Genomic DNA, 111,756 nt, shown 5'->3' on the forward strand with positions numbered 1-111,756 from the left:
ACGCCGAGGAGCTGTGATGCGCACCCGTAACCGCGAACCGCAGACCCTCGGCAGCGAGGGCACCCTGGACCGGATGGCCCGGATCCTGGCCGCCCGCAACATCGACCCGGCCGCTGTCGCCGCCGTGGTCGACGAGCCCGAGCCCTTCTCCGCGCTGGAGGCCCTGCTGGCGGGGACGCCCCCGCGCTACCAGGCTGCCGTCGCCGACCACCCCCAAGTCCTGGCCTGGGCCCGTGACGTCGCCGAGGCAGCCGTCGCCCCCAGCGTAGGAGCCCGGCGACAGGTCACCACCGGCCCCAGCCTGCTGATGGCCGGAGTCGTCGGCGCGGGCAAGACGCATCAGGCGTACGGGGCGGTCCGGCGACTGGTGCAGAGCGGAGTCGGCGTGCGCTGGCGCGCGACCACCGCCGCCGACCTCTACGCCGACCTGCGGCCCCGGCCCGGGGTCGACAGCGAACGGGAGCTGGCGGCCGTCAGCCGCTGCCCGCTCCTGATCATCGACGACCTCGGGGCGGCCAAGGCCAGCGAGTGGGTCGAGGAAGTGACGTACCGGCTCATCAACCGCCGGTACAACTACGAACTCCCCACCTTGATTACCACCAACCTGGCGATCAAGGACCTCCGGGCCTACCTCGGCGACCGCGTCACCAGCAGGCTCGCGCAGATGACCACCCGGGTCGAGTTCGAGCCGGTCGACCGCAGACGCCACCGCGCCGCAGCCTGACCGCCGCAGGCCACCACGCCGGGCCGCGCCCTCAGCGCGCCGCCCCATGCACCTCCCGACCCAGCGCACCCCTCCGCCGACGCCCCTGCGCGCGGAGAGCGATCGGAGCAACCCGCATGACCACCACGACGATCAGCCCTGCCCGCCACCGGTCGCTCGGCGACCAGACCTGGCAGGACCAGGCCGTCTGCCAGAGCACCGAGTTCAACCCGGTGGACCCCGAAACGTTCTTCCCGGAGCCCGACGAGACCGAGAAGATCACCACCGCGAAGTCGCTGTGCGGCCAGTGCCCGGTCCGCCGCACCTGCCTGGACGCCGCCCTGGAAAGCGGCGACACCGACGGCATCCGAGGCGGACTCACCGAGGAGGAGCGCGGGCCGCTCCACGAGAAGCTCGCCAACCGCCTCGACTACAGCCGCGTCAACGCCACCATCGCCGGGCGGGACGTCCACCTCACCAAGACCGAGCGCCGCGCGGTCGTCCACGCCGCCTACCGCCACGGGGTGACCGAGCAGCGCCTGGCCTGGCTCCTGAAGATCACCGAGGAGCACGCCCAGAAGCTTTACCGCGAGATCCGCCGCGCCCTGCGCAACCGAGACATGGAGCAGACCACGAAGACGACCCCGCCCCCCGAGACCGACGGCGAGCACCTGAGCCGCGATGACTTCGGGACGGCGGCGTGAACACCGCGAGCGCGCCGAGGACGGCGCACATCACCGGCTGGGACCGCGCGGTCGTCATCGCCCTGGGCGGCGCGGGGTGCGCCCTGTCGTACGACGCCCTCCAGCAGATGGCCGTCGCCATCCACGTCCGCGGTTTCCTGACCTACCTCTTCCCTCTGGTAATCGACGGCTTCATCGCCTATGGCATCCGGGCACTCCTGGTCCTGCGCGATGCGCCCATGCGCGCTCGGCTCTACGTCTGGGCCCTCTTCGGCACGGCCACCGCCGCCAGCATCTGGGCCAACGCCCTCCACGCGGTCCGGCTCAACGACGAAGCGGTCGCCGGCACCGGCCTCCGACTCGGGGACACGGTGGTCGCCGTGCTGTCCACCATCGCCCCCCTCGCGCTGGCCGGAGCGGTCCACCTCTACATCCTGATCGCCCGGGGCCCGGTCAAGGAGAGTGACCGGGAGGACCTCGGTCAGGCCGGTCACCTCGGTCAGCCCGGTCAGGTCAGCGCCGGGCAGTCGGTCACTGCCCTGACCGACCGGCCTCGACCGTCCCTGGACAAGCAGGCCCCGAGTCCTCGGTCACTGACCGGGGACAGCGCCCCGGCGGACAGCAGCCCGGTCAGCGGTGACCGCGAACAGCCGCACGAGGCCCCTGACCTGCCCGGACAGCCGGACGCTACGTCGCCGATCACTGACCGCGCGGTCGGCACCCCGCCGGTCACCGGCAACCCGAACGGCCACGCGCCGGACACCGACCGGCCGGTCACTCCGCCGCCGGTCACTGACCGGGACACCCGGGCAGCCGGTGACCGGCGGAGTGACCCGGACACCGAGGAGCTGCTGAAGATCGCCCGGTCAGCGGTCAGGGCGGAGGACAAGCTGACCCGGAAGGTGGTCGCCCAGGCGATCCGAGGTCAGCAGATACCGCTGTCCAGCGACACCCTGACCGCCCTGATGGCTCAGCTCCGCGCCCAGCACGGACAGCCGGTCACCTCCGGCCGGAACTGACAGGACAGCACGATCCGGACGCCACGGCCGGTCACCCGCCCCCGGACACGCGCCCCACATCCTTCCGAAGCGAAGCGGAGAGCAACCCATGCGCACCCACCCGGCCACACCCACCGAGGTCAACTCCTGGCTGACCGTCCTGCACCAACGCGGCCACCTGCACCGGGCCCAGTCCGGCCCCGACAACACCTGGATCGTCCAGCGAACCCGGGAAATCCACCCCTGGACCCTCCACCACCCAGTTCTGGCCATGGACTGGATAGAGGAACTCGTCCGCGAACTGCGGCAGGAAGACCCGGAGACGAGCCGGTGACGGCCAACGATCCGATGGGCACCACCGCCGGACAGCAGCGTGACCCCACGACGGCTCCTGGCGGAGCAAGTTGTCGCGTACGACCGTCCTACGGCCCGTCGTACGCACTTGCCCCCGCCCTGGAGGGTGGGGGAAGTCCGGCTGGTCCCCGAGCGAGGGCGCACGGAGACCAGCCGGACTCCCGGCACCAGGGGGTGCCGGTCGCGGGGGCAGAAGCAGACCGCCGCAGCGACCGCGAGCAGCCGAGCCCGAGCACGTCCCCCTTCCCCGAGCGCAAGCCGCGCCGCCGCCGCCGCAACCCGACCGAGCGCACCCGCAAGACGACCACCCGCCTCTCCGACGACGAGAAAGCCGAGATCGCCAACGCCGCTGCGCAGCGCAGCATCACCGTCGCCCGATTCCTCGCCGCCGCCGGCCTCGCCGCCGCCCGCGGTTCCACCACCCTGCACACCAACGAACAACTCGACGCCGCCATCGACGAGCTGGCCGCCCTGCGCACCGCCCTCTCCCGGATCGGCAACAACATCAACCAGATCGCCTACGTCCACAACGCCGGGGGCCAGCCTCGGCCCGGCGAACTCGAACACGCCCTCACGACCCTGACCCGCCTCCTCGCCCGCATCGACGACGCGGCCGACGCCCTCGTGAAGAGGCGACTCTGATGGTCCCCAAGATCCGACGTGGCTCGCGAACCCACGGCTTGCTCGTCTACCTGTACGGCCCCGGCAAACGCGACGAACACACTGACGCCCACCTCGTCGGAAGCTGGGACGGCTTCGCCCCCGACCCCGGACGGGACATCAGCCCCGACCCCGACCCCAAGGTCACCCTCGCCCGCCTCGCCGCAGCACTGGACCTGCGGGTCAAGCAGGCCGGCGACGGCGCTCCCGCTCAGCACGTCTGGCACTGCTCGGTCCGTACCGACCCCGGCGACCGACACCTGACCGACGCCGAATGGAACACCGTCGCCCGCCGCCTGGTCCACGCCGTCAACCTCGCCCCCGAAGGCGACCCGGACGGCTGCCGCTGGGTCGCCGTACGACATGCCGACGACCACATCCACATCCTGGCCACCATGGTCCGAGGCGACCTGCGCCGTCCGAGGATGAACTACGACTTCAAAAAGGCCCAAGCCGAATGTCGACGCATAGAGCGGGAGATGGGCCTGCGTCAGCTCCGGCCCGGCGACGGCACCGGTGCCAAGTCGCCCACCAGCGCTGAGCGTTTCAAGGCCGAGCGAACCGGGCGTCCCGATGCACCTCGCGAGAGTCTCCGTGAAGCTGTTCGCCAGGCCCTCGCCGGGGCGGCCACCGAGGAGGAGTTTTTCACCCGGCTCCGCGAGGCGGGCCTCCGTGTGAAGATCCGAAACGCCCCGTCCGGCGATGCCATTGGGTACAACGTCGCACTACCCGGCGACCGTAACCGCGAAGGCACGCCGATCTGGTACCCCGGATCCAAGCTGGCCCCTGACCTATCCCTCCCCAAGATCCGCCGGCGCTTGGCCGACGGCACCGCTGACCAGACGAAGCAACCGGGGGCGACCGGCGGCCGATCGGACTGGTCCCCGGCCGCCCGGGAACGACGCAACGCGACCGGCATCGCCGAACACGCCGCCGTCCTTCTCGACGGGGACGACAACGAAGCCGCAGCTCAACTAGTAGGGATTGGCGAACTCCTCGACGCGGTGGCCCAGACCTCCCCGGCCGCCACCCGCGCCGAGTTGGGTGCCGCCGCCCGCTCCTTCGAGCGTGCCACCCGCAGCCACGTCCGAGCGGAGCGTGCCGACACCCGGGCAATCCGCTCGGCGGCCCGGGGCATCATCCAGGCCGGCAGCGCCCTCGGCCGTGGCGAGGACGGTGGCACCACCGCCATGCTCCTCTCCACCCTGGTCCTGGTTACGCTGGCCGCCGCCCGCTGGCATTCCGCCCGGGGCCACGCTCAGCAGGCCCATGCCTCCCGACAGACTGCCGAGCATCTGCGAGCCGCCTACCGCCAGGCCGCTGCCACGCCCATGCAGGCACTGCGCGACCAAGGACGCATGCTGCCAGAAGCCGAACGTCGTACCCACCAGGCCACCATCCGCGCAGCACTGCCCGAAGCGGCGATGCGAGTGGACAGCTCATCAACGACGACCGATGCCCTGACCGCCACGCTTGCCCAGGTCGAGCAGGCAGGCCACGACCCGAAGACTCTTCTCCAGCAGGCCGTCGACATGCGCGAACTCGACACGGCCGACAACGTGAACGACGTGCTGGTCTGGCGGCTGCGCCGTCTCGCCCAGCTTCCTGCTCATCCAGGTGAAGCGACACGTCGCCCGCAGGCCGGTACCAGCCGGTCGAAAGCCTCGACCAATCGCAGCAACAACCGGGCGGCGCCCACGGCAGCAGCTCGCCCCACCGTCTCCGACCCGCGCAACCGCCCACCGCGCCGTTGACGAAGGTCCGGCGGGCCGGGTGATCGGCCCGCCGGCCTTCGAGAAACCCCTGGACAACCAACTCCAGCGGCTGTTACGGATGGAAACAGAAGCACCTCGACCGGGAGATGACGCTCGTGCTCAGAACCACCGACCGCCCCGCAGAGCCGGCCCCCGTACTTCCCGTCCTCCCTGCCGGCACCGACCCCCTGCTGCAACTCGAGTACGAGACGCAGCCGCCCAGCGGCCCCGGCGCGACACGCTGCCTCAGCCACCCGCGCGAACTGGCCCTCCGTGGTATCCCGGTGATGTGCACGGCCTGCCGCGCCCGGCGCGACTGGCTGCTCATCAACCACGGCCGACACGTCTGGGTCTGCTGCCGTTGCAGCAACCAGTGGCTCGAAGGCGAGATCAGCCGCGCCGACTTCGACGCCCTGATCGTCATTCCAGACGGAACGACCTATCCCAGCGTCGAGCAGGGTCTGGCCGCGCTCGGCTTCGACGGGGCGTTCGCCGGCACCTACCTGGATTAGTCGGGCGGAGTGCAGAACGCCGAGGAGCGCCACCGATACGTCGGTGGCGCTCCTCGGCGTGGGCGATGGTCAGCCGCGGTTTGCGCTCTTCGGCAGTGCTCCTCGGAAGTCGCAGCCGGGGCACTCGTCCTCGCCCTGGATGTGACCCTCGTACCACCCGTGGACTGCGGCGTGGAGGATCGCGTCCTCCACAGAGGCTTCGCCGTTGCGGACCGATGCGATGGCGTTACCGACGACCACCCGGAGCGCAGCGTTGTCAGGCGAAGGGAACGGTGGGGAGGGCATAGGAGAGTCCGTCATGCCCTGAGCCTAGGGGGCAACCAGCGTGTCATTCAGCGGAATCGGCGGTCGGGGGAAGCTCGCCGGAACGAGCCAGGCGGTGGATGCTGAGCTGGACAGCGGCGCGGCGAAGCCCAAGTTCGTTCGCCAAAGCGTAGATGGGGTGCTGGGGCCGTTCTCGTAGCCGGTGGAGTACGGCGCGATCGTTCGCGGCGTCCTGAGATCGGCGGAGCAGGTAGGTACCGGAGGCACCACCCGCCACGGCGAACAAGGCGATGCTGCAGACGCCGTAGTTGTGCTGCACAGCGGCGACGATGGCGGTGACCGCTCCAGCGGCGGCGACCAGGCAGGACCCAGCGAAGAGCTTGTTCACGATGCTCCTTGTCCAGAGGCCGCCGGAGCGGCACCAGAAGCCGATTCGCCATGGAGATCGCTGCGAAATCCCCGGCCGACCGGCTTCCAGTTCTGGAACGTGGCTGGTCTCCAGCGAGGCCGGTCCGGCACCGTGGCGTCGTCAGGCGCGGGAAGGCTGCCCCGGCTCTTGCGGTTACGGGCAGCCCCAACGCTGATGCCCAGGTGGGCGGCGACCTCGGGGTACCCCCAGAGTGGCTGGTCGTCGGCCATCGTGTCCTCCTCGTTCGTCGTTGATGAGCGTACGCAACACGCGGCTGGACGTACGGCAAGGCCGCCCCAGCCTGATCGGCGCGGGGCGGCCTTCTGCGGTTCGGTCAGACCTGGGCGATGCGATTCGAGAGGTCGATGGCGGCGGTTGCGACCGCGAGGGCGGCGCAGAGGCCGAGCACTTCGCGGAGGGTCGGGCGTACCAGGCGCGGCCAGTCGTCCGGGGCAGCAGGCCACGAGGCGAGATGTACCTCGCTGGTGGCCAGGCCCAGGTGGGCGGTGACGTCCCAGCCTGCGAGCGGGGCGGGCTCCCAGCGAAGGCGAATGCGGCCGAGGGGGAGTCTTGGGGTTTCGAGGGCGAGCCAGGTGATGTCGAGCGGCCCGTCGCACAGGGCGGAGACGCGCTGGACCAGTGCACCGCGCGTGCCGCTCGGCATGGGGCGTACAGCCAGGCTGTGAAGGGGAAGGGCCTGCGAAGGGTGGGATCGCGACGAGATAGTGGAGCCTCCGGGGCTTTATCGATGGGACAGGTCAGGCCCAGGCGAGGGCGTCGCTGACTGCAGCCGGGAGGTAATCCTCCTGGCCATCGTCGGCGATGAATGCCTTGCCGTCCCGGACGACGACCTCCGTCCCGAGATAGTGGGTGAAGGGGAAGTCCGGGTTGATGGCAAGGCGGATCGGCAGGCTGGGGTCAAGGTCCTGGAGCTGGCGAAGCAGGTGGCCGACGGTCAGATAGCTGGGCACGAGGTCCTCCGAAAGCGATGCGGAACGGCATGGTTGGTGTGATGAGTGAGCGTCAGGACACGTCGAGACGAAGCAGGTCGCGAAGGATTTTCGGGCCCTGGGTGTGGGTGGCGAGGTGCCGCTTCCTGCTCTCGTTGACGTAGCCCTTGCCGGACTGCTTCATGTCCCAGCCGCCGCATGAGCAGATGGCCTGCGTGTACGCGCGGCCGGGGCAGTCGGCGTGGAGCGGCTTGCCGGAACTCGTGTGCTTGTGGTCCGCCGGGCACAGAGTGCCGTCGGCGTGGTGGTTGGTGAGTGGGGCACGGAAGGCCATGGTGGGACGGCTCCTCGTAGAGGTGTGGGCGGGCGTCTAGAGCGATAGGTGTAGGGGCGCGCCGTCATTCGGCGAGGTCGCGCCGCCACTGGCGTGCTTCGGCGCGACGGGCGGCACGGCGGCGGATGGTCTTGGCGCGGCGGCCGTACTGACCGGGCAGGTAGTAGCAGGTGCAGCGCCGGGCGAAGGCACATTCACGGCGGTAGCCGGGTCGGGTGGCCAGGAGCATGCGCATGGACCGGAACCTCCTATGAGTCGGGTCGGGCCGGGACGAGCGCGGGGAACGGGGCGGGCCATCGTCGGCCCACCCCGTGGTTCGGTGGTTAGCGCGAGGAGTGGGCGACGAGGGCGGCGCGGAGTCCGGCGACGGCCTCGGAGGGGGTGTAGATGCCGAACTCCTGGACCCACACCTCGCCGTCCGCAGGCAACACCTGGACGCGCCAGACGATGTCGCGCACCCATGCGGAGGGGTCTTCGGGAAGCCAGCCGACGTAGACCCCGCCGTCCGGGCTGGTCATGTGGATGTTGGCCTCCGGGGTGGAGACGATCGTCCAGCCGAGGCCGTCGAGGAGGTCGATCACCGGGTCTGCGCGGTGGTCGGAGGAGAGCCAGGGACGGTCTTCCACAGCCGGGCGGGCGACGGCGGGAAGGAGGGTGGGGGAGGTGTTCTCGGTTGGACGGTCCCTTCGTTGACCTGCGGTTTTTCCCAACACCCGTACGTTGACATGCCGTGTCCCGAAGTACGTAGTCCTTTCCGGGAGAGCGGCGTCTGCCGTGGGCGAACTGGCGGCCGGGGGCGGGGGAACGCTGGCGCGGGGAATGGATCGGTCCGCGCAGTTGTCCTAGTTCGGTTGCGGCGACGTGCCGCACAGGATCGAAGGGGGAGCCGGGATGACGGAGCCGAGCAGACACTGGGACGGGGCCGGGCTGGAACGCAAGATCCGTGCCGCCGGGCGGCCCTGGACGGTGGGCGACATCGCGATGGTCGCTGACGGCCAGTGGGCTATCGGTGTCCAGCCCGACGGACGGCGAGACGACGACGCCTCGGTGGAGGATCGCATCGCGGACGGCCGTCGCGTCGAGTTGACGTTGGAGCACCTGGCCCGCGCGGTGGGCCCCCGTATCTGGGACGCCCACCGCGAAGAGGACCTCAGCTGACGATCAGCGGTGTGGCCCCAGCGCGGCCACCGACGGGCCGGAAGCGGCCGAAGGAGCGGGCTGATCGGGTGACTGGCCCAGGGCGCGCGGAGCGTGCCCCGAGCGGGCGACAGCGGCCTGGGCCAGCCGAGCTGCCGGGGACCTGTCCGCGGTCGCGGCGCATTCACGAGCTTCGATCACGTGGCTGATGGCCTGAAGAGAAGTCCGGCTCTCGGCTTGGGCGACGCGAAGGTCAGCCGCTGAGCCGGTGATCCGTTCCAGGTCGTAGAAGGCCGGCACCCGGCCGGGCCGGGTTAGGGCATGCAGACGGTCCTGGTGCACAGCCACGGCGTTATCGGTGATGACCAAGGACGAGCGGATGTGCACGACCGAGCGCAAGAGAGGGTCTTCGCTGGGGCTGCGGACCGCGATGGACTCCAGAGCTTCAATCGGGCGGCCCCAGGCTTCCTCGATCATGGCCGTGGCCTGATCGAGTGCGGTGGTGTCGGGCATGGTGGACTCCCGCGGAATGGCGTTTGGGCTGAGGGGCTGTCGCAAGAGGCCGAAGCCGGGGGGCAGTGGCTTTGGCGTGAGGGCGTCGGGGTGGAACGCGCCCGCGTGCACAGCGGGAAGGGCTGCTCGGAGCACGCGGGCGCCGTGGCAACGGGGAGGTGCGGTCGGCTCTCAGCGCCACCCGGATCACCGGCCCCGCGTGGGCGTCGACTGGGCGGTGACCGCTGCGGGCACCCGCGGTTGCGGCTGCGGCGCGTGGCTGAACAGGGCGCTCGGCGCGGCGGCGCTCCGGCGCAGGGCCGCTGCAGTTCGGACGTTGTCCGACCCCAGTGGGACGCCGGTGTGGGTTCGGGTGGCCGCCGCGACAGGGGTCTGCGGTGTCGAGCGAGGCCGCGTGGAGACGGGGTCACTCCAGTGCTCGACGGCTGTGTAGACGGGGCCCAGAGCCCGCCCGGCGTCGGTCAGGACGTACGGATCGCCGTGGCGGGGCCCGGTACGGGCGACCAGGCCGTCGGCCTGAAGCCGGTTGAGCCGCTGCCGGGTCCAGCCGTTGTCCAGGCCGGCCTCCTCAGCGATGTGGACGAACCGCATGGGGCCGCCCGCGTCGAGGACCTGGATCACGGCGGTCGAATCCCGCAGGTGCAGACGCCGTACGGCGTCCTCTACGCGTTCGGCGCCAGCTACTCGGCCGCCGAGCGAGAGGTTGGCCTGGGACCAGTCGGCAAGGGCGTGGTGCACCTGAGACAGCGATTCTCCGAAGGCGCTCAGCTGATACGGAGCCCCGTGACGGTCATCGACGCGGGTGACCAGTCCATCAGCGTGCATCTGGGCCAGCCGCTTGCCGACGAACTGCTCGCTGACGAAGGGAAGCCTGGCGGCGACGTCGCGTACCCGCATGGAACTGCTCTGCTGCGCCAGGGTCTGCACCGACCAGTTGGTCCACTTCGGTGCTATCAGGGAAAGCGCGTCCTCGACACGCTGGGCATCGACCGTGCCGATCGCGGTGGCGGAGGGCGAGGAGGTGGCGGACATCGGGTGAACTCCATTGACGCAAAGGGGATTTGAAGATCGGTGATCCGACCGTGCGGTCAGCGGAAGGCGCTCTCGGCTCGAAGCCTTTGGAGCACGACGCCGAGGCGGCGGTTGCTGACGTGGACACCGCGCTTGCGCAAGCCACGCCGCAGGGCCTCGCGGTTGAGGCGCTGCAGGCCGGCAGCGACCTCGCGGGCGATGTCCAGCAGCTCCCCAGCGTCAGGAGCAGGGGCGACTCGATGGGCCGACGATTGCCGAGGGGAACTCCGGTCCAGGAGAAGGCCGACATCCAGCAGGTCCCAGACCGCCTCCGCCTCGCTCTGTTCCTGGCGTTCGAGGTCGACGACTTCGGTCGCGTACAGGAGAACGAGATCCTCGAAGGCGGGCTCGCCGGAGCGGTGGCCCCTCCTGGCCGCTTCGAGGTTGCGGCGGGCTGACTGGGCATCGGCGCCGGTCTGCGCGAGCCCGTCGAGCCGTCGCAGCAGGATGGGCAGGACAGGGTCGTCGGACCGATCGGAGGCGACGCCGCGGTGCAGCTTCTCCAGCGAGCGGCCGTACCGGTGCTCGACTAGGCGGCGTGTGTAGATCGCGGTGGACATGGGGGCGCCCTTTCAACGGGTATCAGCGGGAACGGAGCGACTTGGCGGTCGGGTTTGTCGCAGGTGCGGGCGACGGGCCGACGTCCGAGCCGAAGATCGCTGCGACGCCGCTGCGGCTGAGAGCGGCGGATACGCGCGGTGTGGCCGTACGGATGTCGCGAAGCGCCCGCTCGCCCTGCGGTGTGAGCGAGAGGAGCTGCCCAGGCCGGTACAACTCCTCGCTGGTGTCCTGGGCCAGTAGTCCGTCGGCGACCAGCCGCTGAACGGTTTCGGGCCAGACCTCCGGGTCGGGGCGCTGGCCCGTCCCATCAGAGAGGTAGATGTAGCCGTAGATCGCGCTCTGGCGGACTCGCAGTTCGCCGGCCTCGACGGCTTCGAGTGCCCCGAGGCTGCGATCACCCGAGACGGCCCAATCATCGTCCCGGCCGGCACCGTGATCGTCGTCCAGCTCATGGGTCTTAACCGGCGTGACCTGAGAGCTGTTCGACTCGGTCAGGAGATGCCGGTAGGCGGACAGGGACTCGACGAGCTGGCTGTACGCCCGGTCTTGCTGCGCCAGAGCGTCTCCGACTTCGGGGAGTGCGGTCCGCAGCAGCGCGTACGACACCTGGGCGCGGCCGACTTCACCGCGACCGATGCCTTCGAGCAGCCGCTGAGCCCGCTGGACCGCGCCGAGCACGCTCTCGTGCCGCTTGTCCAACGCCGCTGCGGCTTCGATGACGCGCGTAGCGGCCTGGTGCAGCGGTTCCTCCGGACCAGGCGCGAGGGCGGGCACGCTGACATCCCCGACACCGAGCACTTCGACGACGAGATAAGGCCCAGGGTGTGTGTCCGCGTCGAACGGGTTCACTCCGCCGCCTCCATCCGCGCGAGCAGGGAGCGGACCAGGGTGGGCAGACTCTCGGGTCCGTCGCCGATCGAGACGTGGTCGGTCGCCTCGCCGAGTACGTATGCGGCGTCTTCCATCAGGCCGCTGGATATCTCCATGCAGGCGTCGGTGATCCGGGAGGCGGCGAGCAGGGACTCGGAGAGCACCTCGACGTAGTCGACCGGCGCGAGGCCGGCGGCCTCGGCCGCAGTGCGGATCGCCGCCAACTCCAGTGCGCTGAATCCGAAGTCGAACTCGGCGTTCTGCTCAACGCTGGCCCGTGCGACGAAGGCCGGGTCCGGCGGCTGCGTGGGGATACCGATGCGGGTGCAGATGCGGTCGACCGAGGCGGTCAGCTCCGCGAGGGACTCGGTGAGCCATCCCAGCGCCGATGCGTAGGAGGCCAGGGTGAACAGACCCGCTGGCGTGGTGGGGAGAGAATCGTCGGCCACGAAGCCTTCGAGTCGGTCGCTCAGCTCGCAGACGACCCGGGGCCCGGCGGACAGTGCTCCGAGTACGGGGTGCAGGTAAGACCTGCTTGCGGCCGTCGGGTACTCGGCAGTGAGGATGCCCGAGACGCTGTGCGCAACCTCGGTGAGGAGATCAGCCAGTTCAGTACGGGCCAGGGGGGTGCGGTCGGCGGTCATCGCTGGGGAGCCTTTCGAGGGGCGGCAGCCGCGGGTTGGACTGCTGCGGAAGGAGTTACTGGGACCGCAGTCGGCTGGTTGAACGCGCGGGGCGAGCGGGACCGGGCGGCATGCACACGGGCCTCGGAGGTGGAGGCGGTCTCGGGGGCCTGGTGGCGGCCGGTGCGCAGGTGCGCCGCGTGGTAGACCTCGTATTTCTTCCTGCTACCGGCGGCGACGAGATACACCTCGCGTTGGTGCGCCGAGGACGGCGGGGCGTCACGGAACTGGACGACCATCCGCCACTGCCGCTGCCCTGGCGCCGGGTCGATGTAGACCTTGTGGAACCCTTCGAGTCGGCCTTCGAGCCGCTTGGCACCCAGGTGGCCGTGTACGAGGTCCTGGAGCTGGAGCAGCGCGGTGTCGCGGACCTCGTCCGGGAGTTGGCGCAGGTCGGTCAAGGCGTCGGGATGTGCGGCGAAGGCGAAGCGAGCGCGACTCACAGCAGCCTCCCCTGGACCGGGCGCTGTGCTGGCCCCGTCGGTGGCGTACGGGAGGTGTCGAATCCCGCCCCCGACATCGCGGAGGTACCTGCCGACCGGGCGAGAGCGATGCGGGCGACACGGGCCCGGACGACGGTGCCGTTGCGATCGCTGTACTCCGGCGGTTCCGGGAGCGGCCCGCTGCGGTCGTCCAGCCAGGAGCGGGCGGCATCCTCATCGGCGAAGGCGCCCTCGCGCATCGTGTACGTGCCGGCGTCGAGGCCCACCTCTTCCTGGAAGACACGAATCGGAGCCTGACCACCACTGGAATCGTGGGCCAGGGTCCACGTTTCGCAGGGGTCGGAGTCCGAGGTGTGGGTATCGAGGACCTCGTAACGAGTCCCGGACCCCCGGATCTGCTGCTCGACCTGGAGAGTGAGGTCGTCGGCGGGCTTCGCGTAGTTGCCGACCAGAGCGATCCGGTCGGGCGGGCAACCGCGTTCGGCCAGCCAGTTCTGGGCGAAGGGCACTGTGGCGTGCTGGCTCGTCTCCAGGGTGAACGTGAACTGGCTGAGATCCCGCGCCACCGCGATGGCAACCACCTGTGGTGCGCCCGGGATCCCCCAAGTAACCGACCGATCATGGGCGACTACGAAGCTGTGCGAGCCGTTGGGAGAGGTGTGGTGGTGGGACAAAGCCGTAAGGTCACCGGACCAGAACCTCTCCGCCGCCTCCTCGGAGGCGGCATCGGAGGGCGCGAGCTCGTCAAGGTCGAAGTCGAAGTCGTCGTTCACGCCGCAACCTCCGACTGCGGCGCGGGGGTGGCTAGCACGCGGTGGTTGGGCCGCGTCGGACTCGTCGTACAGGCGGCAAAGGGACCGTCGGGAGCACGGAGGTGAACCAGCGTCTGGTCCAAGTGGTCGCGGTGCCACATGGAAGGACCGGATAGACCGGCCTCGGCGTCGGTGAGCTGCTGCCAGGCGAGCCAGAGAGCGTGCAGACGAGCGACGGCCTCCGGGTGTTCGTGCCACTGCTCGCACCACGGGCGGCTGGTGCTGATCTCCCGGCCGTACACCGGGAGGAAGAGGTAGTTCACCCAGTCGCTGAGCGCGGCGATTTCGATCGCGTACGCCTCGGCGCCCAGAGCGAGGATGAACACCGAAGCGGGGGCATCCTCCTGCGCGAAGTCGGCCAGAGCTGACGGAGCGCTGTCAGGCGGCGGAAGCTCGACGGAGGCGGGAGCGGGCTCGGAGCCCAGGCGGTCGAGGATGACGCCGTGCTGCCTCACCTCGGCCATCGTCTTGGCGAGGGTGCTGGCGAGATCGTCGAGGTCCCCGTCGGGTACGCGGAACGGCTCCGGGTCGGGGGCGGTCGTGCTGGTGTCGGACATGGGGGCGTGCTCCATCTGTGAGACGGCGACATGAGGAAGAGGATCCGGAGAAACCGCGATTTGGCCCGGCCGGGAAAACCCGGTAGTGGGGCGCTACGCCGTCGTGCAGCGAGGGCAGCGGGGGAAGGGCGGTGCAAGCAACTGCACTGCTCGGTGGGCCTGTTGGGGGACAACACCGTTGCCCAGAGCGGTGAGTTGAGCCGGTCGGCCGAGCCCCGGTGTGGCAGTGACCCAGCCGGGCTCCAGGCCCTGCATCCACTCCACGAAGTCGGCCCGAAGGCGTCCGGCCGCATCGGTGGGCGGCGGCGCGGGGCGGGTGAGCATCTCCCATCGGGCGATGGCGGCTGCGTACGACCCCCATCGCTGTTCGGCCCCCCGGACTCCGGAGCCGATTCCGTCCAGAGCGGCAGAACCACTGCCGACAGTGGTGGGCGCCACCCCTTGCCCGGTCGGCGTCCTGGCGTGCCCGTGTCGCTGGCCCGGGGGGTAGGCAGCAGCGACGCCGCCGCGCTCGGCAGGGTCATGTCCCCATTGCCGTGGCGCTGGTTGGGCGAGCCCTTGATTCCGTCCGACGCTTTCGGAGTAGGCAGGAGCCATTCCACCTCGTCGGCCAGGTTCGGGCCGTGTCCTCCGCTCTTCCTCTTGAAAGGGTGTTGCGAGCCGCCGTTCTTCGCGATGTTGCTGGTCGGCGTCTTGAACAGCGTGTTCGGCGGGCCAGGCGACGAGGAAAGTGCGCTCGCGCCGGTGCGGGGCTCCGACATCGGAGGCGCGAAGCACGAGCCACTTCGCGTCGTACCGGAGGTCGGCCAGGGATCCGAGTACGGCACCGAGTGCCCGCAGAGGAGGCTGACCTGGGGTGTCTCCCAGACACCACGGGCAGAATTCCACGTCGCCAGGGGAACCGGCGGGTGAGGTGAGGAGGCCGCGCACATTCTCGATCACAACTAGGCAAGGTCGGAGGGCTTCGACCGCACGGGCGACGTGCAGCCACAGCCCGGAGCGGGTCTGGGCGTTGAGTCCGGCCCGACGGCCGGCGACTGAGACGTCTTTGACAGGGGAAACCCGCCGTCAGGACGCACACCCGGGGCACGGCGGACCAGCCGACGGCCGTGATATCGCCCAGGTTCGGGACACCGGGCCAGTGGCGGGCCAGGATGCGCGAGGCGTTCGGATCGACCTCCGCGTGCCAGGCCAGCGTGCCGCCGAGCGCTGACTGGACGCCGAGGTCCAGCCCGCCGTACCCCGAACAGAGCGAGCCGATCAGCGGAGGGCCCGCGACGGTGGTCTGCATGTCATCGACCCCGAGCGATCCGGTCCGCAGGAGCTGCTGCTCCCGGGACGGCAGGCGAAGGGGAAGCGGATGCGAGACCCGCGGTCGCGGACCGGCTACGGGCTGCCTGCAGCCGCACGGACGGGGGCGAGACCGTCGCCGACGCCGCGTGAAGGGAATCGGCGGCTTCGCGTAGGGCTGTGTCCGCCGCGCCGAGTGCGTCATCCGTAACCCGCACCGCAGCCTCCCGCGCGTCCCGGGCATCGGGCTGGTCGCGAAGGTGCTCGGTCTGGTTCAGGAACGCAAGCTGGTGGGCCACTGCCCCGAGAGCGGATACCGCTTCGCCGAGGGGTCCAACGGCGGCTGCGAAGCGAGTGATGACCCGCGCACTACGGGACTCCTGGTCCTCGTCGACGGTACGGAAGAGGACCTCGTCACCCAAACCGGAGATCAAAGCGCCGAGTTCGGAGATCTGCCGGGCGACGGCGACACTGTTCGGCGAGCGGTGGGGGTCTCCGGGAATCGGGAGCTTGCCGCGCTGGGCATCGAACGCGGAGGCGGTGGCACGTAGGGCCAGGGCGTCGGAGACCGGGGTGTTGTTCATGGTGAATTCCAAGGGGAAGGACGAGTGACGTAACGGGGAAGGGTCAGCCGTGTCCGCGAGATGGCGGTCGCACGGCGGCCGGGCTGGGAGCGGTGCCAGGCCGTGCCGAGGATGGCGAGGCTGGGCGCGGTGCGCTGCGGGCGAGCGCCGCATGCACCTGCGCAGGGGGCGGTCCGGTCGGCGAGCGAGCCGGGGCCCCTGGCGACGGTGAGGGGCTGCCGTTCGCCGCCTGCCAGCGAGCACGCACTTCATGGAGAGCACCGAGCGCGTGCAACGCGTGATTGATGAGCCGCCCGGGGGCCAGAGCCTCGTTCTCCGCCAGGGCCCGGATGGTCCGCGCAGAGGTCGCCGCCGTGCGGGTGACCGACGAGCGCATCACCAACTCGCCGAGCCATTCGGCGCTGCCTGGACCCACGCCGTCGCAGATGGCGACGAGCTGATCGCTGGACAGCGTCCCGTCGGCCAGAAGCCCACGCCGCTGGGCTTCCCAGAGCAAGGTGACCCGATCGATGGGTTCACCCCGGTGGTGCAGCGCGCCGAGGCAGCGGTAGAGCTGCCCGTGAGCGGGGTCGGCAAAATCGCCGGGCCGCAGCCAGCCGGCAACCTCGTCCATGGCCCTCGGCTGCTCAGCGAGGAGGGCCAGAAGGAACCGCTCGTCCTCGGCGACTTGGTCGGCCCGAACCGGCGGTGGCACGGCCGGGGCGGTGGCCGGCGGAGCGGTCGGTGCGACCGGGCGTGGTTCTGTACCCCAGCGCTGAGCGAGATCGCTGAGCACGCCGGTAAGGACGTCCGCGTAGTGCAGGGCTCCCTCGACTTCGCCCTGCAGGGCGTCGGCACGGGCCGCTTGGTGAAGACGGATCGCGTGTTCCGTGATGCTGCGATGGATCGCGCCCTCCAGCACCATGCGGCCGTACACGGGAGCGTGCGCGGGACGTGGGCAGGCCGAGATCAGGGAGTGGGCGTACATCGCGGTCAGCCCCCGTACGTGGTGGCCGGCCTCGTTGACTGCATCAGTTACCCAGGAGAGCGGTACGGACTCTTCGGCCAGGGCGGGGTGGCCGTCGTCCCGGAGCTTGCGCAACGCGGCGAACAGCGCCCTGTGAATCGGCCGGTAGAAGTGATCCGGCGCGAGCCAGCCAAGGTGCGAGAGCTGATCCGGGTCGAGCAGCACGGAACCAAGTACTGCCTGCTCCGCACGGAGCAGCGGCGTCACCGCGCACCCTCGATCCAGACAACGGACGGCGTGAGGCGTTGCTCGTCGAGCCGGGCGACGGCCTGGTCGGCGGCGGCCGTCAAGGTGACGAAGCCATCCAGCGTTCGGCTGAACTCCCCATCAGTGATGGGGACGGAGCCGACGCCGCCGCGCAGGCACCAGACGTCCTGTCGACGCAGGGCGGCCGAGCCAGCCAGCTCGACGTCGGCCGGGGGCTGAGGTGTCGGGTGATGGAAGGAAGACATGGGTGGTCCTGATCGCAGATAAGGGCGGAAAGGTTTCAGCTCGCGAGGTCAAGGTCGTCCCTGACCGGGGTGCCGGAGCGGCAGGACCAGGGTGAGCAGCCCTCGACGTCGCCGTTCTCCAGTTCCGTGTCCGCTATGGCGTCGAAGAGGTCGCCCTGGCGGCGGGACCACTCGTGCGCGGTGACGCGGTCGATGGGCGCCTGGTCGAGTGGCCGGCGGGAGCGGTGCAGGTACGCCTGACCGAGCAACGGGTTGCCTTCGGCGGTCGCCCTGGCGTTGCCCGAGCGGATCGCGGCGTCGAAGGCGACGACGTCCTCCCATTCGTCGGGGGAGTCGTCCCGCAGCGACCTCCACTGGGCGTTGCCGTGATACGGGCATCCCAGACATGCGCTCCGGGGAGTCGACGCGAGGCCGCGCGAGCGCAGCAGCCGCAGACAGTCCGCTCGGGAGAAGTTCTGCTCGATCAGGGGAAACCGGTTCTTCATGTAGGCGACGTCGGCGTCCTTCGCCCGGTGGAATTCATCTACCGAGATGCCGATCCACTGCTCGACAAAGATCCCGGCGGGGATCCGCCGCGGATGCGGGTAGCCGAGCAGCTCGCGCACCTTCTCCTTGATGGGCCGGAGTTTGTACTGACCAGTGCACTGCCTACGCGACATCCCCTCAGTCCCTGCTGGGTTGAGGATGTGCAGCGGCATGGAAGCGAACCGCTTGGCCGGGTCCAGGGCGTCGGAGCGGATGTTGCCCGAAGACACCCGCAGGATCGGTATCCCGGCCGGCGCGGCGATCTCCCGTTCGATCCTGTCGAGGTGCTCGTAGACCGCGCGCGGCTCCCAGCCGGTGTCGGCGAAGACGGCCACGTCCAGTCCGGGCAGGTGCCCTTCGGCCGCCACCGACTGCGGTGCTGAAGAGTCGGGGACGCGAACCCCGGTTCGGATGCCACTCCCACGGGAGGCGTTCTGCGCCGACGACGGTGGGAACGCTCAGCGAGGGCGATGTCGCACGGTGCGGGTCAGCCGCAGGGCGCACTGTGGAGGACTTACAACGCGTGTGTCGGCCCTAGTTGTCGGCATCGGTGGTCCCTCCGGTGGCCAGCCGGTGGCCGGACGCCTTTGGACGGGGTAGTACGAGGGAGCACACGTCAACCAGTCGCACGTACTCTGATCAGGCGAAACGTCATTCGGCGGTACGACCAGGCACCAGGCAGCATGAACGCTCACGGTCTCGTAATGCGTAGGTCTCGGGTTCGAATCCCGAAAGCGGCTCAGTCAAACCCCAGGTCACATAGCCCGTGACCTGGGGTTTTCTGTTGCTCGGGGCATGACGAGGTACGCGGCCGGGTTGCCGTGACTTTGCTTGCGTGAGCGATGCGTGAGCGGAGCCGCTCGGGGACCTACTTCTTGGGCACCCGGCGCTTGGCCTTCTTGTACGCCTTGGCCTGGACTTTCGCCTTGTTTGTCGGCTTGCGCCCCTTGGTCTTGCCGGAGTTCTCGGCTGTGGCCTTCTTGGCCTTCTCCTTCTTCGCCGCCTTGCGTGCGGCCTTTTCCGCCTCGGCCTTGCGCTGGAGGGGGACGAGCTTCGCGGTGGCCTCGGCGGCGCTCTTGCCGACGTGGGGGAGGACGCTCTGGTAGATGTCCCGCGTGATGCGGGTGTCGCTGTGCCCAAGGGTGTCCGACACGATCTTGATGTCGATGTCGGCGGCGAGCATGAGGGTGGCCGCGCCGTGGCGCAGATCGTGCAGGCGGATCGGCGGGAGACCGGAGGCGGCGACGAGGCGCTCGAAGAGGTCGGTCACCTTGCCGGGGTGGAGCCAGGAGCCGTCTTCCTGAGTGAAGACGTGGCCGGTCTCGATCCAGGCTGTACCCCATTCTTCTCGGGCCGTTTCCTGCCGTTCGCGGTGGTGCTTCAGGACGTCGACGGTGTCGTCGTCAAGGGCGACCACGCGGGAGCCGCTGTCGGTCTTGGGGTCGGACGCTTCCACCTCCCAGCCGTCCTGGACGAGTTGAGAGGAGACGGTGAGGAAGTGGGTGTCGAGGTTCGTCTCCGACCACGGCTGGCCGCACGCCTCGCCTCGGCGCAGGCCGCGGAACGCGATCAGGTGCCACATCGCGTACAGCCGGTCCTCGGCGACGAAGTCGAGGAAGGCACCGGTTTGTTCCGGCGTCCAGACCATCACGGGCGACGGCTTCTCGCCCGTCTGCTCCCATTTGGCGACCCGCTCGTCCGTCCACACGAGCGCCTTCGGCTTGCGCACGGGGTCTATCTCGACATGGGCGGCCGAGTTGAACGTAATGATCTGCTGCCCGATCGCGTCGTTCAGGGCGGCCCGGAGGGTGGCCTTGACGTGCAGCCGCGTGGCAGGGCCGGTGACGCGCCGAAAGGGCGGCATCTCGTCGATCGCGGCTTTCATGGCCTTGCGACGAGCCCGGTTCCCGACGCCCTTCCACGGCACCGTCGCAAGCTCGTCGAGAGCGGCTCGCCGCTGGGCGTTGTCCTCCAGGATCTGGGCGTTCGCCTCGCGAATGTCGGTGAACATTTCGCTGAGGTGGCTGACGCGCAGCCGGTCCAGGCGCCGGCTGCCGATGCGCGGCTTCAGATGGACGCGAATATCGGTCTCGTAGCGGTTGAGGCCGGACTTGCGTATGCGCTTGCCGGCCAACCACCGGTCGAGCCATTCGGCGACGGTCAGGCTGCCTATGAGGTCCTGACCGGAGTTGAGGCGCCGCCGCGTCTCCTCGACCTCGGGCAGAGATGACCGCTCGCGACTGACCTCGGCCAGCATCTCGGCGATGAGTTCGGTGCCCTCGGGGTCGTCCGAGTCGGCGAGCCCGAGCAGGGCGCGCACGTGGTCGAGGTCGGCCTGGGCGGCCTTGAGACTCGCGTACCCGCCACGGGCGAAGGATCGGCGGCTGCCATCCTCGCGGGGTGAGAGCTCCTGGCGTACGGAGTAGGTGCAGTGGTTCCTGCTGTTGCGCTTGGGGCAGGAGGTGCCGAGTTCCTTGCCGGTCTTCGGGTCGCGGCAGGAGCAGCGGCGGTAGGTGGAGCCCTTCAAAGATCATTCTCCTCGCTCGTTTCGGGATCGCTCCCGGATGAGTCGATTACGTCGGCCAGGTCGGGCCACAGGAACGGGGGCGTGACGCCCTCTTCCTCGATGAAGGCGCGAACTCTGCGCAGGCGGTCTTCGGCGTCGTCGGCCGTCTCGGCGGCGCGGGCCTGGGAGCGGAGGGCCTCGGCCTTCCGGTCGGCATTCGGGGCGGTCTGGGCGTGGTAGCGCGCGTACTCCTCGTCGTGTCGCGCACTTCGCAGCCGCTCCTGGGCGGCGTGATGGGCTCGGAAGTAGCGGAGCATGTCGTCGTCCGCGCCGAGATCGGTCTCCTCTCCTGTGAACCAGCGCAGCGCATCCAGAGTGGAAGTGGAGTCCTGGAGCGGGAGCCGCTGCACGTCCTCGATGTAGCCCACGGGATAGAGGAGGCAGATGGGTGGGGTGTTCAGGGCTTCGGCCAGCACCATGACGTCGACCAAGGGCAGGTTGGAGCGGCGTCCGGACTCCATGTTGGCGATGACGTTGCGGGGGATCGGATGGCCGATCTCCGCGCATCTGTCGGCCAAGTCCTGTGCGCTCCAACCCAGTTCCTTCCGCCGTCTGCGGACCTCGGCGGCCACGGTGGCCATGACCTGGTCCACCCACTCCGGGACGTCGTCCTCGTCGTCGGCCTTGCTCAATCCATGGTGACTTCGACGTTGTGTCATGCAGACACATTAGCTCGCTTAGCGTTGATTCCAAGACCTGGAGACGGACGCGGAGGCCGCGTTCGCCGTGGGCTCAGTCATGGATGGAGTGCGCATGCGCCAGAACGAAGACGCCGGAGGGGCGAAGGGGATGAGTCGCGAGGAGCTTCTGAGGCTCCCGGTGGCCGTTGACCTGGAGACGGGTAACCGCGCGCTGGGGCTCGGCCGGAGCAAGGGCTACGAGTTGGCCAAGCGCGGCCAGTACCCGTGCAAGGTGCTCAGGCTCGGGAACACCTACCGGGTGGTGACGGCAGACCTGCTGGCCTTGCTGGGGCTGGCCGCATGAGGCACGTGATGCGCCGTAGGCGCTTCTGCGCTGAGCTGACACAGAAACGCTGGACTGTGGCACGGCGTGGACGTACTGTCCGTGGTCGCTCGCGGTACCGAGACCCCCGCGAGAAGAGGGAGAGCCTCCGACGGTGCAACGCCGGAGGCCCCAGGACTCCCCAGCAATCCCGTGAGATCCGACCCGGCGGCAAGGGCGTGCAAGCCCGCAGCCGCCAGACGAGGAGCCGCCCAGTGCAACCCGAGAACCCTGACCCCTATTCCACCCCCGCCCGAGCGGCCTGGCCCGCCACAGCCATCCCCGGCCAGCCCGGCGCTCATCTGGGTCCGGCCCAGGCCGCCTATGCCACAGCGGAGATGCACGATGGTCCGGCTGACGGCAGCGAGGCGGACCCGGCAAGGAGCCTGGAGACCATCCCCGACGCGGAGCCGACGCCAGGCTCGGAACTGCTGGATGAACTACGTTCCCAGATAGCTCAGTTCGTGATTCCACCCTCTCCCGAGGCGCTGGACGCGACCACCCTCTGGGTGGCGGCGACGCAGCTCCAGCCCGCCTGGCAGCACGCACCTCGGCTGGCAGTGGTGGGACCTGCGAAACGGTGCGGGAAGTCGCGGCTCCTGGACGTTCTGACCGAGACGGTCCACGAGCCGATGCTCACCATCAACACCACACCAGCGGCCATCTTCCGCTCGATCAACGAGGAGGAGCCACCGACGCTGCTGGTGGACGAGGCCGACACCATCTTCGGCCCCAAGGTCGCGGAGAAGAACGAGGAGACACGCGGCCTCCTCAACGCCGGCCACCAGCGCGGCCGGTACGTCACCCGGGTCGTCGGCAACGACCACACCCCGCACAAGTTCGCCACCTTCGCCATGGCGGCCATCGCGGGCATCGGTGACCTGCCGGACACCGTCATGGATCGATCCGTCGTCATCCGCATGCGCCGCAGGGCCGAGGGCGAGAAGGTCAAACCCTTCCGCTCGCGACGCGACATCCCGGCCCTGCACGAACTGCGCGACCGTATCCGCGCCTGGACCCTCCCGCTACTGGAGGACGCTGCGAGCCTGGAGCCGGAGATGCCGGTCGAGGACCGAGCTGCCGACACCTGGGAGCCCCTGGTGATTATCGCGGACCTGGCCGGCGGCCGCTGGCCACGGCTCGCGCGGATCGCGTGCGCCCGGATGGTCGCCGCCGAGGTGGCAGCCGAGGAAGACCACCCGAGTGGCGCGCGCATCCTCGCTGACATCCGACGAGTCTTCTTCGCGCAGCGGGAGGCGGACAGCCTCTCCACCGAAGACCTCCTGCACCACCTGAACGCGGACGCCGAAGCCCCGTGGGGAGAGCGTGGACGCCACGGCCTGACCTCCCGGGAGCTCAGCGGGATGCTGCGCGACTACGACATCCGGCCAGGCAACGTACGCATGGCCGACCGGGCTCAGCGCAAGGGCTACACGCGCAACAAGTTCCTTGACGCCTGGCGGCGGTACTGCCCCACCATCCACCCGGTCGAATCCCCCCGAGGCGAGGTCTGAGCCCCGCCCCGAGGCTGCCGTCCTTGCCGTCCCTGCCGTGATCTCGCAGGTCAGAGCGCGTATCGGCAAGACGGCAGCAGAGGGCAAGACGGCACACCAGATGTCTCCTCCACGCGGGTAGTTCGCCTGTCGGGAGACACCGCCCGCATCCGTCTTGCCGCGTCCCAGGCGTCCTTGCCGTATCGCCGCTGGTCAGAGCCTCGCTTGCCGGGACGGCTGCCGCGACGCAGCCGTCCCGGCATGGGCAAGCCACCTCTGGACCGGAGCCGAATCGAAGCCGCCGCTTCCCTGTTCCGGACCGGGACAAGACGCTGGCGCTGCTCGCCGAGACGGCATGTCCAAATCGCTGCCGTCCCGCGCTGACCTGCACCTGCAACGGCTGAGACGGCCAAGACGCCCCACACCACCACCCCCAGGAGTTTCCCGCTTGACCGCCCCGGACCTCACCACGCAAGCACCACAGCCACGAGACGACGCCCGCGACGAAGGCCAGCCGAAGAGGCGGACTGACGCCGAGCAGCTCGCGCTCGGCGCGGCCGGCATCGTCATCGTCGCCCTGACAGCCGGAGCGTTCTGGCTCTCCTACGCACACCTCGCCGACGTCGCCGGCCAACACGGGCTCGGAGCAACCCCGATCCGCCGCTGGGCCTGGCCCGCCACGCTGGACGCGTTCATCGTCGCGGGCGAACTGCTCATGCTGCGTGCGGCGCTGCGCCGTACAACCGACCCCTGGGCGATCGCCGTGACCGCTGCCGGATCAGTCGGCTCCATCGCGTTGAACGTCGCCGGAGTGAGCGGCACCGACAACGCGCGCAGCGTCCCGCTCCTCGACTACGTGGTCGCAGCCGTTCCTCCGGCCGCCGCGATGGTCGCCTTCGGTGTCCTGATGCGACAGATCCATCAGCTCGTCGCACCGTCCGGCGACTCCTCGGTCATCGGTTCCGTACAGGCTCAGGGCCGGTCGGTCGGCGACCTCAGCCACAGCCTCCGGTCGGATGCCGCTCTCGATGGTGCGCAACCCCTCGGTGCCGAGCGGACGGAACCCGCGTCCCAGCCATCGGAGAGTAAACCGAGCGGCGGTCGGCCGCCGAAGGCGACCATCGCGGAGCTGGCGGATATCGGCAGGGCCACTGGTCACCAGCACGGCAAACTCACGCGCGGCCTGCTCCGAGCAGCCGTCAAGGACCGAGACCTGGCGATCGGCAGTGAGCGGCAGACCGAGGTGATGGAACTGCTTCGGCCGGAACTGGAAGCCGCCGGTATCGAGGTCTCCAAGCGCTGACACCGGGCTTGCTCGGGTGACCGGAACCCTTCCGGTCACCCGAGCACCGGCAAACCGGCCTGCGGATTTCCACACCTGTGGACGACGCGATGGCCTTGCCGCGCAGACGCCTCCGCCTCACTCGCCGAGTCCCACCTGGAGTATCCGCCTTGTCACACAACCAGCACCTGCCTGACGACACCCACGCCGAGCCGCCTGCGCCGCCGCAGTCCCCTCCGCTGCTCGCACGGCTGAGGCGGGCGTTCGGAAGGACGGCCCTCGGCGGAGGAACAGACCCTGGCGGGGGGACGGCCCCTGGCGGAGCCAGTAGTACCCCGAGTCCGACTCAAGGCCGGTCTTCGGGGGTCTCCGCCCCGGGGGAGGCGGAGACGGCCCGGCGCCAGGGGGCGCCGGACCGGGAGGTCGGAGCCGAGGGCGGCCCCGACTCGGACAAGCTTCACGCCGTACAGCAACAGATCCTCCGTCCCCCGTCTGCCGTCGAGCCGACGGCTGGCGAGGCAGCCGTGCAGAGCGTGCAGCCGACGATTCGCCGTTTCACCGGCACCAAGCGGACCGTCCGCGTCGGCCCGCTGCGCTTCACCGGCGACGAGAGCGCCTCACTCCAGGAGGCTGCCGCCGAGCACGGCTACAAAGGGGAATCCGGCTTCGCCGCGGACATCGTCCTCGCCTTCATCAACGGCCGGTTCACCGCGAACCTGCCGCTGTCCGAGGACCGCCGCCGCACCCACATGTTCCGCGCCCAGATGCTGCGCGAAGTCAACCGGATCGGCGTCAACGTCAACCAGATCGCCCGTGCCCTCAACAGCGACCTCACCCCGCTCGACGCACGTGACCGCCTTGAGGAGCTGCACTACCTGCTGGAGCTGATAGCCGAGGCCCTGCGCGAACCCGCAGAATTCAGGAAGGACCAGGCCGCGTGATCGCCGCCATCAAACCGGCCGGAGCCAACACCCGCGGCCTGCTCGCATATCTCTACGGACCCGGCCGTCATGACGAACATCTCGACCCGCACATCGTCGCGGGCTTCGCCATGCTCGGGATGCCCGACCCAGGCCGCGACCAGGACGCCACCCTCACCCAGCTTGCCCGCCACCTCGACGAGCCCGTTCACCTTCGGAATGGCGAGTTCGGAAGGCAGGTCACCGACCACGTCTGGCACTGCCCCGTCCGCGCAGCCCCCGAGGACCGGCACCTCTCCGATGCCGAGTGGGCCGACATCGCCCAGCGGATCGTCGAAGCCGCTGGCATCGCCCCGCCCGGCGACGACCTGGCGTGCCGGTGGGTCGCCGTGCGCCACGCGGACGACCACATACACATCCTCGCCACCACCGTCCGTGAGGACGGCCGACGGCCCAAACTCCACGACAGCGGCATCCGGGTCGGCGACGCCTGCCGCCAGATCGAGACCGATTACGGCCTGCGCCGACTGAAGAAGGGCGACCGCACCGCCGGACGCCGCCCCACTCAAGCGGAGATGCACAAGGCCGAGCGCCTCGGCTGGAAGGAGACCAGCCGCGACTGGCTCCAGGACCGTATCCGCGCCGCCATCCCTCATGCTGGCAGTGCCGCGGAACTCCTCGCCTATCTCGAAGCCGACGGCATCGCAGTCAAGCCGCGCCGCGGACCGTCCGGAGATCTCCTCGGCTACGCCGTCGGCCGCCCCGGCGACCTCAACAAGGACGGCGAACAGATCTTCCACCCCGGCGGAAAGATCGCTCCCGACCTCACCCTCCCTAAACTCAAGGCCCGCCTGGAAACCACCGCACCAGAGGAACACCCCACAGCCCGCCGAGCACGGCCAACCACCCCCTGGCACCAGGCCACCGACGCTCTCGACACCTTCCACTCCGACATGGCCGACGACACCCACGCCCAGGCCCACATCATGGCGCTCGGCGAACTCATCGAGGCCACCGTCCAGAAGGCCCCTGACCACTTCCGTGCCGACCTGCGAGCCGCTTCACGGGCCTTCGCCCGCGCGCAGCGCTCCCAGATTCGGGCCGAGAACCAGGCCGCCCACACCCTGCGTCGGGCAGCCCACGACATCGCTCACACGGCCACCGGCCCCGACGGCAGTGCCTTGGCCGCTCTGCTCGCCGCTCTTGTCTGGGCCACGATCGTCGCCGCCCGTTGGCACGAGGCGAGGAGCCATGCCCACCAGGCCGAAGCCGCCCGCCAGACCCTCCACCACCTCCAGGCCGCGGCCGACCAAGCCCTCACGCCTGTCGTCGGCAGCCTCGCCGCCCGCGGGCCGAGTGATCAGGCCCGCCGGACTCTCGCCCACGACGTACGAGCCGCCGTCCCCGACCACGCCGACCGCATCCTCACCGACCCCGCCTGGCCGGCCCTCGCCACCGTCCTCGCCGACGCCGAGGCCGGCGGTCACAAACCCCACCAGCTCCTCAAGGAGGCCGCCGCCCAGCGCGAACTGCACACCGCCCGGCAGCCCGCCCGCGTCCTGCTCACCCGCATCCAGCACACCGGACGGAACCCCGTGCCCAACCGCCGAGCGGAGGTCGCCCGCCGCCGCTCCACCATGGCGTCGACTCTCAACGCACACCAGGCCCGGAATACCCAGCCCACGGCACCCGCGACGCCTACCGATCAACGCCACCGACGCCACTGAAGGCCACAACCACCGCAGCGCACACAGAGGGTGCCGACCCCTCAATCCGCTACGCCGCCAAAGCCGATACCAGGTGTCGCCCCCTCTTCCTCGATGACGCGAGCGATCTCAGGCCACGGAGCGCGCAAGGCACCGAAGAGCGACCAGTAGTCGTAGGCGGCTCGAACCATGGCGCCGACGCCGAGGCGAGTGGCTTCGGGATCGATGGCGCCCATGACGCGCCGTGTGATTCCGCCGGCACCCCGAGCTGCTGGGGCGATCCCGTGGCCGAGCAGGAGCGTGGCGGTACGGAGGGCATCCAGCGTCGGTGGTGTCGCCATCTGCGCGAAGCGCCCAAAGATCAGGGGGTGCCAGCTCGCCCTGGTACGCGCCCAGGCCAGGCGTTCCAGCCCAGTGCCGAGGTCAACGGCCATCCGGTCCGGGTGATCCGTATTCCACAGGAGGACGATGTCGCCGAGGGTGAGGCCCAGGTGGCGGAAGCGCAGTGTGATGCCTTCGACCTGTCGTCGGCGCCACGGGGTGAGTGTTCCGTAGATGCTCAGGTGCCGTGCGTGGAAGCCGAGTTGGGAGAGAACGGTCAGCCAGCCGTTGAGGATGGCGCCGTACTCGTCCAGGCCGCCTATGGGTTGGACTCGGGAGACGTTGACGAAGGAGGTCAGGAAGCCGTCCATCAACTGGCCTTGCGCGTCCCGTTGGCCGGTGAAGCGGACGACCGGCTGCGGGATGAATCCGCTTCTATACGTGCGGGGTTGGCCGTCCTTGAGGACCGGGTCCAGGGCCTGGATAGCGGAGATCGTCAGTTCGGTCTCCCTGCCCCACCGGAGCGGGAGGCAGGCGTCACGTGGGGCGCCGTCCCGCGCGAAGCCGGCTTCCAGGGAGTCGAGGATCTCCCTCCACGTGGGTGATCTGCGTGGCGGCTGGTAGAGGCTGCCCCGGTGCGGGTGAAGGATCTCGATGTGCGGGCCGTCGGCCGTGAACTCCCAGTGGGGGCCTAACGCGGCGCTCAGTACGCCGGGTATCCGCTGGGCCAGGTCGTCTCCGACGGTGCCGGTGGCGCGGGTCAGCACGATCGGGCCGACATTGCCTGGAAGTGGCGCGCCGGGTCGAAGCGCTGCATTCCGATCGCCTGGACGCGCTGGTGGTCGAGGCTTTCCGCCTGTTCGATCGCGTCGGCGAGCCTTCGTGCCGCGGTCTCGTCCTCCTCCCTGGGGTCGACGACCGCGACCGCGCCCGTCTCGTCGCACAGGGCGGCGTGGGCACAGGTTCCTTCGCGCCAGGTCAGGGCGGCCATAGGGGTGCCGGCGCGGAGGGATTCGCCGAAGACCGCGGCACCGGCTTCCACGTATGTGCGGGCGTACGTGTAGACGAAGATCGAGGCGTCGGCGATGGCTGCGGTCTTGGCGGATCCGCCGAGTTCGCCGATCCACTTCACGTGGTCGGCGCTGAAGAGCCGTTCGTGGCGTCGCACGTACGCCTCGTCGAAGACGGGGCCGACGATCCGAATGCGGCGCCCAAGGATCTGGGCCGCCCGCACGGCGATGTGCGGTGCCTTCTCCTCGTCGATCCGGCCGAGCCAGATGAGATCGGTGCCCGCGGTGGCCGGCGGCTCCTCCTCGTCGAGGCCGAGATGGACGGCGAGCTCAGGGATCGGCCGGTGGTCCGCGTACCGTTCGATCATCTCAGGCGAGTAGCAGTAGAGCCGCGAACGCTGGCCGTCGAAGGCGGTGGCGGTGTGCTGGAAGACGGGCGAGTGCTGGAAGGTGGCGACGTCGCAGTCCAGCTCGTTCCAGGTGCGCGTCCACGCGGGAAGCGACGGGTACTCGTGGCCGACGACCAGGAGGTCGTAACCCGTGTCGCGCAGCTCGCGCTCGGCGAGCGATCCGGTGGAGATGTCCTCCAGGCGGACCGGCTTGCGGACCCAGTCGTGCTCCAGGTCCGTGAGCCAGCCCGGCCCGAAGAGGTGTACGTCGGCGCCTGCGGCACGGGCACCTACGGCGACCGCCCACAGCCATCGTTCGATCCCGCCGTATCCGGCGGGTGGAAAGGCGTAGCTACCAGGGAAGTCGCAGACGCCGACGAGCACGTTATGCCTCCGGTGTTCCGTCCGCCGAGATACGGCGGAAGCCGAGATACGGGAAGAGTGATTCGGGCAGGACGATCGAGCCGTCCTGCTGCTGGCACTGCTCGAGGAGCGCGGCCAGGGTGCGGCCGACGGGCAGACCGGAGCCGTTTAGGGTGGCGACGAGCTTGGGCTTGCCGTCCTCGCCGCGGGTCCGGATGTTCGCCCGGCGGGCCTGGAAGGTTCCGAAGTTGGAGACCGAGGAGATCTCGCGGTACGTGTTCTGGCTCGGGATCCAGACCTCGAGGTCGTACGTGAGCTGGGCGGAGAAGCCGGTGTCGCCGGCGGGCAGCTTGATGACCCGGTAGGCGAGGCCGAGCTCCTTGAGGCACGCCTCGGCGTGGCCGACCATCTCCTCCAGCTCGGCGTCCGCCGTCTCCGGGGCGACGATCTTGACCATCTCGACCTTGGCGAACTGGTGCTGGCGGATCAGACCGCGGGTGTCGCGGCCGTACGAGCCGGCCTCGGACCGGAAGCATGGAGTGTGCGCCGTGAACGCGAGCGGCAGCTCGGCGGGCGGGATGATCTCGTCCGCGTAGAGGTTGGTCAGCGGAACCTCAGCCGTCGGGATGAGGAAGAGCTCCCGGTCGGCGACACCGGTCTTGAACAGGTCCTCCTCGAACTTCGGGAGCTGGCCGGTGCCGGTCATGGTCTTGCGGGTGACGAGGTAGGGGACCGCGTACTCGGTGTACCCGTGCCGGCGGGTGTGGATGTCGAGGAAGAGTGTGGTCAGGGCCCGCTCCAGAGCGGCGCCGGCGCCACGGGAGACCGCGAAGCGCGGGCCGGACAGCTTCGTCGCGCGGCCGAAGTCGAGGATGCCCGTGGCCTCTCCGAGATCGACGTGGTCCTTGGGCTCGAACGGAAACACGGGAGGCGTGCCGACGCGCCGGATCTCGATGGCGAACCCCTCGGAGTCGCCATCAGGCGCCGAGTCGTCGGGCAGGTTCGGGATGCTCAGGAGCAGATCACGGAGCTGGGCTTCGATCTCTTCCTGCCCCGCTTCGATGTCGCGGACCTGCTCCTTGATCTCGCGGGCGCGCTCCTTCAGCTTGCTGATGTCGCCGCCCTGCTTGGCCGTCTGCTGAACCTCACTCGCCACCCGCTTGGACTCGGCCCGCAGCTCGTCAGCCGAGCGGATGTTCTGGTTCCGACGAGACTGGAGCGACTCCAGCTCGGACAGGTCCAGGGAGTAACCGCGACGAGCGAGCCGACGAACCGCTTCGGCACCCATTTCAATCAGGGCGCGGGCATCATGCATGAGGAAGATCCTTCTGATCCGGCGAGTGGTGGGATACGGGATCGACGGTAGCAACCGCGGCCCCGTCGCCGATCCGCATTACCTCCCTGTCACCGGAGCCGACCGCGTGATCGAGAACGCGAGTGTCAAGATCGTTCATCAGGCCCCCCACGAATGCCGGCAACTCGTCATCGGGGATGGCGACGGGCTCGATGTACGGGGCTTCCGGGAAGAAGAGGGGCATGGCCCCGCCAGGAGTTCGTTCGCGGTGCCACAGAAGCAGGGAGACCAGCAGGCCGTGGGCCACCAGGACGCGGGGCCCGGGGTGCTCCAGGGCCGCGAGCACCCCGGTGAGCATCCTGCGGATGCCCTCGCGCTGCGACTCGCTGCCGCCGGGCGGGCGCTCGTGGGCGCCGTGCCCGTCGAGCCAGACGGCGTATTCCAGGAACGGGTTTCCCTCGAATTCTCCGTAGTCGAGTTCGTTCAGCCGAGGATCGGTGATCAGTTCCGGCCCGGGGACTCCCATCAGGAGGTTGGCGGTCTGCTGAGCGCGGGGGAATTCGCTGGCCAGCCACGTTTTCACGCTGTGGAGGGGGACGCTGCTCCATCCCCTGTTCAGCGACCGGCGGCCTTCCTCGCTCAGGCGGATGGGCTTGGTCGGATCGCCGTTGACGAGATAGCGCCGGCTGTAGTTCGTCTGTCCGTGACGGAGGACGTAGGTCGTCATGATCGGTTCCTTGGGGTCGGCGCCGACAGCCACGCGAGGACGTCGGCCATCCTCGGCGCGCGCGGATCATCGGTGTCGAGGTAGAAGAGCAGGCCGTCCAGGGCCAGGGCCCTGCACCATGGCGCCAGGACGGGCACGGGGATGCGGGAGATCCGGGCGGCTGTGGCCAAGCGAGTGTCCGTGCCGTGCCCGAGGTCGTAGTACACGGTCCAGAAGGCCCAGTCGAAGGCTGCGTCGCCCACCATCGGCAGGGGATCGATCAGGCGGGGGTGGCCCAGCCAGTCGAAGAGGACGTTCTCTCGGTAGAGGTCCGCGTGCAGGACGGTGGATCGAGCGGAGTCCTCCTCCAGGGCCACGAGGGCCGGGACGGCCGCGTCGACGTGCTCCTGCCACGGGCTGGCGTCGACCGATTCCAGTCGGCGCCGCACCCTGGGGTGTACCTCCTGGTGGAGGTACGTGGTCAGGAGCGGAAGGTGACGCGGCCGGCGCCGACGGCGGCCGAAGGTGTGGAGGCCCTGGAGGGCGGCGGCCACGGTCGGAAGCTCGCGAGGCGGTCGCTCGCCGCCACCGGGGCTCTCTCCGATCATCTCCAGGGCCGCCACGGCCAGGTCGTCCGCCGCCTCGACGACGCCCGCCGTTGGCCCGCCCGCCCACAGGCGTAGGGCATTGACCTCGTTGCGGAACCGGGCAGGATCGGCCCACGCCTTGAGAAGCAGCGGACGCCCGTCGAAGGTGCCGGCCGTGACGACCACCGAGGCGTGTCCGGCGTCGTGGTAAGTCCCTAGCGTGAGCTTCCAGCGCTCCGCCGCGCGCTCCATCAAGGTAGGAACGGCGTCGAGCCAGCCGGAAACTCCCGGGCCGTAGTGCGTGACCAGCCGCCGTCGGCATTCCTCGGAGACCTCGCCGAGCGTCCGCTTCTCCATCAGCTCAGCACGATCCCGTCGGAGACCAGCTCGTCCGTGAGGGCGGGGAAGCCCTCCAAGGATTCGGCGACGAGGGCCTGGATCTTGTCAGTCTCGACCTCCGGGGAGGACAGCCGGACCAGGATCCGCCACGGCTGGTCGAGGCGCTGGCCGGTGGTGCTGACGAGGTGCACCTCCGCGTGCCCGTCGGTGGCCTCGTGCAGCCGCTGGGCCAGGCGCTGGGCGGCGATGTTGTAGAGCTTGCCGACGTGGTAGACGGGGTTCTTGCCGTTGGCACCCTCCAAGTTCATCGGCCGCAGTGGCGTGATCAGTCCGTTGACCCGGTTGCCGCGGCCGACGACGCCCTCGTCGCCGGACTCGATCGAGCTGCCTGTGTAGGTGAGGTACAGCTCGTCCTTCTCCGGCACGTCGCGCGCGTTGAGCCGGAAGCGCGTCTCGGCTCCGGGCAGACGGAGGCTGGCCAGCCGGTGGCACTCGGCGAGGACACTCTCGGTGTTCCGCACGTACTCCGCGCGGCTGGCGACGAGCCGCGACTTCTGCGGGATGCAGAGGACGACGTCCGCCTGCTCACCGTCCCAGTAGCCCATGAGCTTCACGTCCGATCCGCACCACGCGTGCGAGAGAGTGAAGTCGCTCTCCCCGGAGAAGTGGTCCACCAGCTCGCGGACGAACGACTCGAAGGGGTTCTCCGGTGCCCAGCCGGTTCCGAGGGAGGTGTCGTTCGACAGCCGGACCCGGCGCTCACGCAGGTCGTCGATGGAGCGGGGGTTGAACCAGCGGGTGCGGTCCGGCACCGCGTCACCGGTGAGGACCGCTCCGGGGCTGGAGTTGCTGGTGATGTTGAAGGTGATGTTGAGGTGCTCCGACACCTCCGGGAGCCGCTCGGCGAAGAATGCCCTGACCTCGGCCTCGACGATCTCCTCGACGGGGATCTCCTCGCCCCCGCACATGGGCGCGGCCCGCCCGTTGACCAGGACGCGCACAGGGGCTGTCATGCGGCCGGCGCCGTAGCGGACCTCGCTGGCACCGCCGAGGAGGGCGAGCTTGTCGAAGTTGTGGTGCATCACCGCGCCGAGGCGCTCGACGGTGTAGCGGCTGTACGCGCGGGACAGCCGCTCGGCGAGGTGGTCGGCCAGGGTGTCCGGGTGACCGAGCCCCTTCCGCTCGACGATCGTGGTCGCACCGGGCTTGGCGGTGCCCGTCTCAATGGACAGGTAGCCACCCTCGGTCGTGATGGTTTCGCGCATGACAAACTCCGATCTCTCGGCCTGAGGAAGACGGGTGGGACGGATGAACGCCCTTGGTCAAAGCCGTTTGCCACGGGCTGAGTTGCTCGCATCGCCCTGCGGCGTTCTCGGTCTGCTGCGACAGTAGCCAGGGCACCCCAGGGCACCCCGGAAAATCCTTCCGGGGTCCACTTCGGCCACGAGGTGATGATCAGGACATGCGCGGGATGACACAGAACCTGACCATCGGGGAGCGCGTCGCCTGGTACCGGCGTCGGCGCGGCCTCTCCCAAGAGGTCCTGGCCGGCCTTGTCGGCCGGACGACGGACTGGCTGAGCAAGGCGGAGAACAACAGGATCGAGCTTGATCGCCTTTCGGTGATCACCTCACTCGCCGACGCGCTCGACATCTCCCTCGGAGACCTGCTTGCCGAGCCGACCCTCATGGAGTGGTCGGCCGACAGCGGGCGCCGGACCGTCCCTGCGCTGCGCGAAACACTCATGGACTACAAGCAGCTCACCCCTTTACTGAGCCTCGCAGCCGAGGATGAGCCACCTGCCCTGCAGGACCTTCGAGGCAACGTGCGCGATGTGCTCGATGCCTACCAGGCATCCCGGTACGGCTTTGCCACCCGACGTCTCCCCCTTGTCCTGGCCGATGCCCTCGCCGCGTCCCGCGCCTACTCGGGGCACGAGGCGGAGGAAGCCCACGTGCTGCTCGCTCTCGCCTACCACGGGGCGGCCATGGTGCTGGGCAAGCTGGGAGAGCCCGAGCTGGCATGGATCGCCGCGGACCGGGGCCTGGCAGCAGCGCAGTCCAGCGGCCGCAGCGAGGTTACGGGTTCGCTCTTCCGAGCAGTCACGCACTGCCTCCTGGCCACCGGGCGCTTCACAGCCGCGGTCCAGCTGGTGAACGACGCGGCAGCCGTCATGCAGCCGGAGTTGGGCGACGCCAATAGCGAGTACCTCTCGGTGTACGGCACACTGTTCCTCGCCGGCGCGATGGCTGCCGCGCGGGCAGATGACCGGGCGACCACGCAGACCTTCCTCCGCGAAGCCGACGAGGCCGCGCAACGACTCGGCGCCGACGCCAATCACATGTGGACGGCCTTCGGTCCGACCAACGTAGCTATCCACTGCGTGGCCACCGCCGGCGAACTCGGCGACATCCAGATCGCCGCAGATCTGGGCTCACGCATCGACACGAGCGCCCTGCCGGTGGAGCGGCGCGTACGACACAGCCTCGAAGTCGCCAGGGCGCTGAGCTCCTGGAACCGCACCGACGAAGCCCTGGCCGTCCTGCTGGAGGCCGAACAGGCAGCGCCCGAGCAGGTGCGCCACCACCACCTGAGCCGGGAACTGGTCATCGGCTGGATACGTAGCACCCGGGGCCGGCCTTCCCATCCTGTGGCAGATCTGGCCCGTAGACTGGGCGTCGTCGCGGGCAGCTAGAGTCCGAACCGTGAGCGAGAACGAGCACGAAGCGAAGATGGCCCGCCCCCGCATGGCTGCCGGCGCTCTCTTCTTCGACGAAGCCGATCGAGTCCTCCTCGTCGAACCGTCCTACAAGGACTACCGCGACATCGCTGGGGGCTACGTCGAAGAAGGGGAGTCGCCTCGGCAAGCCTGTGTACGTGAGGTCCAGGAGGAACTCGGCATCGCACCGCACATCGGCCGCCTGCTAGTCGTCGACTGGGCGCCGAACCCCGGAGAGGGAGACAAGGTCCTCTACCTCTTCGACGGCGGTCGCCTGAGCTCAGAAGACCGCCGCCGGATCGTCCTGCAGGCAGACGAGCTCCGCGGCTACGACTTCCACGACGCCGACCAGGTGCCAGACCTCACCATCCCCCGCCTGGCTCGCCGAATTGCCGCGGGAATCAAGGCCCGGACGAACGGTCTCACCTGCTACCTCGAACACGGGGAGTCACCGACAAGGGAGAGCTGACCCGTTACGGCAAGCGAAGCTGTTCGTCCAGTGGCACGGTCGCTGGAGGAAGCGTGGTGATAAGCAATTCCTCGGCTGATCTCTTTCCGGAACGTCCAGCTGCCGAGTAGCGCGTGGCGACCAATCTCTTGGTAATCCGCCACTGCCGCACGCCGAGAGTCTCGCGATCGACTTCTGACGGAGTCATTCTGGATTGCGCGTAAAGCCACTTACTCTGCATAAGCATGGGGTGATTATCGTAGCTTAGCAGCCAGCGGAACTGTGCCCTCGTTCGCAGGTAGCTTGCGAGACTGAGGTGAAGTGGATCAGCGGACGTCTCGACACTCGAACCGCCGCCGTAGCCGCCACGGGGGTCGAACGAAGTTCGGTACAAAAGGGAAGATTTTTCAATATACGGAGGATCTAGATAGGCAACCACGCGAGACGGTAGGAGTTGCGGATAATGCTCGGGAACATCATCCAGGGTCTGCCGCCAGTCCTTGCACCATACGTCTACTAGACGCCCGATATCGTAGAGATGGCCAACATACCTAAGTCGCTCGGCGAGGGCATCGGGATTCCAGCGACATCCAATGGGGTAGTTGCTGGTCTGAGCGCGACCCCCAATAGGTCCAGCCTTGCCATGCAAGATCCCGGAAAAAGTGGTCCGATTAAGGAACAGGCATTGCGTGGCCATGCTGAGGCGGCGATCCTGCGATGTCATCGCCGGACGCGGAGACCATGCGCGCCAGTAATCCCATCGGCTTACCGCCGAGGCGCCACCATCGCGAACATACCTCTTCCATTCCTCGTGCATTCGGTCGATGAGTTGTTCGGTGTCGGCGGCGGCCGCTTGCCAAAATGCCGTAACAAGAGGGTCGGCGTCTGCGAGTAGGATGCGGTCTACGATTCCCTCGCCGATGGATCGCAATGAGGCTGACGCACCGCCGGCGAAGGGCTCGACTAGAAGGTTGACCTCGGGAACCTCCCGAGACTGTTTCGCTGATGTGATCACTCGCGAAATCACGGGAGCTAGTGAGGACTTGGCGCCTGGATAGCGCAAGGGGGACTGATAACGCCCCTGGGAGAGTGCGTGGGAGATGGGTTCCAACTGCTGGGGCAGCGGGCGCGTCTGGGTATGGATCGCCTCGTCGGCGCCGAAGAAGGTGGCAATCCGGGCAGGGCCGCTTGCGGCGGTAGTAGTCGCCGACGAGGTCACAGAGGTCACCTGCCTATCTTGCCGGACGCGTGAGTGATCCGGAACATGATCGACCTACCGCTTGAAGTACGTGGGTGGTTGGACCGCCTGGAGGTGGGGCTTCAGGCCAGGGATGTTCTGCTGGGCCATCATCGTCAAGACTGAGCGTCCCACGCCGAGAGGCAGTGCCGCGGCCGAGTGTGCCAGAGCGATGGGCACGACGGCATGCCGATACATGCGAGTCCTCAGGGAGTCGAGAACCTCACATATCAGGCGGAGCGTCGGATATGCCTCCCACCCTTCCACTTCGGGGCGGTTGCCGTCGTACGGCGATAGCCCCGATCTAGGGAGAACCGTGATGACTAGAGGGTCGCCGGTTCGAGTGCGGTAGATGAAGCGGCGTCCATAGAATTCGTCCACGCCGTACTCGTTACCTTCGGGACGTCCGGAGATTCTATTGATGTAGGCGTTGGTAAGCCGCATGACGTGACCCGGCGGAATTAGATCCTTGATCAATTCTGCATGTTCAACGAAGGCGCCCGACTTCTCGATTCCGACGATAAGAGGAGGGATGAGTCCCTGATCTGTGCACCAGTCGCTCAAGTTGCCGAGGTGCTCCTCGAACCTTCGCTTGAGCGGGGCAAGCGGGCCGAACAAAGCCAGCGGCCCATCAGTGATGAAGAGGGTGTGCCGGAGAACCTCAGGAGCGGTATCGGCGAAGAAATTCAAGTAGCACACCGACATCAGTCGCTCGGCCACGTTCATGACGCGCCCGAGCGGAGTGAAGTTTGAACCCTCTACGTTGTATTCTTCGTGGGTTCGTAGCACATCCGAGAGGTAAAGGTGTGCGTTGCAGGCGGGGCATGAGCCGCCTTGTTTTCCAGCCGAAAGCGCGAGGCTGCTACCCGCCTTTTGTCCACACCCAGGGCAGACGCGCAGGCCGATCCCGGACGCCGGCTTGCCGCGCGTGCCGTGCAGTGCGAGAAGTCCATCTGCGAGGGTCATCTCGGTGTTGGAGTCGAAACGGGAACTGTGAAGAAAGTCGTTGAGTTCCACGCGCCAGGTGTCTACGCCGCTCATACCTGGGCGAGTCAACTGAGATCCAGGTAGAGCGACGTCGAAGGCGTATTCAGAATGAGACTTGCGAACCTCACGTGGGTCGATGTGCTTCACTCGTGAAAGGCTGCGAAAGACATCCAGCCGAACCACGGAACCCGCAACCCGGAGGTAACCGACCTTTACGGTTGGATGGTCACGGGTGGTGTCTACTTCGGTGTCCGAGCCGTCGACGGTGATGGAGAAATCAACTTCATCAAGCTTACCGATGAGGGGCAAGTCTTCGAGGGGTGAACACAGTTCAGCAATGCCATCCTTGCCATTGGGGCGAGCGCTGGTGATGGTCCAGCGCTGGAGGGCAGCCTTGACGGCTTCGTTCCTCGCCGTCTCCACGTGGCCAAGCCTGGAAGCCTTCTCGCCATCGTAGGGCACGAGTTACTCGCTTTCGATCGTGACGTCGACGTCTTCCAAGCCAGCTGCATTGCGGGCAACGTTCACCATGGCGTGGTCGAACTTCGAGATCTGCACCGGAACGATGTACTTTCCCGAGTAGGTCTTCATGCGAACGAATCCGACGTCTTCTGCTCGAATGATGCTCGGAGCCCATACCTTGAAGTCGTAGTAGTGAGACAGCTCTCGCGTTTCGTGGTCAGAGTTGAGATGGGCGATCAGCCAGTTTGACGTGTTCGAGAGCATTCGCTTGTCAACGGATGTGACTTCCTGTGTAGCGTAGATGAGCCCCATCCGATACTTCGCGGCTTCCTTTGACAGGCGCACCCATGGGTCATCGGCCACCTCTCGCCCGCTGCGCTCAAATAGGTTGTGCGCCTCTTCGACGATGATCTGCATATCCACCGGATCGCGGTCGTCGCGGAATCGCTCTCCCGCCCGGTTCAGCAAGTGGGTGACGATACGCTCGGACATGACCTTGGCGACTTGGTCGTTTCCACTGGAGAGGTCAACAATCGCAAGTCGACCTTCCTGCATGTCATGCCACAAATGCTCTGCAACATCGCCTGCCGATTGAGGGGCGTGAAATGGGCGAATGGTGCGAATGGCGGACGTTACGCCAGTGTACTTATAGACGCCCCAAATGGCGCTGAAGTGGCAATCCTGGGTGTCATGCCATTTGGGAAATTCGCTTTCTCTTTCGCCCACCCATTCGGCGAGTTGTAGTGCTCCCGAAGGGCTGTTGACGCGATAGGAGCCCGGTCGGACCTGCGAAACAGCCGCAGGGTGTGCGGTAATGAAGTCCTGAATAGGGGCTGGGGCGACGATTACGAGATCCTGCGGCAACCTTGCTGCCTCGAAGCCGCACTTGGACAGGAGCCCGAAGAAGGCGACCATTGCCCACCCCCAGCGGGCATGCTTGCTGCGATCGTTTTGGTCGGGTTCGGAGAGGACCGCTGACCGGAAGCTCTTGCCGTAATTGGTATTGACGGGAACGGTTGCTTCACTGACCAGACTCCAGGCGGCTTCCAGGACCTCGCGGTCATAGAAGTTGATACGCAGTGGCTTCTCCCGGTTGTCTGAGGCGTTGGGATCTACCTTGTAGATCCGCACCGTGCTCTCATTGTCTCCGAGAAGGCGAAGGCCCGTGCGGTCCTGCTTATTGACGTTCGCGTACTCACCCTGAGGGTCGAAGATCAACTGACCGATCGAGCGCTTGTGCTCCGAACCGTACCGGTGGACCGCTGTTACTAGTGTCTTGATCGTGTTGGATTTTCCGGTCCTGGTCATACCGAACACAGCAGTCTTTCGCCCGATGAAGTCGGAGACATTGATGTGAGCCTCCGCCTTGTCGGTGCCGGCGATCAGAGCCTTGCGTCGCGTCGCGGCGAATCGAACCTTTCCGATTGCAAGGGCATCCTTTTTGTCGGTGGGCTCAGGGTAGGACGCAAGCCATGACAAGACTTGAATCGATGGAAGGAAGACTTGGTAGCGCGCAGAGACGACTACGTTGTCGATGTCTGCCCCGAACTCGATCGCGGCTTCGCGTCCCTCGGTCTCGGTGTAGAAGGTGCCCAAAACTTCGCAGTCGAAGGCTGACTGCTGGAGTTCGTTTCGTGTCAGCACATCGGTGACATCGTCGAATCCGACCCCCGATGCGCCTGCGTCGCGAACGACTGCCAGCCGAGTTTGAATGAGTTCCGACTCGTTGGGCAGTGGCGCAGTGCCGCGGACTCGAAGCAGGATGATCTCTTGATCTTCGAGTATGAAACCGGATTCTGTGTTGTCTCCCGCGACGGCAAGAAGGAAGCCGCCCCTCGGAACTCCCCCGGCTTTCTCCTTCTTGAAGTCATCGGTCAGCACCACAGCTGAGTCGTAGTCCAGACGGTAGATACCGCCGACCGGTACGCAGCCCCTGTTGATTAGCGCAGTCAGTGGCTTCTTGAGTTCGACCGACTGGGACAGCCCCTGAGTGATGCTCAACGCGTCTCGCCCCTCTACCAGCCATGCCGTTGGAGGCGCGGCTGCGGTGTGGATGTGGTCCAGAGTCGTTCTGGACGGTACACGCGACCACTGACAAAAGTAGCCCATACGGCGGATGTTGACGGCAGGTCAGCAGGGCCGGCCGCGAGTGCTTGGCTGCGCCGCGTCGCGCCGTCGACTGGAGGTACTCGATTAGATCCGATGGGTTGCTGCCCGGTGCGGCGGCATCGGGATGCCGCGGTCCGGGTTGTCTGCGGCACGACCGGGAACCTGCGGCTTTGCGGTCGCCGGACGCACTTCTTGCGTGAGCGCTGCGTGAGCGGACTGGACAGCACTAGGGTGGACCCAGCGTCATGGTGATCACGGTCAGATGTCTCTGACCTGGGGAAACGGGATCCCGCGGCACAGTCCGGCACCACCCGGGATGATCTTGTGGGCCCTCGTAATGCGTAGGTCTCGGGTTCGAATCCCGAAAGCGGCTCACCTGAACCCCAGGCCGGAACATACTCCGACCTGGGGTTTCGTCGTTCAGCGGATGCGGCGACGGCGGCGGGAGCGGGCCGCGCGGGTGTCGGGGGTCTCAGTTGCGGTCTCAGTAGTGCCCGGAGCGGGGGCCGGGGGAGTGGGCGCGAAGAACTCGCCCATGCGCCGCATGGCGTCCTTGGACAGGTGGGATCGGCCCTTGACGTACCGGCGGGTCTGGCTGATCTGGGTGTGCCGCAGGATCTCCATGATCGTGGTCATGTCGACCCCCAGCTCGTTCAGGATCGTGCCGGCGGTGTGGCGGCTCCCGTCGTACAGGCGGCGATCGTCGATTCCGGCTTCGGCAAGGAGTTCCTTGAACTCCTCGTAGTCGGCTCGCGGGTCGAGGGGCCGCCCGTCCGGCCGTGAGAACACGACGTGGTGCTCCTGCCACTGCTCGCCGGCGGCGGCTTTCGTCGCCGCTTGCCGGGCCTTGTGGTCGGTCAGGAAGGGGATGAAGACGGGCGGGATCGGGACGGCGTTCCGGCTCTTCTTGGTCTTGGGGCGGGTGAAGACGAGACCGCCCCCTTTGCGGTCCGGGCAGGCGCTCGCGTGCCTGGTGCAGGTCTTGGCGCAGGGCTTGGGGCAACCGCGCGTGTAGCCCTTGTGCGTGGTGCAGTCCGGGGGGCAGGACTCGGAGCGGTGCAGGCGGGCCCCGCAGGCGTGAGGGTCGTCGCATCCGTGCCGCCAGGTGAGGCGCTGAAGCTGCCACTCGGGGCGGAACATCTCCGTTTTCAGGTCGACGTACGGCCACCGCAGTCCGAGCGTCTCGCCCTGCCGGAATCCCATGCCGACGCCGACGATCCAGCGCATGAAGGTGGGGCGCTTCGCGGCGGCTTCGAGGAACGCTTTGGCTTCCTCCTGCGTGAACGGATTCGCCTCGGTCTCGTCGACGCCGGGAGGGTCCACCAGCGTGGCGACGTTCTCACTGACCATGCGGCGACGGTGGGCGATCTTCAGCGCGCGGGAGAGGATGCGGTGCACCTTCAGGACGTGCGAGGGGGCGTGGCCGGCGTCGAGCATGACGCGGTACATCCGCTCCAGGTGCTCCGGTTGGAGCTTGTCGATCCGGTGTTGTCCGACGCCGGGGACGATGTCGTTGCGGGTCTTGGACCAGTAGTCGTCCAGGGAGCGCGGCTTGAGTTTCAGGCTCGCGATGTCGGTGAGGTAGGTCTCCATCCACTTCGCGACGGTCGGCGCGCGGCCCGCCTTCGTCGCGCGGCCTTCATCACGCTGCCGTTCCAACTCCTTGACCTTGCGCTTGATTTCGGGCTCGGACTTGGCACGACGGTGTCGTCGGTCGGGGCTGCCATCGTTCTTCACACCCATCGTGACGCGGCCGTGCCACCAGCCGTCGGCGCCGAAGTAGATGGATGACTCGTTGTTGGGCTTGCGGGGGCTCATGTGCTCCTCCATGCGAAAGGCGCCCCGAGCGGGATGCTCGGGGCGCCTCAGGGCCTGCTCGGGTCAGTGGGGCAGAGGGTTGAGGTTCGCTACGTAGGCTTCGAGGTCAGCACGTCGAATTCGGCGCGTTCGACCCAACTTGATGTATTTCAGGGTGCCTTCGGCCATCAGCTCGTAGACGGTGGAGCGGCCGATAGCGAGAGCTTCGGCAGCCTCTTCCGGCTTGTACAGCAGTCGGTCGACGGGGGCAGCGATGGCGGTGCTCATCAAGTCCTCCTGTATGAGGGCTTCCTAGGGCCTAGGGGAGTCCGCGTGTGTCCGAGGTTCGGATTTCTGCGTCACGGCGTCACGTGCGTCGTTTGGGCCCTTGACCTGCGCCTTTGCGTGACGTGGGGCGGGCGGGGTGCGTCACCGGTGCGTCACGGCTTCGTCGTCTGTGACACGGGGGCGTGACGCAGGTGACGCACGATGACGCAGCCGATCGGTCCTGTGTCACGCCTGTCCGGGCAGGTCAGGGGCCGGTTTCCGTCGGCTGTGACGCAGGTGACGCAGAGTCTTCCTACCTAGGAAAGAGAGGGGGTGGTTTCTCTTGTTGTGCGCAGCACAGGACATGAAGAAGGAGCCGCTTCGCGGCGCGTCCTCAGCAGGGTGCTGCGCACCGAACAGCAAGAGGAGCACCCTGCGCGGGGTCCCCCCGGGTGCTCCTCTTGCTGTTGTGCGGTGACCGCTTCAGAACGCGGCGCCCTGGTGCGGGCCGGGTGCCGGGGCGGGCTCGGTGAGTTCGATGTAGCGGGCCTCGCGCGTGCGTCCCCAGTCGACGTTCAGGCCGCGCGCCGCGAGGGTGGGCTGAAGCCGCTTGAGGCGGTCGGAGAGGACCTTGCCGGTAGTCGGCCACCCTTTAGGCAGGGGGCGGCAGTCCTCGCCGCTGTAGAGCCGCGTCAGGAGATGCAGCCACTCCGCGGAGGTCATCCGCTGTTGCTCCCCGGGTTGCATGTCGGCCGCGTACGCAAGCACGGTCTGCGCGAGAAGGTCGCCCTCAATCACGTCATCGTTCAGGTCGTCGAGCCCGGCCCGGTAGGCGGGCAGCGCCCCGAGACCCATCGCGGCATCGAGCTGCGCGCACAGGTGCGCGAAGTCCGCCATGCGCAGATCCGTCGGCGTCTCCGCCGACGCGGCCCGGACCTTGACAGTCAGGTCCAGCAGCGAGCCGAGCACGACGGGCAGAACCTGCGCGTACTCCGTCCACAGCTCCGCCTCGGTGCGCCGCACCTTCGGCCGTTCCAGCCGGAGCGGCAGGAGGCGTTCGGCGAGGTCGGGCCGGATGACACCCACGTCGATACCGGTCAGCAGGAGCGGGCGGCGGTAGCGGGCGCGGAAGACATCTCCGTCGGTGAACAGGGCCCGCTTGACGGACTCGGCGCCCGTGACGATGCAGCACATGGCGTCGGACAGGTCCGGGGTCATGTGGGAGAGGTTGTCCAGCGCCGTGACCCATCCCGCGGCGACTGCCGCGATCAGGTTCTCCTCGTCCTTCGGGGCCCGTCGCAGGTCGCTGCTCATGCCCTCGATGATGCGGATGAGCATCCGGCCGGCCGTCGACTTCCCCGCGCCCTGCGGTCCGGTCAGGAACGGGGCGGGGACGGGGACGGACGGTTCCAGGCACCCGACCAGCCACGCCATGGCCAGGCACTCGGTTTCGGCGTTGACGAAGTTGCACAGCCGGAACAGCAGGTCGATGCCTTTGCCGTCGGTGTTCTTCTCCGGCAGGGGCAGTTCGCCCGTGAGCTGGGTGCGCCGCCAGCACACCTCACGCGGGTCGGGGACGCGGATGTCCCATCCGGTGGGGTGGATGCGCACCGACTGGCCGTCGCTGCGCCCGAGGTCCAGCCAGGTCGCACCGTCGAAGCCGGGGGCGACGCGGATGTGCACGCTCTGGGTGTTCTCGTTGAGTGCGAGTGCTTCGATCAAGTCCAGCGCCTCCTTGAGGGCGGTGCCGTTGAACACGCCGACCCCGTCTTTGAACAGGCCGACCATGAGTTCCTGGCGGTGGCTCCCCGTCGTGCCCTGGGAGCGGATGGGACGGGCCACGGGGTGGCCGTTCTTCTGCGCGTACACAGTGCCGTCGGCGGTGCGGAAGTACCGGAACCGCTCCTGCGCGTACTCGGCGATGACCTCGCGAGCCGGGGTCTTGTCGTCCTCGGACATGGCTACAGTCCCAACCTCGTGCGGGCGTTGTTCCACGCGTCGGCGCAGTGCCGCGGGCTCTCCCCCTTGGCTTGCGCGGCGGCGAACAGCCGCGCCGTGTGGTCCTCGGTGAGGCAGCCGCACCGGCCGTGCGTCGAGAGCACGGCCAGGAACGTGGCGTACACGGTCGCGTGGATGCCGCTGGACGCTCCGTTGATGCGCTGAACGGCCATCGTGATGCCGCGTTCCAGGAACGCGGGCGTGCGGTGCTTACAGGCGCCCTCCACTGCGTGTGTGGGCAGCGCGTCGATGCACGGGGCCTGGTAGATGGTGGGCGTCTTCACGGTCAGCGCCCGCACGGTGTCGGGCAGCTCGGTGAGGGTGCCGGTGCCGGGGCCGCGCCAGCGGGCGTAGGCCATCGTCGACTTGATGTCGACGCCGTCGCGGACCCCGTTCGCGGAGGTCATGACGCCCTGGTAGATCCAGTGCTGTCCGCGCGTCGTGACCACGGTGCGGGTGGCCGGCAGGGTGGCGCGGGCCCAGGCGACGGCGTCGGCGTGGTCGAGGTCGACGACGGTCAGTCCGGCGCCGCCCGGGTGGTAGGCGACCGCCGCCGCCTCACGCCACGCTGCTGCCCACTCGGGTGAGTTGAGCGTCCACGGGTCGGTGGTGGCAGCGGCCCAGCCGTGGCACGGATGCGGGCAGCGGCAGGACCCGGGGGTCTTCATGTGGGGGCGCCCGCCGCACGCGGTGTACAGGCAGGCGGGGCAGTTGGCGAAGGGCACCTTGCCCCGGCGCAGCGGCAGCACGGGCACGCCGTCGGCCGCCAGGCGCAGGGCGGTGCTGAGGTGGTCTCGCCGGATCAGGGCGGGATGGGTCATGCTGGGGTATCTCCTGCTCTTACGAGGGATGGGAGAGACCGGGGCGGGCGCGGCTTGTGGAGAGACGGCGCCCGCCCCGGGCGCATCTAGTACGGGTCGGGCGCGGTGCAGAAGTCGCAGTCGCAGTCGTCCTCGTGCGGGCAGTCGCAGCCGCAGGGGTGGCGCAGGCCGACGCAGTAGCACTGGCACATGCCCTCACCGCACGGCTGTTCGTCCTCGTCGTCGCTGGTGTCGTAGCCGAGCGGGCTGAGAGCGGAGTGGACCTGGTCGAGGGCGGCGGCGAGACGCTGGGCGCGGCCGATGGCGACGCGCGCCGTCTGGACGGCGGACGCTGCGGACTGGTCGGGGTCCTTGCCGCCGTCCACGGTGAGTCGCCCGGCCGTGTGCGCGTCGGTCACGGGCCCAAGCGCCTGGGTGATGGCCTGGGGCAGCATGCGCGACAGGTGCGCGAGCGTGCCGATGAGGCTGTAGGCGTGGCTGGGGTACTGCCAGTCCTCGCCGGGGGCGCGGGTGGTGTGGTTGATGGCGCGGACGGCTTCGGCGGCCTGGTCGCCGAGTTTCAGAGGTGTGGCGGGCTGATTCTGCATGGGTTGGCTCCCTAGCCGTAGAAGTGGTTGCGCTTGATGACGGCCCGGCGGATGTTGACGGTGCTGCCCTTGCCGCCGCCGAGGGCGCGGGGCGCGCGCAGGGCGACGACGATGACCGCGGCCCACACGAGGGCGCCGCCGCTGATTCCGGCGACGGCGTTGACGACCTCGCCGACGCCGTAGCCGACGCCGGCCGCGAGGGCGCCGCCGCCGAGCCCGGCGCCCATGAACCGCTGGGCGATGGGGTCCAGGAGCGGAAGCGGCGTGAGGTCACGCGGCTGCGTCGGCTGGACGGGGGCGGGGGCGAGGTGCTTGGGCATGGGAACCATGCGCCCGTATGCGTCCGGCACCCACACCACCGGCTGACGCTTGCCGTACGGGTCGACCGTGAGCGCCGGGCCCGGGGTGTAGAGGTCGAAGGGCTGGGGGTGGTAGACGGCCACGGCGCCCTTGGCGGGTTCGTGAGTGAGGCGTTCGTTCACGGTCGTTCCCTTCCAGGTCAGTTGGGCAGTGCGTGGACGATTGCGGTCATGAGGCTGTTGATGGTCGAGGCGGTGCCGGTGCTGGCGAGGTAGAAGCCGAACAGGGCGGCCACGAGCGCGGTGCCGTAGCTCTTGTTGGACCGCAGGATCAGCGCCAGGAAGATGCCGAAGAGCAGGACGAGCGAGATGGTGACGGCCATGGGTCAGCCCTTCTTCGCGAACGGACGGGCAGCGGAGGTCTTCGCGGGCTCGGTCTGGCCCTCGCGGTAGATGCGCAGCCAGAGGTTGAACAGGCGGCGGCCGACGCGCAGGCGCTTGCCGTGGCCCTGGCAGCGGCGGCAGTTCTTGCCGCGCTTGGCCCGGCCCTTGCGGTCGTGCTTGATGGCGTGGCCCATGCCGTGGCAGCGGCGGCAGTCGCCGTACGGGCTCCCCGCACACACGCTGAAGTAGCAGAGCGTAACTATGAGCAGGCAGGCGCCAGCAAGGGGGAAGGGGGTCACGGGGTGCCCTCCAGGGCGGTTTTCGGGGATTCCCGCAGGTGAGGTGCTAGATGCGAGTCCCCTGATCAGACAGGGAACGGGGTGCTAGCGGGGCTGCTAGGTCTAGCACCGGTGGGGTGCTAGACCTAGCAGCGGTCCGCGTCAGCCCTTGCCCGCCTTTCCGTCACGCTCGGTGATGGCGGCGGCGATGTCGGCGCGGGCGATGCCGCGCCGGGTGGTGCCCTTGCCCTTGTCGCTCGTGGCCCATACGTCCTGCACGGTGATGCCGTGCGGGCGCAGGTTCTTGGCGACGGTCTCGGCCTTCCACCCGGCGTAGACCTCGGGGCGCAGGGCGGCGAGACGGGTGGCGACCTTCTCGTTCCACACCTTGTCCTCGTCGACCGCCACGACCTTCAGCACGTCGGCCAGCAGGTCGAAGGATGCCTCTTCGGTCTCGGGGAGCTGGCCGATGGCGTGGCCGGTGACGTTGCCGTACTCCTCGCGCATCTGCCGGGCCCGCGCCACGACCTGCTCAGCGCCGACCGCGTCCACGAACGCGGAGGCGACGATGCGGGGGTCGTCGCCCTCGCCGGCCATCCAGCAGATGCCGCGGTCGGTGCGGGAGAACATCGTGGCCCGGTAGCCGGCCTTGTACATCGAGGTGCCCAGCACCATGTCGTTGGCCGGCTGCGCCATGACCTTCAGGCAGAACCGCAGCACCGCGTTCGCGGAGATGCCGGTGGGCAGCGACTTCGCGTCCGGCCGCTGGGTGCCGAACAGCATCGTCATGCCCAGCGCCGGACCCCGCTTGCCCAGGTCGGTGCAGATCTCCTCGATCTCCGCGCCGAACTTCTCGTGCTCGAAGGGGACCTGGCACTCGTCGAACCCGGCCACGATCGGGTGCAGCCGCAGGCTCTTGTCGCCTGCCAGCTCCGGGGTCACCTTCGACTCCGGGCACCGCGAGCGCGGCAGCGACTTGATGACCTTCGCCCGCCGTCGCAGCTCCGCGCGCAGCTCTCGCAGCGCGTTGAGGACGTATTCGATGTCCTCGTCCTCGTCGCCCGCGCGGTAGCGGTGGCAGACGGGTTCGAGGGCGCCGAAGTCGCCGGTGCCCTTGAAGTCGAACGCGTGGACTTCCGCGCGGGGGTCGAGGGCGGCGATGAGCAGGAACAGCCGCATCAGGAACGTCTTGCCCATGCGCGGGATCGACCCGACGATGACGGAGGCGAACATCAGGGTCACCGACACGTCGCCCATGCGCTGGTCGTTGCCGAACACGACGGGCTTGAACAGGTCGACCACACCCGATTTCAGCAGCGGCCAGGCGGGCTTGGTCGTCTCGTTCATCGGCTTGTCCCCGACCCACAGCACAAGCCGTCCCTCGTGCTCGGTCGGGTCGGCCGAGGGCCACACGCAGCCGACCTTGCGCCGCAGCCCGGAAGCGAGGGACTTGCGGGCCTCCATGATGTCCTCCGGGGTGACGCCCCACGGCAGGTCGAGGTCGGCGCGGTAGCCGGGCCCGTCGCGGGTGATCTCGGAGGTGAACCGCATCCCGTTCATGTCGCCGCCCTTCTTGATGGCGGCGGTCAGCTTCGGGTTGCCGATGTTGTCCAGGGCCCGGAGCACGATCGAGGTGGTCAGCTTCTCCAACTCGGTCTTCAAAACGGCCCGGCCGATCACGGGCTCATCGGCCCTGCCGCCCTTGAACCCGGCGACCAGCACCGCAGCCGACGCGAACAGCGTCAGCCAGCCCGGCGCCAGGATGTAGCAGGCCATCGCGAGCGGCACCCCGGTGAGTCCGGCAACGGCCATGACCAGCATGCGCAGCCGCACGCGGCGGTCACGCTGGCGGGACAGCTTCAGGTACTCGCCGGTGTTCTCGTGCTCCACCTCGTACGTCCGCAGCGGGGCCGCTTCGGCGTCCCACACCCACCGGTTGGACTGTGAGATCAGCCGGGCCGCACCCGTGGGTGCGTCCAGCGTCAGCCGGTACAGGTACCAGGGGGTGCGGATGCCGTGATAGGCGGTGGCGTAGAAGGCGTTGCCGGTCGCGCGCTGCGCGGTGGAGACGAAGCCGGGCTTGGACTTCAGCCAGGACGGCAGGATCGGCTTGCGCTTGTACGTGGTGATCCCGGTGCCCGGCAGGGTCGACGGGTCGGCCGGACGCGGCCGTGCCGAGTCGCCCGACTCGTCCTCGCCGGTGTCGGCCGACGCGTCGAGGGTGCGGACGGCCGACCCCTCGACAGCCGAGTCGTCCGACTCGGCACCGGTGCGGTCGGGCGATCCGGCGCGGGCGTTGCGGGCCTTGTCGAGGTCGACCACCTCGCCGGTGCGGTCGGTGTTCATCTCGGCTTCGAGGTGCTCGAAGAACTCGTGGTTCTCGTCGGGGTGATTCACTGAGCTTCCCTTCAGGGATGGAGGGTTGGCGGACCCGGCCGGCGCTGTAGGAGGTGGACGGCCGGGCCCCGTTCGGCGTAGTGGGGTTGCTCAGAGGTCGGTGAGCGCGTCGGTGGGGATCTCGTAGACGTCGGCGGCGTCGTCCACGCCACTCCAGTGGCCGGGCGTGTAGTGGACGTAGCCGATGTGCAGCGCCGTGCCGTCGCGGTCGGCGGTGGCGTAGACGTGGACGGCTGCCACGGCCTTGCCGGTCTGCTTGCGGGCGCTGCGGATGCAGGCCGCGGCCTGGTGGGCGGTCAGCCGCCGGCCGTGCTCGGGACGGCGGCCGTCGGTGAGCGGATAGCAGAGGGCGCGGCGGGCGACGGCGCGGCGGGGGAGGGTGGGTCGGGTCACGGCGGTCGTCTCCTTGAAGGACTGCGGGGCGGTTCAGGCGGCGCGCTGTTCTTCCGGAAAGGCGCAGGGCACGCACATGCCGAGCGAGGCGGGGATGACGTAGCCCGCGTCCGTGCGGCACTGCGGGCAGACGCGGCGCGCCCGGTTGGCCGCAGCGAGCGCCGCTCGCCGGGCCGGGGTCATCGGCCGGACGGGCTTGGCCAGGTCGACGCGGTAGAGGTAGGCGACCAGCGGGCCGCGACGGCGGCGGGGCCGTTCGAGCTGCGCGGCCACGTCCTGGCCGCCGGGCCGCAGACCTGCGGCGCGCAGTTGGCGGCGGGTGGCGAAGCCGTCCGGGGCGAGGTGCCAGCGGTAGACGGGCAGGGTGCTCATGCCGCGCCGCGCCGTCCGGGCCGCCGTCCGGCGACGGAGGAGAGCAGCCTGCCCAGCCGGGCCCGCCGTACGGGCGAGGACGAGCGCTTGGCCGCGTACATGGCCTCATCCGCCCGGCGCAGCAGCGCGGACAGGTCCTCGCCGGGATGGTCGGCGGCGCGGACCCAGCCCAGCGACACCGTGGTGTGCACGTCGGGGGCGGTGTCGACCGGTCGGGCGAGGACGCGGGAGAGGGTGTGCAGCCGGTCGGCCATCGTGCCGTCGCGGTCGACGACGACGGCGGCGAACTCGTCCCCTCCGAGCCGCCCCGCGACCCCGCCCGGGGCGGCGCCGTGGGCGAGGCGGGCGGCGACCGCGACCAGCAGGGCGTCGCCGGCGGCGTGGCCGTGGACGTCGTTGACCTGCTTGAAGCGGTCCACGTCCGCCAGGACGACCACGGCGCGCGGGTCGCGCAGCAGGCGGCGGGCCCGGCGGGTGAAGGCGTCCCGCGTCCACAGCCCGGTCAGCGGGTCACGGCGCGCGGTCCGTAAGCGACGCGTCATCCACAGTGTGTGCACGGACCACGTCATGCCCAGCACGGCCGCGACCGTGGCGAGGGTGGGAGTGCTCATGAGGACGCCCCCTCAAAGGCGAGTCCTGCGCCGTCGCGGTGCTCGGTGTAGCGGGCGGACACCCACCCGACCGACCAGCCGCACAGGTCCGCCGTCTGCCGCACCGGCATGCCCGCCTCGACCGCGGCGAGGGTGATCCGGCGCGCTTCGTCCTCGGGCAGCTTGCTCTGGGCGGGGGCGCGGTCCAGGAGCGCGGCGCGTTCACGAGCCGCCCGCTCCCGGTGTTCACGGCGTTCGCGCTCCGCCGTCAGGGCACGCTCGCGCTGTTCCGCTTCGGCGCGTTCGCGGGCCTGGCGTTCACGGTTCAGCGCCTCGTGTTCACGCTGTTCACGCTCGCGTTCACGGCGTTCACGGGCGGCCCGCTCGGCAGCCTGCTCACGCTCGCGAGCCTGCCGCTCCTCGCGCCGGGCGCTCTCTTCCCGCTCGGTCTGTTCACGGGCCATGAGGGCTTCGTGGTCGCGCTGTTCACGCGCCGTCTGGGCGGCGTGCTCGCGCTCCTCGCGGGCCTGGGCACGGGCCCGTTCGGCGCGCTCGCGGGCCGCCCGCTCCCGCTGCTCGCGCTCGGCCCTCTGCTGGGCTTCCAGCGCGGTCACGGCGCGTGCGATGGCGCGGCGGTAGGCCAGCCCGGTCTCCGCGGTGACGATCAGCAGGAGCGGCGCGACCGCGTGCACGGCCATGCCGACCAGGTCTTTCTTCAACGCGGAGTCGGCGGTGTTCAGGGCCAGGGTCATCAGGCCGGTCATCCACCGCAGCACGATCGGCCACCGGCCGCCGTTCCCTCCAAGGCGGGCCAGCACGTCGTCGAGCTTGACCACGATGACCACCGCGGCATCCACCACGAGAGGCAGGATCGGGGCCGTCCACGCCCACCGGGCGGCGGTGTGATCGGCCATGAGCGGGGTGACCGTGAGGACGCTGTAGAGCATCGCGCCGAACACGATCAGCCACGTTCCGACGTTCAGCGCCTTCTCGGCTGAACGGACGTGAACAGCGCTCACGCCGCACCCCCGACCGACTCAGCGACCGGGGACAGCGCGCCGCGGAACCCGCGCGCGGCGGGGTCGTACGTGAACGCCGACAGAACCCATTCCGCATCGGCCCAGAACTGCCGGACGGGGCTCCAGGTCGCGTCCGCCGGGACTCCGTGGGTGGCGGTGTCGGCGTACGCCTCCGCACGGCTGCGGTAGACCATGCGCGGGATGCCGCGGTGCAGCAGCACGAACACCGCCCGGCCCGGCTCCCGCGCCTCGGCCAGCTCCCCGCGCAGACGCCGCAACGCGATCTGATCGAGCAGCAGACGCTCCTCGGCCGCGCTCGCCTCCCGCACGGCGTGCGACAGAAGCACGCCCACCTCATCCGTGGTCGCCTCGGCACGCTCCGCGCGGTCGACGGCCTCGGCCAACTCCCGCTCGTGCCGGCCGGCCGCCACGCTCGCCGCCTCACCGGCCCGCCGGGCGCGCTCGAACGCGGCGTGCGTGTCGGCCTCCAGCAGCGCGAGCCGTTTACGGGTGACGATGCGAATCACCGGAACCACCCCCGCTTCTTCGGCCTCGCCTCGCCCGCCTGCGACTGCTTCTGCTCCCACCGGCGCGCCTCGTCCTCGCGGCCGTCGAGACGGGCCAGGTGCGCGGCCTGCTGATACGCGGTCATCCGCCGCCACTCGGAGCTGCCGGCCGGGCGGACGCGGGACGCGGACGCCCCGGCGGACTGCGACGCCTGACGGGACGCCGCCCACTGCTCCTCCGGCGTCTGCATGTCCTTGAACCTGCGCCCCATCACGCAGCACCCCCCGCCAGGCTCACGCCGGCCGCGCGGTTGACCAGCGCGACCCGGGCGGCCAGCGCCCGGCGGCGAGCCCGGCGGATCCGCCGGTCGTCCAACTCGGTCGGGACGCGGTCCAGGATGGTGATCTGTACGTCGAGCAGGTCGACGTCCGCCAGGACCACGGGCATCTCCCGCTCGACCGCGGCCAGCTCAGCGCTGGTCGGCTCGATCCAGTCCGCGAACGCCGTAACAACGTCCTGAACAGTAACGATGTGCTCCATTGGGTCGTGTTCCTCTCATAGTGGGACGGCCCGAACAGTGCCCCCGGAGCTGCAACTCCGGGGGCACGCGCCGTTGAAGTCGGGACTCCGGCTCCCCGCACTCCCGCCCGTACGCCCCCATGCAGTACGGGGGACGGACGGGCGGGAGAGGCAGCCGGCCGCAGCGTCACGCGCTGCGAAGCCAGGAAGCGGACCGGGCTTGCGGTTCGGGCACCGCCGGTCGGTCCGTGCCGGCGGAGCTCAAGGTCTTCGTCGGCCCATGCCGACCTCCCGCAAATCGCAGGGAAACGGCTTCACCGGTGCGCCGTTGCCACAGTGCACCGGTCCCGAGCCGGGATGTCGGGTGCGTCATCGTCACTGCTCTGACGCCAGCAGGGCGGCTTGCACGATTCGGTGCAGGTTGGCGTGCCGCCGACGACTTGACCCGGTCGCCGCGGGGGCGGTCTCACTCTTGCCGCCACGTGCATTGGGACCCCGCTGCACTTCCCCACACCCGAAATTCCGGGCGGCGCCTGCCTGGCGCGTAGGGGAGAGCCTGCGTTCATCACGGCGGTTTGCCCCCGGACCCTCGCCCTAGGCACCTACCAAGACCACCGACCCTGCGTCGGTCCCGCACGATCACTGTTCAGTTGTCAACTTACGAAGGCTTCCTTCGTACTCACCCCTGCGGGCTTTCCTCCGGGCGCTGTCGGCACAAGCGGGCACACTTAAAGGTGTTGCACCACCTGGCCAACTTGTTGGTACAAGTTGACGTGCTGATGCTGCACCTACTCGGGGTGGGTCGTCAAGGGGTTCAGAGCTACATGTACCAACAAGCTGGCCGAGTGCGTCATGATGGCTGCATGAACAAGCAGCCGAAGTACCGGCAAGTCGCCGATGTCCTGCGCCGTGAGATCGTCAATGGCACGCACGAGCCGGGGTCGCGGCTGCCCTCCGAGAATGAGCTGCAACAGCGTTTCGACGCTTCTCGGAACACGATCCGCAACGGACTAAGCCTGCTGGTCAGCGAGGGGCTGATCTCGTCCAGCCAGGGTCTCGGTTACGAGGTCAGGTCTCATGAGGTGTTCGAGTTGAACGCGTCGCGGTTCGAGAACTTGACCTTCCCGCAGAACGGTGACGCGTACCGCACGGACGTGACGAACGCGGGCCGACGCCCGCATCAGACGTTCCGCGTCGAGGTGCTGCCGGCCTCAGAAGACGTGGCCGACAGGCTCAAAGTGGAGGCGGCCACAAAGACGGTACTTCGGTTCTGTCATCGCTACGTAGACGACGTTCCGTGGTCCACGCAGGCCACGTTCTACCCGTCGTGGCTGGTCGATGAGGCGCCCCGACTTGCTGAGCCGGGAGACATCGAAGAGGGGACGACGCGGTACCTCGCGGACCGGGGTACTGAGCAGGTTGGGTACTTTGACGAGATCTCGGCTCGCATGCCGACTCCAGAGGAGGCGCGCTTGCTGGAGATCGGGGCCGGCGTTCCGGTGATGATCTGGACGCGCACGGGCTACTCGGCGGATCGGCCGGTCCGGTGCACCATCACGACGTTCCGGGGAGACCTGAACCGGATGAACTACGAGATCGGCGACCTGTCCGCCCGAAGCGAGAACGAGCCTCAGTGAGAATCCTCCCTGCTCAGCCCGAGGACGTAGCCAAGCTGCTCGCCTTCCGCGAGGAGGCGGCAGCTTGGCTGTCTCGTCTCGGCACCGACCAGTGGCAGCGCCCCTACCCTGCCGACAAGCTGTTGGAGACCATCAAGGCGGGCACGGTCTTCATGGTGGTGGACGTCGATGTGACCGCAGCCACCATCACCCTGACCCCTGACGCGGAAGACGGGCTCTGGACAGAGCGGGAGCTTACGGAGCCGTCTCTTTTCATCAACAAGCTCACGGTGGCCCGCACCCATGCCGGACAGAATGTCGGCGGTCGTCTGCTCGATTGGGCAGGAGGGCGCGCCTACCGAGCCGGCGCCAAGTGGCTCCGCCTTGATGCCTGGACGACCAATGAGGACCTACAGGCCTACTACCTTAATCGAGGCTTCGAGCACGTTCGGACAGTACTCGAAGGGGGTGCGGTGAACGGGGGCCCTCGTGTTTCCGGATGGCTCGCGCAGCGCCTGACGCGCCCAACGATCCACGACTTCACTGATGAAACACCAGCTCCAGCTCCCTTGAGCTGACCGATGCGAGGCACGTGCGACGTTCTCCCAGTGGCCCGACGAGTTGGGTTGTTGCAGTAGGAGGCCGCGGAGCCGGGGTGCCCAGCAGCCGCCCACGGAGCTAGGGAGTTCGGGCTGTGTGAGTGGTGCCCACTGACGGCGTGTCGATCGCGGTGTTCACAATGTCAGTCATGGTGCCGATACTGACGGTAGCCGATGCGCTGATCACGTCGCTCGGCACTGCTCAGGGGAGGGGCCATGGGGAGCATCACGCTGGGAGTTGACCAGGACCACGTCGAGAGTGTCGCCAAACTGAACGACCCAGTAGGCGCGGTGGTTGAGCTTATCTGGAATGCTCTGGACGCTGATGCCACTGATGTCACGGTGAGCATCGAGCGCGATGAGTTGGGGGGGATTAGTAAGGTAACAGTGTCTGACGGCGGACACGGAATGCCATCGGAAGCTATTCCCTCCTATTTTGACAAGCTGGGTGGGTCGTGGAAGAAAACAGCGCTCGTTTCTCAGGACAAGCATCGGTCGATGCACGGCAGGAATGGGCAAGGTCGCGTCCGCACATTTGCTATCGGCCAGCAAGTGCGTTGGACAACTGTGGGCAAGGGCGTCGATGGAAAAGTTAAGACCCTGATCCAGGCTGGCCGATCAGCAATGCGCGACTATGTCATCGATAGTATCGGCTTGACTGATGAAGGCACCGGCACCACAGTCGAGGCTTGGGGGGCGGTCCCTTATCTGGAGCGCTTGCTGAACACGTCAAGAGTGCTTGCAGTATTGACAACTGAGTTTGCTCTCTATCTCGAGACGTACACAGACACTTCGATCACTTATGATGGCGTCCGTGTTGATCCTAGGGAAGTTCAAGTCCATTCCCAGGAATATCACCTTGATCAGGTAGGTGAATACCCTGCTCCGGAACTGAGGGTCATTGAGTGGCGCAAAGGTGTGACGCGTGAACTGACGCTGTGTGATTCTAGGCGCATGCCATTGGTGAAGCTGCGCCCGGAAATTCAGGCTCCGGGTTTCAACTTCACGGCATACCTTTCGTGGCGGGGGTTTGAAAACCGGCCACAGGATCTGGCGTTGGTGGATTGGGATGAGGATTCGCCGGCCTCGTCTGTCGTAGAGCAAGCTAGAGGGCGACTGCGCGGACACTTTCGGAGCCGGGTCGACGATCGCCGTCGCGAGCAGGTCCTGGAGTGGCAGCGAGAGCAGGTGTACCCCTATGAAGGGGAGGCGGCAGAGCCGACGGAGATCACCGAACGGGAAGCCTTCGATACGGTAGCCACGACCATCGCCAAGCATATCCCGAAATCCATAAAGGCGAGGAGGGCCACTCTGGGCCTCCTGAAGGAGACGCTCGCAGCGAAGCCGGATCACACGCCAGAGATCCTTGAAAGAGTCTTTGCTCTTTCTCGTCAAGAGAAGGAAGAGCTCGGGCTTCTTTTGCAGCGCACAAGTCTGACGTCGCTGATTCGCACCTCTACAGAGGTGACCGACCGCCTCGATTTTCTCCGGGCCCTGGAAATACTGCTCTTCGATACCGAGGCAAGGAAGGTTACAAGAGAGCGCGACCAGTTGCACAAGATCCTGGAGAACGAGGCTTGGGTCTTCGGGGAAGAGTATTCCCTCATGGTCAGTGAACGTGGGTTGTCGGAAGTTCTTCGGAAGCACTTGTCTCTTCTTAGGGCCCCCGAACCCGTAGATACTAGCGTGCGCCTCCTGGATGGAACTATCGGCAGGGTCGATCTAATGTTGTCTAAGACCACGGTATGGGTGCAGAAACCTCATCACCTCGTCGTAGAACTTAAGCGCCCCAATGTCACGCTCGGCATGGCTGAGTTCAGTCAGCTCGTAAAATATGCGACCACCGTTGTCGCTGACGAACGCTTTCGGGCTACTGACGCAAATTGGGATTTCTGGCTAATTGGAAATTCCATGGATGACGCATTGCGGAGTCTCACCCGACAACCTCATTTGCCCCCCGGTCAAGCTGCCACGGTCGGCACTAACGCGAGATTGTGGGTTCGCGAGTGGAGCGAGGTTGTTCAGGAGTGCAAGCAGAGGTTGCACTTTTACCGGGACAGGCTCGACTATCAATCCACGGATGAGCACGCCCTGGAATATCTCGTGCGCAAGCATGCCGAGGCGACTCCGACGATCCTGCTGCCGGAAGACGAGGCCGAGGACGAGGAGTCAGGCGCCAGCGTTCCAGCCCCTCGGAGTGGGGATGCCACACCTGATCGGTCCTCTGCGATGGAGTAGGGCGTCCGGCGCTGGGGGAACCAGGACCTCAGTAGCCGCCAGGGGCTATGGGGGCAGAGAGGGTCTCCCCAGGTGTCCCCCGACAGCGCTCGGCTCTTTGAAATCGGCAGGCCATGAGGGGGAGAGGAGCCCGCTGTAAATCTGCCGGCTCAGCCTTCCCAGGTTCGAATCCTGGTGCCAGGTGGGTACGGCTGGACGCCTGGACGACGAATGAGGCACTCCAGCGGTACTACGTGGACCACGGCTTCGAGCACGTCCGCACCGTCCGCGAGGGAGTCGCCGTGAACGGTGGTCCTCGGGTCTCCGGATGGCTTGCCCAACGCGAAGCCGTGCCTGTGGACCATGAGTTCTCGGACCGTACACCAGCCCCGGAGAGACTTCGATTTGCCGCCTGACGGATGACGGTGGACCGTGAGGGCCCCTCCCTCGCGGTCTCACTTCTGGGCTCACTTGCCGCCCAATCCACCCTGGTCCGCCGGTGTCCACAACGGTTCGCTAGGGCGCTTCACCAGCCGTTCCGCCTTCGCGGCGGACACCCACGGACGCCCCCGGACCAAGATCGGACAACTCGTAATGCGTAGGTCTCGGGTTCGAATCCCGAAAGCGGCTCAATGAAGGGCCAGGTCAGATGATATCTGACCTGGCCCTTTGTGATTTCCACGCTCGCTCCGTAGCGGTGGGGAACTCCCTGCGAGGCAAACGTGATCGCCTTCTGTGGACAACCGGTGGACGGGCGGTCGGTCAGCGTGCAAGGCCGTGGACGAGTGGGCGACTGAGGGCGTCCGGCGACAGGACGGCGCCGAGGTTCATTCGCTGCGCAGAAGTCGCCGATTCTCAGTCCCGATGATCCCCTTTGCGTCATTTATTTGGCAGTCCCTCACGGCGCTGTCCCGGGGCAGTCATGTCTACGCTGGCGGGGTGACATTGGTGTGGGTGACCGGCAATTCAGGGACTGGTAAGTCCACGGTCTGCGGGGTGTTGCGAGCGCGAGGCTACGTTGCGTTCGACGCCGACGAGGACGGCTTCAGTCGCTGGATCGACCGGGCTGACGGCGAGGTTGTGGTGGATCCTCCGTATCCGGTTCCGGGGGGCTGGCTCGACCGATATGGGTGGGCGATCGTCCGTGAGCGCGTTGAGACCCTCGTCGAGGAGTCTCGTTTCAGCATCGCGTTCTTGTGCGGGTCGGTGGAGAACGAGGCAGACGTCCGCGCTCTCTTCGACCTCGTTGTGTGCCTGATGATCGACGAGGACACCCTCCGCCATCGGCTCGCGACCCGCACCACGAACACATTCGGTCAACATCCCGAAGAGCTCGCAGCGGCCCTGAAGTGGAATCCTCGGATGCGAGCGATCTACGAAAGCCGTGGCGCGAAGATCATCGATGCGTCCAAGCCGGTGGCCGAAGTGGTGGACGGTGTGATCGACGCAGTTCAGGGGCTGACCGGGACCACCCGATAACCGTCGCTCACCATCACGCTGGGTCGCCGCGGGCGTCCCGGTTAGCGCTCGCTTCTGGTGGCGATCGGGGGGTGGTTCACCGACGTGCCTAAGCTTTGCGCGGGGTGGGTCCGGTGCCCGATCCGCTGATCGGCGCGGTGGCCGTGCCGCATCCGGGAACCGTATGTCGTCTTCTGTCCCGGGTGGACGGTGACCCGCCGGACTTCGGTGATCGGCGCCCTCCTCGATCGCCCGCCGAGTCCCGCAGGCCCTTGTCGCTGGAGTCGCGTCAGCCTCACCCCATGACCGTTATCACCGAGGTCGTCCTCATCCTGAAGTGGCGACGCTGAAAGAGTTCACGGGGTTCTGCCGCGCTGACACGTGCAGCGGCGAACCGAGTACGGGGAGAACCGGGGTGCTGACCTCGGGGTCCTGCCGATAGTGGAGAGTGATCAGCTCTGTGGTCCGGGGCGGGCTGCCGAGCGTGAGCGCCTCGCCGTGTTCACGGGACCGCTGCGCGGATGCCTGGTCGCACGCTCCCATCCGTGTTCCCGGTTCGCCGGTGAGTCCGTGCTCGGTGCCGGGCGGGAGAAGGAGCAGATCGCCGGCTGTCAGTTGCGATGTGGGCTTGCCGGGCGGATCGAGCCATGCGGTGCCGCGAGCGACGGCGTGCAGGGCCGCACCGGGGAAGTCGGCGTTCGCCGAGTCCGGGTCGGCGATGTCCAGGACCAGCGGCTCGGCTCCGGCGATGCCGGGGTCGGCGCCGCGCCGGGGCGCCGCGTACGCCTTCGCCGCGCCGCGTCGCCGTCCGCGTGCGCTGTCTACCGCGTTCTGATGCCGTCGAGCACTACGTCGAGGAGGTGCGGGATCCGGGGATCGGTGCGCGTGTCCAACTGCCAGAGGAAGGCGACGAGCGGCAGCACCTCCTCGGCGTCGAGGTCGGAGCGGAGCGCGTCGCATGCGACACCGGCGTCGAGGATCGCGCGGATAGCCTCGATGATGCGGTCGTACTGCTCGTCGTGCAGTTCCGCCCGGGTGGCGGCGTCGAGCACGTCGGCGAGGGCGTGCTTCTTGCGTCCGAAGACCGCGAGGTCGTCGAACCAGCTCCGGAGCGCGACGTCGGGCGAGTGGCGTTCGAGCAACGCGTACGCGGAGTCCACGAGCGCGCCGAAGTCCGCCCGGTAGACCTCCAGCAGCAGCGCCTCCCGCGTCGGGAAGTGCCGGTAGATCGTGCCCTGCCCGACCCCGGTCGCCTTGGCGATCGACTGCATGGTCGTCTCGCCGTCACCGGCCAGGGCGGCGCGGGCCACCTCCAGCAAGCGGGCGCGGTTGCGGACCACGTCCGCCCGGGGGCGGGGCGTGCGCGCAGGTTCGTCTTGCAAAGCGGACATGTGTCCTTTAGCCTCGTTCGTAGATACGGACGACTGTCCGTTATTGTAGAGGATCGGATGGAAGGCATGACAGGCATCTCTGGAAAGGCAGTCGCCGTCGCCGGCGCCAGCAGCGGCATCGGCGAGGCCACGGCACTCCACCTGGCCGAGCGCGGCGCCCGGCTCGTGCTCGGCGCACGCCGTGCCGAGCGGCTCTCCGGGCTCGTGGAGCGAATCGAGAAAGCGGGGGGCGAGGCGGTCGCCGTCACCATGGACGTGCGCCGGCGCGAGGACGTGGTGCGGCTGGTCGCGACCGCCCAGGAGCGCTTCGGCCGTCTGGACGTGCTGTTCTCGAACGCCGGCAGCATGGCCGTCTCCCCCTTCGACGAACTCCGCGTCGAGGACTGGGAGTCGATGGTGGACGTGAACGTGAAGGGCGTCCTCAACGGCATCGCCGCGGCGCTTCCGGTGTTCCGCGCGCAGGGCGCCGGGCACTTCGTCCACACCGCTTCGACCGCCGCTTACAAGGTGGTCCCCAACCAGGCGGTCTACGCGGCGACCAAGACGGCGGTCAAGGTGCTGACCGAGGGCCTGCGCCAGGAGGCCGGGCCGAATCTGCGGGTCACGCTCGTCTCGCCCGGGTTCACGAACACGGAGGGCATCGGCAAGGGCGGCAGCCCGGAGACCGCCGCCGCCCTCGTAGCGCAAAGGGATGCGATCGCAATGCCGCCGGAGGCGATTGCCCGAGCGGTCGCGTTCGCCGTGGAGCAGCCGGAGACGGTCGACGTCGGAGAGATCGTCGTCCGCCCGACGGCACAGGGCTGACCTGACGGCACAGGGATGAGCCGTCGGACGGGCGGGCCCGCTGAGGGCCGTCGGCGCGCGGGATCGTCGTGCGCGGTTTCCGTCGTTCCCGCACACCACACGCCTTCAGGCGCGGCCTGGGTCCCTACGGCGAGGCTACCGACCCCGCAGCACCCTTCCGCTCGAAAAAACTCTCGGGGAATGACCATCGTCCTCGAACTCCCGCGCGTGCTCGCCGCCGGCTTCGTCTGCGCGGAGAGCCCCCGCTGGCACGACGGGGAGGTGCCTGGCTGTCGCACTCGCCGCCGCCGGCCGCACCCTCTTCCTGTGCACCATGATCAGCGACGACGACCGCGAAGCGCATGTTCTGCGCTCTTCCCGTATCGAATACGTCGAGCTGACGAACTCATCGTGAGCTGGGCTTTCTTCGTTCGGTCCGCCGATGAACCGAACGAAAGACCCTAGGTCCGCGTGAGGCCGTCGAGCAGCAGGTCGATCATGCGGCGGGCCTGGTAGTCGGGGAAGGAGCTGACCCCGATGCACAGGTTGCCGATGGCGAGCATGAGGTCGTAGGCGCGTACGTCCGCGCGGGTGTGGCCGGCGACGGCGGCCGACGTCAGCAACTGCCCCAGTACGGGCATCAGGCGCTCGACGAACTCGGTGTGCAGGCTCTCGAACCCCGGCTGGTCCGAGCGCATCGCCTCGGCCAGGCCGTGCTTGGTCACCAGGAAGTCGGCGAACTGGTGGACCCACAGCCGCAGCGCTTCGCACGGGGTGTCCGCGGCGGGAGGAGCGTCCGCGGCGGCGGCGAGCGCGCCGACCTGGTGCCGGAAGACCGCGACCACCAGGTCCGCCCGGGTGGGGAAGTGACGGTAGATGGTGCCCATGCCGAGGCCGGACTCGGCGGCGATCTCCCGCACGGGGGCGTCCACCCCCGCACGGACGAACACGGCCGCGGCGGCGTCCAGGAGCATCTGCTCGTTCCGCCGGACGTCGGATCGCTTGCGTCGGCCGGTGGGGGACGGCGGCGTTTCGTCCGCGGGCATCGAAGACACCTCCTGCTTGCAAAGCGGAGCAGCGCTCCGTATTGTGGATCGTGATGTGGAGCGGCGCTCCGTATTACCAGTATGGCATCCCGCCGCGCCGCATGAACTCCGATGCCCGTCCAGAGAGGTCTTCACCTCATGTACGACACCACCGCGGACACCCCCGCCACCCCGATCGTCGCCGTCAGGCCGGTCGTCCTCCCCGTCCCCGGTCGGGGCCAGGACCTGCACGTACGGGTCACGGCGCCGACGACCGGACGTGATCTGCCCGTCGTCCTCTTCTCGTCCGGCGCGACCCTGACCATGGACGACTACGCGCCCCTGGCCGACTTCTGGGCCTCCCACGGATTCGTCGTCGTACAGCCGACCCATCTCGACGCACTGGGCCTGCCGCCCGACGACCCGCGCACTCCGCGCATATGGCGGATCAGGGTCGACGACCTGACCGCCGTCCTGGACCGGCTCGACGCCATCGAAGCCGAGGCGCCGGGGCTGGCCGGACGCGTCGACCACGACCGCGTCGCGGTCGCCGGGCACTCGTGGGGCGCGCAGACCGTCAGCACACTCGTGGGCGCACGGGTCCTCGACGCCGACGGCACGCCCGGCGAGAGCATGGCCGACCCCCGCGTCAAAGCGGCCGTGCTGCTCTCTCTGCCCGGGACCGGCGGCGCCGACCTGAGCCCGCTCGCCGCCGAGCACTTCCCGTTCATGAGCCCGGACTTCGCCGAGCTGAAGACGCCGAGCCTGGTGGTCGCGGGCGACCGGGACCAGTCCGCGCTGTCGGTGCGCGGCCCGGACTGGTTCACCGACGGCTACCGCCTGAGCCCAGGCGCCACCGACCTGCTGACCCTGTTCGGCGCGGAACACGGACTCGGCGGCATCCAGGGCGCCTACGACACGCGGACCACCGACGAGAGTCCCGAGCGCGTCGCCCTCGTCCAGCGCGCCACCCTGGCGTATCTGCGGACCGCGGTGGGCCTCGACGACGCGTGGCCCGCCGCCCGCCGCGCCCTGACCGCGGCCGGTGAACCGCTGGGGAGGTTCGACTCGAAGTGACCGCCCCCCGCCCGCGACGCCAACTGACAAGGCGCTGCTAGCCAGCCGGTCCTGTGCGGCAGCTCCACCGGCAGTCGCTGCCGGTGGAGCTGCCGCTCTACGTGCTGCCGGAGCAACTGCCGCTTTACGGGCTGCCGGTGGAGCCGCCGCTTTACGGGCTGCCGGTCCCCGGGCTACCGATGGAGCCGCCGCTCCGCTTGCGTCTGGTCGGCGGTCTCCGCGTGCAGTCCGAGGCACAGGCGGTCGAATGCCTGGGCCGCCGCCGCGGCGACCGCGTCGCGCGCGCGGGCCGTCGGCTCGCCGGACATGATGCGCCGGCGGATCTCACGCACGGCCGCCCGGTGCGTCCCGGCGACGGCGCCCGCGAGGAGGGCGGGCATCGGCTGGCGGTCGTCGCCGGGCGCCGGAGCGGTGGCCGACGGATGCTCGGCCAGGGCGGCGGTCAGGGCGGCCTCGGCGTGTTCGCCGATCTCGCGTTCGCGTGCGCGCAGCGCGGGGCTGTCGTGGATGACCTGCCAGAACCGGATTGCGCCGGGGCGGAGTCCGAGCATGGGCTCATTCTGGCGCAGGGCCGACAGAAGGTCGTCGCGGACGACCTCGATCGGGCAGGCGCCGGGCGCCCGGTCGCGCACCAGTGTGGCGAGACGCCCTTCGGCCTCGGACTGGCGGTCGAAGAAGAGGTCCTCCTTGGCTGGGAAGTAGTTGAACACGGTGTTCGTGGACACGTCCGCGTGCTGTGCCACGTCGGCGACCGTGACCTGGTCGAAGCCGTGCTCCAGGAACAGCGCCAGCGCCGCGTCGGCGATCGCTGTGCGGGTCTGCCGCTTCTTGGTCTCTCGAAGTCCCACGCCCGAATGATAGTGTCGCCGCAAAATTGTGGTGACACCAAGATTTTGGGGGGTGCGCGACCGTGGTTCTTACCTTCGGCATCTATCCGGGCGGGCTGCTGGGCGATGACAAGGGGATCGTCCACCCGACCCGGCCCGATCTGCCGGACCGCATCACCGGCGCACTCGACGCGCTGCAAGGACGCGCGGCCACGCTGACGGTCCGCGCCTACCGCCCGTTCGCCGCCTCCGTGACACCGCCCGAGCCGCCCACGCCCGCCGACCCGCTGGCTTACCTTGAGCGCGGACGCAGGCTCGATCTCGTACTGCCCTTCCGCGAGCCGTCCGGCCGACTGGACGGGTGGCCGGAGTTCGTCCGCGAGGCCGTCCGGACGCACGGACCGCATCTGGCGTCCGTGCAGATCTGCGAGGAGCCGAACGCCGACCTCCCCGTTCTCGACGGCAGCATCCCCAACGTCGTGGACGCCCTCGTCCAGGGAGTCGTCGCGGCCAAGCAGGAGGCCCGCGATCTGGGCCACCCGGTGGCGGTCGGCTTCAACGCCGTGCCGACCTTCGATCCGGCCGACGCGTTCTGGACGAAGCTCGCCGCGTCGGCCGACGCGCGCTTCCTGGACAGCCTGGACTACGTCGGCCTGGACTTCTTCCCCGACGTCTTCCGGCCCATCGCTCCCGACCGTCTGGCGGAGGCGGTCACCACGGTCCTCACCGCCTTCCGGCGCACCGACCTGCCGAAGGCCGGCATCCCGGACACCGTCGCGATCCGTGTCTGCGAGAACGGATGGCCTACCGGCCCCGACCGCCCCGAGCAGCGACAGGCCGCGGTTCTCGAAACCATCGTCCGGACCGTGTCCGCCCTCGCGGCCGACCTGAACGTCGACGGCTACTCGTTCTTCGCCCTGCGCGACGCCGACAGCGGCGCCGACGGCCTCTTTCACCGCTTCGGCCTCCTGCACGACGACTACACGCCTAAACCGGCCTTCGCGACCTACCGCCGGCTCATCGACGAACTGAGCGCCCCGGCGGCCATCCCCGCCCGCTGACGTCTCCGGCGGGCGAGCCGGGAGCGGGGTACGGGGTCTCCGTGAAAGGGCGACCCCGGTCAGGCGGCGCGGGGAGCGGCGCCTGACGGAGTTCCCGCCGACGAACCGGTGAACGGGCGCACCGGATGAGGGGCGGCCCCGCGGGGCCGCCCCTCGCCGCTCGGCTCAGATCAGCGGATCAGCAGGCGTCGATGTACCGGATGCCCGACCAGTCGCCGTGGGAGTCGCCGTAGGGGGCGCCCGGGGTCGTGTAGACGAGCTGCTTACCGGAGTTGTACATCCTGGCCTTGGTTCCGGATGACTGGTTGTTGTACCAGGACCCGCCGGTCCTGGCCGAGATCGGCTGCAGGTAGCAGTCCGTGAACTTGAAGACTAAGTCCGAGTAGTTGGCCCCCGCGTAGCCGCAGAAGTAGTACTTCGGGCAGCTCGCCGGTGCCGACATGACGTGGGCGCCCGAACCCTGCTGCGCGGTGGCCTGGGCGGTGCCGGCGGTCGAGGCCATGGCGAGCAGGGCGCCCGCCACCAGGGCGGTGCGACGGAGCCGGGTGCGGCGGTCTGTGTGCCTCATCGGTCCTCCCCCTTCCAAGGGGTTCGTCCGGTGCGCTCCGTATGCGTCACCGGAGACGTCACCCACCGTAGGAGCGGCACGTCGGGGCCCCTGAGCAGTTTCGGGTGAGACCGAATCGGCGGAGCACGCGCCGTCCCTCGCGACGGCCCGATGCCGGTCAGGTGTGATCGGGCTGGTTCAGCAGGGCGATGCCGAGAGGGGTGGGGGTGTGCACGGCCGTGTTGCGATGCCGCCCGGTGCGGATGAGGCCGGCCTCGCGCAGGGTCGTGGCGTGTTCGCTTGCGCTGGCTGGGGAAATGGAGGCGGCCGCCGCGAGTTCCGCAGTGCTGCATCCCGGGTGTTCGGCGACGGCGTCGAGCACCCGAGCGCGGGTGTGGCCGAGCAGTCTGTGCACATGGCGCGGGGCACCCGCCCTGTCCGCGGGCGGGGTCAGGGCGGTGATGCGATCGAGGGGATCAGTGCCGTCGAGAGGGTAAGTGACGGTCGGCTGCGGCACCGTGGCGTCGTCGACGAGGGTGCGTCCGAACCAAGCCGACGGAACGAGCAGCACTCCCTGTCCTTGGAGGTGCAGATCGTATTCGACGCCGTTGGCCATACGGATTTCCAGGACCGGGGGTTTCCACGTCATCCAGCGCGGATTGGCCTGAAGCAGCAGCCCCTCTGTTCCTCCGGTGAGGAAATGGCGATATCGCAGACTGCGGTCGGCGGTGAACTGGGGTGTCAGGCGCGCCCAGTAGGGTTCCATCAGTAGGGCGTGCAGCTCCGCCACGGCGTCCAGGACGTGATGGCGCAGCTCGGCGTCGTCGACCAGGCGGCGGGTCCAGCCGGGAAGGGGCTGATGCCGCGCGAGGCGCGCCATTTCGGCGTCGATCACCTGAGCGGGTGTCGCCCGTACGCGCTCCAGTACTTCTTCCGCACCTCCTCGCAGGTCAGGCATGAGGAAGGTCGGGGACCAGCCCACGGGTGGGATCAACGCCAGCACCGCGCGGGCCGGGGCGCTCAGCTTCGCGGCGGCGCACCGCCGCCAGGAGTCGAACCGCACGTGGCGACCGCGCTGTTGCAGCGTCCTGACGGCCAGTCCTAACTCCGGGAGAATGGTGGGGTTTTCGGCCACCCGGGTCCGGGCTAAATCCAGAGCGGTGAAGTGAACTCGGTATGCCATGTCTTTTCCCCCGTGATCCAGTGATCGGCGCACAGCGCCTTGAAGGGGATCGTGTCGCCGCAAACTGCGCCTGTCTAGGCGGAGACAGGTCGAGGTAAGCCCTCGCGGGGATAGTTTCTGGACACACGAATGAATGTTCGGTAATGGGATGGGCTCGGAGCTGGAAGGATATGTGTGCGGCCGTGAGTTCGCCTGACATTGCGCACGGTGTGAATGAGTGAATGGAGTCGCCAGGGGCATTCCGCGCCGTGAGCCAAAATTGTCTGAAAGGGCTTACGCCGCAGCCGTCGTCACTTCGCGTCCGCGTAGCACTCCACCACGGCCGTGGTGAACGGGAAGCGTACGGGGCTCTCGCCGAAGGTGAGGCGGCTCGCCAGTTCGGCCGCTCGGTCTATGGCCTCGACGATCGTGTCCGCCTCTTCCGCCGGACAGTGCACGATCACCTCGTCGTGCTGGAAGAAGACCAGCTCGGCCGCCATGTCCTCGCAGGTCCGGCGCAGTGCGGCGAGCAGCAGCAGGGCCCAGTCGGCGGCGCTGCCCTGGACGACGAAGTTACGGGCGAAACGGCCGCGGGCGCGGGAGTTCCCGGAGGCGTACCCCGGCAGCCAGCCTCGGTGGGCCGCCTCGGCCGCCCTGTCCGCATCAGCGGCCTCGGTCGCCTCAGCCGTCCTATTGATCTCCTCGTCCCCGAGTCCCTGGGGGATGCCTGCCTCCTCTGCCGCCTCCTGGGCCGGGGCGGTGGCGGGCGGGCACGTGCGTCCCAGCCAGGTGCGGACGAGCCGGCCCTCCTCCCCGGCCCGCGCCGCCTCGTCGACATAGGCCACCGCGCGGGGGAAGCGGCGTCTGAGCGCGGCCAGGTTCTTCAGGCCGTCGCCGGAGGTCTGGCCGTAGACCGCGCCGAGCACGGCGAGTTTGGCCTGGGCGCGGTCGCCTGCGAAGGCGCGGTCGGAGACGGACTGGTAGAGGTCGTCGGTCCGGCCCGCCACCTCCATCAGTCCGGGATCGCGGGAGAGGGCCGCCAGCACCCGCGGCTCCATCTGGTCGGCGTCGGCGACCACCAGCCGCCAGCCCGGATCGGCGACCACGGCACGCCGGATGACCTTGGGGATCTGCAACGCGCCCCCGCCTTTGGTGACCCAGCGGCCGGTGACGGTGCCGCCCGCGAGGAACTCGGGCCGGAACCGCCCGTCGCGCACCCAGTCCTGGAGCCAGGACCAGCCGTGGGCGACCCAGATCCGGTACAGCTTCTTGTAGGCGAGCAGCGGCTCCACCGCCGGATGGTCCACGGACTCCAGCTCCCTGCTCCGGGTGGAGCTGACCTTGATCCCGGCCCGGCCGAACGCCCTGACGACGTCGGCGGGCAGGTCGGGCCGCACCCGGTGGCCGAAGGCGGCGGACACCTCGTCGGCCAGCTCGGCCAGACGGCGCGGCTCCCCGCCGCCCGCGTACCGCTCGCCGAGCAGTTCGCGCAGCGTCCGGCGGTGCACGTCCGCGCTCCAGGGCAGTCCCGCGCGGTTCATCTCGGCGGCCACGAGCATGCCCGCCGACTCGGCGGCGGTCAGCAGGCGCATGCGGTCGGGGTGCGCCGTGCGCTCGTGCCGTCGCTGCTGCTCGGCGTAGACCGCGAGCAGGTCCGCCAGCGGCAGGCGTGCCCCGTGCGGTTCGAAGAGGGCGGACTGCGCTCCCGGTGCGGCGGAGCGCTGCGGCGGGTCCGGCGGGACCGGGTCGCCGTGCAGCCGGGCCAGGGCGGCGGCCGCCGAACGGGGCTCGCCGTGCCGTCCCTCATGGCCCAGCAGCAGCGTCTCGGCGGCCTCGACGTCGTAGCACCGCCGCACCCGCACCCCCGCGGCGAGCAGACGCGGATACACCTCGGCGGTGGAGCGCCACACCCATCGCGTGACGCCGGGCCTGTCGCGGACGGCCTCGACGAGGTCTCTCTCCCGGAGCACCGGGCCCGAGGGCAGCCCGTCCGGGCCGAGGGAGGCGACCTCCGCGCCGCCGTCCTCGGCCGGAGCGAGCGCCCAGCGGTCCGTCATGCCACGAGTGTCGCAAGGGGCACTGACAACGGGCTTGGCCTGCGGGTTTGCGGCTGGCTGCGGGGGATTCGGCGCCGCTCGGTGTGGGGGTGCGGCGGCTGAGGCGAGGGGCGTGAACGGCACGCCCAGGGGGCAGCGTGACCGGCGGTGGCGAGGTCGTAGTGGCGACGTCAGGCGGACCCGTCCGCGGCCGGCCCCTCCGCATCCCCTCCCTGCCCTGCCTGTCCCTGCCCTTCGTCCTCCTGCCCTTGCGCCGTCTGCCGGCTGTCCTTGAGGAACTTCGCCAGGGTCGTCACCACGTACTGCTCGGTGGCCGCCTTGCTGAGGCCGAGGCCGCTCAGGACGCCCTCGCCGTTCTCCAGCTCCAGCAGGGCCAACAGGATGTGCTCGGTGCCGATGTAGTTGTGGCCGAGGCGCAGGGCCTCGCGCAAGGTGAGTTCCAGGGCCTTCTTGGCGGCGGGGCCGTAGGGGACGAGTTCCGGGGCGTCGGCGGAGGCCGGGGGCAGGGCGGCGGTGGCGGCCTCCCGGACGGCGTCCGCCGAGATCCCCTGGTGCTCGACGGCTTTCACGGCGAGCCCCTGCGGCTCGGCGAGGAGGCCGAGGGCCAGGTGCGCGGGCGTTCCTTCGCCGCTCTTGGCGGCCACGGCCGCGTCGTGCGCCGCCATGACGGCGTTCCGCGCGCGTGGGGTGTACCGGCCGAAGCCCGGGCTGGGGTCCAGATCGGCGGACTCCTTGGGGACGAAGCGCTTCTGGGCTGCCTGCCGGGTGACGCCCATGCTCGCGCCGATCTCGGTCCAGGAGGCGCCCGAGCGCCGGGCCTGGTCGACGAAGTGTCCGATGAGGTGGTCCGCCACCTCGCCGAGGTGCTCGGCGGCGAGGACGGCGTCCTGAAGCTGCTCAAGAGGTTCCTGGTGAACCGTCTTGATGGTCGTGATCAGGTCGTCGAGACGGATGGTCGACTTCGCGGTGGGCTGCGTCATGTGTCAACCGTAGGTTGACAGTCGGAAGGCGTCAACCCTGAGTTGACAATGGGCCGCCCTTGCGGCGTCGCCTGCGTGCCGGACGGTTGTCCACAGGGTGTGGACGGCGATGCAGGCGTTCATGGCACGATCGAACGGTGAGCACCTCCCGTACCGGTACCGCCGGCGCCGTCGACCGCGCCTTCGCTGCCGCCCTCTACGCCGCCGCCGACGACGCCCTCGACGCGGGCGCCTCCCTGCTCGCGTCCGACCCCGACGCGGACGCGGAACTCGCTCGCCGGGGAGAGGACTTCGTGGCGACGGCGTGGCAGCGCGGCTGGCAGCCCGCCGACCTGGCGCGGATCGTGCGCCGGGAGCTGGAGGAGGTCCACATACGGCTCCTGGCGGCGCTCATCCGCGCACAGGTGCCCAGCGACCGCCCGCGCGGCCCGCGATGGGCCGCCCAAATCGAGGAGCTGACCCGCGCCGAACCGCCCCGCACCGACCGCTTCTCGCGTGCCGGCGCGGTGCTGGAGCTGTACCGCGTGCTGCTGCGGCTGCCCGCGCTCGAACCCCTGGACGGCCCCGCGGCCCCGGCCGGTCCGGCGCCGCGCGGCGAGTCCCGCGTGCTCGGCAAGATCCGCGCGCTGCTCGCCAAGGCGGAGGCGACCGGGTACCCGCTGGAGGCGGAGGCGCTGAGCGCGAAGGCCCAGGAGCTGATGGCCCGGCACAGCGTCGACGAGGCGCTGCTCGCCGCCCGCGCCCCGTCTCCCGACGCGCCCGGCGCCTGCCGGATCGGGGTGGAGCCGCCGTACGAGCAGGCCAAGGCCGTGCTGCTGGACGCCGTCGCCACCGCCAACCACTGCCGGGCCGTGTGGAACGACTCCCTCTGCTTCTCCACCGTGGTCGGCTTCGAAGCCGAGCTGGAGGCGGTCGAGCTGCTGTACACCTCGCTCCTCGTCCAGGCCACCACCGCCATGACCGCGGCGGAGGCGGCGCAGAGGGCGAGCGGGCGCAAGCGGACCAAGACGTTCCGGCAGTCCTTTCTCGCCTCCTACGCCCACCGGATCGGCAGCCGTCTCGCAGCCGCCGCCGAGACCCAGGTGACCGAGGACCTGCTCCCGGTCCTGGCGAGCCGGGACCTCGCCGTCGCCGACCGGCTGGACGTCCTCTTCCCCGAGACGACCACCACCCGCCTGCGCGGCGTGAGCGACGCGGCGGGCTGGACGGAGGGAGAGCGCGCGGCGGACCGCGCCCAGGTGCGCTCCCGCCAACGGCTGAACTGAGCCGGTCGGACGCGGCGCTGTTCGGGTGCGACGCCGGTCGGGCGCCACGCCGCTGGGAGCGGCGCCGCTCGGATCGGCGCCGCGCGGGTGCGGCGCCGCTCGGGCGCGGTGCCGCTCGGGCCGGTGCCGTCCGTCTCCCGGACGGCGCCGCACCGCGCGCGCCACCGCACCTGTGGGGCGAACCCCACCCGCGCGGACGGGACCGCACCCGCGCGGACGGGACCGCACCCGCGCGGACGGGACCGCACCCGCGGATGGGACCCCACCCGCGCGCGACTGCCTCCGCGCGGACGGGACCCCAGCCGCGCGGAGGAGACCGCACCCGCGCGCGACCGTCTCCGCAGACAGGACCGTCCCGCGCGCGCCACCGCCTCCGCGGGGCGAATCCCCCGCTCGCGCGGTCAGAGCCGCCCCCGCGCTCGTCAGTCCCCGGCCTGCTGGAAGGCCGTCACCGACGCGTCCGCGGCGCCGGCGCTCTTCGTCTGCACCGGCCCGTAGGACCAGGGGAAGCTCCGGGTGGAGTGCGCCGCCCCGGGCAGGCCGACCTTCAGCGAGGTCGCCGCGATGCTCTTCGCGTCGCCCTCCTTGCCCCGCGTGTAGGTGAGGGTGAAGGTCGCCGTGTCGCCCTTGGCGAGGGTGAGCTTCTGCGGAGTGCCGGTGTGGTCCGCCGCGACGGTCGCCGAGCCGCTGCCGGAGGACAGCGTGGCGCCCGGGAAGCCCTGGAGCGTGCAGCGGGCGCCCCGGTTGGTGAGGGTGAGCGGGACGTCGCCGGTGTCGCCGGCGGAGGGCGCCGCGCTGACGGGGCCCACCTGAAGGGCGACGCCGCTGACCGCGCAGGCGGTGCGGTCGGTGCGGTCGGTGTTCTTGCTCCCGGTGTCGTCGGAGCCGCTGCCGGAGCTGCCGCCGCTGTCGCAGGCGGTGAGCAGGAGGGCCGCGGCGAGGGCGGTGACGGTGATCGGAAAGGCGCGCATGTGCTGATTCCTTGGGTCGTGACGATGCTCGACGATCATCACGTACGAGCGGACGGCGCGGTCGCCCGCCCCGCCCCGGCCCGCCGTGGCCGTCAGGAGCCGAGACTCGGCGTGGGCAGCCCGGACGGCAGCGCGCCGCCCGTCGACCGCGTGTACGTCTCCTTGCCGGGATCACCCTTCCAGGTAACCCGGAGCGTGGTCTTGTTGACCGATTCCACCGTGCCCACGGAGCGGCCCTTGCACGAGCCGAGCCGGATCACGGCCTTCCCCGCCTCCTTGTGCGCGGCGCCGGTGCACGTGGTGCGGTCGGTGGAGAACAGGGCGGCCTTGCCGCCGGTCACGATCAGCACCACGGCCCGGCCGCCGCTGGTGGCGAGCCAGCTCCCGTCCAGGCCGCCGGCCTCGGCGCTCGGGCTCCCGCTGCCCCCGCCGTCGCTCCCGCCGGCGCCACTGTCGCTCGCGCCGCCGCCGGGGGCCGTGCTCGGGGCGGACGCCGAGGCGCCGCCGCCGTGCCCGTTCCCGCCCCCGCCGTCGCAGGCGGTCAGCGCGAGCGCTCCGAGCAGCGCGGGGACCGCGATCCGCGCCGCCCCCGTCAGACCTCTCGCCCTCGACGTGCTGCCCGTCGTGGCCACTGTCGTCATCACTGCGCCCTCCCGCCGCGGAACCGGCCGACCGTCCCGCGGCCGTACGACCGCAGCAAGCTACCAGGCGCCCCAGCGCCTGCCGCTCGTCCCGGCGGTCCCCTCGCCCGGCATCCCCGTTCGCCCCGCCCGGCGCCCGCTGCTCTTCCCGGCGGCCGCCGCCCCACGCCCGCTCGTTTCCCCCGGAACATTTCAGCCGCCCTGCGCGTCTTCTTCCTGTGGGCGCCGTCGGGGGAATGTCTCGCGCCAAGCAGGGCATGCGCCGGTGCACCTTCGTTCAGCACGTGCCAGCGCGACGACTGCTGTAACCGCCGAACCACTCCTCGTGCACGTGCATCTGCTCATGCATGTGCGCATGAACCAGAGCTATGATCCGGACCAGTTGACCGATGCATCAATGGCCGCACCAGCCAGTGCACCTCCGGGGAGCGACTTGTGGACCACGACGTTGAGGGCGTGTACGGAGAGTACGACGTGTACAACGGCATGGAGGCCACGCTGCTGCACGACGCGGCCTGGCAGAAGAGCCGGCACAGCAACTCGCAGGGGTCTTGCGTGGAGTTCGCGCGGCTTCCGGGCGGGGAGGTGGCCGTGCGCAACTCGCGGTTCCCCGACGGCCCGGCGCTCGTCTACACGCGCGCGGAGATCGAGGCGATGCTGCTCGGCATCAAGGACGGCGAGTTCGACCACCTGATAGCGAGCTGACGCGGGCGCGGCCGCGGGGGCGTGGCTCGTGCCGGGCAGGCTGTGCGCGCGGCCGCGGTGACGCGCGTAGAGCCGCGGCGCACGGAAGCGCCGCGGTCCCTCACGCGTGCGGCTGGTGGGGGCGCAGCCTGAACAGCGCCCAGACGACCTTGCCGCCCAGCGCGCCGGTCAGCGGGTGCCAGCCCCAGCCGTCGCTGAAGGAGTCGACCAGGCACAGGCCGCGGCCCGACTCGGCGGAGAAGTCGTCGTCCGCGTCCCGGGGAGCCGGACTGTCCTGGCTGGGATCGCGCACCGCGCACACCAGCCGCTCCGTCCAGCGCATGAGATGGAGCCGGACCGCGGCGCCCTGTGCGGCGGCCGACGGACTCTGCTCGCACGCGGCGGCCGACGGCCCCTGCTCGCACGCGTCGACCGGCGGACCCTGCTCGCACGCCGCGGGCGGCGGCGCCGGGAGCGCGTGCCGCAGGGCGTTGGTGACGAGTTCGGAGACCACCAGGCAGACGTCGTCGAAGCGGTCGGCCAGTTCCCACTGGTCGAGCGTGCCGCGGGTGAACCGCCGCGCGTCGCGCACGGCTTCGTAGCGGGCGGGCAGGGCGCAGGAGGCGGCGTCCGACACGGCCGCCGGGTCCAGCGGCGGAAGGCCCTGCCGTAACGGCTGGAGCATGGTCGATCCAGGTATCCCCATGCGAGGCACTCCCGGGAATTCGCGGTCGTTGCTATGCAGTGGTCGGTGCGAACAGCGATGGCGCGACACCATGGTTTCGGAAGCTCACAGCAGATGCAAGGGCAGATGCACGTGCACGTGACCGAATTGAGCGCCCCCGTACTGCTTACAGGCCATTTTTTCCGCCGCCTTCTCGCCAGTCACTTGTCGTCTTCTTGCCGTCTGGCGCCTTTTTCCTCGATCATTTTCCGTCTCTGTAATCGCGCGAGTACTGCGAGAAGTGATTTAGTGGCAGACTGCGGCCCTGAGGACGGCTGGGGAGGCTGGCGAACGTGAGCGCGGGAGAGCCAGGATCGGTGGTGCGGCGCATGCTGCTCGGCTCGCAACTCAGGCGGCTGCGGGAAGCGCGGGGGATCACACGGGAGGCGGCGGGCTACTCGATCCGCGCCTCCGAGTCGAAGATCAGCCGGATGGAGCTGGGCCGGGTGAGCTTCAAGACGCGAGACGTGGAAGACCTGTTGACGCTGTACGGCATCACGGACGAGGCGGAGCGCAGCTCGCTCCTCTCACTCGCCAGGGAGGCGAACGTCGCGGGCTGGTGGCACAGCTACTCGGACGTCCTGCCGAGCTGGTTTCCCACCTACGTGGGGCTGGAGGGCGCGGCGGCGGCGATCCGCGTCTACGAGGTCCAGTTCGTGCACGGACTGCTCCAGACCGAGGAGTACGCCCGAGCGGTGGTCCGGCGCGGCATGCGCGGCGCGAGCGCGGCCGACGTCGAACGGCGGGTGGCGCTGCGCCTGGAGCGGCAGAAGCACCTGGTCGCCGAGAGCGCGCCGGAGCTGCACATCGTGCTGGACGAGGCCGCCCTGCGCCGTCCCTACGGCGACCGCGCGGTGATGCGCGGCCAGCTCGAGCACCTGATCGAGGCGTCCGAGCGGCCCAACGTGCGGCTCCAGGTCATGCCGTTCGGCTTCGGCGGGCACGCGGGCGAGTCCGGCGCCTTCACGATTCTCAGCTTCCCCGACTCCGACCTGTCGGACGTGGTCTACCTGGAACAGCTCACCAGCGCCCTGTACCTGGACAAGCCCGAGGACGTCGCCCAGTACGCGAAGGCGCTCGACGAGCTCCAGCACGACAGCCCCGGCCAGGACGCGAGCCGCGACCTGCTGCACGGGCTGCTCCAGCTCGTGTAGGCGGCCGTCCGCGATCTCCCGGACATCGACCAACGGCCATAGTGCGCAAGTACCATGACGGTTGATCAGTCAACGGAGTCCTGGGATTCGAGGAATCACATGTCGTCCTGCTTCACCGACCTGGCCCAGCAGTACATCGACGGTGAGTGGCGTCCGGGCAGCGGCTCCTGGGACATCATCGACTTCAACCCCTACGACGACGAGAAGCTGGCCTCGATCACTATCGCCACGGCCGACGAGGTGGACCTCGCCTACCGGGCGGCCGCCCGCGCCCAGAAGCAGTGGGCCGAGACCACCCCCCACGCGCGCCGCGCGATCCTGGAGAAGGCGCTGCGCCTGGTCGAGGAGCGGGAGGCGGAGATCACCGAGGTGCTCGTCGCCGAGCTGGGCGGCACCCGCCTCAAGGCCGGGTTCGAACTCCACCTCGTCAAGGAGTTCCTGCGCGCGTCGGCCCAGTTGGCGCTGCGCCCCGAGGAGACGATCCTGCCCTCGCCCGCCGAGGGCAAGGAGAACCGCCTCTACCGCGTCCCGGTCGGCGTCGTGGGCGTGATCAGCCCGTTCAACTTCCCCTTCCTGCTGTCGGTCAAGTCGGTCGCCCCGGCCCTCGCGCTCGGCAACGGCGTGGTGCTCAAGCCGCACCAGAACACCCCGATCGCCGGCGGCGCCCTGGTCGCGAAGGTCTTCGAGGACGCCGGACTGCCCGGCGGCCTGCTCAACGTCGTCGTCACGGACATCGCCGAGATAGGCGACGCCTTCATCGAGCACCCGGTCCCCAAGGTCATCTCCTTCGCCGGATCCGACGCGGTGGGCCGGCACGTGGCCACCGTCTGCGCCGCGCACTTCAAGCGCGTGGTGCTCGAAATGGGCGGCAACAGCGCGCTCGTGGTGCTGGACGACGCCGACGTGGACTACGCGGTCGACGCGGCCGTCTTCAGCCGGTACGTCCACCAGGGCCAGGTCTGCATGGCGGCCAACCGCGTGCTGGTGGACCGCTCGGTCGCCGAGGAGTTCACCGAGAAGTTCGTCGCCAAGGTGCGTTCGCTGAAGGTCGGCGACCCGCGCGACCCGCAGACGGTGATCGGCCCGGTGATCAACTGCGCGCAGGCGAGCGCGCTCACCGGCGTCGTCGAGCAGGCGGTGGCCGAGGGCGCGAGGGCCCTGCTGCGCGGCGAGGCCTCCGGCACCCTGCTCTCGCCGTCCGTCCTGACGGACCTGCCCGCCGACTCCGCCCTGCTGCGCCAGGAGGTCTTCGGCCCGGTGGCCTTCCTCATCCCCTTCGACGGCGAGGAGGAGGCGGTCCGGATCGTCAACGACACCCCCTACGGCCTCGGCGGCGCGGTGCACACGGCGGACGTCGAGCGCGGCGTCGCCTTCGCCCGGCGGATCGACACGGGCATGTTCCACGTGAACGACGGCACCGTGCACGACGAGCCGCTGGTGCCCTTCGGCGGCGAGAAGCACTCGGGCCTCGGCCGCCTCAACGGCGAGGCGACGGTGGACGCCTTCACCACGATCAAGTGGATCTCCGTCCAGCACGGCCGGAGCGCGTTCCCGTTCTAGCGCCGTGAGCCTTTCCGGTCACACCACCGGGCCGGGCCTGACGTGCCGCGAGGCCGGGTAAGACGCGCCGCGAGGCCGGGTCCGACGCGTCGCGCCGGATCGGCGGGCGGCTTCCGGGACAGCGCGCCCCGGCCTGTTCTGCGCCGCGCCGCGTGTCCGGCGTCGTGCAGGACGGCGACTGGCCTATATGACCCGTAGCGTCTGAAATGCCGGACGGAAACCGGTGCACGCGACGAAAGGCGGACGGTCATGGCCACGCATGTGCGAGCCGAGGAGCGGGGCGACGAGCGCGGTGCGCTGCTGGCGTTCCTGGAGGAGCAGCGCGGCGGGATCCGGCGGGCCCTGCTCGGACTGACCGAGGAGCAGGCCCGCAGCCTCCCGAGCGCGAGCGAGCTGTCGCTGGGCGGCCTGCTCAAGCACGTCGCCGAGATCGAGGAGTACTGGGTCGCCCTGGCCCAGCAGGCGCCGCCGAAGGTCCAGCGCGACCAGTCGAATTGGCACGAGTCCTTCCGGCTGGTCGACGACGAGACCGTCGCCGGGCAGCTCGCGCGCTGGGAGGAGGTCGCCGGGCGGACGGAGGCGTACGTGCGCTCCGTGCCCAGCCTGGACGACGCCTTCCCGCTGCCGGACGCCCCGTGGTTCCCGCCCGACGAGCGCGTCTCCGTGCGCTGGCTCTGCCTGCACCTGATCCGGGAGACCGCCCGGCACGCGGGCCACGCCGACGTCATCCGCGAGTCGCTGGACGGGAAGACGGCGTTCGAACTGGTGGGCCTGGAGAAGGCGGCGGCGCCCCCGTCGTAGCCGGGGGGAGCGTTCCCAGCCCGGCCGCCCGGCCGCCCGGCCGGGGCGAGGGGTGCTGCGCGACTATCCGCCGGGGCAAGAGGCACCGGCTGACCTGCCTCCGGGCCGACGGCGTTGCCCGGCGGTGACCGGGGGAGCGTTCCCCACTCGGCCATGCGCCGGGGGCGAGGGGCGCCGCCCGGTCGTGCGCCGAGGCGAGGGGCACCGGCCGGCCGCCGGGCCGACGGCGTTGCCCGGGGGAGCGTTTCCCGCCCGGCCGTCCGCCGGGGGTGAGGGGTGCTGCGCGACTGTTCGCCGGGGCGAGAGGCACGGCCGTTCGCCGGGGGCGAGGGGCACCGCCCGCCCGTCCGCCGGGGCGAGGGGCACCGGTCGGCTGGCCGCCTGGCCGCCTGGTCGGGGCCGCCGCCTGCTCGGGGCCACCCCCGGGCCGTGGCCGTCGGCGCGCGGCCTGTCTCGGGAGCGGCCCAGCGCGGCGCCCGGCCCCGTGCGGCGCCCGGCCCCGTGCGGCGCCCGGCCCCGTGCGGCGCCCGGTCCCGCGCGGCGCCGACCGCGGCGGGCGTCGAGGCCGCGCGGCGCCGAAGCGGCGTGTCATCGTACGGCTGTGCCGTCCGGTCGTAGCTGCATCTGCGGCTTGCCGGTCACCAGCAGCCAGGCCGGCAGCGAGGCGGCGCACAGCAGGGTAAGGATCGCGGGGGAGCCGACCAGGACGGCGGCGGTGAACAGGCTGACCCAGCCCTGCCGGGTGACGGCCAGCAGCATGCCGAGCACGCCCGCCGCCACGGCGAGCCCGGGAGGCGCCGAGGGGACCAGGGCGTGGCCGGCCAGCCCGAGCGCGGCGCCGATGAAGACGGACGGGAAGATGCGCCCGCCGCGGAAGCCGCAGGACGCGGCGACGAGCAGCGCCGCCGCCTTCACCGCGGCCATCGTCGCGAACTGCCCCGCGCTCCAGCCGCCGGGGTCCCGCGCCAGCTCCGCGACCTCCGACAGCCCCTTGAACAGCGTCAGACGGCCGCCCAGCACCCCCAGCAGACCCAGGACCAGTCCGCCGACCGGCAGCGCGATCATCGGGTGCCCGAGCCGGGCGAAGACCCGGTGGACGAAGGGGAAGGCGGCGACCACGGCGAGGCCGAACAAGGCGGTCGCCGAGGCGATGGCCAGCGCGAGCGCCAGGTCGCCCCAGTGCGGCTGGCCGAAGGGAGGCAGGCCCAGGTCGAAGGAGGGGTGGGCGAGCAGGCTGGTCGTCATGGCCCCGGCGGCCCCGGCCGCCAGCGGCGCGAACAGGTTGTCCCACAGCGCGCCCCGCGCCGGACGCCCGGCCAGCGACTCGGAGACCACCAGCGCGGCGGCCACCGCGGTGCCGAACAGGGCGCCGATCGTCGCCGCGTCGGCCAGCGCCGGCCACAGCGCTCCCGGCAGCCGGGGCAGCAGTCTGCGGCCGAGCCAGTACGCCAGCGCAACGTTCACGATGATGATCGGGTTCTCCGGGCCCAGACTCGGACCGCCCGCCAGCATCAGCATGGCCGCCGCCAGCAGTCCCGGCAGGGCGCGCGGCGCGATCGGCGCGGCGGCGAGCCCCAGCGTGGCCGGGTCGGGACCGGCGTGCCCCGGCGCCTTCCACACCACCAGGCCGACCAGGACTCCGGTGACGGTGAGCATGACCAGCACCCACAGGACGGAATACCGGCCCACGCCCAGCGCGTCCGGCGCGTTCTCCCACAGCAGGCCCTGAAGATGTTCGGCCAGGCCGCTGACCAGCAGGAAGAGCAGACTGCTGGCGACGCCGACGACGAGCGCGGGCAGGATGAGCGGCAGCAGGGCGCGGGCCGGCGCGGACGGTTCCGCCGGGGCGGCGGCTGCCTGCGCTTCGGTGTCCTGGGCCACGGGCTCACGATAAAGGGGTGTATGGGAGGAAGCGATCAAAGTGCATCGTATGGGTCATCGTGGGGCGTTACGGGCGTGAAAGGGGCGCGCAGGCCGAGCGGGGCGCACGGGGAGGCGGCGTACGCAGGCCGTGCGGGTCTCGCACCCCGCGCCCTCGCACCCCGCGCCAGGACCCGTCCGGCGCCCGCGGCGGACGCGCCGGAGTCCAGACGGCTCGCCTCTGGGGAACGCGGACGCGCCCCGGACTTGCGCCTCACGCCGCGTGAGGGGCCACCGTGGAGCGCGTACCGAGGAAGGAGCGGAAGTGGGCTATTCGGTGGGAGAGGTCGCCGGCTACGCCGGAGTGACGGTGCGCACCCTGCACCACTACGACGAGATCGGCCTGCTCGTCCCGGGCGACCGCAGCCACGCGGGCCACCGGCGCTACGGCGACGCCGATCTCGACCGGCTTCAGCGGATCCTGTTCTACCGGGAGCTGGGCTTTCCGCTGGAGGAGGTCGCGGCGCTGCTCGACGACCCGGACGCGGATCCGCGCGCGCACCTGCGCCGGCAGCACGAGTTGCTGACCGCCCGGATCGAGAAGCTGCGGAAGATGGCCGCGGCCGTGGAGCAGGCCATGGAGGCACGCAGAATGGGCATCAACCTCACGCCCGAGGAACGGTTCGAGGTCTTCGGGGACGCCGATCCGGCGCGGCACGCCGAGGAGGCGGAGCAGCGCTGGGGCGGCTCGGAGGCATACACCGAGTCGCGGCGGCGCACCGCCCGCTACACCAAGGAGGACTGGACGCGGCTCCAGGCCGAGGCCGGCGACTGGGGCGCGCGCTACGCCGCCCTGGCGGCGGCCGGCGAGCCGCCCGCCGGCGAGGCCGCGATGGACCTCGCCGAGGAGCACCGCGAGCACATCTCCCGGTGGTTCTACGCGTGTTCGCATGAAATGCACCGGGGTCTCGCCGAGATGTACGTCGCCGACGACCGCTTCAAGGCGTTCTACGAAGCCCTGCGGCCGGGCGTCGCCGAGCACCTGAAGGCGGCGATCCTCGCCAACGCGGACCGGCACGCCGCCGCCTGACCGGTCCCGGCCCGGGGGCGAGGAGGGTCACTCCCGGGCCAGGACCACCGCGGTGCCGTACGCGCACACCTCCGTGCCGATGTCCGCCGTCTCGGTCACGTCGAAGCGGAAGGCGAGCACCGCGTTGGCGCCCCGCGCGCGTGCCTGCTCGACGAGCCGCTCCATGGCCTGGTTGCGGGTCTGCACCAGGGTCTTGGTCAGCCCCTTCAGCTCGCCGCCGATCATCGACTTCAGACCGGCGCCGATCTGGCTGCCCAGGTGCCGGGACCGCACCGTCAGCCCGAACACCTCCCCGATGACCTGTTCGACGCGATGGCCGGGCACGTCGTTCGTCGTCACGACCAGCACGTCCGTGTGGGCGGTCTGGCCGCCGCCGAAGTCCTCGATGCTCATGGAGGACAAGACTGGACCCTCGCCGCCCCGGGCGCATCCCTCCGGCGCAGAGGAACCGGGGGCGTACACCAACCGTTGATAGCTTGGCGGCAGCACCGCGGAGGCGGCCGGTCCGCCGTCGTCCCCCTCACCTCTCGGGAGCCCGGAATCGTGATGACGCTCGCCCTCGGCCCGAGCCTGCTCGATCCGAACTACCTGCTGGACCGCTTCGGCATATGGGGGCTGCTCCTCGTCGTCTTCGCCGAGTCCGGTCTGCTCATCGGCTTCTTCCTGCCGGGCGACTCCCTGCTGTTCACCTGCGGCCTGCTGATCACGTCGCACCAGATGCACTTCCCGCTGTGGGCCGCGATCCTCCTGATCTGCGTCGCCGCGATCCTCGGCGACCAGGCGGGCTTCATGTTCGGCAGGAAGGTCGGCCCGTCGCTGTTCAACCGGCCCGACTCCCGCCTGTTCAAGCAGGAGAACGTCGTCAAGGCGCACGAGTTCTTCGAGAAGTACGGCCCGAAGTCCCTGGTCCTGGCCCGCTTCGTGCCCGTGGTGCGCACGTTCACGCCGATCGTCGCGGGCGTCAGCGGCATGCGGTACCGCTCGTTCCTGACCTTCAACGTGATCGGCGGCGTGCTGTGGGGCGCGGGCGTCACCCTGCTCGGCTCCTGGCTCGGCGGCCACGCCTTCGTGCGAAACAACATCGAGGCGATCCTGATCCTGATCGTCCTCGTCTCGGTCGTGCCGGTCGCCATCGAGTTCCTCCGGGCCCGCGCCAAGGCGAAGAAGGCGCCGGCGCCCGCCGCCCCGCCCCAGGAGGCGTACGGCCAGCAGTACCCGGAGGCGTACGGGCAGCAGCAGCCGTACCAGCAGCCCGCGATGGACGACGCCACCACCCGCCTGCGACGCGTCGAGACGCCCCACCGCCCCCACCCGCAGCAGCAGCCCGCGCGGCAGCAGCCGCAGCCGCAGCCCTACGACTACGGCTACGACTACGGGCACGGCTCGGGCCAGGACCAGCGCCGAGACCAGAACCCGTATCAGGGCGGTCAGGACCACTATCAGGGCGGCCAAGACCACTACCAGGGTGGCCAAGACCACTACCAAGGCGGCCAGGGTCCGTACCAGAGCGGCCAAGGCCAGCATCAGGGCGGTCAGGACCCGTACGCGGCGCCGTACGCCAGCCCGTACCAGCACCAGGGCGCTCCCCAGGCGCAGCGGCCGTACCCTCCGGCGCCCCAGCCCCAGGATCCGTACTACGGCGCCCCGTACCCGCAGCAGCCGCACGACGACCGGCAGGGCGGGCAGGAGCGGCCGCCGCGGTACCCGGACCACGGCGGCGGCTACCGCGACGCTCCCTGAGCGCGGGCGCCGCGGGTCAGAAGCCCCTGGTGCGCTTGGCGGCGCGGCGGCCGGCCGCGCTGCCGGCCCCGGGCAGCCGCAGGAACAGCCGGGAGATCTCCGAGCCCAGGTTCACTCCGATGGCGATGGCCATGGCGAGCGACACCGCCTTGGCCAGCGACACCAGCCCCTTGTCGATGTTGTTCTGCGCGATCGACAGCAGGCCGAAGTAGGTCGCCGAGCCCGGCAGCAGCGGGCCGATCGCGGCGGTCGTGAACGGCAGCGCGGAGGCGAACTGGTAGCGCGAGAGCAATTGCCCGAACAGGCCCACCAGACCGGCGGCGACCGCCGTGGACGCCACCGGGGAGATGTCCGCCACGTAGTGCATCGCGCCGTACACCACCCAGGCGACGCCGCCGTTCAGGGTCACCCACAGCACGGTGGACCGCTCCTGCTGGAGCATGACCGCGAAGGTCAGCGACACCAGCATCGAGGCGACGATCTGCACCACCGGGCGGCCGCTGCCGACCAGCGTCGTGTCCGGGTCGAGCGGGACGCCCAGCTTCACGCCGAAATACAGGATGACCAGCACGCCGGTGACGATGCCGACGAAGAAGTACATGACCTCCAGCAGGCGCGCGGAGGCGGTGATGTAGAAGCCGGTCAGGCCGTCCTGCACCCCGGCCACCAGCGCCCGCCCCGGCAGCAGCGCGAACAGCCCACCAGTGATGACCGCGGCCGCCTGCACCTCGACGCCCGCCGCGGTGAGGGCCACGCCGATCGCGGCCGGCGGCATCGCCGCGACCGTGAACTGGTAGAACTCCGGCAGCCCGCGCCCCGCGCACAGCCAGGCCAGCCGGTCGCCGAGCATCGCGCCCACCGCGGCCGCCAGGAAGACCAGCGGACCGCCGCCGACGAGCAGCGAGGCCACGCCCGCCAGCAGCCCGGCCGCGCAGGTCAGCGCCCAGCCGGGGTAGGGGTGCCGGTTGCGGCGGATCTCCGCGAGCCGCCGGTACGCGTCCTCCAGCGAGACCGTGGACTCGGGGTCGCTCAGGTCGTCGACGAGCCGGAAGACCGCCGACAGCCGGGTGTAGTCGGTGCCGCGGCGGCGCACCACGCGGGTCGCCGACATCGGGTCGTCCACCAGCGAGGGCTGATAGGAGATCGACAGCAGGGTGAAGGTGACGTTCGGCTCGCAGCGGTCCAGGCCGTAGGAGCGGCAGACCGCGAACATCGCCGTCTCCACGTCCTCGGCGCCCTCGCCGCCCGCGAGCAGCAGCTCGCCGATGCGCAGCGTCAGGTCGAGCACGCGCGGGACGGCCGGACCGCTCTCGTCCGCCTTCGGCGCCGCCTCCAGGGCCGGGCGCTCGGCCACCGGCATGCGCAGCATGGTGCGCATCCGGTCCTGCCAGGGCACGTCCTTGGTGAGGCTGACCACCGGGCTGCCGCCGGGCGGGGTGAAGGCGGCGAGCGCCTGCCGGGCGGTGTAGGCGCTGGGGGTGCTGAACGCCGAGCCCTCCGACGCCGCGCTCACCGGCTCGGGGACGGCCAGACCGTCCGGGAGGGCGAACTCCGAGGTCGTCTCCGACTCGCCGCCGACCAGGGGCGCGGCCAGCCCCCGGGGGAGGGCGAACTCCGACGTCGTGGACGACTCGCTCTCGACGGCCCCGGCCCCGGCCCCGGCCCTCGCCCTCACCGGCGCCGCCCTGAGCACCGGGATCACCTGAGTCGTCTGCGTCATCGAGGAGTCCGCCGGAGGGCTGAAGGCGCTTCGCGCCGCGTCCGACCGCGCTTTGCGGTCCTCCGTATCCGTCACTGCGCAACGCTCCCTGAACATGCCTTTCCGTAGATCTCAGTATGCGCAGGTGTACCCACCCGTACGCCAAAGGGCCGCGTCCTCCCGGAGGGAGGGACGCGGCCCTTTGGCGCCGGTGCGGTCAGTGGCCGCCGTGCTCCTGGAAGCGCTTGACGGACCGCTCGATCTCGGCCTCCGCGTCGGTGCGGCCGACCCAGTCGGCGCCCTCGACGGACTTGCCGGGCTCCAGGTCCTTGTAGACCTCGAAGAAGTGCTGGATCTCCAGGCGGTCGAACTCCGACACGTGGTGAATGTCGCGCAGGTGCTCCACCCGCGGGTCGGACGCCGGCACGCACAGCAGCTTGTCGTCGCCGCCGGCCTCGTCCGTCATCCGGAACATGCCGATGGCGCGGCACTTGATGAGACAGCCGGGGAAGGTCGGCTCGTCCAGGATGACCAGCGCGTCCAGCGGATCGCCGTCCTCGCCGAGGGTGTTCTCGACGAAGCCGTAGTCGGCCGGGTAGCTGGTCGAGGTGAAGAGTCGGCGGTCCAAGCGGATTCGACCGGTCTCGTGGTCCACCTCGTACTTGTTCCGCGAACCCTTCGGAATCTCGATCGTGACGTCGAACTCCACCGGTGGTTCCTCCATGATCAGCACACAGTTCTGGTGATTAAGTGTCCCTCACGCAGGTGACTGATCGCGAAAGGGGCTGGTGGTCGTGCCGGAGCTGAGGGGCTGGCGGGCCGCGAGGCCGCGTCTGGCACGCCTGGCGCGGCCCGCGCGAGACCGCCTCGGACGGGTCGTGCGGTCCGCGGCGCCGCGCGTCGTGCGGCTCACGGCCGCCGCCCGGCCGCGACCGGGCGGGCCGAGGACCTGGCAGTACACCGCGGGCGCCGCGGCGGCCGGGCTGGCGCTGGCCGCCGGCGCGGTCGCCGCCGCCGGTCCCTGGGACTCCACGGGTCAGCGTACGGCCGAGCGGGACCGGGCCGGCGCCATGGAGCGCGCGGGTGGCGCAGATCACGGCCGCGGCGGCCGCGCGCCCGCCTCCTTTTCCGACCCGTCCGACGCGTCCGACGCGTCCGACCCGTCCGATTCCGGGGCCGGGTCGGATTCCGGTTCCGGTTCCGGTTCCGGTTCCGGCGACGGCCCGGACGGGGGCGGCGCCGCGCCCAGCGCCGCGCCGGTGCTGGCGGCGGTCGGCGGCGGCGCTTCGGTGCGACCGGCCGCCGGGGGTCCCTCCCTCGCCTCGGTCCTCGACCCGCTGCTCAAGGACCCCGCCCTCGGCGCCCGCCGCTCCGCCGTGGTCGTCGACGCCGCCACCGGCCGGCGCCTCTACGGCCAGGGCGCCGGCGACGGCTTCACGCCCGCCTCCACGACCAAGATCGCCACCGCGGTCGCCGCCCTGTCCGCCCTCGGCCCCGACCACCGCTTCACCACCCGCGCCGCCCTGGCGCCCGGCGGCCGGGAGGTCGTCCTGGTCGGCGGCGGCGACCCGACCCTCACCGCGCGCCGGGACGCACAGGGCTGGGCCGGGCTGCGCACCCTCGCCGACCGCACGGCGGCCGCCCTCGCCCGGCGCGGACTGACCCGGGTGACCCTGTCCTACGACACCAGCCTGTACGCGGGCCCCGACCTCCATCCCATCGGCGTCAACGACAACCTGGCCCGGGTGACCGCCCTGACGGCCGACGAGGGCCGGTCCGACGGCTCCGTCGGCGGACCGGCCCCGCGCGCGGCCGACCCGGCGGCCGAGGCCGCCCGCGCCTTCGGCCGCTTCCTGGCCGCCCGCGGCGTCCACACCGCCGACCCCGTTCCCGGCAAGGCGGCCGCCCGCGCGCAGACCCTCGCGACCGTCGCATCGCCCCCGCTGTCCGCCGTGGTCGAGCGCATGCTCACCAACAGCGACAACGACATCGCCGAGGCCCTGGCCCGGCAGACGGCCGCCGCCACCGGCGAGCGGACCGACTTCGCCGGGGGCGCGCGAGCGATTGGCGCCCGCCTCGCCAAGCTCGGACTGCCCCTGGCCGGCGCCGCGTTCCACGACGGCAGCGGCCTGGACCGCGCCGACCGGCTCACGCCCGGCCTGCTGACCGCCCTGCTGCACGAGGCCGCCGAGCCCGCTCACCCGGAGCTGCGCCCGGTCCTCACCGGCCTTCCGGTGGCCGCCTTCACGGGCACGCTGGCCGACCGCTACGCGCACGACGGCGCGGCCGGGATCGTCCGGGCCAAGACCGGCACCCTCACCGGCGTGAACGCCCTCGCGGGCACCGCCGTGGACCGCGACGGCCGTCTGCTGGCCTTCGCCTTCCTGACCGAGGGCGCACCGGCTCCCGGCGCCGCCCAGTCGGCCCTGGACAAGGCGGCCACGGCGCTGGCGGCCTGCGGATGCGGTTAGGCCCTGTCCGCCAAGCCCTGTCCGCCAGGCCCTGTGTCGTCTGGGCGCGGTCGTCTACGCCTGTGTCGTTCAGGCCCGCTGGTCTACGCCCTGTGGCGTGTGAGCCCGGTCGTCTAGGCCCCGTCGTCTACGCCGCCTGCCGTCCAGGCCCGGTCGTCCGGGCCTTGTCCGGCGGCTCCCGTCGGGCGGGCTCCCGGGGCGGCCGGACCGCGGCAGCCGCCGGGCCGGACGGGTTCGCAGCCTGCCCCCGGCGGCGGTGCTCACGTACCGTTGACGCATGACGAGCATCGGTGGTGCGGCAAGTTCCGGGATGGTCGACTGGAATCTCGCGGTGGCGACCGCGACGCGGCTGGTCCGGCCGGGTCCGGAGGTGAGCCGGGACGAGGCGCGGGCCGCCGTCGCGGAGCTGCGCCGGCACGCGAAGGTCTCGGAGGAGCACGTCCGGGCGTTCACCCGGCTGGGCACGGACGAGACCCACGACACCCCCGTGCTGGTGGTCGACCGACCGGGCTGGATCCGGGCGAACGTCGCGGGATTCCGGGAGCTGCTCAAGCCGCTGCTGAACAAGATGGAGCAGCGGCGCGGCGCCAGCTCCGGCGGCGCGGTCCTCGGCGCGGTGGGCGGCAAGGTCACCGGCGTCGAACTGGGCGTGCTGCTGTCCTTCCTGGCCTCCCGCGTCCTCGGCCAGTACGAGACCTTCGCCCCGGCCACCCGCGAGCTGCCCGCCGGTGCGGACGGCGGCGGCCGGCTGCTGCTCGTCGCCCCCAACATCGTGCACGTCGAACGCGAACTCGACGTACAGCCGCACGACTTCCGCCTCTGGGTGTGCCTGCACGAGGAGACCCACCGCACGCAGTTCACCGCGGTGCCCTGGCTGCGGGACCATCTGGAGGGCGAGATCCAGTCGTTCCTGTCCGAGACCGACGTCGACCCGATGGCCTTCATGGAGCGCATCAGGGACGCCGCACAGTCGCTCGCCGCGGGCCGCCCGGAGGGCGAGGAGGACGAGGGCGGCCGGTCCCTCGTCGAGCTGGTGCAGACCCCCGCCCAGCGGGAGATCCTCGGCCGGCTCACCGCGGTGATGTCCCTGCTGGAGGGCCACGCCGACTTCGTCATGGACGGGGTCGGCCCGGAGGTGGTGCCGAGCGTGGCGGAGATCCGCGAGAAGTTCCAGCAGCGCCGCGCCAAGGGCGCCTCGCGGCTGGACGCGGTGCTGCGCAGGCTGCTGGGCCTGGACGCCAAACTGCGCCAGTACCGGGACGGCGAGCGCTTCGTGCGCGCGGTCGTCGACCAGGTCGGCATGGACGGCTTCAACCGGGTGTGGACCTCCCCGAACACGCTGCCCACCAAGACGGAGATCTCCAGCCCGGCGGAGTGGGTCTCGAGGGTGCACCGCAAGGCCGACTCCTGACGGAGGGGCCGGGCGACGGCGGTGGTCACGGCGGCGATGGAGGTTCCGCCGGGAGCACGGGGACGCTGGGGAGGCTTGGGAGGCCAGGGGCTCTAGGGACGCTGGAGAGGGCGGGCACGTCAGGTGCGTCAGGTGCGACAAGGAGGGCCGGCGCGCCGCGGCGGGTCGGCGCGGACGGCGCGTCTGCGGGCGCGCGATCCCGCCAACGGCAGGAGAACGCCTCTCCAATCACCCGTCCGAGGGACCGTGGGCGAAGGGTAGGCGTGCAATGCTCGGGGAACCGCCCGTTTCTGTCACCATCTACACACTTTGAGTGACTGACTCGGGCTCACCCCCCTCAAACCTTTCGTGAAGGGAACCGGACATGGGTCCCCATCCTGCGGTCGCGGCGATACGCCTGGCGGTACGCCGCGTCCTCCACGACATCCTCGACGAGCGGACCGCGCTCCACGCCGGGCTGCCGCACCCCGCCCTCCAGAGCGCGCACGTCGCCCCGGCGCCCCACGGCGCGCAGGCGGCGGCCGGCGCCTGGGTCCAGCCCTCCGCGCCGGGCCCGCGGACCGCCCGGCCCTCCGGGCCGCCGCTCGGCGCGTCCTCGCCCGGCGCGTCCTCGCACGGCGTGCCCACGCCCAGTCGCGGCCGCCGCGCCGCCGCGCCGTCGTCGCACGCGGATCCGCACGCGCCGCTCGTGCTCGTGGCCTGCTCGGGCGGCGCCGACTCCATGGCGCTCGCCTCCGCGCTCGCCTTCGAGGCGCCCAAGCTCGGCGTCCGCGCGGGCGGCGTCACCGTCGACCACGGCCTCCAGCCCGGCTCCGACCTGCGCGCCGACGAGGTCGCCCAGCGGCTGCGCGAACTCGGCCTGGACCCGGTGGAAGCCGTCGCCGTCGCCGTCGGCCGCGACGGCGGCCCGGAGGCCGCCGCCCGGGACGCCCGCTACACCGCCCTGGACGCCGCCGCCGAGCGCTGCGGCGCCGCCGCGATCCTCCTCGGCCACACCCGCGACGACCAGGCCGAGACCGTGCTGCTCGGCCTCGCCCGCGGCTCCGGCATCCGCTCCCTGTCGGGCATGGCCGCGGTCTCGGGGGCCGGCGGCAGGTACCGGCGCCCGTTCCTGCACATCGACCGCCAGACCGCCCGCAAGGCGTGCATGGCGCAGTCGCTGCCCGTCTGGGACGACCCGCACAACGCGGACCCCGCCTACACCCGCTCGCGGCTGCGCCACGAGGGCCTGCCCGCCCTGGAGAAGGCGCTCGGCAAGGGCGTCGTCGAGGCCCTCGCCCGCACCGCCCAGCTCTCCCGGGACGACGCGGACGCACTGGACGCCTGGGCGAGCCAGGCGGAGGCCGCCGTACGCGACGACGCCGGGTGCCTGGAGTGCGCCAAGCTGTACGCGCTGCCCCCGGCGGTGCGCCGCCGCGTGCTGCGCCGCGCCGTCATCGACGCCGGCGCCCCGGCCGGCTCCCTCTTCGCCCGGCACCTCGAGGAGGTCGACCGGCTGATCACCGGCTGGCGAGGTCAGGGGGCCATCAACCTCCCGGGCAAAGTCGTCGCTCGCAGGCAGGGTGGCAGACTGGTGATTCGGCAAGGCTGAATCCTTCCCTCTCGGAAAGGCGTCGGCCTCCGCGCGAGGAGGCCGGCGGCAGCCGGTGGGACGACCGAAAGTGATGCGGGTGGACGCGAAAGACATGGGTGCCGACCTCCAGCAGGTGCTCATCACCAAAGAAGAGATCGACGCGAAGCTGGCCGAGCTGGCCGCGAAGATCGACGCGGAGTACGCGGACAAGGACCTGCTGATCGTCGGCGTCCTCAAGGGCGCGGTCATGGTCATGGCCGACCTGGCGCGGGCGCTGTCCCTCCCGGTCACCATGGACTGGATGGCCGTGTCCTCCTACGGGGCGGGCACCCAGTCCTCCGGCGTGGTGCGGATCCTCAAGGACCTCGACACCGACATCAAGGGCAAGCACGTCCTGATCGTCGAGGACATCATCGACTCCGGCCTGACGCTGTCCTGGCTGATCTCCAACCTGGGCACCCGGGAGCCCGCCTCCCTGAAGGTGTGCACCCTGCTGCGCAAGCCGGAGGCCGCGAAGGTCGCCATCGACGTGGAGTGGGTGGGCTTCGACATCCCCAACGAGTTCGTCGTCGGCTACGGCCTGGACTACGCCGAGAAGTACCGCAACCTCCCGTTCGTCGGTACGCTCGCCCCCCACGTCTACGGGGGATGACCCGAACGGCGGCGGCGCCGTGACGTGATCGGGAACCCCACGGGCCCCCGGGCCGTTGGAGCGTGCAGACGGGAACGCCAGCCCGGCCCTGCGGCTTCGGGCCACAATGCTGGGGTACCGTCAGAAGAACTGTCTTATCAGACTCACTATGGCAGGAGGGACGGGGCGGCACCGCTCCGTATGGATGGACGTGAAGCGATACTTCCGTGGGCCGGTCATGTGGATCGTGCTGGCCGTCCTTGCCGTGGTCGTGTTGATGCAGGTCGTCGGCTCGTCCGGCGGCTACAAGACGGTGGACACAGGCCAGGTCGTAGCAGCGATCAATGACAACCGGGTCCAGCAGGCCAAGCTGAGCACCGGCGACGAGCAGACCGTCAAGGTCGAGCTCAAGAACGGGCAGAAGGTCGACGGCAGCTCCAAGATCCAGGCGAGCTACATCGGCGACCAGGGCGTGAACATCGCCACCATTCTGCAGACCAAGTACCAGGACAAGCAGATCCCGGACGGCTACACGGTCGCGCCGTCGAAGCAGAACCCGTTCCTCGGCGTGCTGCTCTCCCTGCTCCCCTTCGTCCTCATCGTGGTCGTCTTCCTGTTTCTGATGAACCAGATGCAGGGCGGCGGCTCCCGGGTGATGAACTTCGGCAAGTCCAAGGCCAAGCTCATCACCAAGGACACCCCGAAGACGACGTTCACGGACGTCGCGGGCGCCGACGAGGCCGTCGAGGAGCTGCACGAGATCAAGGAGTTCCTCCAGGAGCCGGCCAAGTTCCAGGCCGTCGGCGCGAAGATCCCCAAGGGCGTCCTGCTCTACGGCCCGCCCGGCACCGGCAAGACGCTGCTGGCCCGCGCGGTGGCGGGCGAGGCGGGCGTGCCGTTCTACTCGATCTCCGGTTCCGACTTCGTCGAGATGTTCGTCGGCGTCGGCGCCTCCCGGGTGCGCGACCTGTTCGAGCAGGCCAAGGCCAACGCTCCGGCGATCGTCTTCGTCGACGAGATCGACGCGGTCGGCCGCCACCGCGGCGCCGGCCTCGGCGGCGGTCACGACGAGCGCGAGCAGACCCTGAACCAGCTCTTGGTCGAGATGGACGGGTTCGACGTCAAGGGCGGTGTGATCCTGATCGCCGCGACCAACCGGCCCGACATCCTCGACCCCGCCCTGCTGCGGCCGGGCCGCTTCGACCGCCAGATCGCGGTCGACCGCCCCGACATGCAGGGCCGTCTGGAGATCCTCAAGGTCCACCAGAAGGGCAAGCCGGTCGCGCCCGACGTCGACCTGGCCGCCGTCGCCCGCCGCACCCCCGGCTTCACCGGCGCCGATCTGTCCAACGTCCTGAACGAGGCCGCGCTGCTCACGGCCCGCAGCGACCAGAAGCTGATCGACAACAAGATGCTGGACGAGGCGATCGACCGCGTGGTCGCGGGCCCGCAGAAGCGGACCCGGATCATGTCGGACAAGGAGAAGAAGATCACCGCGTACCACGAGGGCGGCCACGCCCTGGTCGCGGCGGCCTCGCCGAACTCCGACCCGGTCCACAAGGTCACGATCCTGTCCCGCGGCCGGGCCCTCGGCTACACGATGGTGCTCCCGGACGAGGACAAGTACTCGACCACGCGCAACGAGATGCTGGACCAGCTCGCCTACATGCTGGGCGGCCGCGCGGCCGAGGAACTGGTCTTCCACGACCCGACCACGGGCGCGGCCAACGACATCGAGAAGGCCACCACCACGGCCCGCGCGATGGTCACCCAGTACGGCATGACCGAGCGTCTGGGCGCCATCAAGTTCGGCGGCGACAACACCGAGCCGTTCCTCGGACGTGAGATGGCCCACCAGCGCGACTACTCCGAGGAGGTCGCCGCGCTGGTCGACGAGGAGGTCAAGAAGCTCATCGAGAACGCGCACAACGAGGCCTGGGAGATCCTGGTCGAGAACCGCGACGTGCTCGACAACCTCGTCCTGGCCCTCCTGGAGAAGGAGACCCTGGGCAAGGAGGAGATCGCCGAGATCTTCGCCCTCATCGTCAAGCGCCCGCCGCGGCCGGCCTGGACCGGGTCCTCCCGGCGCACGCCGTCCACCCGCCCGCCGGTGCTCTCCCCGAAGGAGCTGGCCCTGACCAACGGGGCCAACGGCGCGACGGCGGCGATCAGCACGGTGAAGTCCACGGCGGCGGAGTCCGCCCCGGAGCAGACGCCGGAGGACCGCCGACCGGAGAGCTGACACCTCCCCGAGCGCGGCCGCCGGCCTGCCGGTCCCGCGCTCGCCCGGAATGCGGGCCGCGTCCCCCGAGGTTCTAGCCTTGGGGGACGCGGCTTTTCGCATGCGTGTCGCACGTCCGCGGCTGAGACGGACAGGAACGAGGCTTCACATGACCGACCCCGTGACGCTGGACGGCGAGGGCGCCATCGGCGAGTTCGACGAGAAGCGCGCCGAGAACGCCGTGCGCGAGCTTCTCCTCGCGGTCGGCGAGGACCCGGACCGTGAGGGCCTGCACGACACGCCGGCGCGCGTGGCGCGGGCCTACCGCGAGATATTCGCGGGACTGTGGCAGACGCCCGAGGAGGTGCTGACGACGACCTTCGACCTGGGCCACGACGAGATGGTCCTGGTGAAGGACATCGAGGTCTACAGCACCTGCGAGCACCACCTCGTGCCCTTCCGCGGCGTGGCCCACGTGGGCTACATCCCGTCCGTCTCGGGGAAGATCACCGGCCTGTCCAAGCTGGCCCGGCTGGTGGACGTCTACGCGCGCCGGCCGCAGGTGCAGGAACGCCTCACCACGCAGATCGCCGACTCGCTGATGCAGATCCTGGAGCCGCGCGGTGTGATCGTCGTCGTGGAGTGCGAGCACATGTGCATGTCGATGCGGGGCATCCGCAAGCCCGGCGCGAAGACGCTCACCTCCGCGGTGCGCGGGCAGTTGCGGGACGCGGCCACCCGGAACGAGGCGATGAGCCTCATCATGGCGCGCTGACGCGCACGGGAGGGACAGCGGGCTGGCGTACGAGAGGGACGGCGCGTTGACGCGCCTCGGGGAAATGGCGCGCTGACGGGACGGCGCGCGCTTCCACACATGGGAGGGGCTAGGGACGCGGGTCGCCGTAGCCGCCCCTGGCCAGTCAGGACGTGAACAGCGCGGCGTCAGGCGGCCGGTTCGGCGCCGGGGCGGTGGTCCTGGTCGTCGTCCTCGGGGAGGCGGCAGACCCGCTCCAGGAACAGGGCCGCCGCTATCACGGCGACGCCGGTGACGACCGAGAAGCCGGCGTAGACGGCCTGGTCGCGGCGGGCGGGCATGTCCAGCAGCTCCAGGAGGACGACGCCGGTCCCGCCGTACATGCCGCCGACGAGGGCGGCCACCAGCGCGCTGGCCTGGGCGAAGACCACCGCGCGGGCGGCCATCAGCGGTTCGACGCCCTTGGCCTCGGGACGGCGCTCGCGCTGGGCCCTGAGCCGGGAGCGCAGCGAGAGCGCCGTCGACAGCAGGACCACGGCGATCAGGGCGAGCACGACGGGGGCGGCCAGCGGGACGCTGGGCAGCGTCCCCACCGCGTTCCACAGGCGGGCGGCCGCCCAGGACAGCACTCCGGCCACGACGAACACGCCGGCCAGCACCCTGATGCGCAGCTCTTTCACGGTGTCCCCTCAGCTCCCCCGGTCAGCTCCCCCGGACCCCGCGGCCGGGCGCGGAAGGCCCCGCGCCGACCCGTCGGCGAGGCCCCTCGCGGCCCTTCGCCGTCCGGATCTCCTTCGGTCTTCCTCGATGCCCTCGACGTCCCCGGATCTTCCTGGAACGTCTTCGATCTTCCTCGACCTTAACGACTACTCGGGCAGTCGGAGTTCCAGGTCGCCGCGCGGTTCGACGCCCGCGCGGGTGACGGAGTCCAGCAGCGCGGTGACGGGGCCGCGGCCCGGGAGCTGGGCGTCGGGGTCGACGTCGAGCCAGGGGGCGAGGACGAAGGCGCGCTCGTGGGCGCGCGGATGGGGCAGCGTCAGCCGCGGGTCGTCGGACACGACGTCGGCGTAGGAGACGATGTCCACGTCGATGGTGCGCGGGCCCCAGCGCTCGTCGCGGACCCGGCTGAACGCCTCCTCGACGGCGTGCGCCCGCTCCAGCAGGGAGGACGGCGGCAGCGTCGTCTTGAGGACCACCACGGCGTTGAAGTACGCCGGCTGGGCGCCGGGCGCGACGCCCCACGGCGCCGTCTCGTAGACGGGGGAGACCGCCTTGATCCGGACGCCCGGGGTGTCCTCCAGGGCGTCCACGGCGCCCTGGAGCGTCTCCAGGCGGTTGCCGAGGTTGGAGCCGAGGGAGATCACGGCGCGTCGGGGGTTCTGCAGGGTGGTGTCGGCCGCGTCGACCTGCTCGACGACGGAGGCGGGCACCGGCTGGACGGTCGGGTCGACGGGACCCTGGTGGAAGGGGGCGGTCATACTCGGCTCCGGGTGATGGTGACGGTCACGTCGTCGAAGGGGACCGTGATCGGCGCGTCCGGCTTGTGGACGCAGACCTCGACCTCCTGGACCCCCCCATGCCCCAGGCAGACCTGGGCGATGCGCTCGGCGAGCGTCTCGATGAGGTTCACCGGCTCGCCCTCGACCACGGCGGCGACTTCCTCGGCGACGACGCCGTAGTGCACGGTCTTCGCCAGGTCGTCGTCGGCGGCCGCCTGCCGGGTGTCCACGCCCAGGACGAGGTCGACCAGGAAGGTCTGGCCCTCCTCGCGCTCCTCGGGGAACACGCCGTGGTGCCCGCGGGCTCTCAGGCCGCGCAGCGCGACACGATCCAAGCGAATCACTCCTGCACTCGTCGGTACGACCGGTGCGCGCCGCGTGCGGGCGGACGACCGGTCGCTGCTGAATCTACCCGCGGGCGCCGACAGCATCAGGCCCCGGGGACGGCGCCGCGCTCCGCTTGAGTGAGGCTTCACCGCGTGTTTCCCCGCGTTTGCCCAGGAAGACCCGGCTGCTCGCGGGGCGCGGTCCGCTCAAGCGCCGCGGGCTCGTGATTCCGGCCACGTCGCCTCCGCGCGCGCCGCGCCGGTCCGCCGGATCCGCCGGTCCTCTCCGTCGGCAGGTGCGCACCCGTTCAGGAGAGGGTGTCGTCGTCCCAGGTTCCGCCGCTCTCGTCGTCCGCGCCGTTCACGCTGCTCTCGTCGTCTGCGTTGTTCTCGGTGTTCTCAGCGTGCTCAGCGTGCTCAGCGTTCTCAGTGTTCTCGTTGGTCTCGGTGTTCTCGTTGCCGTCGGCCAGCACAGGGGAGGCGTGGTGGGACCAGAGCTTCCAGCCGGACGGGGTGCGCCGGAACACGTTGGTGGCGACGACGAGCTGGCCGACCAGCGGGCCCAGCTCGTCGCCGTCGCGGGGGGCGGGGCCGCCGCTGAGGATGTTCTCGGTGCAGGTCACCAGGGCGGTGTCGCCGGTGACGGAGACGTGCACGTCGGTGAGGAAGAACTGGATGTAGTCGGTGTTGGCCATGATCAGCGCGTAGGAGCGCAGGACCTCGCCGCGGCCGGTCAGCACCGGCCAGCCGGGGTGCACGCAGGAGACCACGCCGGTGTCGGCCGGGTCGTGGTACTCCTCGTCGACGCCCAGGTCGGACGGGGTGAGCCAGAGCGCGGACAGCTCCTCGAAGCCGCCCTGCTCCAGTGCCTCGTAGAAGGCGGTGTTGGCCGCCTCCACCTGCTCGACGTCCAGGTGCGGGGCGCTCACCGGGCGTCCTCGGGGGTGCGGGGCGCGGTGGCGGCGCCGGCCGCCTCCACGGCGCGGGCGACCCGTACGGCGTCCGCCGTCGCGCGCACCTCGTGCACGCGCACGGCCCACGCGCCGGCGTGCGCCGCGAGGGCGGACACGGCGGCCGTGGCGGCGTCGCGTTCCCGCGCGGGCGGGGGCGCGCCGTCCGGCCCGGCCAGCACCCGGCCGAGGAACCGCTTGCGGGAGGCGGCGACCAGCACGGGGTGGCCGAGGGCCCGCAGGCGGTCCAGGTGCGCCAGCAGCTCCAGGTCGTGCCGGGCCTCCTTGGAGAAGCCGAGACCGGGGTCGACCACGATCCGCTCGGGGGCCACGCCGCCTTCCCGGACGGCCTGTACGCGCGCGTGCAGCTCATCGACCACCTCGGCGACGACGTCCTGGTAGCTGCCCCGGACGGCGTCGCCCTGGAGGAAGCCGCGCCAGTGCATGACGACGAAGGGGGCGCCGGCGGCGGCCACCACGGGCACCATGCGCGGATCGGCGAGGCCGCCGCTGACGTCGTTGACGAGGACGGCGCCGGCGGCGAGCGCCTGCTCGGCGACCCGGGCGCGCAGGGTGTCGACGGAGACCACGACGCCCTCGGCGGCGAGTTCGCGGACGACCGGGACGACGCGCCGCAGCTCCTCGGCCTCGTCGACGCGGGCGGCCCCGGGGCGGGTGGACTCGCCGCCGACGTCGACCAGGTCGGCGCCTTGGGCGACCAGGTCCAGGCCGTGCTTGACGGCGGTGTCCGCTTCGAACCAGCGGCCGCCGTCGGAGAAGGAGTCCGGGGTCACGTTCACGACCCCCATGACCGCGCACCGGTCCCATTCCGGAAGGCCCGCCACGTGCCCGCGCCCGCTCTGCTTGCTCATACGTTCAGCCTAGGCCGTTCGCCGGGGTCGCCGCCGGGGCCGTCCGGGGCTGCGGATGCCGACCGGGAGCGGGCGGCCCTCCACGGGGGCGGACCGGCTCGCCGGGGCGAGGCGGCCCGCCCGGGGCCGGGCTGGGGAGGTGCTGCGCCGGGCTGGGGGAGACGCCGCGCCGAAGGAGGTGCCGCGCCGGGCCGGGGGAGTCGCCGCGCCGGGGCGGGGGACGCTCCCTCGTGGAACGTCCCCCGACCCCGACCCGCTCAGGCCGCTCGTACGTCCCGCTGCTCAGCGACCCCGTGCGCGCACGGGCGCCTGGCGGCGCGGCGGCGGCGCAGGAAGCGGGGCGCCGGCAGCGCGAGCGTGACGAAGCCCTCCGCCTGCATGGCGGCGAACCCGATGCGGGGCAGGTCGGCGGAGGCGCGGTAGACGACGAACCGCGGCTCCCAGCGCGGCTGGAACTTCGCGTTGAACTTGTACAGCGACTCGATCTGGAACCAGCGCGAGAGGAACACCAGCAGACCGCGCCAGGCGCGCAGCACCGGACCGGCGCCGATCTTCTCGCCGCGGGCCAGCGCCGAGCGGAACATCGCGAAGTTCAGCGAGACGCGGGCGACGCCGAGCTTCGGGGCGGCCTGGAGGGCGGCCACGATCAGCAGCTCGTTCATGCCCGGGTCGGCCGACCGGTCCCGCCGCATCAGGTCCAGGGAGACGCCGTCGCCGCCCCAGGGCACGAAGTGCAGGATCGCCTTCAGGTCGCCGTACTCGCCGGGCTCGTCGTCCTGCTTGTGGGCGGTCGCTATGAGGCAGTCGCCGTCGCCGGGGTCGCCGATGCGGCCGAGCGCCATGGAGAAGCCGCGCTCGGTGTCGGTGCCGCGCCAGTCCTCGGCGGCCTGCCGGACGCGCTCCAGCTCGGCGTCGCCGAGGTCACGGATGCGCCGGACCCGGGTTTCGTAGCCGGCTCGCTCGATGCGCTTGACCATCTGGCGGACGTTGCGCATCGCGCGTCCGGCGAGGGAGAAATCCGCGACGTCCACCACCGCCTCGTCGCCCAGTTCCAGGGCGTCCAGGCCGGTCTCCCGGGTCCACACCTCGCCGCCGGTCTCGGAGCAGCCCATCACCGCGGGCGTCCAGGAGTGGGCCTTGGCCTCGTCCATGAAGCGCTCGATGGCGCCCGGCCACGCCTCGACGTCGCCGATCGGGTCGCCGCTGGCCAGCATCACGCCGGAGACGACCCGGTAGGTCACCGCGGCCTTGCCGCTGGGGGAGAAGACGACCGCCTTGTCGCGGCGCAGCGCGAAGTGGCCGAGGGAGTCGCGGCGGCCGTGCCGGTCCAGCAGGGCGCGCAGCCGGGTCTCGTCCTCCTCGGTCAGGCGCGCGGCCGGGTGCTCGGGGCGGAAGGCGAAGTAGGCGGTGGTGACCGCGGTGAGCCAGCCGAGGGCGCCGAGCGAGAAGCCCACGGTCCAGGAGGTGTTGCCCTGGTAGTCGACCGGGCCCTCGAAGCCGAACAGGCCGTAGACGACGTGGGTCAGCCGGTCGGCCACGCTCGGGTCGCCGACCATGCTGTGCCCGTGGGCGGTGACGACGAGCATGCCCAGGGCCAGCGAACCGGCGCTCATCAGCACGAAGTTGGCCAGCGCCCGCCACCGGCTGCGCGGGTCGGGCAGGGCCGCGAACTCCTTGCGGTGGATCAGCAGGGGCGCCAGCAGCAGGAGCGAGACGATCACACCGGCCAGGGAGTGCCGGTAGAGGAACTGCGCCGCCGCGCCCGCCGGCAGCAGCGCCACGGCGGAGCGCCAGGCGCGCCGCTTGCGCCGCCGCAGCCCGTGGGCGAGCAGCAGCAGGAGGACGCCCGCGCTCAGCGAGAGAGCCGCGGCGAACGGGCCGAAGGAGCCGGGCAGCACCTCGGCCAGCGCGTGCATCCGGCTGTGCCGGAAGCGCGGGAAGACGCCCGCGGCGATGTCCACGAGGCCGACGACGGCGCAGGCCCTGCCGATGACGGTGGGAACGACCTCGGCGCGCGGGCCGCGCAGGATGCGCCGCACCCGGCGCCCTCGCCCCGGAACCTCACCCGACATTTCCCCATCTATCCTGACAGACATCGCATCCCGTAGTTCTGCGAGAGACCTTGAATCCGGTGCCGATCCGGGCATCCGGCGACATTGCGCCCTCTAGGACGGCGTCCGGGGGAGGGAGGTTCACTCCCCGCCCGAAATCCGGGTCAAAAGCCAGGGAAAGCCCGGGGCAAGCCCTGGCCAAGGATGCGCCGACGATCCCGGGACGAAAGCGCAGGCAGGAAAGAGCCGATGGGTCTCACGAGCAAAAAAGTGCTGGTACTGGCGGTCGTGCTGGCCGTGCTGCTGTTCGTCGCCACAGTCTGGCTGTGGCCGCGTCTGGCGCGCCGCGACTGGTGGGCCGTCAGCGGACGCGTCGGCATCCTGCTGGCCACGCAGGCGGCTCTCTTCGCCTGCGCCGGCCTCCTCGCGAACCAGACCTTCGGCTTCTACGCGAGCTGGGCGGACCTGTTCGGCCAGGAGACCGCGCCGGGCGTCGTCGTCGATCACGGCGCGGGCGGCGACGGCGGCCCGCTCGAGGTGGTCGGCACCCAGCGGGTCAAGGGGATCGGCGGCGGCCAGCCGCAGACGGCCGGCGAGATCCAGAAGGTCGACGTCGTGGGGCGCACCACCCACATCGCCTCGCCCGCGCTGATATACCTGCCGCCGGAGTACTTCCAACCGCAGTACCGCACGCGGACGTTCCCGACGACGGTGGTCCTCACCGGCTACCCGGGCACCGCCCAGGCGCTGGTCAGCAAGCTCGACTACCCCGGCACCGCGCAGAAGCTGGCCAAGAACGGCCGGATGCAGCCGATGATCCTGGTGATGCTCCGTCCGACCGTGGCGCCGCCGCGCGACACGGAGTGCGCGGACATTCCCGGCGGCCCGCAGACCGAGTCGTTCTTCGCCAAGGATCTGCCCGACGCCGTCCTCGCGCACTACCGGGTCGGAAAGAAACCGGCAAGCTGGGGCGTCATCGGTGATTCCACGGGCGGTTACTGCGCGTTGAAACTCGCCGTGCACCATCCCGAGGTGTACGCCGCGGGGGCCGGCCTGTCGCCGTACTTCAAAGCGCCGACCGACCCGACCACGGGCGATCTCTTCCACGGGAACGGCGTTCTGCGCAATCGCGCGGATCTGATCTGGTGCATCAAGCACGGGCCCGCGCCCGACACTTCACTGCTCGTCACCAGCAGTCGGCACGGGGAGCCCGACTACCGGAACACGCTGAAGTTCATCGACGCGGTCAAGGCCACGCACAAGACCCGCATCGCCTCGATCATCCTGGACAGCGGCGGGCACAACTTCAACACCTGGAAGCGGGAGATCCCGGCGGCGCTCCAGTGGCTCAGCGGACGGCTGAGCGACCGCTGAGGGGCGATCATGAAAAGCGCGGCGTCCGCCGCCGAGAAGGCCGCTTAATTGAACCGTGCGCGCGCCGGACTCGGGCCGCCACGCGTTCGGTCGCGGCCGCGAAGTCACCGCGGCGTGTGAAGGTTTCGGTATGGCCGCCTTTTTACGGGGCGGCCCACCATGATTCGCCTACGCGCGGTAAGTTTCTGGCCATGCCAAGTGGACGTCACCGCCATTCCCCGCCCTTGCACAGGCTGTTGCCTCCCTCGGCGATCGCCGGCGTGTCCCTGGTCTGCGCCCTGGTCCCCTGGGTGCTCACGGCGCCCGTGGTGCTGCGGTCCCTCGCCGCGGCCGCCGCGCTCACGGCGGTCGCCGGTGCGATCGTCATGCGCCGCTGGGACACGCAGGCGGGCCGCCAGGTCGCCGATCTCACGCGGGCGCGGGCGAGCGACGAATGGCGCTTCGAGGAGCGGGTCGCCGAACTGGAGTCCGACCTGGAGGAGTCGCGCGAGCTGCGCGGCCGTCTGGAGCAGAAGCTGCGGGCCAAGCGCGCCGAGCTGACCGGGCTGCGGGGCGAGCACGCGTCGCTGCTGCGCCGGTACGCCACGGCGGAGACCGAGCGCGCCAGCGCCCTGGAGGGACGGCGTCTGCTGGAGCTGGAGGCCGGTCCGGGCTCGTCCGCGCTGGCCCTCCCCGCCGCCCGGTCCGCCGACGACGCGGTGAGCGGCGCCGGCGAATCGGTGAGCGGCGCCGGCGCCGAGGCGAGGGCCGGTGTGCGGGAGAGCGACGGCGCTCAGGAGAAGGTCGGCGTGCCGGGGAGCGACGGCGCCCAGGCGGCCGCTGGTGCTCAGGCGAACGCTGGGGCCCAGGCGAGTGCTGGTGGGCAGGCGCGTGGCGGTGCGAGCATCCGCGGCGATGCCGGCCCAGAGCCGTTGGCTGGTGCGCAGGCGCGTGGCGGTGCGGCGGTCGGCGGACCGGGCGGCCGCGACGGCGCCGGGGCCGTGCGCGACGTAGAGGAGCGGGACGCCGAGGAACAAGCGGTGGTCGCGGCCCCCGCCGTGTTCACCCCGGAGGGCGGCCGGCTGTTCCGGCGGGCCGCCGCCGCGCTGGCGCGGCTGGACGCGGAGGCCGCGCCGACGCGGGAACCGGCCGTCGGCCGGGAGCACGGCGCCGGTGAGCGTTCCGCGCAGGAGGACGAGGCGCGGGGGAAGTCCCGGGCGGCCGACGCGCACGAGCACGCGGTCGCCGACCCTTTCGCGGGTGAGCGCGAGGAAGAGCGTGGGGCGGACGCGGCCGGCGGGGGCGGCGGCGCCGCTGAGGCCGGTGCCCACGGCGTCCCGACCCGTTCCGCCCGCCCGGCCGGGACGGCCGCTCCCGCTGAAGTGACTGCCCCGGCGGAGGCGACCGCTTTCGGGGAGGCGCCCGTCGTGGCGGGGGCGACTGCTGCCACGGAGACGACCGTTGCGGCTGAGGCGACTGCTGCGGCTGAGGCGACTGCTCCCGGGAAGGCGCCCGTTGCGGCGGGGGCGAATGCTCCTGCGGAGACGACCGTTGCGGCTGAGGCGAAGGCTCGTGCGGAGACGGCCGCTGTGGCGGAGCACGCCGCTTCCCCGGAGACCGCGGCTTCCGCGAAGACCCTCGGCGCGGCGGAGCCCGCCGCGCCGTCCGCGCCGTCCGCGACGGCCGGGTCCCCGCGGCGGCCCGCGGGCCACTTCACCGTGCCGACCGCGGTGGCCGTCGTGCCGTCCGCGCCCGCGCGGCGCCCGGCGGTCGAGGGCGGATTCGACTTCTTCGGCACGAAGGGGGAGGAGTCCGAGGCCCTGGAGGCCGTTCAGAACGAGGATCTGGCCGACGTCGTGGGCCCGGAGGCCCTCGCCCTGCACAAGGCCGAGTCCGAGTCCCGGTACAAGCGGGTCGGCGCCGAGGCCCGCGTCGTGGGCCAGGTCATCGACCTGACGGCCCACGACGAGACGGAGCGGATCGACGTGCAGCGTCTGCGGGGCGCGGCGTCCTGACGGAGCCGCGACGAAGACCGGGACGGTCGCGACGTAGACCGGGACGGTGAGGGGCGCGGCCCCGGGGAGCGCACGCCCCGGGCCCGCGCCCCTCACCGCTGTCCGGTGGACGACTCCGCTGTCCGATGGACGACTCCGCTGTCCGGTGGGCGGCCCCGGCTTCGCGGGCGCCCGGGTGCGAGCGCGCGGCGGAGAGCCCGTAGGGGAGACTGGGCGCATGACGCCCACGACGGAGACCACGGTCGGGATCGGCGGCGCCGCGGAGAGCACCGACATGGTGCTCAACATCGGCCCCCAGCACCCGTCCACCCACGGTGTGCTGCGGCTGAAACTGGTGCTGGACGGCGAGCGCATCCTGCGCGCGGAGCCGGTGGTCGGCTACATGCACCGCGGGGCGGAGAAGCTGTTCGAGGCGCGGGATTACCGTCAGATCATCATGCTGGCCAACCGTCATGACTGGCTGTCGGCGTTCTCCAACGAGCTGGGCGTGGTGCTCGCCGTGGAGCGGATGCTCGGCATGGAGGTGCCCGAGCGGGCGGTGTGGCTGCGCACCCTGCTGGCGGAGCTGAACCGGGTGCTCAACCACCTGATGTTCCTCGGCTCCTATCCGCTGGAGCTGGGCGGCATCACGCCGGTGTTCTACGCCTTCCGGGAGCGGGAGATCCTCCAGAACGTGATGGAAGAGGTCTCCGGCGGCCGCATGCACTACATGTTCAACCGCGTCGGCGGCCTGAAGGAGGACCTGCCCGCGGGCTGGGCCGGGCGGGCGCGGGAGGCCGTCGCCGCGGTGCGCTCGCGCATGGACGTCTTCGACGACCTGGTGCTCGGCAACGAGATCTTCCGGGGCCGTACGCGCGGCGTGGGCGTGCTCTCGCCGCGGGCCGTGCATGCCTACGGAGTGAGCGGCCCCCTCGCCCGCGCCTCGGGCGTCGACTTCGACCTGCGCCGGGACGAGCCGTATCTGGCGTACGGGGAGCTGCGGGACGTCCTGACGGTGGTCACCCGGCAGGAGGGCGACTGCCTGGCCCGCTTCGAGTGCTTGCTGGGGCAGACGCACAACGCCCTCGACCTCGCCGCCGCCTGCCTGGACCGGCTGGCGGAGCTGCCGCCCGGCCCGGTGAACCAGCGGCTGCCCAAGGTCCTCAAGGCCCCCGAGGGGCACACCTACGCGTGGACCGAGAACCCGCTCGGCATCAACGGCTACTACCTGGTCAGCAAGGGCGAGAAGACCCCGTACCGGCTGAAGCTCCGCTCGGCGTCGTTCAACAACATCCAGGCCCTCACCGAGCTGCTGCCGGGAACGCTGGTGGCCGACATGGTGGCCATCCTCGGATCGATGTTCTTCGTGGTCGGCGACATCGACAAGTAAGGGCGGCGGCGCCGGTCGACGGGGGCAAGCGGAGTCGATGCTTCCGGTCGGCGACGATCGTCGGCGGGGATCGGGCGGCCGGGGATCGTCGGCGGGGATCGGCGGAGCCGGCTCCTCCGGTCAGCCGGGATCAGCGGCGCCGGTTCCTCCGGTCAGCGAGTCCGGGACGCCGACCGGTCGGACCAGCCAGCCGAAGCCGCCGAGGCCGTCCGGCGCGGTCAGCTCGGCTGCCTCCCCGGCGCGGGCGAGAGCGCGTACGTACTCCGCCGGGCGCGCGGAGGCGAGCGCGGGCGACGGGCGTGCGCCGGTGATCCCGAGGGCGTGCAGCGCCTCGCGCTGCGTGCACAGGCGGGCGCCGGGCAGCGCGGCGGCGCACGCGTCCAGAGCGACGTGCGCGGTGATGTCGCAGGCGCCGTCCGGCACGGGCGCCGTCTCGCGGCCCTCCTTGAAGCCGGTGAGCGTCCCGAAGGGCGGCCGGGTCCGGGCGGTGTGCGCGTAGTCGACGGCGACCGCAACACCCCGCCGCACGCGGGAGGCCGCGGCGGCCCAGACGGCGTCACGGGGCCGTCCGATCTCCGCGCGCAGGCCCTGCTCGGCCGGCAGCGGCCACCAGCGGGCCAGCCACGCGGCGTCCTCCCCGGTCACCGGCGCCCCGAGCCGTTCGGCGCCGTCGCGGCGGACCTCGACGCGCCGGACCACGCCCGCGGCGTCCGTCTCGGCCGCCTCCACCGGCACATTGTCCAGCCACTCGTTGGCGAACAGCAGTCCCGTGACCTCCTGCGGGGGCGCCGCCTCCCATGCGATCCGGCGATCGAGTCCCGGCGGGCGCCCGGCGATCTCGACGGCGCGCACCCGCGCGCGGGAGGCCGTCTCGGCGGGCAGCGCGGCGAGCACCCCGGCGGCCAGCTCGCCCCGCCCGGCCGCCATGTCGACGAAGTCCAGCCGCGCCGGGCGCCCCAGCAGCTCGTCCACCCGGCACAGCAGCCGCGCCACCGCGGTCGCGAACAGCGGGGAGGCGTGCACGGAGGTGCGGAAGTGCCCGGCGGGTCCCTCGGGCCGCCGGTAGAAGCCGTCCGGCCCGTACAGGGCCTCCTCGGTCGCCGCCCGCCAGCCGCGCCACTCGTCCGCCGCGCCGCCCGTCGGCGGGCCATCCGCCCGCTCGCCCGCCGCTGCCTCCGCCACCCCGCCACCCTAGTGCTGCGGCCGGACGAAGGCCGCCGGGCGCTTCCCGGCCGAGCCTGAAGGGGTCTCCATGCCGAGGCTGACGGTGCCTCCGGGTCGAGCCTGACGGCGTTTCCAGGTCGAGCCTGACGGCGTTTCCAGGGCGAGGCTGATCCGGAAGGAGGCGCCAGGGGCCGCCCGTGGGCACGGCCTCCACCTTGCGGCGTACGCGCGCGAGGCGGGGATCGGTCCTCCGGGTGACCCTCTCGCCGGTCCTCTTTCCCTACGCTGGGTCACGTGCAGCGCCTTTACGACTTCCTCGGCAGGCACCCGATGTGGGTCGACGGCTTCTGGGCCGTCGTCCTGTTCGGGCTGTCCTGCGCGAGCGCGGTCAGCCTCACCGGCGCGCCGGACCACCGCGGGACGTTCGCCGGGACGCTGGCGGTGTCCGCCGTCCTGTGCGCGGCGGTCGCGCTGCGCCGCCGCGTGCCGGAGAAGACGGTGCTGCTGGCGGGGGCCGTGGGCGTGGTGCAGCTCGTCCTGGACGTCGAGACGACGGCCGCCGACTTCGCCATGCTCGTGATCGTCTACACGGCCGCCGCGATCGGCGCCCGCTGGGCGTCCCGGCTCGCCCTGGCCGGCGGGATGTGCGCGGCGCCGCTGGCGCAGATCCGCTGGCCGCAGCACGAGTCGAGCGTGCTCGGCGGCATCGCGATGGCGGTCTTCCAGACGGTGCCCTTCGTGCTCGCCTGGGTGCTGGGCGACTCCCTGCGCACCCGCCGCGCCTACTTCGCGCAACTGGAGGAGCGGGCCGCCCGCCTGGAGAAGGAGCGCGAGGCGCAGTCCAAGGTCGCGGTGGCCGCCGAACGGGCCCGGATCGCCCGCGAGCTGCACGACGTGGTGGCGCACAACGTGTCGGTGATGGTGGTGCAGGCCGACGGCGCCGCCTACGTGCTGGACGCCGCGCCCGACCAGGCGAAGCAGGCCCTGGAGACGATCTCCTCCACCGGACGGCAGGCCCTCGCCGAGATGCGCCGCCTGCTCGGCGTGCTGCGCACCGGGGAGCGCCAGGAGAGCGGCGAGTACGTGCCGCAGCCCGACGTGGAGCAGATCAAGGAGCTGGTCGAGCAGTGCCGGCGATCGGGCCTGCCGGTCGACTTCCGCGTCGAGGGCAGCCCGCGCCCGCTGCCCAGCGGCGTCGAGCTGACCGCGTACCGGATCGTGCAGGAGGCCCTGACCAACACCCGCAAGCACGGCGGGCCGAAGGCCGGGGCGAGCGTGCGGCTGGTCTACTTCGACGACGGCCTCGGCCTCCTCGTCGAGGACGACGGCAAGGGCGCCCCGCACGAGCTGTACGAGGAGGGCGGCGCCGACGGGCAGGGGCACGGCCTGATCGGCATGCGCGAACGCGTCGGCATGGTCGGCGGCACCCTGGACGCGGGGCCGCGCCCAGGGGGAGGCTTCCGCATCAGCGTCCTGTTGCCGCTCAAACCGGCGCACTGACGCCGACGCGCGCCCCCGCGCCGACGCCTTTCACCTCTCTGCCCTTTACCCGCCTGTCCTAGCCCTTGTCCCCGCCCGTGAGCCCTCGTCCCCGCCCGTGAGTCCTTGTCCCCACCCGTGCCCGGTCCCTCCGCGGCCGGGACCGAACGCCCGCAGAAGCCGAAACCGAACGCCGTAGAAGAGGAGCCCGATGGCGATCCGCGTGATGCTCGTCGACGACCAGGTGCTGCTGCGCACCGGATTCCGGATGGTGCTGGCCGCCCAGCCGGACATGGAGGTCGTCGCCGAGGCGGGCGACGGCGTCGAGGCCCTGCTGGAGCTGCGGTCGACCGAGGTCGACGTGGTCCTGATGGACGTGCGCATGCCCAAGCTGGACGGAGTGGAGACCACCCGGCGCATCTGCTCCGAGCCCGACCCGCCCAAGGTGCTCATCCTGACCACCTTCGACCTGGACGAGTACGCCTTCTCCGGGCTGAAGGCCGGCGCCTCCGGGTTCATGCTCAAGGACGTGCCGCCCGGCGACCTGCTCGCGGCGATCCGCGCCGTGCACAGCGGCGACGCCGTGGTCGCGCCGTCCACCACCCGCCGCCTGCTCGACCGGTTCGCGCCGATGCTGCCGGCCGGCGGCGGCCAGCCCCGGCACGCGGAGCTGAAACGCCTCACCGAACGCGAGCGCGAGGTCATGGTGCTGGTCGCGCAGGGGCTGTCGAACGGCGAGATCGCCGCCCGGCTGGTGCTGTCCGAGGCGACCGTGAAGACCCACGTGGGCCGCATCCTGACCAAGCTGGGCCTGCGCGACCGGGTGCAGGTGGTGGTGCTGGCCTACGAGACGGGGCTGGTCCGGGCGGGCGGACACGGCTGAGCGGTCGCGCGGCGGCAGCGGCCGGCGCCGGGCGCGTCCGTTCGGCCGGGGGACCGTCCGCGGTCCGGCGGGGGGCCGTTCGCGGTCCGACTGGGGGACCGTCCGCAGTGCGGCTGGGGGACCGTCCGCAGTGCGGCTGGGGGACCGTCCGCAGTGCGGCTGGGGGAACGTTCGCGGTCCGGCTGGGGGCGTCCTCAGCGCGGCTGGCGGTCCGGACGGCGGCTCAGCGCAGGATGCCCTCCAGGAAGTCGCTGCCCAGCCGGGCCACCGCCGTCACGTCTAGCTGGTGGTACACGTACCGGCCCCGGCGCCGCGCGGTCACCAGGTCCGCCTTCTTCAGCACGCTCAGGTGCCGGGATATCTCGGGCGCCGTCATCTCAAGCTCGAGGGCCAGCTCGCCGGTGGTGAACGCGCTGCGGGCCAGGCTGCGGCAGAGCCGCATGCGCACCGGGTGGGAGAGCGCGGTCATCCGCCGGGTCAGCCGCTCCACCGAGGGCGGGGCGGCCATCTCCGGCGAGCCGACCGGGTAGTGCAGCACCGGCGTCCAGCCGCGCCGCTGAAGAACCATCAGGTGCGGCCAGCCCAGGCTCGTCGGCACGAGCAGCAGGCCGCCGCCCGCAGTGGCGCCCCGGCCCGCGCCGATCTTGTCCACGGTGATCGTCCCGGCCGCCTCGTCCAAGACCACCGCCGAGGACACCGCGGCCAAGGCCCCGGCCAGGCCCTTGCGGCGCAGCACCTCCGTCTTGTGCCGGGCGTCCGCCGCGAGCTGGCGGCGCAGCCGTGACCAGGCGTCCGCGAAGAACGCCTCGTCGCAGTCCTGGAGGAACTGCCGCAGCCAGGCCCGGATCCGGGGCGGTTCGTCCAGCAGCCGCTCGGTGAAGCGGAGCTGGTGCGGCCCGCGCGCGGCGGCCAGGTCCAGGGCGCGGCGGCGGATCACGGGGTCGTCGAGCGGGCCGCGGCCGGGGGCGCCGTAGTCCAGGGCGCAGGTGAACTCCAGGGCTGCTTCCGTGAACTGCTGGTCGGAGAGCTTGTCGAGCAGGTCCAGCTCACCGGCGAGGTCCTGGCCGGGCAGGGCGGTCCCGCCCGGGACGCCCGCGGCCGGCACGAACAGGTCGGAGGACGTCGTCCGCCACAGGAAGTCCGCCTCGCACATCCGGTCGGCCAGGTGCGGGTCGAGGCCGGCGGTCACGCCCGTGACCCAGCTCTGGAGGCCCGGGTGGTGCCCCGGCTCGGACAGTGCGTGCAGCGCCATGCCCAGCTCGGCCAGCGGCGACGGCACGACGGCGATCCGCTCCGGACGCAGCCCCGCGATGTCGATGTGCACGCTCATGCCCCCATGGTGCACGCCGCCACTGACAGCGAGGCCCCCGATTGACGGCGGCGGTCAATCGACGGGACTTCGCCCGCCGACCGGCGCAGCCTGGGTCATCGCCGGGACAGCCGCGGCGCCCGGCCGCTCCGGGTCCCAGAACCCGGGACCCGAGAACCCGGGACCCCCGGACCCCGGGACCCCCGGGACCCCGAGACCCCGAGACCCCGAGACCCCGAGACCCCGAGAAGGGATACGCCATGAGCATCACTGAGCAGTACTTCCTCGACATGCTCCGAGCCCGCCAGCGCGGAGAGCCCTCCCCGCCGCTTCCGGGCCGCCACGACCTCCAGGTCCTGCGCGAGCTGCGCGCGTCACGCGAGCCGCGCGGACGCCGGTTCCGGTTCCGGTTCCGGACGGCACGGGCGGCCCGCCCGGCACGCGGCCGCCTCGGCCGTCTCCTCGGCGAGCGGCTGCGCGGGAGCGCGCGCTCGGCGTGCTGACCGAGCGGTCTGCGAGCTGCACGGTCGTGAGCCCTACGGCCTGCGAGCCGCCCGGCCTGTGAGCCGTACGTTGGGCAAGCCGTGCGCGGCCTATGAGCCGTACGTCTGTGAGCCGCACGGTCGCGAGCCCTAGGGTTCGAGGCCGTGCGAGTCTTCGGGCCGCATGGCTCTGTGAGCCGCCCGCTTTTGCGACCGCACGGCGCGGCGACCCAAACGGCCTGGGCGACCCACCGGGCCTGGCGACCCTACGGCCCCCCTACCGCCACCGCCCGCTGGGCCGCCGCCCTGCCCGCCTAGGCACCCGCCTGCCTCGGCCGCTGCCCCGCCCGCCTCGGCCCCCGTGCCGCGCGCCCAGGGCGCTGTCCCGCGCAGCCGGTCGCCCCGCGCCGGGGCGAGGTCAGCCCCGCACTCTGGCGGTGAACTCCCTGACCGCGTCGCGCACGTCGGCCGGCGTCCAGTGCAGGGCGGCGGCGCGTACGGAGACCTCGGCGGACGCCAGGGCGGGGCCCCGTGACGTCCAGGCGTCCGCGAAGAGCATCCGCCCGGTCTCCTCGGCGGCGTGGATCGCGGCCTCCATGAGCGCCTCGGCGTCGTAGGGCAGCCACACCTGGAACTCGTGGGTGTGCGGCGGGTCCGGGTGCACCCGCGCCCACGGCGTCCCGGCCGCCGCGAAGCCCTCGCGCAGCGCGTCGGCCACCACGCGCGCGTGGCGCACGTAGTCGGGCAGGCGGGGCAGTTCCCGCTCCAGTCCGGCGAGTGCGGTGAGGGCGGTGGGGAACTGCTGGAAGACCGCGCCCCCGTACCGGTGGCGCCAGGTCTTCGCCTCCTCCACCAGCTCCCTGGGCCCGGCGAGCGCCGCGCCGCCGTACGCGCCGAGGGACTTGTACAGCGAGACGTAGACGCTGTCGGCCAGGTCCGCGATCTCCGGCAGGGCGCGGTCGAAGTGCACGGTGGACTCCCACAGGCGCGCGCCGTCGAAGTGCACCACCGCGTCGCGGTCGCGCGCCGCCGCGACGACCTCGGTCAGCTCGTCCCACGAAGGCAGGACGAACCCGGCGTCCCGCAGCGGGAGTTCGAGCATCAGCGTGCCGAAGGGCTCCCCCAGGTCGCGCACCTCGGCGGCGGTCGGCTGCCGGGGCTCGGTCGTCACCCATACCGGGCGCAGGCCGCTGACCTGGCTGAGCGCGTGCCGCTCGTGCACCTCGGGGTGGGAAAGGGCGTGCAGGGCGACGGCCCGGTCGCCGGTGCGGGCCGCCCAGCAGCGCAGGGCGACCTGCTGCGCCATGGTGCCGGTCGGGAAGAAGGCGGCGGCCTCCTTGCCGAGCAGGCCGGCGATCCGCCGCTCCAGGGCCTCGACGACGCCGTCGCCGTAGGCGTCCGACCGCTCGTCGAGGTCGTACACGTCCTCGGCCGCCTTCAGCGCCGCCAGCCCTTCCCGCAGGGTGCCGCGGAAGCCGGGGCGCGCGAGCACGTGCTCCGCGCTCCGGTACGCGCTCATGCGCCGTTCACGAAGCCGCTCGCGGCGTTCCTCGTGCGGGACCGCCGTCCCGGCCCGGCCTCGCTCCTCGTCCGGGACCGCCCCGCTCTCGCCGGCCGGCTCCGTCTGCTGCGCCGTATCGCTCATGCCCGCGATCATGCCGCGCGCGGACGCCGGTGGACAGCCCCACATCGCCCGGCCGCACCGGGCGCCGTCCCCCGCCTGTGGACAACGCCGTCCCCCGCCCGTGGACGGCGCCGGGCGCGGTCTGTGGACGGCGAAGCTTCCCGGGGACCTATAGCGTTAACATGACGAGAAATCGTCCGGTACCCCGAGCGGACTGGAACGGGAAGGCCGCCGTCGCGTGAGTACAAGCCAACAGCCAGACCCCAGGGACCGCCCCGCGCGGCTCGCCGTCGGCGTCGTCGGCGCCGGCCGGGTGGGCCCCGCGCTCGCCGCGTCCCTGCGGCTCGCCGGCCACCGGCCGGTGGCCGTCTCCGGGGTCTCCGACGCCTCCCAGAGGCGCGCCGAGCAGATGCTCCCCGGCGTCCCCCTGGTGTCGCCCGCGGAGGTGCTGCGGCGCTCCGAGCTGGTCCTGCTGACCGTCCCCGACGACGCCCTGGCCGGGCTGGTCACGGGCCTCGCCGAGACCGGCGCCGTGCGGCCCGGCCAGCTCCTCGTGCATACCTCCGGACGGTACGGCGCGAAGGTGCTGGACCCCGCCCTGCGCGCGGGCGCGCTGCCGTTGGCCCTGCACCCGGCGATGACCTTCACCGGGACCCCGGTGGACGTGCAGCGGCTGGCCGGATGCTCGTTCGGCGTCACCGCCCCCGAGGAGCTGCGGCTGGCCGCCGAGGCCCTGGTCATCGAGATGGGCGGCGAGCCGGAGTGGATCGCTGAGGACATGCGCCCGCTCTACCACGCCGCCCTCGCTCTGGGCGCCAACCACCTGGTCACCCTGGTCGCCCAGGCCATGGAGCTGCTGAGCGAGTCCGGCGTGAGCGCGCCCGCCCGGATGCTCGGCCCGTTGCTGGGCGCCGCTCTGGACAACGCCCTGCGCTCCGGCGACGCCGCCCTGACCGGCCCCGTGGCGCGCGGCGACGCGGGCACGGTGGCCGCCCACGTCGCCGAGCTGCGCCGGCACGCCCCGCAGGCCGTCTCCGGGTACCTCGCGATGGCCCGCGCCACGGCGGACCGCGCGCTCGCGCACGGCCTGCTGAAGCCGGAGCTGGCCGAGGACCTGCTGGACGTCCTCGCCGAAGGCCCTGACGGCGCCGACGGCCCCCGCCGCGCTCCCGGAGGCCGCGACGGCCGCGGCCCTGACGTCGGCGGTGACGGCCGCGACGACGGCGGCGACCATGGCGACGACGCCGACGACCGCGACGACCGCGAAGACCGCGAAGACAGGGACGGCCGATGACCCGCGCGACAGGGCCCGGCCGCCGGATCGCGCCCGCGTCCCCGGGGCACTCGGCGGACCAGGCGGCGCCGCACCACGCAGGAGAGGGCTGCCCGACGACCCCGGCGCCCGAGAACGGAGACGCCCGATGACCACAGCCCTGCTGCGCACCGCCGACGAGCTGCACGCGCGCGAGCGGCGCGGCCGCCGTGCCGTCGTGATGACCATGGGCGCCCTGCACGAGGGCCACGCCACCCTGATCCGCGGCGCGCGCAGGATAGCCGGGAGCGACGGCGAGGTCGTCGTCACCGTCTTCGTCAACCCGCTCCAGTTCGGCGCGGGCGAGGACCTCGACCGCTACCCGCGCACCCTGGAGGCGGACCTCAAGGTCGCCGAGCAGGCGGGCGCCGACGTCGTGTTCGCGCCGTCGGCGCAGGAGGTCTACCCGGGCGGCGACCCCCAGGTCCGCATCGGCGCCGGGCCGATGGGCGAGCGCCTGGAGGGCGCCGCGCGGCCGGGCCACTTCGACGGCATGCTCACCGTCGTCGCCAAGCTGCTGCACCTGACCCGCCCCGACGCCGCCCTCTACGGCCAGAAGGACGCCCAGCAGCTCGCCCTGATCCGCCGCATGGTGCGCGATCTGAACTTCGGCGTGGAGATCGTCGCCGTGCCGACCGTGCGCGAGGACGACGGCCTGGCCCTGTCCAGCCGCAACCGCTACCTGTCCGCCGCGGAGCGGCACACCGCGCTCGCCCTGTCCCGCG

At 70.7% G+C, this 111,756-nt stretch carries 114 protein-coding genes and 2 pseudogenes (2 of these 116 only partly in view); 45 read left to right on the forward strand and 71 right to left on the reverse strand.

Annotation, left to right across the window (positions count from 1 at the left end; translation table 11 throughout):
- The 8 genes from ABZ861_RS22935 to ABZ861_RS22970 form a co-directional block, all read left to right on the forward strand.
- Positions 1–17 carry the final stretch of a hypothetical protein gene (locus tag ABZ861_RS22935; protein WP_361632968.1) on the forward strand. Its footprint begins 1,003 nt before the window's first position, so only the last 17 of its 1,020 coding nucleotides appear in the window; its start codon lies beyond the left edge, outside the window; it ends in the stop codon at positions 15–17.
- Complete coding sequence (locus ABZ861_RS22940) at positions 17–724, forward strand: ATP-binding protein (protein ID WP_361632970.1); 708 nt, start codon at positions 17–19, stop codon at positions 722–724. Before ABZ861_RS22935 ends, ABZ861_RS22940 begins: the two co-directional genes overlap by 1 nt.
- Before the next feature lie 116 nt (positions 725–840).
- A complete protein-coding gene (locus tag ABZ861_RS22945; protein WP_361632972.1) occupies positions 841–1,407 on the forward strand; it encodes a WhiB family transcriptional regulator in 567 nt (188 codons plus the stop codon).
- Complete coding sequence (locus tag ABZ861_RS22950) at positions 1,404–2,405, forward strand: DUF2637 domain-containing protein (protein WP_361632974.1); 1,002 nt, start codon at positions 1,404–1,406, stop codon at positions 2,403–2,405. The genes ABZ861_RS22945 and ABZ861_RS22950 overlap by 4 nt, the downstream gene beginning before the upstream one ends.
- An 88-nt stretch (positions 2,406–2,493) precedes the next feature.
- Positions 2,494–2,718: a hypothetical protein gene (locus tag ABZ861_RS22955; protein ID WP_361632976.1), complete on the forward strand. Its 225-nt coding sequence runs from the start codon at positions 2,494–2,496 to the stop codon at positions 2,716–2,718.
- 194 nt (positions 2,719–2,912) lie between these two features.
- The gene (mobC, locus tag ABZ861_RS22960; RefSeq protein ID WP_361632978.1) at positions 2,913–3,380 is read left to right on the forward strand and encodes a plasmid mobilization relaxosome protein MobC; all 468 of its coding nucleotides are present in this window, start codon (positions 2,913–2,915) and stop codon (positions 3,378–3,380) included.
- Positions 3,380–5,152: a relaxase/mobilization nuclease domain-containing protein gene (locus ABZ861_RS22965; RefSeq protein WP_361632980.1), complete on the forward strand. Its 1,773-nt coding sequence runs from the start codon at positions 3,380–3,382 to the stop codon at positions 5,150–5,152. Before mobC (ABZ861_RS22960) ends, ABZ861_RS22965 begins: the two co-directional genes overlap by 1 nt.
- Positions 5,153–5,259: 107 nt before the next feature.
- The gene (locus tag ABZ861_RS22970; protein ID WP_361632982.1) at positions 5,260–5,664 is read left to right on the forward strand and encodes a hypothetical protein; all 405 of its coding nucleotides are present in this window, start codon (positions 5,260–5,262) and stop codon (positions 5,662–5,664) included.
- A gap of 328 nt (positions 5,665–5,992) precedes the next feature.
- Here ABZ861_RS22970 and ABZ861_RS22975 read toward each other — a convergent pair whose 3' ends face one another.
- The 6 genes from ABZ861_RS22975 to ABZ861_RS23000 all read right to left on the reverse strand — a co-directional run bounded on the left by ABZ861_RS22975 (position 5,993) and on the right by ABZ861_RS23000 (position 8,247).
- Positions 5,993–6,316, reverse strand: coding sequence for a hypothetical protein (locus ABZ861_RS22975; protein WP_361632984.1), 324 nt, complete (start codon positions 6,314–6,316; stop codon positions 5,993–5,995).
- A gap of 355 nt (positions 6,317–6,671) precedes the next feature.
- Positions 6,672–7,001 (reverse strand): esterase, encoded by a 330-nt coding sequence (locus ABZ861_RS22980; RefSeq protein ID WP_361632986.1) that lies wholly within the window; start codon positions 6,999–7,001, stop codon positions 6,672–6,674.
- 94 nt (positions 7,002–7,095) lie between these two features.
- Positions 7,096–7,308: a hypothetical protein gene (locus ABZ861_RS22985; protein ID WP_361632988.1), complete on the reverse strand. Its 213-nt coding sequence runs from the start codon at positions 7,306–7,308 to the stop codon at positions 7,096–7,098.
- Positions 7,309–7,360: 52 nt separating this feature from the next.
- Positions 7,361–7,621: a hypothetical protein gene (locus ABZ861_RS22990; protein WP_361632990.1), complete on the reverse strand. Its 261-nt coding sequence runs from the start codon at positions 7,619–7,621 to the stop codon at positions 7,361–7,363.
- A gap of 64 nt (positions 7,622–7,685) precedes the next feature.
- The gene (locus ABZ861_RS22995; RefSeq protein ID WP_361632992.1) at positions 7,686–7,856 is read right to left on the reverse strand and encodes a hypothetical protein; all 171 of its coding nucleotides are present in this window, start codon (positions 7,854–7,856) and stop codon (positions 7,686–7,688) included.
- Positions 7,857–7,944: 88 nt separating this feature from the next.
- Complete coding sequence (locus ABZ861_RS23000) at positions 7,945–8,247, reverse strand: DUF317 domain-containing protein (protein ID WP_361632994.1); 303 nt, start codon at positions 8,245–8,247, stop codon at positions 7,945–7,947.
- Between the two features lie 265 nt (positions 8,248–8,512).
- Here ABZ861_RS23000 and ABZ861_RS23005 point away from each other — a divergent pair, with 265 nt between their 5' ends.
- A complete protein-coding gene (locus tag ABZ861_RS23005) occupies positions 8,513–8,779 on the forward strand; it encodes a hypothetical protein (protein WP_361632996.1) in 267 nt (88 codons plus the stop codon).
- A gap of 3 nt (positions 8,780–8,782) precedes the next feature.
- On the opposite strand, the gene ABZ861_RS23010 is transcribed toward ABZ861_RS23005, so the two are convergent.
- The 16 genes and pseudogenes from ABZ861_RS23010 to ABZ861_RS23085 form a co-directional block, all read right to left on the reverse strand.
- The gene (locus ABZ861_RS23010) at positions 8,783–9,271 is read right to left on the reverse strand and encodes a hypothetical protein (protein WP_361632998.1); all 489 of its coding nucleotides are present in this window, start codon (positions 9,269–9,271) and stop codon (positions 8,783–8,785) included.
- 186 nt (positions 9,272–9,457) lie between these two features.
- Complete coding sequence (locus ABZ861_RS23015; protein ID WP_361633000.1) at positions 9,458–10,303, reverse strand: winged helix-turn-helix transcriptional regulator; 846 nt, start codon at positions 10,301–10,303, stop codon at positions 9,458–9,460.
- A 56-nt stretch (positions 10,304–10,359) separates the two neighbouring features.
- Positions 10,360–10,902: a hypothetical protein gene (locus ABZ861_RS23020; RefSeq protein WP_361633002.1), complete on the reverse strand. Its 543-nt coding sequence runs from the start codon at positions 10,900–10,902 to the stop codon at positions 10,360–10,362.
- A 22-nt stretch (positions 10,903–10,924) separates the two neighbouring features.
- Positions 10,925–11,752, reverse strand: a complete 828-nt coding sequence (locus ABZ861_RS23025; protein ID WP_361633004.1) for a large ATP-binding protein — start codon at positions 11,750–11,752, stop codon at positions 10,925–10,927.
- Positions 11,749–12,417 carry a hypothetical protein gene (locus ABZ861_RS23030; protein WP_361633006.1) on the reverse strand — a complete coding sequence of 223 codons (669 nt, stop codon included), beginning with the start codon at positions 12,415–12,417 and terminating at the stop codon, positions 11,749–11,751. Before ABZ861_RS23030 ends, ABZ861_RS23025 begins: the two co-directional genes overlap by 4 nt.
- A complete protein-coding gene (locus ABZ861_RS23035; protein WP_361633008.1) occupies positions 12,414–12,899 on the reverse strand; it encodes a hypothetical protein in 486 nt (161 codons plus the stop codon). Before ABZ861_RS23035 ends, ABZ861_RS23030 begins: the two co-directional genes overlap by 4 nt.
- On the reverse strand, positions 12,896–13,672 hold the full coding sequence (locus tag ABZ861_RS23040; RefSeq protein ID WP_361633010.1) for a glycosyl hydrolase: 777 nt from the start codon (positions 13,670–13,672) through the stop codon (positions 12,896–12,898). The genes ABZ861_RS23035 and ABZ861_RS23040 overlap by 4 nt, the downstream gene beginning before the upstream one ends.
- On the reverse strand, positions 13,669–14,268 hold the full coding sequence (locus ABZ861_RS23045) for a DUF4913 domain-containing protein (protein ID WP_361633012.1): 600 nt from the start codon (positions 14,266–14,268) through the stop codon (positions 13,669–13,671). The genes ABZ861_RS23040 and ABZ861_RS23045 overlap by 4 nt, the downstream gene beginning before the upstream one ends.
- Before the next feature lie 93 nt (positions 14,269–14,361).
- On the reverse strand, positions 14,362–15,261 hold the full coding sequence (locus ABZ861_RS23050; RefSeq protein WP_361633200.1) for a DNA cytosine methyltransferase: 900 nt from the start codon (positions 15,259–15,261) through the stop codon (positions 14,362–14,364).
- Positions 15,262–15,376: 115 nt separating this feature from the next.
- A pseudogene (locus ABZ861_RS23055) lies at positions 15,377–15,559 on the reverse strand (DNA methyltransferase); the annotation flags it as partial.
- A gap of 1 nt (position 15,560) precedes the next feature.
- Entirely contained in the window at positions 15,561–16,142 is a 582-nt protein-coding gene (locus tag ABZ861_RS23060) for a hypothetical protein (RefSeq protein WP_361633014.1), read from the reverse strand.
- Positions 16,143–16,185: 43 nt separating this feature from the next.
- Positions 16,186–17,355, reverse strand: a complete 1,170-nt coding sequence (locus ABZ861_RS23065; RefSeq protein WP_361633016.1) for a DnaB-like helicase N-terminal domain-containing protein — start codon at positions 17,353–17,355, stop codon at positions 16,186–16,188.
- A complete protein-coding gene (locus ABZ861_RS23070) occupies positions 17,352–17,600 on the reverse strand; it encodes a hypothetical protein (RefSeq protein ID WP_361633018.1) in 249 nt (82 codons plus the stop codon). The genes ABZ861_RS23065 and ABZ861_RS23070 overlap by 4 nt, the downstream gene beginning before the upstream one ends.
- A gap of 35 nt (positions 17,601–17,635) precedes the next feature.
- Positions 17,636–18,493: a hypothetical protein gene (locus ABZ861_RS23075; RefSeq protein WP_361633020.1), complete on the reverse strand. Its 858-nt coding sequence runs from the start codon at positions 18,491–18,493 to the stop codon at positions 17,636–17,638.
- A gap of 500 nt (positions 18,494–18,993) precedes the next feature.
- Positions 18,994–20,652, reverse strand: coding sequence for a tyrosine-type recombinase/integrase (locus tag ABZ861_RS23080; RefSeq protein WP_361633022.1), 1,659 nt, complete (start codon positions 20,650–20,652; stop codon positions 18,994–18,996).
- On the reverse strand, positions 20,649–21,350 hold the full coding sequence (locus tag ABZ861_RS23085; protein WP_361633024.1) for a helix-turn-helix transcriptional regulator: 702 nt from the start codon (positions 21,348–21,350) through the stop codon (positions 20,649–20,651). Before ABZ861_RS23085 ends, ABZ861_RS23080 begins: the two co-directional genes overlap by 4 nt.
- 94 nt (positions 21,351–21,444) lie before the next feature.
- On the opposite strand from ABZ861_RS23085, the gene ABZ861_RS23090 reads away from it, so the two are divergent.
- The 5 genes from ABZ861_RS23090 to ABZ861_RS23110 all read left to right on the forward strand — a co-directional run bounded on the left by ABZ861_RS23090 (position 21,445) and on the right by ABZ861_RS23110 (position 27,115).
- Complete coding sequence (locus tag ABZ861_RS23090) at positions 21,445–21,675, forward strand: hypothetical protein (RefSeq protein WP_361633026.1); 231 nt, start codon at positions 21,445–21,447, stop codon at positions 21,673–21,675.
- A 233-nt stretch (positions 21,676–21,908) separates the two neighbouring features.
- Positions 21,909–23,207, forward strand: coding sequence for a DUF3631 domain-containing protein (locus tag ABZ861_RS23095; protein WP_361633028.1), 1,299 nt, complete (start codon positions 21,909–21,911; stop codon positions 23,205–23,207).
- Positions 23,208–23,634: 427 nt separating this feature from the next.
- Positions 23,635–24,489 carry a DUF2637 domain-containing protein gene (locus ABZ861_RS23100; protein WP_361633030.1) on the forward strand — a complete coding sequence of 285 codons (855 nt, stop codon included), beginning with the start codon at positions 23,635–23,637 and terminating at the stop codon, positions 24,487–24,489.
- 512 nt (positions 24,490–25,001) lie between these two features.
- Positions 25,002–25,409 carry a plasmid mobilization relaxosome protein MobC gene (gene mobC / locus ABZ861_RS23105; RefSeq protein WP_361633032.1) on the forward strand — a complete coding sequence of 136 codons (408 nt, stop codon included), beginning with the start codon at positions 25,002–25,004 and terminating at the stop codon, positions 25,407–25,409.
- The gene (locus tag ABZ861_RS23110; RefSeq protein WP_361633034.1) at positions 25,406–27,115 is read left to right on the forward strand and encodes a mobilization protein; all 1,710 of its coding nucleotides are present in this window, start codon (positions 25,406–25,408) and stop codon (positions 27,113–27,115) included. Before mobC (ABZ861_RS23105) ends, ABZ861_RS23110 begins: the two co-directional genes overlap by 4 nt.
- 41 nt (positions 27,116–27,156) lie before the next feature.
- Here ABZ861_RS23110 and ABZ861_RS23115 read toward each other — a convergent pair whose 3' ends face one another.
- The 6 genes from ABZ861_RS23115 to ABZ861_RS23140 are packed head-to-tail and all read right to left on the reverse strand — an operon-like array spanning position 27,157 to position 33,368.
- On the reverse strand, positions 27,157–28,182 hold the full coding sequence (locus ABZ861_RS23115; protein WP_361633036.1) for a hypothetical protein: 1,026 nt from the start codon (positions 28,180–28,182) through the stop codon (positions 27,157–27,159).
- On the reverse strand, positions 28,176–29,198 hold the full coding sequence (locus ABZ861_RS23120) for a glycosyltransferase (protein WP_361633038.1): 1,023 nt from the start codon (positions 29,196–29,198) through the stop codon (positions 28,176–28,178). Before ABZ861_RS23120 ends, ABZ861_RS23115 begins: the two co-directional genes overlap by 7 nt.
- Position 29,199: 1 nt before the next feature.
- Complete coding sequence (serS, locus tag ABZ861_RS23125) at positions 29,200–30,492, reverse strand: serine--tRNA ligase (protein WP_361633040.1); 1,293 nt, start codon at positions 30,490–30,492, stop codon at positions 29,200–29,202.
- Positions 30,485–31,198, reverse strand: a complete 714-nt coding sequence (locus ABZ861_RS23130) for a histidine phosphatase family protein (RefSeq protein WP_361633042.1) — start codon at positions 31,196–31,198, stop codon at positions 30,485–30,487. The genes serS and ABZ861_RS23130 overlap by 8 nt, the downstream gene beginning before the upstream one ends.
- Positions 31,195–32,121: an aminoglycoside phosphotransferase family protein gene (locus ABZ861_RS23135; RefSeq protein ID WP_361633044.1), complete on the reverse strand. Its 927-nt coding sequence runs from the start codon at positions 32,119–32,121 to the stop codon at positions 31,195–31,197. Before ABZ861_RS23135 ends, ABZ861_RS23130 begins: the two co-directional genes overlap by 4 nt.
- Positions 32,121–33,368: a methionine adenosyltransferase gene (locus ABZ861_RS23140; RefSeq protein WP_361633046.1), complete on the reverse strand. Its 1,248-nt coding sequence runs from the start codon at positions 33,366–33,368 to the stop codon at positions 32,121–32,123. Before ABZ861_RS23140 ends, ABZ861_RS23135 begins: the two co-directional genes overlap by 1 nt.
- 206 nt (positions 33,369–33,574) lie before the next feature.
- On the opposite strand from ABZ861_RS23140, the gene ABZ861_RS23145 reads away from it, so the two are divergent.
- Positions 33,575–34,798 (forward strand): helix-turn-helix transcriptional regulator, encoded by a 1,224-nt coding sequence (locus tag ABZ861_RS23145; RefSeq protein WP_361633048.1) that lies wholly within the window; start codon positions 33,575–33,577, stop codon positions 34,796–34,798.
- Between the two features lie 10 nt (positions 34,799–34,808).
- Complete coding sequence (locus ABZ861_RS23150; RefSeq protein ID WP_361633050.1) at positions 34,809–35,291, forward strand: NUDIX hydrolase; 483 nt, start codon at positions 34,809–34,811, stop codon at positions 35,289–35,291.
- 4 nt (positions 35,292–35,295) lie between these two features.
- Here the strand turns inward: ABZ861_RS23150 and ABZ861_RS23155 are convergent, their stop codons facing one another.
- The 19 genes from ABZ861_RS23155 to ABZ861_RS23245 form a co-directional block, all read right to left on the reverse strand.
- Positions 35,296–36,498 (reverse strand): DNA adenine methylase, encoded by a 1,203-nt coding sequence (locus tag ABZ861_RS23155; RefSeq protein ID WP_128636986.1) that lies wholly within the window; start codon positions 36,496–36,498, stop codon positions 35,296–35,298.
- A gap of 45 nt (positions 36,499–36,543) precedes the next feature.
- Positions 36,544–37,956 (reverse strand): hypothetical protein, encoded by a 1,413-nt coding sequence (locus tag ABZ861_RS23160; RefSeq protein ID WP_361633053.1) that lies wholly within the window; start codon positions 37,954–37,956, stop codon positions 36,544–36,546.
- A 3-nt stretch (positions 37,957–37,959) separates the two neighbouring features.
- Entirely contained in the window at positions 37,960–39,957 is a 1,998-nt protein-coding gene (locus tag ABZ861_RS23165) for a DUF87 domain-containing protein (RefSeq protein ID WP_361633055.1), read from the reverse strand.
- A gap of 528 nt (positions 39,958–40,485) precedes the next feature.
- On the reverse strand, positions 40,486–41,883 hold the full coding sequence (locus tag ABZ861_RS23170) for a tyrosine-type recombinase/integrase (protein WP_361633057.1): 1,398 nt from the start codon (positions 41,881–41,883) through the stop codon (positions 40,486–40,488).
- A 63-nt stretch (positions 41,884–41,946) separates the two neighbouring features.
- Entirely contained in the window at positions 41,947–42,150 is a 204-nt protein-coding gene (locus tag ABZ861_RS23175; protein ID WP_361633059.1) for a helix-turn-helix domain-containing protein, read from the reverse strand.
- 462 nt (positions 42,151–42,612) lie between these two features.
- A complete protein-coding gene (locus tag ABZ861_RS23180) occupies positions 42,613–44,088 on the reverse strand; it encodes an ATP-binding protein (RefSeq protein WP_361633061.1) in 1,476 nt (491 codons plus the stop codon).
- Between the two features lie 2 nt (positions 44,089–44,090).
- A complete protein-coding gene (locus tag ABZ861_RS23185) occupies positions 44,091–44,948 on the reverse strand; it encodes a bifunctional DNA primase/polymerase (RefSeq protein WP_361633063.1) in 858 nt (285 codons plus the stop codon).
- Between the two features lie 86 nt (positions 44,949–45,034).
- Positions 45,035–45,535 (reverse strand): hypothetical protein, encoded by a 501-nt coding sequence (locus ABZ861_RS23190; protein ID WP_361633065.1) that lies wholly within the window; start codon positions 45,533–45,535, stop codon positions 45,035–45,037.
- An 11-nt stretch (positions 45,536–45,546) separates the two neighbouring features.
- A complete protein-coding gene (locus ABZ861_RS23195; protein ID WP_361633067.1) occupies positions 45,547–46,017 on the reverse strand; it encodes a hypothetical protein in 471 nt (156 codons plus the stop codon).
- A gap of 17 nt (positions 46,018–46,034) precedes the next feature.
- Positions 46,035–46,217 carry a hypothetical protein gene (locus ABZ861_RS23200; RefSeq protein ID WP_361633069.1) on the reverse strand — a complete coding sequence of 61 codons (183 nt, stop codon included), beginning with the start codon at positions 46,215–46,217 and terminating at the stop codon, positions 46,035–46,037.
- Between the two features lie 3 nt (positions 46,218–46,220).
- The gene (locus ABZ861_RS23205) at positions 46,221–46,517 is read right to left on the reverse strand and encodes a hypothetical protein (protein WP_361633070.1); all 297 of its coding nucleotides are present in this window, start codon (positions 46,515–46,517) and stop codon (positions 46,221–46,223) included.
- A gap of 141 nt (positions 46,518–46,658) precedes the next feature.
- Complete coding sequence (locus ABZ861_RS23210) at positions 46,659–48,893, reverse strand: cell division protein FtsK (protein ID WP_361633072.1); 2,235 nt, start codon at positions 48,891–48,893, stop codon at positions 46,659–46,661.
- Positions 48,894–48,983: 90 nt separating this feature from the next.
- The gene (locus ABZ861_RS23215) at positions 48,984–49,286 is read right to left on the reverse strand and encodes a hypothetical protein (protein ID WP_361633074.1); all 303 of its coding nucleotides are present in this window, start codon (positions 49,284–49,286) and stop codon (positions 48,984–48,986) included.
- Positions 49,287–49,319: 33 nt separating this feature from the next.
- Positions 49,320–49,658, reverse strand: coding sequence for an RRQRL motif-containing zinc-binding protein (locus tag ABZ861_RS23220; protein WP_361633076.1), 339 nt, complete (start codon positions 49,656–49,658; stop codon positions 49,320–49,322).
- Complete coding sequence (locus ABZ861_RS23225; protein WP_361633078.1) at positions 49,655–50,269, reverse strand: GGDEF domain-containing protein; 615 nt, start codon at positions 50,267–50,269, stop codon at positions 49,655–49,657. The genes ABZ861_RS23220 and ABZ861_RS23225 overlap by 4 nt, the downstream gene beginning before the upstream one ends.
- Positions 50,266–51,267: a DUF2637 domain-containing protein gene (locus ABZ861_RS23230; protein ID WP_361633080.1), complete on the reverse strand. Its 1,002-nt coding sequence runs from the start codon at positions 51,265–51,267 to the stop codon at positions 50,266–50,268. Before ABZ861_RS23230 ends, ABZ861_RS23225 begins: the two co-directional genes overlap by 4 nt.
- Positions 51,264–51,803, reverse strand: a complete 540-nt coding sequence (locus tag ABZ861_RS23235; RefSeq protein WP_361633082.1) for a hypothetical protein — start codon at positions 51,801–51,803, stop codon at positions 51,264–51,266. Before ABZ861_RS23235 ends, ABZ861_RS23230 begins: the two co-directional genes overlap by 4 nt.
- On the reverse strand, positions 51,791–52,045 hold the full coding sequence (locus ABZ861_RS23240) for a hypothetical protein (RefSeq protein ID WP_361633084.1): 255 nt from the start codon (positions 52,043–52,045) through the stop codon (positions 51,791–51,793). The genes ABZ861_RS23235 and ABZ861_RS23240 overlap by 13 nt, the downstream gene beginning before the upstream one ends.
- On the reverse strand, positions 52,045–52,314 hold the full coding sequence (locus ABZ861_RS23245) for a DUF6284 family protein (RefSeq protein WP_361633086.1): 270 nt from the start codon (positions 52,312–52,314) through the stop codon (positions 52,045–52,047). Before ABZ861_RS23245 ends, ABZ861_RS23240 begins: the two co-directional genes overlap by 1 nt.
- An 842-nt stretch (positions 52,315–53,156) precedes the next feature.
- Here ABZ861_RS23245 and ABZ861_RS23250 point away from each other — a divergent pair.
- From ABZ861_RS23250 to ABZ861_RS23270, 5 genes and pseudogenes are all read left to right on the forward strand, one after another.
- Positions 53,157–53,930, forward strand: coding sequence for a GntR family transcriptional regulator (locus ABZ861_RS23250; protein WP_361633088.1), 774 nt, complete (start codon positions 53,157–53,159; stop codon positions 53,928–53,930).
- Positions 53,927–54,487, forward strand: a complete 561-nt coding sequence (locus ABZ861_RS23255) for a GNAT family N-acetyltransferase (protein WP_361633090.1) — start codon at positions 53,927–53,929, stop codon at positions 54,485–54,487. Before ABZ861_RS23250 ends, ABZ861_RS23255 begins: the two co-directional genes overlap by 4 nt.
- A gap of 237 nt (positions 54,488–54,724) precedes the next feature.
- Positions 54,725–56,746: an ATP-binding protein gene (locus tag ABZ861_RS23260; protein ID WP_361633092.1), complete on the forward strand. Its 2,022-nt coding sequence runs from the start codon at positions 54,725–54,727 to the stop codon at positions 56,744–56,746.
- A 173-nt stretch (positions 56,747–56,919) separates the two neighbouring features.
- Positions 56,920–57,141, forward strand: a pseudogene (locus ABZ861_RS23265) (GNAT family N-acetyltransferase); the annotation flags it as partial.
- Between the two features lie 523 nt (positions 57,142–57,664).
- Positions 57,665–58,204: an AAA family ATPase gene (locus ABZ861_RS23270; RefSeq protein WP_361633094.1), complete on the forward strand. Its 540-nt coding sequence runs from the start codon at positions 57,665–57,667 to the stop codon at positions 58,202–58,204.
- 306 nt (positions 58,205–58,510) lie between these two features.
- On the opposite strand, the gene ABZ861_RS23275 is transcribed toward ABZ861_RS23270, so the two are convergent.
- The gene (locus ABZ861_RS23275) at positions 58,511–59,083 is read right to left on the reverse strand and encodes a cupin domain-containing protein (RefSeq protein ID WP_361633203.1); all 573 of its coding nucleotides are present in this window, start codon (positions 59,081–59,083) and stop codon (positions 58,511–58,513) included.
- On the reverse strand, positions 59,005–59,574 hold the full coding sequence (locus tag ABZ861_RS23280) for a helix-turn-helix domain-containing protein (RefSeq protein ID WP_361633096.1): 570 nt from the start codon (positions 59,572–59,574) through the stop codon (positions 59,005–59,007). The genes ABZ861_RS23275 and ABZ861_RS23280 overlap by 79 nt, the downstream gene beginning before the upstream one ends.
- 66 nt (positions 59,575–59,640) lie before the next feature.
- Here ABZ861_RS23280 and ABZ861_RS23285 point away from each other — a divergent pair, with 66 nt between their 5' ends.
- Positions 59,641–60,378, forward strand: a complete 738-nt coding sequence (locus tag ABZ861_RS23285) for an SDR family oxidoreductase (protein ID WP_361633098.1) — start codon at positions 59,641–59,643, stop codon at positions 60,376–60,378.
- A gap of 440 nt (positions 60,379–60,818) precedes the next feature.
- Here the strand turns inward: ABZ861_RS23285 and ABZ861_RS23290 are convergent, their stop codons facing one another.
- Complete coding sequence (locus ABZ861_RS23290; RefSeq protein ID WP_361633100.1) at positions 60,819–61,403, reverse strand: helix-turn-helix domain-containing protein; 585 nt, start codon at positions 61,401–61,403, stop codon at positions 60,819–60,821.
- A gap of 138 nt (positions 61,404–61,541) precedes the next feature.
- Here ABZ861_RS23290 and ABZ861_RS23295 point away from each other — a divergent pair, with 138 nt between their 5' ends.
- Positions 61,542–62,459, forward strand: coding sequence for a chlorophyllase (locus ABZ861_RS23295; RefSeq protein WP_361633102.1), 918 nt, complete (start codon positions 61,542–61,544; stop codon positions 62,457–62,459).
- A gap of 173 nt (positions 62,460–62,632) precedes the next feature.
- Here ABZ861_RS23295 and ABZ861_RS23300 read toward each other — a convergent pair whose 3' ends face one another.
- Positions 62,633–63,307, reverse strand: coding sequence for a helix-turn-helix domain-containing protein (locus ABZ861_RS23300; protein WP_361633104.1), 675 nt, complete (start codon positions 63,305–63,307; stop codon positions 62,633–62,635).
- Between the two features lie 62 nt (positions 63,308–63,369).
- On the opposite strand from ABZ861_RS23300, the gene ABZ861_RS23305 reads away from it, so the two are divergent.
- Positions 63,370–64,347 carry a hypothetical protein gene (locus ABZ861_RS23305; RefSeq protein ID WP_361633106.1) on the forward strand — a complete coding sequence of 326 codons (978 nt, stop codon included), beginning with the start codon at positions 63,370–63,372 and terminating at the stop codon, positions 64,345–64,347.
- A 178-nt stretch (positions 64,348–64,525) separates the two neighbouring features.
- Here ABZ861_RS23305 and ABZ861_RS23310 read toward each other — a convergent pair whose 3' ends face one another.
- The 4 genes from ABZ861_RS23310 to ABZ861_RS23325 all read right to left on the reverse strand — a co-directional run bounded on the left by ABZ861_RS23310 (position 64,526) and on the right by ABZ861_RS23325 (position 69,093).
- Positions 64,526–64,915: a hypothetical protein gene (locus tag ABZ861_RS23310; protein WP_361633108.1), complete on the reverse strand. Its 390-nt coding sequence runs from the start codon at positions 64,913–64,915 to the stop codon at positions 64,526–64,528.
- A gap of 157 nt (positions 64,916–65,072) precedes the next feature.
- The gene (locus ABZ861_RS23315) at positions 65,073–66,077 is read right to left on the reverse strand and encodes a helix-turn-helix domain-containing protein (protein WP_361633110.1); all 1,005 of its coding nucleotides are present in this window, start codon (positions 66,075–66,077) and stop codon (positions 65,073–65,075) included.
- Between the two features lie 290 nt (positions 66,078–66,367).
- The gene (locus ABZ861_RS23320) at positions 66,368–68,113 is read right to left on the reverse strand and encodes a bifunctional 3'-5' exonuclease/DNA polymerase (protein ID WP_361633112.1); all 1,746 of its coding nucleotides are present in this window, start codon (positions 68,111–68,113) and stop codon (positions 66,368–66,370) included.
- A 170-nt stretch (positions 68,114–68,283) separates the two neighbouring features.
- Complete coding sequence (locus tag ABZ861_RS23325; protein WP_361633114.1) at positions 68,284–69,093, reverse strand: Clp protease N-terminal domain-containing protein; 810 nt, start codon at positions 69,091–69,093, stop codon at positions 68,284–68,286.
- Positions 69,094–69,230: 137 nt separating this feature from the next.
- Here ABZ861_RS23325 and ABZ861_RS23330 point away from each other — a divergent pair, with 137 nt between their 5' ends.
- A complete protein-coding gene (locus tag ABZ861_RS23330; RefSeq protein ID WP_361633116.1) occupies positions 69,231–70,358 on the forward strand; it encodes a DUF2786 domain-containing protein in 1,128 nt (375 codons plus the stop codon).
- Between the two features lie 422 nt (positions 70,359–70,780).
- Here ABZ861_RS23330 and ABZ861_RS23335 read toward each other — a convergent pair whose 3' ends face one another.
- Positions 70,781–71,329, reverse strand: coding sequence for a DUF4232 domain-containing protein (locus tag ABZ861_RS23335; protein ID WP_361633118.1), 549 nt, complete (start codon positions 71,327–71,329; stop codon positions 70,781–70,783).
- A 92-nt stretch (positions 71,330–71,421) separates the two neighbouring features.
- Complete coding sequence (locus tag ABZ861_RS23340; RefSeq protein WP_361633120.1) at positions 71,422–71,970, reverse strand: hypothetical protein; 549 nt, start codon at positions 71,968–71,970, stop codon at positions 71,422–71,424.
- A 435-nt stretch (positions 71,971–72,405) separates the two neighbouring features.
- On the opposite strand from ABZ861_RS23340, the gene ABZ861_RS23345 reads away from it, so the two are divergent.
- Positions 72,406–72,675: a DUF397 domain-containing protein gene (locus tag ABZ861_RS23345; protein ID WP_361633122.1), complete on the forward strand. Its 270-nt coding sequence runs from the start codon at positions 72,406–72,408 to the stop codon at positions 72,673–72,675.
- 100 nt (positions 72,676–72,775) lie between these two features.
- Here ABZ861_RS23345 and ABZ861_RS23350 read toward each other — a convergent pair whose 3' ends face one another.
- Complete coding sequence (locus ABZ861_RS23350; RefSeq protein WP_361633124.1) at positions 72,776–73,360, reverse strand: ATP-binding protein; 585 nt, start codon at positions 73,358–73,360, stop codon at positions 72,776–72,778.
- A 347-nt stretch (positions 73,361–73,707) separates the two neighbouring features.
- Here ABZ861_RS23350 and ABZ861_RS23355 point away from each other — a divergent pair, with 347 nt between their 5' ends.
- From ABZ861_RS23355 to ABZ861_RS23365, 3 genes are all read left to right on the forward strand, one after another.
- Positions 73,708–74,532 (forward strand): helix-turn-helix transcriptional regulator, encoded by an 825-nt coding sequence (locus ABZ861_RS23355; protein WP_361633206.1) that lies wholly within the window; start codon positions 73,708–73,710, stop codon positions 74,530–74,532.
- A gap of 99 nt (positions 74,533–74,631) precedes the next feature.
- Positions 74,632–76,092 carry an aldehyde dehydrogenase family protein gene (locus ABZ861_RS23360; protein ID WP_361633126.1) on the forward strand — a complete coding sequence of 487 codons (1,461 nt, stop codon included), beginning with the start codon at positions 74,632–74,634 and terminating at the stop codon, positions 76,090–76,092.
- Between the two features lie 249 nt (positions 76,093–76,341).
- Positions 76,342–76,893, forward strand: coding sequence for a DinB family protein (locus ABZ861_RS23365; RefSeq protein ID WP_361633128.1), 552 nt, complete (start codon positions 76,342–76,344; stop codon positions 76,891–76,893).
- Positions 76,894–77,481: 588 nt separating this feature from the next.
- Here the strand turns inward: ABZ861_RS23365 and ABZ861_RS23370 are convergent.
- The gene (locus tag ABZ861_RS23370) at positions 77,482–78,774 is read right to left on the reverse strand and encodes an ion channel protein (protein WP_361633130.1); all 1,293 of its coding nucleotides are present in this window, start codon (positions 78,772–78,774) and stop codon (positions 77,482–77,484) included.
- Between the two features lie 304 nt (positions 78,775–79,078).
- Here ABZ861_RS23370 and ABZ861_RS23375 point away from each other — a divergent pair, with 304 nt between their 5' ends.
- Complete coding sequence (locus tag ABZ861_RS23375; protein ID WP_361633132.1) at positions 79,079–79,843, forward strand: MerR family transcriptional regulator; 765 nt, start codon at positions 79,079–79,081, stop codon at positions 79,841–79,843.
- Positions 79,844–79,870: 27 nt separating this feature from the next.
- Here the strand turns inward: ABZ861_RS23375 and ABZ861_RS23380 are convergent, their stop codons facing one another.
- Complete coding sequence (locus tag ABZ861_RS23380; RefSeq protein WP_361633134.1) at positions 79,871–80,236, reverse strand: YbjQ family protein; 366 nt, start codon at positions 80,234–80,236, stop codon at positions 79,871–79,873.
- Positions 80,237–80,386: 150 nt separating this feature from the next.
- Between ABZ861_RS23380 and ABZ861_RS23385 the strand changes: the two genes are divergently transcribed.
- The gene (locus ABZ861_RS23385; RefSeq protein WP_361633136.1) at positions 80,387–81,583 is read left to right on the forward strand and encodes a VTT domain-containing protein; all 1,197 of its coding nucleotides are present in this window, start codon (positions 80,387–80,389) and stop codon (positions 81,581–81,583) included.
- 16 nt (positions 81,584–81,599) lie between these two features.
- Here the strand turns inward: ABZ861_RS23385 and ABZ861_RS23390 are convergent, their stop codons facing one another.
- A complete protein-coding gene (locus tag ABZ861_RS23390; protein WP_361633138.1) occupies positions 81,600–83,378 on the reverse strand; it encodes a threonine/serine exporter family protein in 1,779 nt (592 codons plus the stop codon).
- 121 nt (positions 83,379–83,499) lie between these two features.
- The gene (locus ABZ861_RS23395; RefSeq protein ID WP_361633209.1) at positions 83,500–83,991 is read right to left on the reverse strand and encodes an inorganic diphosphatase; all 492 of its coding nucleotides are present in this window, start codon (positions 83,989–83,991) and stop codon (positions 83,500–83,502) included.
- Positions 83,992–84,070: 79 nt separating this feature from the next.
- Here ABZ861_RS23395 and dacB point away from each other — a divergent pair, with 79 nt between their 5' ends.
- The 6 genes from dacB (at position 84,071) to folE (ending at position 92,364) form a co-directional block, all read left to right on the forward strand.
- Complete coding sequence (gene dacB, locus ABZ861_RS23400) at positions 84,071–85,753, forward strand: D-alanyl-D-alanine carboxypeptidase/D-alanyl-D-alanine-endopeptidase (RefSeq protein WP_361633140.1); 1,683 nt, start codon at positions 84,071–84,073, stop codon at positions 85,751–85,753.
- A gap of 277 nt (positions 85,754–86,030) precedes the next feature.
- A complete protein-coding gene (locus ABZ861_RS23405; RefSeq protein WP_361633142.1) occupies positions 86,031–87,164 on the forward strand; it encodes a zinc-dependent metalloprotease in 1,134 nt (377 codons plus the stop codon).
- 364 nt (positions 87,165–87,528) lie between these two features.
- Positions 87,529–88,755, forward strand: a complete 1,227-nt coding sequence (tilS, locus tag ABZ861_RS23410) for a tRNA lysidine(34) synthetase TilS (protein ID WP_361633144.1) — start codon at positions 87,529–87,531, stop codon at positions 88,753–88,755.
- A 73-nt stretch (positions 88,756–88,828) separates the two neighbouring features.
- Complete coding sequence (gene hpt / locus ABZ861_RS23415; protein ID WP_361633212.1) at positions 88,829–89,389, forward strand: hypoxanthine phosphoribosyltransferase; 561 nt, start codon at positions 88,829–88,831, stop codon at positions 89,387–89,389.
- 184 nt (positions 89,390–89,573) lie between these two features.
- Positions 89,574–91,610, forward strand: a complete 2,037-nt coding sequence (gene ftsH, locus ABZ861_RS23420) for an ATP-dependent zinc metalloprotease FtsH (protein WP_361633146.1) — start codon at positions 89,574–89,576, stop codon at positions 91,608–91,610.
- 148 nt (positions 91,611–91,758) lie between these two features.
- Complete coding sequence (folE, locus tag ABZ861_RS23425) at positions 91,759–92,364, forward strand: GTP cyclohydrolase I FolE (RefSeq protein WP_361633148.1); 606 nt, start codon at positions 91,759–91,761, stop codon at positions 92,362–92,364.
- Positions 92,365–92,531: 167 nt separating this feature from the next.
- On the opposite strand, the gene ABZ861_RS23430 is transcribed toward folE, so the two are convergent.
- From ABZ861_RS23430 to ABZ861_RS23455, 6 genes are all read right to left on the reverse strand, one after another.
- A complete protein-coding gene (locus tag ABZ861_RS23430) occupies positions 92,532–93,023 on the reverse strand; it encodes a DUF3180 domain-containing protein (RefSeq protein WP_361633150.1) in 492 nt (163 codons plus the stop codon).
- A gap of 186 nt (positions 93,024–93,209) precedes the next feature.
- A complete protein-coding gene (gene folK, locus ABZ861_RS23435; protein ID WP_361633152.1) occupies positions 93,210–93,821 on the reverse strand; it encodes a 2-amino-4-hydroxy-6-hydroxymethyldihydropteridine diphosphokinase in 612 nt (203 codons plus the stop codon).
- Positions 93,818–94,177: a dihydroneopterin aldolase gene (gene folB, locus ABZ861_RS23440; RefSeq protein ID WP_361633154.1), complete on the reverse strand. Its 360-nt coding sequence runs from the start codon at positions 94,175–94,177 to the stop codon at positions 93,818–93,820. The genes folK and folB overlap by 4 nt, the downstream gene beginning before the upstream one ends.
- Before the next feature lie 299 nt (positions 94,178–94,476).
- On the reverse strand, positions 94,477–95,097 hold the full coding sequence (locus ABZ861_RS23445; protein WP_361633156.1) for a nuclear transport factor 2 family protein: 621 nt from the start codon (positions 95,095–95,097) through the stop codon (positions 94,477–94,479).
- Positions 95,094–95,990, reverse strand: a complete 897-nt coding sequence (folP, locus tag ABZ861_RS23450; protein WP_361633158.1) for a dihydropteroate synthase — start codon at positions 95,988–95,990, stop codon at positions 95,094–95,096. Before folP ends, ABZ861_RS23445 begins: the two co-directional genes overlap by 4 nt.
- Before the next feature lie 257 nt (positions 95,991–96,247).
- Positions 96,248–98,062 carry a phosphatidylglycerol lysyltransferase domain-containing protein gene (locus ABZ861_RS23455; RefSeq protein ID WP_361633160.1) on the reverse strand — a complete coding sequence of 605 codons (1,815 nt, stop codon included), beginning with the start codon at positions 98,060–98,062 and terminating at the stop codon, positions 96,248–96,250.
- A 228-nt stretch (positions 98,063–98,290) separates the two neighbouring features.
- Here ABZ861_RS23455 and ABZ861_RS23460 point away from each other — a divergent pair, with 228 nt between their 5' ends.
- From ABZ861_RS23460 to ABZ861_RS23470, 3 genes are all read left to right on the forward strand, one after another.
- Positions 98,291–99,415, forward strand: a complete 1,125-nt coding sequence (locus tag ABZ861_RS23460; RefSeq protein WP_361633162.1) for an alpha/beta hydrolase-fold protein — start codon at positions 98,291–98,293, stop codon at positions 99,413–99,415.
- Positions 99,416–99,606: 191 nt separating this feature from the next.
- A complete protein-coding gene (locus ABZ861_RS23465) occupies positions 99,607–101,409 on the forward strand; it encodes a hypothetical protein (protein ID WP_361633164.1) in 1,803 nt (600 codons plus the stop codon).
- Between the two features lie 217 nt (positions 101,410–101,626).
- Positions 101,627–102,778 carry an NADH-quinone oxidoreductase subunit D gene (locus ABZ861_RS23470; protein ID WP_361633166.1) on the forward strand — a complete coding sequence of 384 codons (1,152 nt, stop codon included), beginning with the start codon at positions 101,627–101,629 and terminating at the stop codon, positions 102,776–102,778.
- Between the two features lie 120 nt (positions 102,779–102,898).
- Here ABZ861_RS23470 and ABZ861_RS23475 read toward each other — a convergent pair whose 3' ends face one another.
- Positions 102,899–103,864, reverse strand: coding sequence for an SAM-dependent methyltransferase (locus ABZ861_RS23475; protein WP_361633215.1), 966 nt, complete (start codon positions 103,862–103,864; stop codon positions 102,899–102,901).
- A gap of 372 nt (positions 103,865–104,236) precedes the next feature.
- Here ABZ861_RS23475 and ABZ861_RS23480 point away from each other — a divergent pair, with 372 nt between their 5' ends.
- Both ABZ861_RS23480 and ABZ861_RS23485 read left to right on the forward strand, forming a co-directional pair.
- Positions 104,237–105,442: a sensor histidine kinase gene (locus tag ABZ861_RS23480; protein WP_361633168.1), complete on the forward strand. Its 1,206-nt coding sequence runs from the start codon at positions 104,237–104,239 to the stop codon at positions 105,440–105,442.
- 190 nt (positions 105,443–105,632) lie between these two features.
- Positions 105,633–106,304, forward strand: a complete 672-nt coding sequence (locus ABZ861_RS23485; RefSeq protein WP_361633170.1) for a response regulator transcription factor — start codon at positions 105,633–105,635, stop codon at positions 106,302–106,304.
- 223 nt (positions 106,305–106,527) lie between these two features.
- On the opposite strand, the gene ABZ861_RS23490 is transcribed toward ABZ861_RS23485, so the two are convergent.
- Entirely contained in the window at positions 106,528–107,634 is a 1,107-nt protein-coding gene (locus tag ABZ861_RS23490; RefSeq protein WP_361633172.1) for a DUF5937 family protein, read from the reverse strand.
- Positions 107,635–107,873: 239 nt separating this feature from the next.
- Here ABZ861_RS23490 and ABZ861_RS23495 point away from each other — a divergent pair, with 239 nt between their 5' ends.
- Complete coding sequence (locus ABZ861_RS23495; protein WP_361633174.1) at positions 107,874–108,116, forward strand: hypothetical protein; 243 nt, start codon at positions 107,874–107,876, stop codon at positions 108,114–108,116.
- A gap of 397 nt (positions 108,117–108,513) precedes the next feature.
- On the opposite strand, the gene ABZ861_RS23500 is transcribed toward ABZ861_RS23495, so the two are convergent.
- On the reverse strand, positions 108,514–109,752 hold the full coding sequence (locus ABZ861_RS23500; RefSeq protein ID WP_361633176.1) for an aminotransferase class I/II-fold pyridoxal phosphate-dependent enzyme: 1,239 nt from the start codon (positions 109,750–109,752) through the stop codon (positions 108,514–108,516).
- A gap of 205 nt (positions 109,753–109,957) precedes the next feature.
- Here ABZ861_RS23500 and ABZ861_RS23505 point away from each other — a divergent pair, with 205 nt between their 5' ends.
- The gene (locus ABZ861_RS23505) at positions 109,958–111,013 is read left to right on the forward strand and encodes a DUF2520 domain-containing protein (protein WP_361633178.1); all 1,056 of its coding nucleotides are present in this window, start codon (positions 109,958–109,960) and stop codon (positions 111,011–111,013) included.
- A 127-nt stretch (positions 111,014–111,140) separates the two neighbouring features.
- Positions 111,141–111,756, forward strand: partial view of a pantoate--beta-alanine ligase gene (gene panC, locus ABZ861_RS23510; RefSeq protein ID WP_361633180.1) — the 5' portion only. It continues 401 nt past the right edge of the window; the window shows 616 of its 1,017 coding nt (coding positions 1–616); its start codon is at positions 111,141–111,143; its stop codon lies off the right edge, out of view.

Source organism: Streptomyces sp. NPDC046985 (assembly GCF_040644415.1).
Lineage (GTDB): Bacteria > Actinomycetota > Actinomycetes > Streptomycetales > Streptomycetaceae > Streptomyces.

Excerpts from the sequence above, each read along its gene's own strand:
- ABZ861_RS23320 (WP_361633112.1), bottom strand. The coding sequence starts at position 68,113 with ATGACGGACCGCTGGGCGCTCGCTCCGGCCGAGGACGGCGGCGCGGAG.
- ABZ861_RS23045 (WP_361633012.1), bottom strand. The coding sequence starts at position 14,268 with ATGTCCGACACCAGCACGACCGCCCCCGACCCGGAGCCGTTCCGCGTA.
- ABZ861_RS23185 (WP_361633063.1), bottom strand. The coding sequence starts at position 44,948 with ATGACCCATCCCGCCCTGATCCGGCGAGACCACCTCAGCACCGCCCTG.
- ABZ861_RS22945 (WP_361632972.1), top strand. The coding sequence starts at position 841 with ATGACCACCACGACGATCAGCCCTGCCCGCCACCGGTCGCTCGGCGAC.
- ABZ861_RS23020 (WP_361633002.1), bottom strand. The coding sequence starts at position 10,902 with ATGTCCACCGCGATCTACACACGCCGCCTAGTCGAGCACCGGTACGGC.
- ABZ861_RS23005 (WP_361632996.1), top strand. The coding sequence starts at position 8,513 with ATGACGGAGCCGAGCAGACACTGGGACGGGGCCGGGCTGGAACGCAAG.
- ABZ861_RS23455 (WP_361633160.1), bottom strand. The coding sequence starts at position 98,062 with ATGTCGGGTGAGGTTCCGGGGCGAGGGCGCCGGGTGCGGCGCATCCTG.
- ABZ861_RS23130 (WP_361633042.1), bottom strand. The coding sequence starts at position 31,198 with ATGACGACCTACGTCCTCCGTCACGGACAGACGAACTACAGCCGGCGC.
- ABZ861_RS23490 (WP_361633172.1), bottom strand. The coding sequence starts at position 107,634 with ATGAGCGTGCACATCGACATCGCGGGGCTGCGTCCGGAGCGGATCGCC.
- ABZ861_RS23290 (WP_361633100.1), bottom strand. The coding sequence starts at position 61,403 with ATGCCCGCGGACGAAACGCCGCCGTCCCCCACCGGCCGACGCAAGCGA.
- ABZ861_RS23365 (WP_361633128.1), top strand. The coding sequence starts at position 76,342 with ATGGCCACGCATGTGCGAGCCGAGGAGCGGGGCGACGAGCGCGGTGCG.
- ABZ861_RS23225 (WP_361633078.1), bottom strand. The coding sequence starts at position 50,269 with ATGAGCACTCCCACCCTCGCCACGGTCGCGGCCGTGCTGGGCATGACG.
- ftsH (WP_361633146.1), top strand. The coding sequence starts at position 89,574 with ATGGACGTGAAGCGATACTTCCGTGGGCCGGTCATGTGGATCGTGCTG.
- ABZ861_RS23260 (WP_361633092.1), top strand. The coding sequence starts at position 54,725 with ATGGGGAGCATCACGCTGGGAGTTGACCAGGACCACGTCGAGAGTGTC.
- ABZ861_RS23190 (WP_361633065.1), bottom strand. The coding sequence starts at position 45,535 with ATGCAGAATCAGCCCGCCACACCTCTGAAACTCGGCGACCAGGCCGCC.
- ABZ861_RS23245 (WP_361633086.1), bottom strand. The coding sequence starts at position 52,314 with ATGGAGCACATCGTTACTGTTCAGGACGTTGTTACGGCGTTCGCGGAC.
- folK (WP_361633152.1), bottom strand. The coding sequence starts at position 93,821 with ATGACCGCCCCCTTCCACCAGGGTCCCGTCGACCCGACCGTCCAGCCG.
- folE (WP_361633148.1), top strand. The coding sequence starts at position 91,759 with ATGACCGACCCCGTGACGCTGGACGGCGAGGGCGCCATCGGCGAGTTC.
- ABZ861_RS23315 (WP_361633110.1), bottom strand. The coding sequence starts at position 66,077 with ATGGCATACCGAGTTCACTTCACCGCTCTGGATTTAGCCCGGACCCGG.
- ABZ861_RS23405 (WP_361633142.1), top strand. The coding sequence starts at position 86,031 with ATGACGAGCATCGGTGGTGCGGCAAGTTCCGGGATGGTCGACTGGAAT.
- ABZ861_RS23175 (WP_361633059.1), bottom strand. The coding sequence starts at position 42,150 with ATGAGCACCGCCATCGCTGCCCCCGTCGACCGACTGCTGTACAAGCCG.
- ABZ861_RS23470 (WP_361633166.1), top strand. The coding sequence starts at position 101,627 with ATGACGCCCACGACGGAGACCACGGTCGGGATCGGCGGCGCCGCGGAG.
- ABZ861_RS23170 (WP_361633057.1), bottom strand. The coding sequence starts at position 41,883 with ATGAGCCCCCGCAAGCCCAACAACGAGTCATCCATCTACTTCGGCGCC.
- ABZ861_RS23495 (WP_361633174.1), top strand. The coding sequence starts at position 107,874 with ATGAGCATCACTGAGCAGTACTTCCTCGACATGCTCCGAGCCCGCCAG.
- ABZ861_RS23140 (WP_361633046.1), bottom strand. The coding sequence starts at position 33,368 with ATGCGCGAAACCATCACGACCGAGGGTGGCTACCTGTCCATTGAGACG.
- hpt (WP_361633212.1), top strand. The coding sequence starts at position 88,829 with ATGCGGGTGGACGCGAAAGACATGGGTGCCGACCTCCAGCAGGTGCTC.
- ABZ861_RS23015 (WP_361633000.1), bottom strand. The coding sequence starts at position 10,303 with ATGTCCGCCACCTCCTCGCCCTCCGCCACCGCGATCGGCACGGTCGAT.
- ABZ861_RS22940 (WP_361632970.1), top strand. The coding sequence starts at position 17 with ATGCGCACCCGTAACCGCGAACCGCAGACCCTCGGCAGCGAGGGCACC.
- ABZ861_RS23465 (WP_361633164.1), top strand. The coding sequence starts at position 99,607 with ATGCCAAGTGGACGTCACCGCCATTCCCCGCCCTTGCACAGGCTGTTG.
- ABZ861_RS23340 (WP_361633120.1), bottom strand. The coding sequence starts at position 71,970 with ATGACGACAGTGGCCACGACGGGCAGCACGTCGAGGGCGAGAGGTCTG.
- ABZ861_RS23360 (WP_361633126.1), top strand. The coding sequence starts at position 74,632 with ATGTCGTCCTGCTTCACCGACCTGGCCCAGCAGTACATCGACGGTGAG.
- ABZ861_RS23060 (WP_361633014.1), bottom strand. The coding sequence starts at position 16,142 with ATGAACAACACCCCGGTCTCCGACGCCCTGGCCCTACGTGCCACCGCC.
- ABZ861_RS23070 (WP_361633018.1), bottom strand. The coding sequence starts at position 17,600 with ATGTCTTCCTTCCATCACCCGACACCTCAGCCCCCGGCCGACGTCGAG.
- ABZ861_RS23335 (WP_361633118.1), bottom strand. The coding sequence starts at position 71,329 with ATGCGCGCCTTTCCGATCACCGTCACCGCCCTCGCCGCGGCCCTCCTG.
- ABZ861_RS23135 (WP_361633044.1), bottom strand. The coding sequence starts at position 32,121 with ATGGAGAAGCGGACGCTCGGCGAGGTCTCCGAGGAATGCCGACGGCGG.
- ABZ861_RS23285 (WP_361633098.1), top strand. The coding sequence starts at position 59,641 with ATGACAGGCATCTCTGGAAAGGCAGTCGCCGTCGCCGGCGCCAGCAGC.
- ABZ861_RS23355 (WP_361633206.1), top strand. The coding sequence starts at position 73,708 with ATGCTGCTCGGCTCGCAACTCAGGCGGCTGCGGGAAGCGCGGGGGATC.
- ABZ861_RS22955 (WP_361632976.1), top strand. The coding sequence starts at position 2,494 with ATGCGCACCCACCCGGCCACACCCACCGAGGTCAACTCCTGGCTGACC.
- ABZ861_RS23090 (WP_361633026.1), top strand. The coding sequence starts at position 21,445 with ATGCGCCAGAACGAAGACGCCGGAGGGGCGAAGGGGATGAGTCGCGAG.
- ABZ861_RS23030 (WP_361633006.1), bottom strand. The coding sequence starts at position 12,417 with ATGACCGCCGACCGCACCCCCCTGGCCCGTACTGAACTGGCTGATCTC.
- ABZ861_RS22995 (WP_361632992.1), bottom strand. The coding sequence starts at position 7,856 with ATGCGCATGCTCCTGGCCACCCGACCCGGCTACCGCCGTGAATGTGCC.
- ABZ861_RS23485 (WP_361633170.1), top strand. The coding sequence starts at position 105,633 with ATGGCGATCCGCGTGATGCTCGTCGACGACCAGGTGCTGCTGCGCACC.
- ABZ861_RS22970 (WP_361632982.1), top strand. The coding sequence starts at position 5,260 with ATGACGCTCGTGCTCAGAACCACCGACCGCCCCGCAGAGCCGGCCCCC.
- ABZ861_RS23280 (WP_361633096.1), bottom strand. The coding sequence starts at position 59,574 with ATGTCCGCTTTGCAAGACGAACCTGCGCGCACGCCCCGCCCCCGGGCG.
- ABZ861_RS23145 (WP_361633048.1), top strand. The coding sequence starts at position 33,575 with ATGACACAGAACCTGACCATCGGGGAGCGCGTCGCCTGGTACCGGCGT.
- ABZ861_RS23220 (WP_361633076.1), bottom strand. The coding sequence starts at position 49,658 with ATGAGCACCCTGCCCGTCTACCGCTGGCACCTCGCCCCGGACGGCTTC.
- ABZ861_RS23460 (WP_361633162.1), top strand. The coding sequence starts at position 98,291 with ATGGGTCTCACGAGCAAAAAAGTGCTGGTACTGGCGGTCGTGCTGGCC.
- ABZ861_RS23295 (WP_361633102.1), top strand. The coding sequence starts at position 61,542 with ATGTACGACACCACCGCGGACACCCCCGCCACCCCGATCGTCGCCGTC.
- ABZ861_RS23500 (WP_361633176.1), bottom strand. The coding sequence starts at position 109,752 with ATGATCGCGGGCATGAGCGATACGGCGCAGCAGACGGAGCCGGCCGGC.
- tilS (WP_361633144.1), top strand. The coding sequence starts at position 87,529 with ATGGGTCCCCATCCTGCGGTCGCGGCGATACGCCTGGCGGTACGCCGC.
- ABZ861_RS22990 (WP_361632990.1), bottom strand. The coding sequence starts at position 7,621 with ATGGCCTTCCGTGCCCCACTCACCAACCACCACGCCGACGGCACTCTG.
- ABZ861_RS23310 (WP_361633108.1), bottom strand. The coding sequence starts at position 64,915 with ATGAGGCACACAGACCGCCGCACCCGGCTCCGTCGCACCGCCCTGGTG.
- ABZ861_RS23350 (WP_361633124.1), bottom strand. The coding sequence starts at position 73,360 with ATGGGGATACCTGGATCGACCATGCTCCAGCCGTTACGGCAGGGCCTT.
- ABZ861_RS23180 (WP_361633061.1), bottom strand. The coding sequence starts at position 44,088 with ATGTCCGAGGACGACAAGACCCCGGCTCGCGAGGTCATCGCCGAGTAC.
- ABZ861_RS23240 (WP_361633084.1), bottom strand. The coding sequence starts at position 52,045 with ATGGGGCGCAGGTTCAAGGACATGCAGACGCCGGAGGAGCAGTGGGCG.
- ABZ861_RS23380 (WP_361633134.1), bottom strand. The coding sequence starts at position 80,236 with ATGAGCATCGAGGACTTCGGCGGCGGCCAGACCGCCCACACGGACGTG.
- ABZ861_RS23085 (WP_361633024.1), bottom strand. The coding sequence starts at position 21,350 with ATGACACAACGTCGAAGTCACCATGGATTGAGCAAGGCCGACGACGAG.
- ABZ861_RS23200 (WP_361633069.1), bottom strand. The coding sequence starts at position 46,217 with ATGGCCGTCACCATCTCGCTCGTCCTGCTCTTCGGCATCTTCCTGGCG.
- ABZ861_RS22980 (WP_361632986.1), bottom strand. The coding sequence starts at position 7,001 with ATGCCGAGCGGCACGCGCGGTGCACTGGTCCAGCGCGTCTCCGCCCTG.
- ABZ861_RS22965 (WP_361632980.1), top strand. The coding sequence starts at position 3,380 with ATGGTCCCCAAGATCCGACGTGGCTCGCGAACCCACGGCTTGCTCGTC.
- serS (WP_361633040.1), bottom strand. The coding sequence starts at position 30,492 with ATGCATGATGCCCGCGCCCTGATTGAAATGGGTGCCGAAGCGGTTCGT.
- ABZ861_RS23325 (WP_361633114.1), bottom strand. The coding sequence starts at position 69,093 with ATGACGCAGCCCACCGCGAAGTCGACCATCCGTCTCGACGACCTGATC.
- folP (WP_361633158.1), bottom strand. The coding sequence starts at position 95,990 with ATGAGCAAGCAGAGCGGGCGCGGGCACGTGGCGGGCCTTCCGGAATGG.
- ABZ861_RS23250 (WP_361633088.1), top strand. The coding sequence starts at position 53,157 with ATGAACAAGCAGCCGAAGTACCGGCAAGTCGCCGATGTCCTGCGCCGT.
- ABZ861_RS23010 (WP_361632998.1), bottom strand. The coding sequence starts at position 9,271 with ATGCCCGACACCACCGCACTCGATCAGGCCACGGCCATGATCGAGGAA.